This is a genomic window from Paraburkholderia sp. AV2 (assembly GCF_054968425.1).
Window position 1 is genome coordinate 1 of the sequence record NZ_JBANLK010000001.1, and the last position, 87,821, is coordinate 87,821.

Sequence of the window (87,821 nt, forward strand, 5' to 3'; positions counted from 1 at the left end):
CACCCCGCAATCCCCCCCCGCAATTGGTGCGTGGGGGGCTGGTATTTGTTTATAAGAGCCTGGGGGGCCACCCGCGCGCGCGGGGGGGGCCGGGGGGGCCCGCTTATCCGCCCCGCCCCGGCCTTGGGTAAAAACGCAGCGCGCCACAGGGGAATGGCGCGCTGCAAGGCGGCGAGGGGGCCGCAGCAAAACGGTTCGGGGCGCAGCGCCTCAGGCGCCCGCGCCCTCCTTCACTTCCACTTCGCCCGACAGCACGGCGCGCAGCTTCGTGCGGTCGAGCTCCTTCTCCCACGCCGACACGACGACGGTCGCCACGCCGTTGCCGATGATGTTGGTGAGCGCCCGGCACTCGCTCATGAAACGGTCGATGCCGAGAATCAGCACCATGCCCGAGAGCGGAATGGTGGGCACCACCGCAAGCGTCGCCGCGAGCGTGATGAAGCCCGCGCCGGTCACGCCGCTCGCGCCCTTCGAGGTGAGCATCGTCACCGCGAGCAGCGTGAGCTGCTGGGTCAGCGTGAGGTCGGTGTTGGTGGCCTGGGCGATGAAAAGCACCGCCATCGTCATGTAGATGTTGGTGCCGTCGAGGTTGAACGAGTAACCGGTCGGCACCACGAGGCCCACCACGGAGCGCGAGCAGCCGAGGCGTTCGAGCTTCTGCATGAGCTGCGGCAGCGCCGACTCCGACGAGCTCGTGCCGAGCACGATCAGCAGTTCCTCCTTGATGTACGCCACGAAGCGCACGATCGAGAAGCCCACATAGCGCGCGATTGCGCCGAGCACGATCAGCACGAACAGCGCCGAGGTGAGGTAGAACGTGCCGATCAGCTTGAGCATGGGAATCAGCGAGCCCACGCCGTACTTGCCGATGGTGAAGGCCATCGCGCCGAAGGCGCCGATGGGGGCGAGCTTCGTGACGATCTTGACGATGCCGAACAGCACGCCCGAAACGCTTTCGATGAACTCCGTCACGACGCGGCCGCGCTCGCCGATCTGCGCGAGCACCGAGCCGAACAGCAGTGCAATGAGCAGGATCTGCAGGATCTCGCCTTGCGCGAACGCCGAGAACAGCGTGTCCGGAATGATGTGCATCAGGAAGTCGACCGAGCTCTGGCCGTGCGCCTTCTCGGCGAACGAAGCGACCGCCTTGGCGTCGAGCGTATGGACGTCGACGTTGAAGCCCGAGCCCGGCTTGAGCACGTGCGTGGCGATCAGGCCGAAGAGGAGCGCGAAGGACGAGACGATTTCGAAGTAGAGCAGCGCCTTGCCGCCCACCCGGCCCACCTTCTTCATGTCCTCCATGCCGGCGATGCCGGTCACGACGGTGCAGAAGATGATCGGGCCGATCACCATCTTGATGAGCTTGATGAAGCCGTCGCCTAGCGGCTTCATGTCGATGGCAAGCGCCGGTGCGTAGTGGCCGAGGATGACGCCCACGACGATCGCGGCGATCACCTGGACGTAGAGCACTTTGTGGAAGGGTTTCTTCACGGTCTTTCCTGAGTCTGAAAGTGAAACGATGGCCGCAGCGCGAGCGAAAGCCTTCGCGCGACGCGGGCCGCAACAGAACGGGGAATCAGCGAAACCGGGAGGGGGTAACGGACATCGGCTGTCTCCTTGTCGACCGGGTCAAGGGCTGGAGCCCTGAGTCCGGTCTCATTTAGTTGTCGGGCCTAGGTGGCCGCGCACTCTTTTTCGCAAGGTTGATGCCAGATGGCTTGAGCGCCGAAAGCCTTGATCTGCAAGGCTTTTCTGTCCTGGAAACAGCAAGAAAATCCGGATTTCCGGAAAGCCGGACGACGCGCGTATGGCTTTCCGGAAAGGCGAAACGCCGCGCACGAGGCGCGACGTCACGAAAAAGCAAGGTGAGCCCGGGAAATGGCGGCCTCAGCCGCGCCCTTTCCACGGCACGAGGTGCCGTTCGAGCGCGCGCATGCCGAGATCGAAGCCCCACGCAATGAGCCCGATCAGCACGATCCCCATCACCACGACGTCGGTGCGCAGGAAGCTGGACGCGTTGAGCACCATCTGGCCGAGGCCCGCGGTCGCGGCCACCATCTCCGCCGCCACGAGCGTGGTCCAGCCAAAGCCGATGGCAATCCGCAAACCGGTGAGAATCTCGGGCAGCGCGGCGGGCAGCACGACAAAACGCACGATCTGCCAGAAGCTGCCGCCCAGCGAGCTCGCCGCGCGGATCTGCTCGACGGTCGCGCTGCGCGCGCCCGCCCGCGCGGCCATCGCGATCGGCGCGAAGCAGGCGAGCCAGATCACGACGATCTTGGCGGTCTCGTCGATGCCGAACCAGATCACGACGAGCGGCAGATAGGCAAGCGGCGGCAGCGGACGGTAGAACTCCAGCGGCGGATCGAGCAGCCCGCGCGCGACGCGCGAGACGCCCATCAGGATGCCGACCGGAATCGCCGTCACGGCCGCCAGCGCGAACGCGCCGAACACGCGCAACGCGCTCCACGCGAGATGCTCGGAGAGCGGCAGGCCGCCCTGGATGCGGCCGTGCGAGGCGTCGATAAACGCCTGCCAGACCGCCTCGGGCGTCGGCAGGAAGAGCGGCGGCAGCCAGTGCAGATGGGTGGCGAGCCACCAGAGCAGCGCGAGCCCCGCGACGGAGGCCGCGGAAAGCGCCGCGGTCGGGCCTTCGCCGGGCATGCGCCAGACTTTGGCCGAAGCCTCGCGGGACGCACCGGGCGCTTCGGACGCGCGCGGCGCACTCTGCCCGGAAGGACGCGCCTTCAATGCGACGTCATGCAACGATTCCTGCGGCACGCTCATGGCATCCTCCTCACGACAACGCCGGTTCGGGCGCACGCGCGTGCAGCAGCCGAATCAGCCGCTCGCGCCACTCGATGAATTCCGGCGACGACTTCACCGCGCGCGCGTCGCGCGTCTGCAGATAGCGCCGTGCGAACGGCAGCGCGTATTCGTGCTCGATACGCCCCGGACCCGGTGTCATCACGACCACGCGCGTCGCGAGAAAGAGCGCCTCCTCGACATCGTGCGTGATGAAGAACACCGTCTTCTTCGTGCGCCCCCAGACGTCCAGCACGAGCTCCTGGATCGATTCGCGCGTCATCGCGTCGAGCGCGCCCAGCGGCTCGTCCATCAGCAGCATCTGCGGATCGCTCGCGAGTGCGCGGACCAGCCCCACGCGCTGCTGCATGCCGCCCGAAAGCGCGTACACGCGCGAGCGCGCATGCGGCTCCAGCCCGACCAGGGCGAGCTGCTCGCGCGCGATGCGCTCGCGCTCGGGCCTGGGCACGCCCTGGAAGCGCAGCCCGAGCGCGACATTGCCGAGCACGTCGAGCCACGGCATCAGCGCGTGCTTCTGGAACACCACGCCGCGATCGGCGCCCGGCCCCGTCACGCGTGCACCATTGACCCGCACCTCGCCCTGCGCGGGCTGGATAAAACCCGCGATGCAGTTGAGCAGCGTGGTCTTGCCGCAGCCCGACGCGCCGAGTGCGACGACGAACTCGCCGCTCTCCACGTTCAGATCGACGTTCGCGAGCGCGACGCTGGGCGGCGCGCCACGTGTGGCGCCGTCGTAGACGACGCCCAGATTGCGGATTTCAAGCGTGCTCATGATGCGGTCTTCCTGTCGGCACACTCGGTGCGCCGATCCATGCGCCAGTCAATGTACTGAAGCGTGCTGCACGAACTGCGGATCGACACCCACCGAATAATCGGGCAACACGTTCTGGATCGTCCCTTGCGCCTTCAGGAAGGTCGCGGTGGCGAGCAGCGACTGCGCCGCGCCCGACTGCGCGCCACCGCCCAGCCACGTCTTGGAGGCCTGTTCGGCGGGCGTCGGGAAGGCGTAGAGCGCGAGGCTCGCGGGCACGTCCTGCGGGTTCGCGCCGGACTCCTTCGCCACCGCCTGCACCTGCGGCGACGCGGCGGTCCATGCGTTGCGATGCGCGCTGTAGTCGGCGTCGGTGGCGGCGAGCACCTTCACGAACTTCGCGAGGAAGTCGGCGTTGTCCTTCGCGAAGCGGCGGTCGACGACGAAACCGTCGAAGGTCGCCTTGCCCGTGGCCTTCGCCACCTGCCCCGACGTGATCAGCACGTGGCCGTTCTTCTTCACCTGCGCAAGCACGGGGTCCCAGATGTAGGCCGCGTCGATGTCGCCGCGCTGCCAGGCCGCCGCGACCTCGGCCGGACGCAGGTTGACGATCTTCACGTCAGCGGGATTGACGCCCGCGTTTTCGAGCGCGACGAGCGTATGGAAGTGCGACGTCGACACATAAGGCACGCCGATCGTCTTGCCCTTGAGGCCGGCCACGCTCGTCACGCCGGAGCCGTCGCGCGCGACGAGGGCTTCGGCGTCGTTGATGTTGTCGAGAATCCAGAACAGCGAAATGTCGAGGCCCTGCGAGAGCCCCGCCGCGATCGGGCTGGAGCCGGCCTCGCCGAGTTGCACGGAGCCCGAGGCGAGCGCGCGGATCACGTCGGCGCCGCCCGCGAGCTTGCGGTAAGTGACCTTGTAGCCGGTTGCCTTTTCGACCTCGCCCGTTGCCTGCGCGTAGCGCCACGGCACCACCATGTCCTGGTAGGCGATCACGACCTCGTGGGAACCGCTGTCGGCGGCCTGCGCGCCGCTCGCGCCGAAAGCACAGGCCAGCGCGGCGACAACGGCTAATGAGGCCGCAAGAGGTCGGGCAAGGCGCGACGAGACATGAGCGCGTTTCATCGGTACAAACTCCGTGAGCAAGGATTTCAATAGAGCGAAGAACCCGACTATAGGGAGTCTGGCGGCAACCGGTTCTAATTTATCCGCGATAGCTAATGACCCGATCGGGCATGGCTTTGCGCGCCGAACGGGGGGAAAACGCGCGCGGAATGCGGATGTTCGTATCGTGCATCGCAAACGCGCTGCGCATAGGCGCAAAAAAGCCCGCTAAACGCGGGCTTTTCGCGGGATGGGCCGATTTTTCGGCGCGCGGCTGACCGGGCACTTCAAAACGGCGTTCGACCGACCTTTCGGTCAGACAACGCCCGCGCCGTGCGCCTGCAGGTCGGCGTGATAGCTCGAACGCACCATCGCGCCCACGGCCGCGTGCGTGAAGCCCATCTTGTACGCCTCTTCCTCGTACATCTTGAAGGTGTCGGGATGCACGTAGGCGCGCACCGGCAGATGGTGCTCCGAAGGCTGGAGATACTGGCCGATGGTCAGCATGTCCACGTCGTGCGCGCGCAGATCGCGCATCACCTGAAGAATCTCTTCCTCGGTTTCGCCCAGACCCACCATCAGGCCTGATTTCGTCGCGACCTCGGGATGCAGGGCCTTGAAGTCCTTGAGCAGCTTGAGCGAGTGCGCGTAGTCCGAACCCGGGCGCGCTTCCTTGTAGAGGCGCGGCACCGTTTCGAGGTTGTGGTTCATCACGTCGGGCGGCGCGGCGTTCAGGATGCCGATCGCGCGGTCCAGACGGCCGCGGAAGTCCGGCGTGAGAATCTCGATGCGCGTTTCGGGCGACTGCTCGCGCACCTGGCGGATGCACTCCACGAAGTGGCCGGCGCCGCCGTCGCGCAGGTCGTCGCGGTCCACGCTCGTGATCACGACGTACTTGAGCTTGAGCGCGCCGATCGTGCGCGCGAGGTTCGCGGGCTCGTCCGGATCGAGCGGATCGGGACGGCCGTGGCCGACGTCGCAGAACGGGCAGCGGCGCGTGCACTTGTCGCCCATGATCATGAACGTCGCCGTGCCCTTGCCGAAGCACTCGCCGATATTCGGGCAGCTCGCTTCCTCGCACACCGTGTGCAGGTTGTGCTCGCGCAGGATGTTCTTGATCTCGTAGAAGCGCGAATTGCCGGTGGCCGCCTTCACGCGGATCCATTCCGGCTTCTTGAGCTTCTCGATGGGGATGACCTTGATGGGAATGCGCGAGGTCTTGGCTTGCGCTTTCTGCTTCGCGGTCGCGTCGTAGGAAGCGGCCCCGGTGGCGGGGTTCGTGTCAGCATTGGTGCCGGTATTGGCGCCCGCGTTGGTGCTTACGTCACTCATTCTGTCGATCCAGTCAGGCCGCCGGTGCTGTGCCGGCCTGCGGTTGCGGCGGTTGCCCGCCCTCTCGGGCCGCGCGAGCGGCGGTCAATCTTCAGCCGCCTGCGGCCGGGTCCGGTCGAGCCGCTTCGGCTGCCGGGTCTGCGGCGGCCGCTTCGGCCACCGAAAGCGTTGGCGCGGAAATCGCGCCTGTGTTCTTTGCCTGCGCTGCATGATGCGCGGCGAGATTCGCTTCGAGCCGCGCCGCCAGCATCGCGGCCACGTCGCGCCAGCTCGCGCTCGCGCCCAGCGTGGCCATGTCGACCGTTTCGAGGCCCGCATAACCGCACGGATTGATCGCGAGGAACGGGTTCAGGTCCATCGAGACGTTCAGGCTCACGCCGTGATAGCTGCAGCCATTGCGGATCTTCAGGCCCAGCGCGGCGACTTTCGCGCCCACGTGCGCGGCGCTTGCGCCGCCGGCCTGTTCCGGCACGTAAATGCCGGGCGCGCCGGCCTTGCGCGCACCGGCGAGATTATACGCCGCCAGCGTTTCGATCACGGCCTCCTCGATGCGCTCGACCAGTTCGCGCACCATGAGCTTGCGGCGCCGGAGATCGAGCAGCAGATACGCCACCACCTGGCCGGGACCGTGATAGGTGATCTGGCCGCCGCGGTCGATCTGCACGAGCGGTATGCCGCTATCGGCGACGAGCAGGTGTTCCGGCTTGCCGGCCTGGCCCAGCGTGAAGACGGGAGGATGCTCGACGAGCCAGATTTCGTCGAGCGTGTCGGCCGTGCGAGCGGCGGTGAACTCGCGCATGGCGTCGAAGCTCGCCTGGTACGGCTCGAGGCCGCGCCAGCGCTGCACGACGGGAACTGCCGACACAGGATTCCTTGGGAAAGCCGCTTCCGGCTCAGCAGGGTCGGAAGGTATTTGCAGGGGTGATACCGGGGTGGCGCACATGATTGCGGGAGTTTACCGAAATCGGGACAACCCCGCCGGACATGAAAAGGGGCGAATCAACGTCCGCCCCCTCGAATACCGGACCCAAACACCGGGCCCATGCAGGACCGTCAAACGGAATACCACCCGTTGCCCTTGTGAACCCCGAAGCGCGCCGCATAGCGCACCAGCATGTCGAACACGCGCTCGCCGAGGTGGGCAGGCGATTCGAATGCCACCCAGGCGGCCTTGCCTCCTTCCGCGCCAATCCACAGGCGCTCGCCTCGCCGCAGCCGCAGGGTATGGCCCGGCTCGAGCCAGTAATCGGCCGTGTCGTCGCTGCGCGTAATCCAGACCGCACCGCAGCGCACCGTGATCCGCGTGCTGCGCGCCACCCGCACCGACGACACCTGATCCACGAGCACTTCAAACGTGATATCCGAAGAAATTTCTCTCATTTTCGCCTCCGCCGAACCGGCTCCGATGGCTACAATCGTAGGCGTATCAAGGGCTTGAGCAAAACGATCAATTTTCACGGCTATGTGAGAAAAATTACGATATGGATCTCCGCCAGCTCCCCGCGCTAAACGCGCTCAAGGCCTTCGAGGCCGCCGCCCGCCACGAGAGCTTCTCGCGCGCCGCCGACGAGCTGTTCGTCACGCACGGCGCCGTCAGCCACCAGATCCGCGCCCTCGAAGCCGAACTGGGCGTCGCGCTGTTCGTGCGCGACGGCAAGCGCGTGCGCATCACCGACACCGGCCGCCGCTATGCGGGCCAGGTGCGCGACGCGCTCAGCCAACTCGCGCACGCTACCCACGAAATCCGCGCCGGCGACCGCGACCGGCGGCTCGTGGTCTCGATGCTGTCGTCGTTCGCGGCGCGCTGGGTGACGCCGCGCATCGGCCGTTTCATCGAGGCGCACCCGCAGTGGGACGTGGAACTACAGTCGACGAATCAGCTCACCGACTTCACCCGCGACGACGTGGACGTGGCGATCCGCTTCGGCTACGGACACTACCCGGGTCTGCACGCCGAACTGCTGCTCGACGAGATCTTCTTTCCCGCCTGCTCGCCGAACTTCCGCGGCGGCAAGCTGCCCACCGACCCGCGGGAGATCGCGAAACTGCCGCTATTGCGCTCGGACGACGAACTGTGGCGTCCGTGGTTCGATGCGGCGGGCCTGACCGATCTGCCCGAGCCGAAGCGCGGCGTGCTGTATCAGGACTCGTCGAACCTGCTGCAGGCGGCCATGGACGGCCAGGGCATCGCGCTCGTGCGGCGCTCGCTCGCGATGCACGAGATCACGCAAGGACGGCTCGTGCGGCTCTTCAAGGACATCGACGGCCCGAGCCCCTGGCGCTACTACTTCATCTGCACGCCGCAGCGGCTCGAGACCGAACGCGTGCGGGCCTTCCGCGCGTGGGTGTTCGACGAGGTCGCGCGCTTCCGGCGGCTTTACGAGGATGCATGCGAGGCGGGGCCGGTCATGACGGCCGCGGCGGCCGCGGCGGCCGCGCTGCGCGAGCGCGTGGGGGACGGGCCGTGAACCGGTTGCAACGCATCCGCATATGTAGTAACGTACCTACAATTATGCAGCCGGGAGTGTCATCATGACAATCACGACCCTGTCGAGCCGGGAACTCAATCAGGATGTAACCAAGGCAAAGAAAGCCACAAAGGACGGCCCCGTGTTTATCACGGACCGCGGCAAGCCAGCCCACGTGCTGCTGAGTTTCGAGGAATATCAAAGGCTTACGCAGCAGCGCCGCAACATTGCCGACGCTCTCGCGATGCCCGGGCTCGAGGACATTGAATTCGATCCGCCGCGCGTCACGATCACCGCCCGGCCGGCTGAATTCTGATGATGTTCGTTCTGGATACCAACGTCGTTTCCGAACTGCGCAAGGTACGAACGGGTAAGGCCGATGCCAACGTTGCGGCATGGACGACAACCGTTGATGCTGCCGCCCTGTTTGTTTCCGCCATCACGATCATGGAGCTGGAAACCGGTGTTTTGCGAATCGAGCAGCGGGACGCGGCACAAGGCGCGCTGTTAAGGACATGGCTCGATCAGCATGTGCTGCCCGAGTTCACGGGGCGCGTATTGCCGGTCGACACGGCAGTAGCTCAGCGCTGCGCCCGGCTGCACGTACCGGACCCCCGCTCCGAGCGGGACGCGCTGATTGCGGCAACCGCGCTTGTGCATGGCATGACCGTCGTGACGCGCAATGTCGCTGACTTCGCTGCAACCGGCGTCGCGATCCTCAACCCGTGGAACGCTTTGCCGTAAGCGATACGCCCTCTGTCGCCACGACGCTCCCGCGTTCACAGCACGATCTTCACCATCGGATGCCCGGTGAGCGCGCGATAGATATCGTCGAGATGCGCCTGGCTCGTCGCGCGCACGGTCACGGTGAGGCCCGTATAGTTGCCGCCGCTCGACGGGCGCGTTTCGACGGCGCCCTCGTCGAAGCCCGCATCGAACGTACGGATCACGCCAACAATGGTCGGCGCGAATTCCGGGTGTGTCTTGCCCATTACCTTGATCGGGAAGTCGCACGGAAACTCGATCAGCGTTGCTTTCGGGCTGGCGTCAGATTGGGGACTCGAGGCCTGGTTCATTTTCCTGCTCCTTGCAGCGACGCGGCCGCGATAGTCTGAAAGCATTGGGCGTGCGCGCCGGCGGCCAGGCGCGCCTTCGCGCGCTGATACGCCGCGTAGAGCGCGGCATAGACAGGCCCTGGCTGGCCGCTGCCGACCGCGTTGCCGTCGAGCGACGTCACCGGCAGCACTTCCTTCGTCGCCGAAGTCACGAGAATCTCGTCGGCGGCGCGTAGCGCGGCTTCGTCGATCTGGCGCGCCTCGAAGCGAATGCCGCATTCGCGCGCCAGCTCCTCGACGAACCCGTAGCGGATACCTTCGAGCAACAGGTGGCTCTTCGGCGGCGCAAAGAGCGCGCCGTCCTGCGCCACCCACACGTTCGACGACGACGCCTCGGTTAGCCACCCATCGCGCAGCAGGATCGTCTCGAACACGCCGTGCTCGACCGCATGCTGCGCCATCAGCACGTTGCCGAGCAGCGAGGTCGATTTGATGTCGCAGTTCAGCCAGCGGCGGTCTTCGGCAGTGACGCAGGCCACGCCGCCGGCGCGCTGGGCGTCGGTGGGCAGGCGCATGGGGTTCGCCATCACGAGCACCGTGGGCCGCACGTCCGCCGGAAACGCGTGCGCGCGCTTCGCGACGCCGCGCGTCACCTGCAGGTAGACGCTCGCGTGCTCGTCGCGCGCGAGCGCACCCGCGGCTTCGTTCGCCTCGATCACGCGCGCGAGGCGTGCGAGATGCTGGGCGACGCGAAACGGCACGCGCACCGTCCGGTGCCCGCCAACAACCGCCAGCGCATAGACCGGCACCACTTCGTAGATGCCGTCGCCAAAAATGAAGCCGCGGTCCAGCACCGGCACGCGCGCTTCGGAGAGCGGCGTGAGCTCGCCGTTGAGCCAGACGAGCGGCTCCGGAGCCATGTCACCGGGCACGCCGGACGCGCCGGGCGCGGGTGTCGGGCCGTTCATTACTTCTTCTTGTTGAACATGAGCATCAGCGAATCCCACACGCGGCCGACGATGCCGGCCTGCGGCACCGCCTGCAGCGCGACGATCGGGAACTGCGCGAGCACCTTGCCGTCGGCGCCGACGAACTTCGCCGTGCCCACCTGCTGGCCGTCCGCGAGCGGCGCGATCAGCGGGCTCGTCAGGTCGACCTGAGGCTTGGCCTTGTCGGCGGCGCCCTTGGGCAGCGTCACGTACTGATCCTTCTTCACGCCGACCTTCACCGCATCGTCGGCGCCCTTGTAGACGCGCGGCGTGGCGATCACCTGGTTCGCCTGATAGATGCGCGTGGTGTCGTAGGCGCTATAGCCGTAGTTGAGCATCTTCAGGCTGTCCTGCACCCGGTCGTGCTCCTTCTGCTCGCCCATGATCACGGAGACGAGACGGCGCTCGCCACCACCGGCGATCGGGCGCCGCGCCGATGCGATCAGGCAGTAGCCGGCCGCCTGGGTATGGCCGGTCTTGAGGCCGTCGACGGTCGGGTCGATCCACAGCAGGCGGTTGCGGTTCGGCTGCTTGATCTTGTTGTAGGTGAAGTCCTTCACCGAGAAGATGCTGTAGTACTCGGGGTAGTCGCGGATCAGGTGCGTCGAGAGCGTCGCGAGGTCGCCAGCCGTCGTGTAGTGATTCGGGTCGGGCATGCCGTTGACGTCGGCGAAGTGCGTGTGCGTCATGCCGAGCTTCTGCGCCTCGGCGTTCATCATGTTGACGAAGTTCGCCTCGCTGCCGCCCACGAGTTCGGCCAGCGCGATGGCCGCGTCGTTGCCCGACTGGATGATCATGCCGTAGACGAGGTCGTGCACGGACACCGGCTTGTTCGCCTCGATGAACATGCGCGACTCGTCGTTCTTCACGCGGCGCACGGCGTCGCTCGGCGTGACGATCTGCTCCATCGAGATCTTCTTCGTCTGCAGCGCCTCGAACACGAGGTAGGCCGTCATCAGCTTCGTGAGCGAAGCCGGCTCGACACGTTCGTCGGCGTTACCCGCAGCGAGCACCTGGTTGGCCGTCGCATCGACCAGCACCCACGAACGCGCGGTCACCGCGGGCGGCGGCACCTGCGCGAAAGCGCTGGCCGACGCGAACAGCGCGGCGGGCAGCACGGCGCCAAGCGTGACGGTACGAACGATGGAAGAGGGAACGAAAGAGGAAGACTGCTGGCCGGAGGAAAGAAAACGCATAGGTTCAGGGTCGGGCTGAATATGGGCTGGATGAACTTGCGCGCCATGCGGCGCACGGTCGAGGAGATCCGGTGAGCGGACGGCGCGGCCGTGCAGGCCGACGCAAACAGCGCCCGTTGGACCAGCTGCGCGGCAAGTGGTTCGCGCGCGGCACGATGGACACGGCGCGCACGAAGCACCCGCGCCGGCAGGTCGAACGGAGCCTTCGCGCCGCGAACCGCGGGCTGCGGCATCCACAAAAAAGAACGGCCATTATACGCGCCGCGTTGCGGCGTTTTTTCGCTAAAGCCGCTTTTATGCGTACCTGTCGTGCATTTTTCGCGCACGCACGACGCGCCGGCGGCCCCGCCGTCCGCCCCTTAAATACCGATAAAAACGGGGACGATTGAGCGGGTCAACGCCAGGCTTCGACGATGATGCGCTTGAGGATATGCAGCTTGCGATGCAGGAAGTGTTCCGCCCCCGGAATCACGACGATCGGCAGTTCCTGCGGCCGCGCCCATTCGTAGACGGAAAGGATGGGCACCGTGTCGTCGAGTTCGCCATGCACGACGAGCGTGTTTTCCGGCACCGTCGTGACCTCCCAGCGGCTCGCGGCCGTGCCGACGAACACCATGCGCTCAATCGCGCCGCCCGCCTCCGTGTAGCGCTTCGCGACGTGCGAGAGCACGAACGTGCCGAACGAGAAACCCGCGAGCACAAGCGGCACGTCGGCCTGGCCCGGCTGCGCGCGCATGTGGGCGAGCAGGGCGAGCAGGTCGTCCTGTTCGCCGATGCCGTTGTCGTGCGTGCCCGCGGTCGCGCCCACGCCGCGAAAATTCGAGCGGTACGTGGTGTAGCCCAGTTGCACGAGCGTGCGCGCGAGGGTCTGCGCGACCTTGTTGTCCATGGTCCCGCCAAAGAGCGGATGCGGGTGCGCGACGAGCGCGATGCCGCGCACGGGCGTGCCGGCATCGGGCACGTCGAGCGCGCATTCGATCTTGCCGACGGGACCGTCGATCTGGAATTTCTGCGTCTGGGCGTTCATCGTGCGGCAGTCCTCAGCGGTCGATCTTGAGGCGCTCGACCACCTGGCCGTTCTGCAGATGCGAAACGACGATCTCGTCGATGTCGGTTTCGTCGATATAGGTGTACCAGGTGCCCTCCGGATACACGACGACGGTCGGGCCTTCCTCGCAGCGGTCGAGACAGCCCGCCTTGTTGATGCGCACCTGGCCCGGCCCCGCGAGGCCCAGTTGCTTGACGCGCTTTTTCGCGTATTCCTGCATGGCCTGGGCGTTGCAGTTGGCGCAGCTCGGGCGCTCGGCGCCGGGTTCCCGCTGGTTCAGGCAGAAGAAGACGTGGTACTTGTAGAACGAATCGGTCATGGCGTGAAGTACCGGTGAAAGTCGCGCCGCGTAACGTGGCGCGACGCGGTGTCGGGATCGGTCGATTATAGCGAGCGCGGCGCGAACGCTCCCGCGTCCGCCACGTCAGCGCGCAGCGGCGATCTGCTGCGTGGCGAGCCACGCGCTGACCTGATTCACGAAGTCGTCGCTCGCCGCCGCCAGCGCGCGCACGCCGCCCGCCGCGTCGGGGGAGCTTGCCGCCGCATGCGTGACGAACACATGCTGCGCGATGATCCTGGCACCTTGCATCAGGGTCGCGCGCCCGGCCACCACGCCCGAACTCGAAGTCTGGCTGTCGAACACCTGCTCGAACTGGTCGAGCTCGATCTTGAGCATCGGCGCCTGCACGGCGTCGGCGCCCGAGAGCACCGTCGCGTGCGCGCCAAGCGCCGCGCGCAGGCGCAGCGTGAGCATGCGCGCCGGCGACATCGTCCAGCGGCTGTTCGCATACTGCCCCGTGCGCTGCCCGTCGCCGCTCAGGCGGTAGAGGATGCTGTCGTTATCGAGCGGCGGCGGTGCGTTCACTTCGAGCACCTTGAGCGGCGGCAATGGCCCCGCCACACTCGCCGCGCTCGCCGGGGTCGGCGGACCGAGGTCGTAGCGGACGTCGCCAGGCGCGGCGCTACGGCCCGCGCACGCCGCGAGAAGCATGGCGGCAAGAAGCGCCGCGCACACCATCAGTGCCTTGCCTGGGCCGCGGCCGGGGTGAAAGGTCGAGCGTAACATTGCAGTTCCTTCTGGGTCGTGCGGCGCCGGGGCGCCGCGCTTCATGCATCGAACGTATTACGCGTGGGGCTGCGCCAGGGTCTTACTTGCCGCCTGCGGCCGCGGGCCAGACGAAGCCGGGCTCGCCCGGCCCCGGCGCAGGCCGCGGCGCGCCGCCGAACAGCAAGCTGTTCGGGCTCGTACTGAAAGTGCCCGCCGCGCGGTCCACCGAACGCATGGCCGAGCGCACGTCCTCGGTCAGCGAGTCGACGCGAGGCAGCGTGTCGTAGCCGATGCGCGTGGAAAGCACCTGGATCGACGCATCCATCGAGGCGAGCGCCTCGCCCGCCTGCGCCGCCGCCGTGCCGGCCTTGTTCAGGTTGGTCTGGAACGGGCCGTCCGGACGATTCACGTTCTCGATCAACTGGTTCGTGGACTTGAGCGTGCGCTGCAGGTCGCTCACCGCGCCAGGCAGCGCCTTCGTGGTCGGCTCGAGCTGCTTCGCGAGCGTGTTCGCGCTGTCTGCGGCCTGTTGCAGGCTCGATACGGCGCCCATCAACTGCCTGCGGTTGTCCGGCGAGAGCAGATCGTCCACGTCGCCGGCAATGCGGTCGAGCTTGCGCAGAAGCGCGTCGCCACGCCGCTGCAACTGGTCGAGCAGGCCCGGGCGCAGCGGCAGCTCCGCGACGTGGGCGTCGGACGAAGGCAGCGCAGACAGATCCTGCCCGTTGTCGTCGAGCTGCACGAACGCGATGCCCGTCACGCCCTGCAAGGCGAGCGTGCCGTAGGTGGAGCGCGTCATGGGCGCCTTCTGGTCGACGAGAATGCGAATGCGGATCTGCCCCGGCCGATTCGGGTCGAACTTGATCGAGTCCACCTTGCCGACGTCGAGACCCCGGTAGCGCACGGCCGCGTCCGGATAGAGGCCGGTCACGTTCGAGCGCGAAATCAGGTCGTACGGCACATGGACGGTGTGGTCGGCGCTGAAGAAGAGGACGATCAGCGCAATCACGACGAGAAGGCCGATCGTGAACAGGCCGGCCCAGAACGCATGCGGTTTGTTTTCCATCGTCAGATTCCCTCGTTGGCGACCGCGGCACGGGGTGAACACCAAAACCGGCAAGAAAGCGCTCGCATGTCCGGCCCCCTATATGCCGAATGCCGGCGCGAGCGCCGCCGGCGGCAGCTTCGCGCGCCGCTCGGGCGGCAGCGCCTGCAGCGCGCGCCGGCCGCGCATACCCAGAAAATATTCGCTGATGAAGGGATCGTCTACGCCCGCCACCTCCTCCACGGGCGCCGCCACCAGCACGCGGCGCTGGGCCAGCACGGCCACGCGCGTGGAAAGGGCGACCATCGCGTCGAGATCGTGCGTCACCAGCACGACGGTGAGGCCGAGCGCACGGTGCAGCGTGCTGATCAGATCCACCACTTCGTCCGACGAGTGGGGGTCGAGCCCCGCCGTCGGTTCGTCGAGAAACAGCAACTCGGGCTCGAGCACGATGGCGCGCGCGAGGCCCGCCCGCTTGACCATGCCGCCCGACAGCGCCGCCGGCATCTTCGAGGCGTGCTTGCACGGCAGCCCGACCATCTCCAGCTTGAGCATCACGATGTCGCGCAGGAGGTCGGCGGGCACCTTGCCCAGCTCGCGCACGGGCTGCGCGACGTTGTCGAACACCGACAGCGAAGAAAAGAGCGCGCCTTGCTGGAACAGCATGCCGGTGCGCGTGCGCATGAGGCGCGCGGCTTCGTCGTCGATCTGCGTGAAATCCTCGCCGAACAGTTTGATGCTGCCGGAAGTCGGCTTTTCGAGCCCGAGAATCTGCCGCACGAGCGTCGTCTTGCCCGAGCCGGAACCGCCCACGATCGTCACGATCTCGCCGCGCCGGATATCGAGGTTCAGATGCTGATGCACGACGTTGCGGCCGTAGCGCTTGCTGAGATTGCGCACCTCGACCACCGGCTCGCCGATGGCGGGCAGCGGCAAATCGCGCACCACCTCCCTGAGCGGCGTGGCCCGGGTGCCGATCGTACTCATGACAGCCCCACGTTCTGGAACAGGATCGCGAACACGGCGTCGGCGAGGATGACGATCGTGATCGAGCTGACGACCGAGGTGGTCGTGCCCTCGCCGAGACTCTGCGAATTGGCCTTGATGCGAAAGCCGAAATGGCAGCCGACGATGGCGATGAGCATGCCGAACGCCACGCCCTTGCCGAGGCCGATCCATACGTTCGCAATGGGTACCACGCCAGGCAGGGAGCGCACGAAATACGAAGCGTCGATGCCGAGCACGAGCTTTGCCGCGAGCGCGCCGCCGGTGAGCGCGATCATGTCGGTCCAGGTCACGAGCAGCGGCATGGCGATGCCGAGCGCGATCACGCGCGGCATGACGAGGCGCAGGCCGTGCGGGATGCCCATGACGCGCATGGCGTCGAGCTCCTCGGTCACGCGCATCACGCCGATCTGCGCGGTGATGGCCGAACCCGAGCGGCCGGCCACGAGGATCGCCGAGAGCACGGGCCCGAGCTCGCGGATCACCGCGAGTCCGAGAATGTTGACGATGTACTGGTTCGCGCCGAAGAGCCGCAACTGCTGCGCGGAAAGATACGACAGCACGATGCCGATCAGGAACGCCACGAGCGCCGTGATCGGCAGTGCCCGCGCGCCCGCGTTGTAGATATTCGCCGAGATCTCGATCCAGGGCGTGAGCTTCGGCTTGCGCGCGATCAGCAGCAGGTCGAGGATCACGCGGCCGAGCATCGCAATGCCGCCGTACAGGTGGTCGAAGAACGAGAAGATCGCGAGCCCGAACCGCGTCACCGGATCGATGCGGACCACCTTTTCCACCGGCTCGCGCACGGAATCGAGCAGTGCGATGCGGTTGAAGATGTCGCGCTGGGTATCGGTGAGCGCCACGAGGTCGGGGGGCAGCTTGTGGCCCCAGACGCGCCAGAGCGCCTGGCCGCCCACGTGGTCCATGTGCTGGACGCCCGAGAGGTCCCACTGGCCGACCGGCTCGCGTCCGAGCGCGAGCGCGCGCAGGCGCAAAACCGCACCGCCCCGCTCGCGGTCTCGTGCGAGGGCCAGCGCGGTCCACTGACCGGAAAGGCGGACGATCCTTCCGTGGGGGCCGGCCGCGATTTCGAGGCCGGGCGGCATCTCTTGGATCAAGGCGGGGCGCTCGGGCGGGAGAGGGAGCCGTCATTGTAGCGAACGCACCCCGTTTAGGCGGTACGGGCGCGCACGGATGCGCATGTCCGGCGCGGCGGCCGGGCCGGGGCCCCGCAAACCCCGCGCGGCTGCCGCGCCGCCAGCCACTACAATACGCCTCATGAACGCAACCTCCTCCCACGCAACGCCGCCCGCCGGCGACTGGCGCATCGACCGCGACCGCGCGGTGACCCTGTTCGGCCCGGCCGCCCACGACTGGCCCATCGAGATCGTCGAGGAAACCGGCTCGACCAACGCCGACCTGATGGCGCGCATGAAGGCCCTGCCCCAGCGCGCCAACGCCCTCGCGCGGCCGATCGTGCGCGTGGCCTACCTGCAGACCGCGGGCCGCGGAAGGCGCGGCCGCAGTTGGGTCGCGCAGCCCGGCGACGCGCTGCTGTTCTCGCTCGCCTGCGTGCTGCCGCGCCCGCTCGACGGCCTCGCGGGCCTCTCCCTCGCGCTGGGCTCGGCGCTCGTGGACGGCCTGCGCACGCTGCCCGTGGCCGCGCCCGGCCAGATCGCGCTCAAGTGGCCGAACGACGTGCTGCTCGAAGGCGACAAGCTGGTGGGCATTCTGGTCGAAACGGCCTGGAGCACGCCCGACGCGACGGCCGTCGTGATCGGCATCGGCACGAACGTACGCGGCGCCGACGCACTGGCCGCGAAGCTCGATGCGCTGAACGCCGGCGCCGACGCCGCGGCGGTGCCGGGCACGACGCCCACGGCGCTCTCGCGCGCCTGGCCCAGCGCGAATCTCACCGACACGCTCGCCGCCGAGCTCAACGCGCTCGAAAGCGCGCTGCAACGTTTCGCGGAAGGCGGTTTCGCGCCGTTCCAGGCGCGCTGGAACGCCTGCCACGCCTACGCGGGCCGCGAGGTGACGCTCTACGAACAGGGCAGGGAACTGATGCGCGGGGTGGCGGTGGGCGTGGACGAGCGCGGCCAGTTGCTCGTCGATACGGCGCACGGCCGGGAGACCGTCGCGACGGGCGATATCTCGCTGCGCATCGCGGGCGGCGGCGCATGAGCGCGGCGGCCGATCTATCCCAGCCGCCGCCCTTTCTGCTGATCGACGCGGGCAACAGCCGGATCAAATGGGCCATCGCCGACGCCATGGGCACACGCACGCATGCGGGCGCGGCGAATCACAGCAGCCTGTTCGACGGCGAGGCTGAGTTGCCTGGCTGGTCGAACCTCCCGGCGCCCTCGGGCGCCTGGATCTCGAATGTCGCGGGAGACGTGGTCGGGCAGCGTATCGATGCGTTAATCGAGGCGCGCTGGCCGGGACTGCCGCGCACCGTGGTCCGCGCGAGCGCGCAGCAATGCGGCGTGACCAACGGCTACACGACGCCCGGCTCGCTCGGCAGCGACCGCTGGGCGGGCTTGATCGGCGCGCGCGCGGCGTTTCCCGACGAGCCGCTCCTGATCGCGACCTTCGGCACCGCCACGACGCTCGAAGCGCTGCGCGCGGACGGCCGCTTCGTCGGCGGCCTGATCGCGCCGGGCTGGACGCTGATGATGCGCTCGCTCGGAGAGCACACCGCGCAGTTGCCGGTGCTCGATGCGTCTTCAGCGCGTGGTCTGATCGGCGGCGCTGCGGACGCGGCGACCCGCGGCGCGGACGCCGCGCAAGCCGGCCCGTTCTTCGCCGCCGACACCAAACGCTCCATCTCGGCGGGCTGCGCGCTTGCCCAGGCGGCGCTGATCGAGCGCGCGTGGACCGATCTGCAGCGCGAATGGGAAGAGCCGGTACGGCTGGTGGTGAGCGGCGGCGCGGCCGCCGAAGTGACAGCGGCGCTCAAGGTGCCGCATACTCGCCACGACGCGCTGGTGCTCGCGGGCCTCGCGCTGATCGCGGCGCGGTCCTGACCGCGCGGTTCCTGCGGGTGGTTCCTGCTGGCGGTTCCATGCGGGCCCTCCCGCATGGGTCGTCCCTAACGATAACGACGGATAACGACGGAGCTTCACACGATGCTGCGCTGGCTGCTCGCCATTCTGATACTCGCCAACGTTCTCGCCTTCGGGGCGCTGCGAGGCGTCTTCGGCCCGACACCCGCCTCGGGCCTGCGCGATACCCAGCCGTTGACCCGGCAGATCCACCCGGAGCGGCTCGGCGTGCGGCCGATCGCGGCATCCGAATCCGTCGACGTGCCGGTGGTGGGCGGTCCGGTGGCCGACCCCGCGGTGCAAGCCTCGACGCTCGCGCAGTAACGGCGCGGCAAGTAGGGCGCCGCGGCCCCGCGGGCGCTCAGCTCGCCTGGGTGCGCACCTTCTTGAGCAGCTTCGTGGTCGAGCGGTCGTGCTCGAACGGAATCGCCAGCGCCCGGCCACCCCAGCCACGCACGAGCGCCGACTCGGGCAGCGCGTCCATGTCGTAATCGCCGCCTTTCACGAGCACGTCCGGGCGTAGGGCCTCGATCAGTTCGATCGGCGTGCGCTCGCCGAAACCCACCACCCAGTCCACGCTTTCCAGCGCCGCGAGCAGCGCCATGCGGTCGGCTTCCGTGTTGATCGGGCGGTCGTCGCCCTTGCCGAGCATGCGTACCGAGGCGTCGCTGTTCACACCGACTATCAGCGTCGCGCCGAGCGCTTTCGCGTCGGCGAGATAGGTGACGTGCCCGCGGTGCAGGATGTCGAAAACCCCGTTGGTGAACACCACCGGACCGGCCAGTGTGGGCCGCAGTTGCGCGAGCGCCTCGCGCGTCGTGATCTTGCGTTCGAAGGAAGCGGGCATCGGATGGGACTCGGTTGAAGCGAACAAGGCCTCGGACGGAAGGCCAAAACAAACGGCCCGGCACGCACGAGCGCCCGGGCCGTCCCGATCATGCCGATCGCCTGGCGCGCCCGCCGGCTTCAAGCCGGCCCGGCGCACGCGGCGCTCAGGCGGGCTGCTGCGTGCCCTGATCGGATTGCAGGCGCGAGACCACTTCCTTGCGGTAGCGGTTCAGTTCCTGCGCCGTGTTGAACGTGCGTTCGAACAGGATCGACAGGTTGTGCAGGATACGCTCGACGACCTTCTTCTCCCAGCCGTCGTCGAAACGGATCTGCTCGTCGAGCCAGCGCTCGAGCCATTCCGGATCGGGCAGGCGCGACTGCACGGTGTCGCGCGGGAACAGCGCCTGGTTCACGTGCAGGTTCGTGGGGTGCAGCGGCTTTTCGGTGCGGCGCGCCGAGGCCATCAGCACGCCGATCTTCGCGAACGCCGCGCGCGCGCCGTCGCCGAAGTTCGTGAGCGCCTTCTTCATGTAGCGCAGATAGGCGCCGCCATGGCGCGCCTCGTCGCGCGAAATGGTTTCGTAGATCGCCTTGATGACGGGTTCCGTATGCCATTCGGCCGCGCGGCGATACCAGTGATTCAGGCGGATCTCGCCGCAGAAGTGGAGCATCAGCGTTTCGAGCGGGGGCGCCGGGTCGAACGTGAAGCGCACGGCGTGCAACTCTTCTTCGGTCGGCACGAGTTCCGGCTTGAAGCGGCGCAGGTACTCCATCAGCACCAGCGAATGCTTCTGCTCCTCGAAAAACCACACGCTCATGAACGCGGAGAAGTCGCTGTCGTGATGGTTGTCGCGCAGGAACATCTCGGTGGCCGGCAGCGCGGACCATTCCGTGATGGCGTTCATCTTGATGGTCTTCGCCTGCTCGTCGGTGAGGAGCGACGCGTCGAACCTGTCCCAGGGGATGTCCTTCTCCATGTCCCATCGGACCGATTCGAGCGATTTGTAAAGTTCCGGATAAAGCATCGTGTTCATAGTCCCGCCCCTGATCTGCGCATCACGCGCGCATGACGATTTCGTAGCGTGCCGCGTGCCCGCGAAAATCCGCGGCGCGCAGGCGAAAACATTTAATTTTACGCGGTAATCGGCCACTCAAACGCATCCGGCAGCCCTGTTGCGCCCGTCGGACAGTAATCCGTGTACCGAATGAGAAGCGGCCTGGCGAGTCCTGGGTAGCTGCTCCGTGCCTGGAACCCGAATGCCGGTGTATCCGCGCAGGCGTCACCCGCGCCGCCCAGCCCGCCGCCTGTCCGGCGTGCCGGGGCCATCAACGACATGCGGCGAATTGTCGCAGCCCTGCCGTCCGGTACCGTCCTCGCTCGCTACCGCCGGGCCACTCGCCAGACCGGCCAGCAAGTGCGTGAAACCAGGTCGAACAACGTCGAAACGGCCGGGAAAACCACCTTACACGATGATAGCACGCCGATCTGTCAGATCCGCCGCCCTTCCGGATGCCCGTTCGCGCCACCTGTCGGCAATTTGAGCCAGGTCAAAAGTACGTCGCGTCGAGCCAGCGTATCGCGATAGCCCAGCTCGATCAGCTCACGCGTGAACGCCTGCTCGAACAGCAGATAGCTCGCAAACGCCGCGCCCGACGCGCGATTGCCGCCCACCGCGCCCAGCAGCATGCGCACCGAACGCGGCAACTCCAGCAGATGGCGCGCGGCGATGAGCTCGATACGCTCGCTGGGCGCGATGGCGAGCACGTCCACGTGCCGCCAGCCGCTCTCGGGCTCCACCGTCTCCGGCAGATGCCGAAGCACGCGATTGATGTGCTCCACGCGTTCGATGTCGGCGCCGAGCGCGTCGAGGAATACGCTCGCCAGCACCTGCTGGCCGACCTGCGCGAGCGTCGGGTAGGCATCGGGGCTCGCGAGGGGCACCTCGGGCGCCGGCGCGGCGGCGCCGATCACGACGATGCGTCCCGCGCCGAAGTGGATCGCGGGGCTGAGCGGCGCCATCTGGCGAATCGAGCCGTCGCCGAAATACTCGTGGCGGCCGTCGATCTGGAGGCGCACCGCAGGAAACACGTAAGGGATGGCGGACGAAGCGAGCAGATGCGCGGGCGTGAGCTCGACCATGCGCGCCGTGCGCTGCGCGCGGCGCCATGCGCTGATGGGCTCGCTCGCCTGGTAGAAGGTGAGATGCCGCCCCGACGAATAGCTGAGCGCCGTGACGGCGACCGCATGCAGGCGCCGCTCGTCGAGCATCTGTTCGATGCGGTGAAAGCTCAGCGTGCGCGCGAGGAAATGGGCGAGCGGCGCATTGTCGAACAGCGTCTTGGGCGTACGGCGCGCCGCGAATCCGAAGGTGGCCCAGCCGAACGCCAGCGCGCCGAGCCAGCGCGCGCCCGCGGCGGCGATGCCTGGCCAGTCCGTGCGATAGACGTGGTCGGCGCTCAGGTTCGCCCAGAAGTCGGCGAGACGCACCGCGCCCTGGGTGAAGTGGTCCGCGTGGCTCGCGATCGAGGTGGCGTTGATCGCACCCGCCGACGTGCCGCAAATCACCGTGAACGGTATCTCGCGGCGTCCCGGCTCGGCGGCTTCCGCGATTTCCGCCAGCGCACGCAGCGCGCCGGCCTGGTAGGCCGCGCGCGCCCCGCCCCCCATCATCACGAGCGCAAGCCGCATGATGCCGACGCTCCCCGTAAGCGCCCTAACGGGCGCGGTTTTTCAAACGTGCGCCGCAAGCCTCACTCGGGCTGCGCCGGCGCCTTCTTCGTCGTCCGCGACGCGGACGGCCTGGCCGTAGCGCGCTTGCCGGCAGGCTTCGCCGCCTCGTCGGGCGCGGCCCTCGCCGCCGAAGCCTCCTGGGCGGCACCCGCGGGCTGCGTCATCGCGAACTGCGCGAGCTGGTTGAACTGAGCCTGCAGCAGGTTCCACCAGGCCGAGGCGTCGAAGCCGGGCGGTGGCGGCGGAGGCGCGTTGTCGCCGGCTTCGGTGGGTCCGGCCGAGGCGGAGGATTCAGCGGCTGCGGCAGCCTTCGCGGACGCGCGCGAGGACTCGGCGGCAGGCGGCGGCGACATCTGCGATTGCGCAAAGGCGCCGAACGCGCGCAGCGTGGAAAGCGTCGCGCGCTGCACTTCCATCGCCTGGATAGCCGACTGCAGCATGCTCAGATTGAGCTTGAGCCATTGCTCGACGGCGCGCAGGTCGGTGATGCGCTTGTCGAGTTCTTCGATGTTGGTAAGCGGCGTCATGATGTCGGACATCATCGAAAGCGAGGGCCCGAGGCCTTGCGCCATGCCCGGCTCGCTGCCCGGGAAGGCGCTGCCGAACGGCGTGAGACGCATCATCCCCCACATGCGGTCGAGCATCTCGGCGGGCGGGAAGCCGGGAAACCCGGGAAACGGCGGCACGGAGCCAGCGGTGTCAGTCATGCGGATCTCCTCGCATAGTCGATGTTAGAGGGCGCTTGCATTGAGGTATCGGTCCGATCATACCGCGCCAGCCGGCCTGCGCGCGATGCCGGGCCGACGGGGTATCGAGGCTTCGGGGGGCATCAGAACCTGAACGGATCGCCGCCCGGGAAGTCGGGCGTGCGCCGCTCGCGCAGCGACTGCACGCCTTCGCGCACGTCGGGTCCCGAAAAACCCATGAATTCGAGCGCGAGCGACGTATCGAAGTTCGGTCCCGCCATGCGCAGCCAGTTGTTGAGCGCGTACTTGGTCCAGCGCACCGCGGTCTGCGAGCCGTTCGCGAGACGCTTCGCCACCTCGAACGCCTTGGGCAGCAGATCGTTCTCGTCGACGGCGAGCGAGACGAGGCCGATGCGCTCCGCTTCCTCGCCGCTCACGGGCTCGCACAGCAGCAGGTAGTACTTCGCCTTCGCCATGCCGCACAGAAGCGGCCACACGATCGCCGCATGGTCGCCCGCGGCCACGCCGAGACGCGTGTGGCCGTCGATGATGCGCGCCGTCTTCGTCGCGATCGAGATGTCGGCGAGCAGACCCGCGACGAGCCCCGCCCCCACCGCCGGCCCGTGCATCGCCGAGACGATCGGCTTGCCGCAGTTGATCACGTTGTAGACGAGATCGCGCGCCTCGCGCCAGACGCGCGCGCGCACGTCGAAGTGCATGGCCATGTCCTCGACGAGCGCGAGATCGCCGCCCGCCGAAAAGCCCTTGCCTTCGCCGCGGATCACCGCGACGCGCGCGTCGGGATCGCGGTCCACGTCGCGCCAGATTTCGGCGAGCTCGCGGTGCATGTTGGCGTCGGCGGTCGCGAGGCCGCTTTTGTTCGCGCCTTCGCCGCTCATCACGATCTCGACGATGCCGTGCTCGTGACGCCGCACGTGCAACGCGTGATAGCGGGCGTAAAAAGGATCGTTCATGCGCGCTTCCTCCCTGCTTCCGATAGATGATGAATGGCGGGCGGCGTCAATGCGGCTGGTAGACCCACTTGCCGTCGCGGATCTCGACCATCACGCGGGCATGCGCATCGAGCCCGAGGTGATCGGTCGCGCTCATGTTGACGACGCCGTTCGTATCGACAAGGCCGCGCGTGGCTTCGAGCGCGTCGCGCAACGCGTGGCGAAATGCGCTCGTGCCAGGCGCCGCGGTCTTGAGCGCAACCGGCAGCGCACTTTGCAGCAGCAGACCCGCGTCCCACGTGTACGCACCGAATGCCGACACCGTGCCCGCGCCGTAACGTGCTTCGTACTTCGAAATATAGTCGAGCGCGAGACGGCGGCCCGGATAGTCCTCGGGCAGTTGCGCCGCGACGAGCACGGGGCTCGCCGGCAGGAACGTGCCGTTGCAATCGGCGCCGCACACGCGCAGGAAATCGCGGTTGCCCACGCCATGGTTGTGATAGATGAGGCCCTGGTAGCCGCGCTCCTTGAGCGCCTTCGGCGGCAGGGCGGCGGGGGTACCCGCCGCGCCGACCACGACGGCATCGGGATGCGCCTCGACGATCTTCAGCACCTGGCCCGTGACCGAGGGATCGGTACGGTTGAAGCGCTCGCTCGCGACGATACGGATGCCGTGTTGCTGCGCGGCCTTCGCGACCTCGGCATAGAAGGTCTCGCCCAGCGCGTCCGCCTGGCCGATGTACGCGAGCGTCTTCACGTTGTGCGCCACGGCGTGCTCGACGATCGCGCCGGCCATCATCGCATCGGTCTGCGGCGTCTTGAACATCCAGCGGCGCTTGTCGTCGACGGGCTCGATGATCTTCGCCGACGAGGCGAGCGAGAGGGTGGGCGTCTCGCCCTGGGCGACCACGTCGAGCATCGCGAGCGTGTTCGGCGTGATCGACGAGCCGATGATCGCGTCCACGTGCTGCTCGTCGATCAGCTTCTTCGTGTCCTGCACGGCCTGGGTGGTGTCCGAAGCATCGTCGAGGACGATGTACTGCACCTTCTGTCCGGCGATTTCCGTGGGGAACATCTGGGCCGTGTCGCGCGCCGGAATGCCGAGCGACGCGGCCGGCCCCGTGAGCGAAAGCACGAGACCGATCTTGATCTGCGCGAGCGCGAAGGCGGGAGCGAGCAAACCGGCGAGCGCAGCCAGCACGGCTACGGTACGGCTCGGCTCGGCAAAGAGCGTTTCATCGTGTCTCCTCATTGTCGTGTGCGTATTCTTCGTACGACTCTCGGCGCCGACAGGATGCGTTTGCCAGCACGTTGGCCAGCGCGTTTGCCAGTGTAGCCGCGCCCCTCGCGCACGGCATCGGGCGTTACCCTTCCGCGCGGCGGCGCGTTAAAGCGGATTACTGTGCATCCGTTGCCGGCGCCACCGCCTGGTCGATCGCACCGAAGATCGACTTGCCCGTCTCGTCGAGCATCTCGATCTTGACGCTGTCGCCGAACTTCATGAACTCCGTGCGCGCCTCGCCGTGCTCGATCGTTTCGAGGCAGCGCTTCTCGGCAATGCAGCAGTAGCCGCGCTTCGCATCCTTGTTCGACACCGTGCCTGAGCCGACGATCGCGCCCGCGCGCAGGTTGCGCGTCTTCGCCGCGTGCGCGATCAGTTGACCGAAGTGGAACACCATGTCCGTACCCGCGTCGGGCTGACCCACTTTCCTGCCGTTCCAGTGCACGACGAGCGGCAGGTGCACGCGGCCCTCGCGCCAGTGGCCGCCGAGTTCGTCGGGCGTCACGGCGACGGGCGCGAACGACGTGGCCGGCTTGCTCTGGAAAAAGCCGAAGCCCTTCGCGAGTTCGGCGGGAATCAGGTGGCGCAACGAGACGTCGTTTGCAAGCGTGACGAGGCGGATGGACCGAAGCGCCTCGTCGGGCGTCGTGCCCATCGGCACGTCGCCGGTGATCACGGCCACCTCGGCCTCGAAGTCGATGCCCCACGCCTCCGACGCACAGACGATGTCGTCGGTCGGGCCGACGAAGTCGTCGCTGCCGCCCTGGTACATCAGCGGGTCGGTCCAGAACTCGGGCGGCATTTCGGCGCCGCGCGCGCGGCGCACAAGCTCCACGTGGTTCACGTAGGACGAACCGTCCGCCCACTGGTACGCACGCGGCAACGGCGCCATGCACTCGCGGGCGTCGAAGCCGAAGGCATTGCGCGCGCGGCCCTGGTTGAGCGCGTCGTAGAGATCGAGCAACTGCGGCGCGTAGAAGCGCCAGTCGTCGAGTACGCGTTGCAGGGTTGGCGCGATCGTGTCGGCAATGGCCGCCGTGCGCAGGTCGCGGGAAACGACGATCAGTTGACCGTCGCGGGTGCCGTCCTTCAGCGTGGCAAGTTTCATGGGACTGGTGCGTTGTGCGGATGACGATAGAGGAAATGTATTCTACGATGGTGAATCGGCGCGGCCCAAGGGGCGCGCGTGGAACGGCACGCCGTGCGGCCGTCTGCGCCCGATCCGCCCCCGGCTTGTTGCCGCCCGTTGCTCCGTTGCCCACGCCTCGACCAGAACGCTATCCATGCCGCCGTCTGCCCGCTCCTCCTCGCTGTCCGCCCGCCGCGCCGCCCCGGTCGATCCCGCCGAAGCCGAGGTCGACGATCTCCACGACGCTCCCGAGCACGCCGAGGGCGAAGGGGGGGAAACGGGTGAAGAGAAGCTGCGCTCGGGCATCCAGTCGATCGAAGTCGGCTTTCGGCTGCTCGAAGTGCTGACCGGGGAGCCGCGCGCGATGATGCTGCGCGATCTCGCGCAGCGCGCAGGCATGAGCCCGGCGAAGGCGCACCGGTATCTGGTGAGCTTCCTGCGGCTCGGCATGGTTGCACAGGATCCGCTTTCGGGACGCTACGAACTGGGCGGCTTCGCGCTGCAACTGGGGCTTGCGCGGCTTGCACGCGTGGACGGCGTCAAGCTTGCGCGCATCGCGCTCGCCGAGCTGCGCGACGCGCTCGACATCACGGTGGGCATCGCCGTGTGGGGCAACCAGGGGCCGACCGTCGTGCACTGGATGGAGTCGAGCCACCCGGCCAAGGCGTCGCTCAAGCTCGGCGACGTCATGCCGATGCTGAGCTCCGCCACGGGCCTCCTGTTCGCCGCCTACCTGCCGCGCAGCAAAACCAGCCCGATGATCGAGCGCGAACTCGCGAGCGCGCAGCACTACACGTCGGGATCGACGCCGCGCACGGCCGAAGAACTCGAACGTGCGCTCGCCGAAGTGCGCGAACACGGCGCGGCACGCGTGGAAGGCATGCTGCTGCCGACGATCCACGCGTTCTGCACGCCGGTCTTCGACGCCACGGGCGATCTCGCGCTAGGCGTGATCGCGCTCGGGCACGAGGGCGCGTTCGATATCCACTGGAACGGCGCTGTCGACACGGCGCTGCGCGAGTGCGCGCAGAAGCTGTCCTGGGAATTGGGGTACAGTCCGGTTCCGCGCTGAGCGCAGGTTGACCGCGCGTTGACCGTACGTTGACTGCGGGGTGATTTCGCGCGGAACCGTCCATCCGGCCGGAACGCAGCCGGCGCCCGGCGGGTCGAAGCGGGTTCACGGCGCGTTCTGCCGTTTTGCAGGCACGCCGCCCGACGTGTCACATTAACGTTCACATTCACCTCAAATCGAGCCCGATGCCAGGCGCCCTCGCCCGTTCAGAAACCACAGCCTCCGCTTCGCCGCCGCGCTCGCGCGCCTGGCGCTGGTTGGCCGTGTTCGTCGTGGTGACGCTGCTGCATTGGCTCGCGGCCGAGTGGATCGAGCGGCATCGCGGCGTGCCGCCCCCCGTGCGCGACGTGCACGTTCCCGTGCAGGTCGCGCTGCTCAAGCCCGAACGCATCGAACGCGAGGCGCAACCCGCCGCGGCAAGCGCGGCGCACAAGGCCGCCCCGCACCCGGCCCACCGACCGGCGAGCAGACCGCACGAACTACGGGCCGTGACGCCGCCGAAACCCCAACCCAAAGTTCAGGCGGCGCAGCCCGCCTCCAGCCCGGCCGAAACGGAAAACACGGCGGCCACGAACCCGGCCGCCTCCGACGCCGCCGCCAGCAGCGCGGCGGCCGGCGCCGGCAACGGCGGCACGGCACACGCCGGCGCGGGCAACGGCAACACGCCTTCGGCGCAGGCAAGCCAGGCCTCGCACGGCGTGAAGTTCTCGATCCCGCCCTCGGGCGAACTGCAGTACGACACGTTCTATAACGGCGTGCGCAACCAGCCGGGCACGATTCACTGGGCGAGCGACGGGCAGCACTACGAGATGGTGGTCTCGGTGCCGCTGCCGTTCATCGGCAGTTTCAACTGGACGAGCCGCGGCCACGTGGACGCGTTCGGACTCGCGCCCGATCAGTACATCGAGAAGCGCGGCCACCGCCCCGAAGACGTGACGGTCTTCAACCGCAACCAGAAGCAGATCGTGTTCACGCGCACGCCAAACTCGCTCGCGCTGCAGGACGGCGCGCAGGATCGCTTCAGCATGGTGATGCAGCTCGCGAGCCTCGTGCGCGGCGACCCCGAGGCGTACAAGCCCGGCGTCACGCGCGAGTTCTACGTGGCCGACAACGACAGCGGCGAAGTCTGGCCCGTGACGACCATCGGCGACGAAAGCGTGAGCACCGATCATGGCTTCGTCACCGCGCGCCACTTCATGCGGCTGCCGCGCCGCGAAGGCGACAAGCGTCGCATCGACGTGTGGCTTGCGCCCTCGCTCGGCTGGCTGCCCGTGCGGCTCGTGCAGACCGAGCCGAACGGCACGCAGTTCGAACTCGTCTGGCGCGGACCGATTGCCTTGCCCCCGGCAAACGGGGCGGGCGCAACGGACGCAAACGCATCGAACACCGGAACACCGACTGCCGCGCCGCACGCCGGCAACAACGAAACGCCGGCAAGCGCCCCTGCAAGCGCGCCGGGCGACAACCAACCGGATGCGGCACAACCGCCATCGCAGCCGGCTCCGGTGCCCCCTTCTTCCGCCGAACCCTCCGCGCCGGCTGCACCGCAACCGTCCGCATCGGCTCCGACGTTGCAGCCGGCTCCGTCGACCGCTCCCGATACGGCACCCGCCGGCAACGCGCCCGCGAACGACACGCCCGCACAGCCCTGAGCCCCCGTGCTGCGTCGGCTCGCCTTTACCCCGTCTTGATCCTTTACAGACGCTCACAAATTGCGCGCAACACCTGAGCCCACTTCGCAGCAGAACGCCGCGAAATAGCGCATACTGGAATCGCTGGCTGCACACGTCATAGAAGGTGAACGAGAAGTCTGCGCATCGCGCGACTCCGCACCATGCGTTACTACGCGATGCACGCACAGCAGGCGGCGCGCCATTCGAATCAAGGAAAAGAACTGACGAAAGCATCACGGCGCGTCACGCATACGAACCTATCTCGCGCGTACTGACCGCGCAAAAATCGCGCATCAACCGAGGACAGCAGCAAACATCGCCCCGCGCACCGGCAGGCACCAACAGGCGCGCGGGTTGCTCCACCGGCATCGCATCCACGCAGCACCTCGCAGACGGCCTGACTCCCGACCCGGCAACGTGAAGGAGGAAACCATGCAAGTGACTGTCAACGGCATCGATACGCACTACGTCCTCGACGACCGCAGTGGCGGTCCCATGCTCACGTTCGTGCATCAGTTGGGCGGCGACCTCACGGTATGGGATCCGCTTGCGGGTCATTTCCGGCATCGCTATGGCGTGTTGCGCTACGACGTGCGCGGTCATGGTGCGAGTGCCATTTCACGCGAACCGTACGGCTTCGCACACCTCGCCGCCGATCTGCGCGCCATGCTCGACGCTATGGGCGTGACGACCACGCATCTCGTCGGCATGTCGATGGGCGGCATGATCGCGCAGCAGTTCGCGATCGACTATCCGTCGCGCGTGCTCTCGCTCACGCTTTGCGACACGTCGAGCCGCACGCCGCCCGAAGCGCGCGACATGTGGAACCAACGCGCCGCGCTCGTGCGCCGCGAAGGCACGACGGCACTCGCGAACGCAACGATGGAGCGCTGGTTCACGCCCGACTTTCGCCGCGCGCATCGCGACACCGTCGAGAAAATTTGTGACGTTTTATTACGGACAGCTTCGGAAGGTTATGCCATGGCCTGCGAGGCACTACGCGATTTCGACGTCCATGCAAAGCTCGCAGCATTGCGCACGCCGACGCTCGCCATCGCTGGCCGCTACGACGGCGGAACGCCGGTCGCTGTGACAGAGGCGCTCGCGCAGGCCATCGAAGGCGCCCATTTCGAAATACTTGATGCGGCCCATCTGGCCCCGGTAGAGGAGTCCCACAGGTTTGCGGCTTTGCTTGAAACGTTTCTGCACCGGGCAGTCTAACCAATGCGAGCAGAACGATGACAGTGAGGCTGGCAAGAGGCGGAGGTCGAAGGGCGAGCATGACGGATGAGTTGCCATGCGAGTCCCCTTGAATTCCAGCTTGAACGCTCCATGTATGGTCACAAGCAAAGAGGCTGCAAAGCCAGGGAGCACAGGAAAAAAGGAGTGTCGCCATGCAGATGATCTACAACAGTCCCAATTATTGCGTTGTCGAATTCCCCCCGCAGGACGGCCACGTCGCGATGAACGCCGGGGGCTATGAAATCGTCGACAAAAACGCGCGCCGCGAGATATTTATCGACGGCGTGATGGCGGCAAGCTTTCGCGAGCACGTGCAAAAGCTGATGCAGGAGGAACAGACGCCCGACGAAGTCGACGAATTCCTCGGTCAATTCGACAGTCTCATGCAGCAGCCCGTCGTGCTTCACTGAGGTGCTTCACCGAAATCGCACTGAGCCTGCGTAGGTCGCGGCACTCGTGCTCAGGGAACCCCGTCCGCTTCGGCGGCCGGGGTTTTCTTTTGGGTCTTCCTTTTTTTTTGGGGGGGGGTTCTGGTCAGGTGGCCCAGCCCCACGGCAGCGCCGGGCGAGGCGCCCCGGCTGCGGCTACAATACAGGGTTCCCTCGTTCAACCGGCGCCAAGCCCGTCCGCCCTTCATGAACCAGCCTGCCGATACCGTCTCCCGCACCGCCGCCGCCCGTCCTGACGCAAGCGGGCGCTACACGCGCGGCGCTGCCCTGCCCGCGCTGCTCGCTTCGCGCATCGTGATCCTCGACGGTGCGATGGGCACGATGATCCAGCGCTACAAGCTCGATGAAGCCGCATACCGTGGCGAGCGCTTCAAGGACTACCCGCGCGACATCAAGGGCAACAACGAGTTGCTCTCGCTCACGCAGCCGCAAATCATCAGCGAGATTCACGAGCAGTACCTCGCGGCGGGCGCGGATATCCTGGAGACCAACACGTTCGGCGCGACCACGGTCGCTCAGGACGACTACGGCATGGGCGAGCTCGCCGTCGAGATGAACGTCGAATCGGCGAAGCTCGCGCGCGCAGCGTGCGACAAGTATTCGACGCCGGACAAGCCGCGCTTCGTCGCCGGCGCGATCGGGCCGACACCGAAGACCGCGAGCATTTCGCCCGACGTGAACGACCCGGGCGCGCGCAACGTCACGTTCGAAGAGCTCCGCATGGCGTACTACGAGCAGGCGAAGGCGCTCATGGACGGCGGCTGCGACCTGTTCCTCGTCGAGACGATCTTCGACACGCTCAATGCCAAGGCCGCGCTCTTTGCGCTCGACCAGTTGTTCGAGGACACCGGCGAGATCCTGCCGATCATGATCTCGGGCACCGTGACCGACGCGTCGGGCCGCATTCTCTCGGGGCAAACCGTCGAGGCATTCTGGAACTCGCTGCGCCACGCGAAGCCGCTCACGTTCGGGCTGAACTGCGCGCTTGGCGCGGCGCTCATGCGCCCGTACATCGCCGAACTCGCGAAGCTCTGCGACACCTACGTGTCGTGCTATCCGAACGCGGGCTTGCCGAATCCGATGAGCGAAACGGGCTTCGACGAAACGCCTGCCGATACGTCCGGACTCCTGAAGGAATTCGCCACGGCCGGTCTCGTGAACGTCGCGGGCGGCTGCTGCGGCACCACGCCCGAGCACATCGCCGCGATCGCGAAGGCGCTCGCCGAGATCAAGCCGCGCCGCTGGCCCGGCCAGTATCGCGATGCAGCCTGAGCCTCGCTCGCCGCTTTATCGTCGCTTTTATCATCGACTCCGCGCCCCGCTCTCCCGAGACACCATCCGATCCGGTCCCACGCCATGACTGACCACACCCTGCGCCTTTCCGGCCTCGAACCCTTCAACGTCAACGAAGGCACGCTGTTCATCAACGTCGGCGAGCGCACGAACGTGACCGGCTCGAAGGCGTTTGCGCGGATGATCCTGAACGGCCAGTTCGACGAGGCGCTCGCGGTCGCGCGCCAGCAGGTCGAGAACGGCGCGCAGGTCATCGACGTCAACATGGACGAGGCCATGCTCGACTCGAAGGCGGCGATGGTGCGCTTCATGAACCTGATCGCCTCCGAGCCCGACATCGCGCGCGTGCCGATCATGATCGACTCGTCGAAGTGGGAGGTGATCGAGGCAGGCCTGCAATGCGTGCAGGGCAAGGCGATCGTGAATTCGATCTCGCTGAAGGAAGGCAAGGAACCCTTCATCCATCACGCGAAGCTGATTCGCCGCTATGGCGCGGCGGCCGTCGTGATGGCCTTCGACGAACAGGGCCAGGCCGACACCTACGCGCGCAAGACCGAGATCTGCAAGCGCTCGTACGACGTCCTCGTGAACGAGGTAGGGTTCCTGCCGGAAGACATCATCTTCGACCCGAACATCTTCGCGGTCGCGACGGGCATCGAGGAGCACAACAACTACGCGGTCGACTTCATCGAGGCGACGCGCTGGATCAAGCAGAATCTGCCGTACGCGAAGATCAGCGGCGGCGTCTCGAACGTGTCGTTCTCGTTCCGCGGCAACGACCCGGTGCGCGAGGCGATCCACACCGTGTTCCTCTACTACGCCATTCAGGCGGGCATGGACATGGGCATCGTCAACGCGGGCCAGCTCGGCGTATATGCCGACCTCGATCCCGAACTGCGCGATCGCGTGGAAGACGTGGTGCTCAACCGCCGCGAAGACGCGACCGACCGCCTGCTCGAAATCGCCGACAAGTTCAAGACCGGCGCCGCGAAGAAGGAAGAGAACCTCGAGTGGCGCAATCAGCCCGTCGAGAAGCGTCTCGCGCATGCGCTCGTGCATGGCATCACGAACTTCATCGTAGAGGACACCGAAGAAGCGCGCGCGAAAATCATGGATGGCGGCGGCCGTCCGATCAACGTGATCGAAGGCCCGCTCATGGACGGCATGAACGTGGTCGGCGACCTGTTCGGCCAGGGCAAGATGTTCCTGCCGCAGGTCGTGAAGTCGGCGCGCGTGATGAAGCAGGCCGTGGCGCACCTGATTCCGTTCATCGAGGAAGAAAAGCGCCTGCTCGCCGAAGCGGGCGGCGACGTGCGCGCGAAGGGCAAGATCGTTATCGCGACCGTGAAGGGCGACGTGCACGACATCGGCAAGAACATCGTGTCGGTCGTGCTCCAGTGCAACAACTTCGAAGTGGTCAACATGGGCGTGATGGTCCCGTGCAACGAGATTCTCGCCAGGGCAAAAGTCGAGGGCGCGGATATCGTCGGGCTCTCGGGCCTGATTACGCCGTCGCTCGAAGAGATGGCCTATGTCGCGAGCGAAATGCAGCGCGACGACTACTTCCGCATCAAGAAGATTCCGCTGCTGATCGGCGGCGCGACCACCTCGCGCGTGCACACGGCCGTGAAGATCGCGCCGCATTACGAAGGCCCGGTCGTGTACGTGCCCGACGCGTCGCGCTCGGTATCGGTCGCATCGAGCCTGCTTTCCGACGAAGGCGCGACGAAGTACATCGACGAGCTCAAGAGCGATTACGACCGCATCCGCGACCAGCACGCCAATCGCAAGGCCACGCCGCTCGTGACGCTAGAAGAGGCGCGCGCGAACAAGACGAAGATCGACTGGGCGGGCTACCAGCCCGTCAAGCCCAAGTTCATCGGCCGCCGCCTGTTCAAGAACTTCGACCTGCACGAGCTCGCGAACTACATCGACTGGGGCCCGTTCTTCCAGACGTGGGATCTCGCCGGCCCGTATCCTGCGATTCTCAACGACGAGATCGTCGGCGAATCGGCGCGCAAGGTGTTCTCCGACGCGAAGTCGATGCTCGCGCGCCTGATCCAGGGCCGCTGGCTCCAGGCAAACGGCGTGCTCGCGCTGTTGCCCGCGAACACCGTCAACGACGACGACATCGAGATCTACACCGACGAATCGCGCAGCGAAGTCGCACTCACGTGGCGCAACCTGCGCCAGCAGTCCGTGCGCCCGGTGGTGGACGGCGTGATGCGCCCGAACCGCTCGCTCGCCGACTTCATCGCGCCGAAAGACTCGGGCGTGGCCGACTACATCGGCATGTTCGCGGTGACGGCCGGCATAGGCGTGGACGTGAAGGAAGCGCAGTTCGAGAAGGATCACGACGACTACAGCGCGATCATGCTCAAGGCGCTCGCGGACCGCTTTGCGGAAGCGTTCGCCGAGGCGATGCACGCGCGCGTACGCCGCGACCTGTGGGGCTACGCAGCCGGCGAAACGCTCGACAACAACGCGCTGATCGACGAGAAGTACTCGGGTATCCGCCCGGCACCGGGCTATCCGGCGTGCCCGGACCACCTCGTGAAGCGCGACATGTTCGAGTTCCTGCAGGCGGGCGAGATTGGCATGAGCGTGACCGAGTCGCTGGCCATGCTGCCGGCGGCGAGCGTTTCGGGCTTCTATCTGGCGCATCCGGACAGCACGTACTTCTCGGTCGGCAAGATCGGCGCCGACCAGCTCGCCGACTTTGGGCGCCGCATGGCGCTCTCCGACGAGGACGCCCGCCGCGCGCTCGCACCGCTGCTCTGAGACACGGCGTAGCGCTTCCGGACCTCCCCTGGCCCGACGATTCGGCGGCAGCTTGCCGTTGCCGCTTTTCCTGCGATCCGCGGCGCGGCAACCCTTGCGTTGCCGCGCCGCGATATATGCCGGCCGATAGACTGAATATTTGGCACGCGCGACTTTTCGTCTTTGTAAGATGGGCTGGCACCACCCTAGGCCAGACGGGCCAAACGAGCCAGGCGGACGGGCGCGAAATGCGCCGCCGCCCGCCACCTTACCGGCTCGCTCATCAGCAAATCCTTAAAAGCAACACTCGACGGAGAAATCGTATGAAGAAGCTGATGTTGATGTTGACCGCATTCGGCGTTGCTGCGCTCGCCCAGCCGTCGTTCGCCCAGCCGGCCTCTCATCCGGAAGCGAGCGCGGTTTCGTCGTATTCCGCCCCCACCGAAAAGCACGTGAAGAAGCCGAAGAAGAAAAAGGCGAAGAAGGGTGCCGCTTCGGCTGCAGCACCGGCAGCCGCCAGCCAGTAAGCACGATGCCGCGAAAGGCGGCGTACCCGGAAAACAGGGATCCGCACATGCGGACTCCTCACAAAACCCAGGCCCCGGGCCTGGGTTTTGTTATTGGTGAGCCATGCTGAAGAAACTGCGTCCTGCCTGGGTGCAGATCAAAGTGCCCCATCATGGAAGCGAACCGCGAATCCGGTCCAAAGCTAGAATGTTTCTAATTATCGGTAAATATTGACATATACCTACAAATTGGAACACCATCGACCGATGGAAAACTCGACCGACAAACTGCTGGCCATGGTGCGTACCGCGGGCCTGATTCGCGCCAGAGATCTGGCGCCGCTAGGTATTGCCCGCGTGACGCTCACGCGCGCGGTGAGAAAGGGGCAAATCGAGCGGCTCGGTCGCGGGCTGTATGGGCTGACGACACGATCCGTCTCGGCTCACGGCACACTGGCGGAAGTGGCGCGGCGTGTACCCAACGGAGTCATTTGCCTGCTGTCGGCCCTGCGCTTTCACGGCCTGACAACTCAGGCCCCTTTTGAAGTCTGGGTCGCCATTGCCAACAAGGCGGCCACTCCCCGGCTCGGCTACCCCCCGCTGCGGGTTATTCGCTTCTCCGGCGTGACACTGTCCGAAGGCGTCGATTCAATCATTGTCGACGGTGTGCCCGTACGCATAACCGGCGTCGCCAGGACAGTGGCAGACTGCTTCAAATTCCGGAACAAGATCGGGCTGGACGTGGCGCTCGAAGCGCTGCGCGAAGCGTGGCGCGAAAAGCGTATGAGCAGCGACGATATCTGGCACTACGCGAGGATCTGCCGGGTTGCCAACGTCATGCGCCCGTACCTGGAAAGCCTGGAATGAACCGCCCTCGCAATCTTGCCGCGTCGGTGCGCGCGAAGCTGCTCAACAAGGCGCGTGCCGAGGGGCTCGATTTCAACCTGCTCCTGACCCGGTACGCGCTGGAACGGATGCTGTACCGCCTGAGCGTCTCCCGCCATCGCGACAATTTCCTGCTCAAAGGATCACTGCTTTTCGACCTGTGGTTCGACGTACCGCATCGACCGACCCACGATGCGGATCTGCTCGGATTCACGCTCGCGGAAGTCCCTCAACTGATCACGGTGTTCCGGGAAATCAGCGAAGTCGAAAGCGACGACGGCGTCGTTTTTCAAGCCGAAACCGTGCGAGCGGCCGAAATCCGCAAAGAGGCCAACTACGCTGGCGTTCGCGTCACGCTAACCGGACTGCTCGATGGAGCGCGCTGCCCGGTGCAGATCGACATTGGATTCGGCGATGCGGTCGTTCCTGGCCCTGAGGAATCGCACTATCCCGTCATCCTCGAAGGGATGCCACAGCCGTATTTGCGCGTCTATCCCCAGTACACCGTTATCGCGGAGAAACTGGAAGCGATTGCTACGCTCGGCATGCTCAACACCAGAATGAAGGACTATTTCGATCTATGGGTGCTGGCTCGACATGCTGAAATCGATCGCGCCATTCTGGAGAGAGCGATACAGGCAACGTTCGAACGTCGGGGAACAGCGATACCTGCCGATCTGCCATTGGGACTGAGCGACGAATTTGCTCACGATGAGAGAAAGGTTCAGCAGTGGCAGGCATTTCAGCGCAAAAATCGCCTGGATTCCGTACCGCTATCCGACGTAGTCACGGCGCTGCGTCAATTTTTGCTACCGGCCCTGGAACGGCTGACAACCGGAAGTGCCGGGGACTACGCCTTGAAAACGAATCGCTAAAAGACAAAACCCCGCGTTCTAAAAAACGCGGGGTTCATCACGTCGTTGCCTGCCTGAAAGGCCAGCGTCGCGGGCTCTTCGTTCCAATGTCCAGCACGGAGCGGGTATTCCTGAGTTCTCCCCCCACCGCCCCGCGACCAACTCAAAGCCCCCAGACGATATCGCTCTGCTCCTTGCGGGCCGCACGCAGCATGTCGAGGAACGGGAAGGCGCGCTGGGCGAGGCCCACCGGCAGTTCATGGTGATCGTGACCTTCTTCGCCCTCGTGGAAATGGCCTTCGTGCTCGGCACGTTCTTTTTTGTCGGTGGCGATGGCCGCCTCCAGCTTCGTGATCGCGACGTCGAGTTCGTCGTGCGTGATCACACCACGCGGCCCGAGCCGCTTGCCGATAATGCCGAGCAGGTATTGAGCGAGATTTTCCAGCATCGTGACGTCGGGCGACGCACGGCATTTGAATGTAACCAGCATGACGGTTCCCTTTTGATTTTTTGAGGTCCGCGCGCTTGACGGACGGGCCGGGAGAACGAAACGGCGAGGCCGGCCAAATGCTGCCGGCGAGGCGCAGCCAGAGAATGGGCCCCGGCAGGCAATCCGGTGCGGCAGCCGCACCCGGATGGCATTCACCCTTGCCGGGCTTCTCATTTCACATATTAGCACCTGCTAAAATCCGTCTGAACGGAATTACCCGCAGGGCGCGGCCGAATGGCCAGTTCGGCCCGGATTGGCCAGATTCGGCCTGATTTGGCCCGAAGCGCGGCCGGGCGCTCTCAAACTACCCGCACAGGACCTGCAACAAGCATGCTGCCCGCACAGAAACACACCCTGGAGACCCTGCTCGCCGACGCCGTCGGCCAGGTGGCCAAGGCCCTCGACGGCGCCACCGAAGCGGCATTCGTCGTGCCCGCGATCACGCTCGAGCGTCCAAAGGTCGCCGCGCACGGCGACGTCGCCTGCAACGTGGCCATGCAGCTCGCCAAGCCGCTGCGCGCCAATCCGCGCCAGCTCGCCCAGCAGATCGTGGACGCCGCGCTCGCGCTGCCCGCCGCCGCCGGGCTGATCGAGGCCGCCGAAGTGGCGGGCCCCGGCTTCATCAACCTGCGCCTCGCGGCCAGCGCGAAGCGCGCCGTGATCGGCGCCGTATTCGCCGAAGGCGAGGCGTTCGGCCGCTCGCAGCGCGAAGCGGGCAGGCACGTGCTGGTCGAATTCGTCTCCGCGAACCCCACAGGCCCGCTGCACGTCGGCCACGGCCGCCAGGCCGCGCTCGGCGACGCCATCTCGAACGTGCTGGCCTCGCAGGGCTACGATGTGCACCGCGAGTTCTACTACAACGACGCGGGCGTGCAGATCGGCAACCTCGCCATCTCCACCCAGGCGCGCGCGCGCGGCTTCAAGCCCGGCGACGCCGAGTGGCCGGAAGCGGCCTACAACGGCGAATACATCGCCGACATCGCGCGCGACTACCTCGCGGGCGAGACCGTCGCCGCGAAGGACGGCGAGCCCGTGAAGGGCGCGCAGAACCCCGACGACCTCGACGCGATCCGCCGCTTCGCCGTGGCCTATCTGCGCCACGAGCAGGATCTCGACCTGCAGGCGTTCGGCGTGAAGTTCGACCGCTACTACCTCGAGTCCTCGCTCTACACCGAGGGCCGCGTCGAGAAGACCGTCGAGGCGCTCGTCGCTTCGGGCGAGACCTACGAGCAAGAAGGCGCGTTGTGGCTCAAGACGACCGAGTACGGCGACGACAAGGACCGCGTGATGCGCAAGTCCGACGGCACCTACACGTACTTCCTGCCCGACGTCGCCTATCACGTTACCAAGTGGGAGCGCGGCTTCACGAAGGTCATCAACATCCAGGGCTCGGACCACCACGGCACCATCGCGCGCGTGCGTGCGGGCCTGCAGGCGCTTGGCGTCGGCATTCCGAAGGGCTATCCCGACTACGTGCTGCACAAGATGGTCACGGTGATGCGCGACGGCCAGGAAGTGAAGATCTCGAAGCGCGCGGGCAGCTACGTAACCGTGCGCGACCTGATCGAATGGTCGGGCGGCGCCAACCCGGGCAGCGAAGTTTCTCCCGATCTGCTCGACGAAGCGACCATTCGCCGCGGCCGCGACGCCGTGCGCTTCTTCCTGATCTCGCGTAAGGCGGACACCGAGTTCGTGTTCGACATCGACCTCGCGCTCAAGCAGAACGACGAAAATCCCGTCTACTACGTGCAGTACGCGCACGCGCGCATCTCGACGATCCTGGCCGACTGGCAGGCGAAGCACGGCGGAAACCTCGCCGCGCTGCCGCAGGTCGACCTGGCGCCGCTTTCCAGCGAGCGTGCGCTCGCCCTGATCGGCAAGCTCGCCGAGTTCCCCGACATGCTCACGCACGCCGCGGCCGAACTCGCGCCGCACGCGGTCGCGTTCTACCTGCGCGAACTCGCCGCCGAGTTTCACTCGTTCTACAATGCCGAACGCGTTCTGGTCGAGAATGCCGACGAGCGCGACGCCCGCGTCGCGCTGCTCGCGGCGACGCGCCAGGTCCTCGCGAACGGCCTCGCGGTGATCGGCGTTTCGGCTCCCGAGCGCATGTAACGAACTTACAGCGCGACAGCACACACGAAGCAACATGCATGGGGCCGCCGGCTTCTCAAGCGGGCGGCCATTCCAGATTCTCTTGTTTGCAGGTGATTCAGACGATGGCAAAACCGCGCCGCAGCAATACGAAGCAGCAGTCGAAACAGTCCGGGGGCACCTTCCTCGGCATCGTGCTGGGCCTGATTGTCGGCCTTGCCATCGCGGTGGTGGTGGCGCTCTACATTACGCGCGCGCCCACGCCGTTCGTCGCGAAGGTCGCGCCGCCCGCCTCCGATGCGAGCGACGCCAGCGGCCAGTACGATCCGAACCGCGCGCTGCAGGGCAAGTCGCCGGGCCAGCCGGTGCCGCAGACCGCACAGAACGCGCCGCCCAACACCGCACCGGGCCAGAGCACGAACCCGTCGCAGCCGTCGGGCATGCTCGCGGAGCCGCAGATCGTGGAAGTGCCGCCTTCGGGCTCGGCGCAGGATAACGGCAACGCGAACGGCGTGGCCGTCGCGCCGGCGCCTTCCACCGGCAACAACGCGGCCCCTGCGGCGAAGCCGCAGCCGCAGCCCAACCCGGCCCAGATTCTCGCGGGCAACGAGCCGCCGAAGTCGCCCACGGCCATCCCTGCGCCGGGCGCGAAGCCCGCGCAAGGCAGTTCGGCCGCACCGTCCGCCAATGACGCCAACACCGGCTACTTCCTGCAGGTGGGCGCCTACAAGACCTCGGGCGACGCCGAACAGCAGCGCGCGCGCCTCGCGTTCCAGGGCTTCGAGTCGAAGGTCACGCAGCGCGATGCGGGCGGGGTCACGTACTATCGAGTCCGCATAGGCCCGTTCGCGAAGTTCGACGACATGAACTCCACGCGCCAGCACCTGTCCGACGCCGGTATCGATACGGCTGTCATTCGCTTCACGAAGCAGTAAAAAACGAGACGACCGGCCCCGCCGGTCGCGACAACACGAGTCAGAAGAACATGAAACGACTTCTTGGTACGCTTTTGCTTTTGCTTTCGCTTTCGATGCTCGCCGGTACGGCGCACGCCTCGCCCTCCGCGCCCGTGGCCGGCAAGGACTACACGGTCCTCGCGCAACCACAGCCGCTCGACGTGCCCGCGGGCAAGATCGAGGTCATCGAGTTCATGTGGTACGGCTGCCCGCACTGCAACGAATTCGACCCGTACCTCGAGGCGTGGATCGCGAAGCAGGCGCCGGACGTCGTGTTCAAGCGCGTGCCGGTGGCATTCCGCGACGACTTCATCCCGCACTCGAAGATGTACTACGCGCTCGACGCGCTCGGCCTCGCGAACAAGCTCACGCCCGCCGTGTTCCACGAAATCCACGTGAACAAGGACTACCTGCTCACGCCGGAAGACCAGGCCAAGTTCCTCGCCACGCAGGGCGTCGACCCGAAGAAGTACATGGAAGCGTACAACTCGTTCTCGACGCAGAGCGCCCTCCAGCGCGACAAGGCGCTCATGGACGCGTACAAGATCGACGGCGTGCCCACGCTCGCCGTGCAAGGCAAGTACGAAACGGGCCCGGCCGCGACCAACAGCCTGCCGGGCACGATCCAGGTGCTCGACTTCCTCGTCTCGCAGATCCGCGCGAAGAAGATGTAAGCCCCGGCGCGCCGGTATGAGTCAACCGCTGAAGGTCTTCATCACCGGCGCGTCGAGCGGCATCGGCGCGGCGCTGGCCGCCGAATACGCGCGGCGCGGCGCCATCCTCGGGCTCGTCGCGCGCCGCGCCGAGGCCCTCGCCGGCTTCCGGCAAGCCCACCCGCAGCAAGCCATCTCGATCTATCCCGCCGACGTGCGCGACGCCGAAACGCTCGCCCACGCCGCGCGCGCCTTCGTCGCCGAGCATGGCCAACCCGACATCGTGATCGCCAACGCGGGCGTAAGCCGCGGCGTCGTCACCGGTCAAGGCGACCTCGCCGCCTTTCGCGACGTGATGGACACCAACTACTTCGGCATGGTAGCCACCTTCGAGCCGTTCGCTGCCGCGATGAGCGAGGCGCGGCACGGCACGCTCGTCGGCATCGCTAGCGTGGCCGGGGTGCGCGGGCTGCCGGGCTCGGGTGCGTACAGCGCGTCGAAGGCCGCGGCGTTCGCTTATCTCGAGTCGCTGCGCGTCGAGATGCGGCCGTTCGGCGTACGGGTCGTCACGATCGCGCCCGGCTACATCCGTACGCCGATGACGGCGAAGAACCCCTACCCCATGCCGTTCCTCATGGACGCCGACCGTTTCGCCGCGAAGACGGCGGACGCGATCGCACGCGGCACGTCGTTCGCCGTGTTTCCCTGGCCGATGCGCGTGACGGCTGCGCTGCTCCGGGTCCTGCCGCGCTGGCTCTACGACCGCCTGTTCGAGAAGGCGCCGCGCAAACCGCGCACTGCCGCGAGCGACTGAATCCGCACGGATGCGGGGCGTCCCCCTGCGCGTCTGACCGCACGGGCCCCGCCTGGCGCCCGCACGGCCATATGGGTATGCGGTTTAAGTTGTTGTCTCGACAATTCCCCTTCGCTAAGCTTGCCCCGACAACCGGAGATCCCATGCGCTTCACCTCGCCTGCCCCCGCGCTCGCCCGCCTGCGCAACGCCGCCGCGTGCACCCTCGGCGCGGCGCTCGCGCTCGCCGCTGCGCCCGCACTCGCGAAGCCGCTGATCGTCTGCACGGAATCGAGCCCGGACGGTTTCGACGTGGTGCAGTTCAATTCGCTTGTGACGACGAACGCCTCGGCCGACGTGATCTTCAACTCGCTCGTCTCGTACGACGAGGCCGCCAAAAAGGTCGTGCCCGCCCTCGCCGACCGATGGGACGTGAGCGCCGACGGCCTCACCTACACGTTCCATCTGCGCCCGAACGTGCAGTTCCAGACGACCGCCTGGTTCAAACCCACGCGCGCGCTCAACGCGGACGACGTCGTCTTCACGTTCGATCGCATGCTCGACGCGAACAACCCCTGGCACAGCGTGACGGGGCCGAGCGGTTTCCCGCATGCGCAGTCGATGGGCCTCGCGAAGCTCGTCAAGTCGATCTCCAAAGTGGACGACGGCACGGTGAAATTCGAGCTGACGGAGCCGAATTCGACCTTTCTCTCGATCCTGACGATGGGCTTCGCGTCGATCTACTCCGCCGAGTACGCGAACCAGTTGCTGAAGGCCGGCAAGCAGGTCGACCTCAACGCGCAGCCGGTGGGCACGGGCCCGTTCCAGTTGAAGAGCTACACGAAGGACGCGGTGATCCGCTATGAAGTGAACCCCGCCTACTGGGGGCCGAAGCCGAAGGTGGACCGCCTGATCTACGCGATCACGCCCGACGCCGCCGTGCGCGCGCAAAAGGTGAAGACGGGCGAATGCCTGATCGCGCTTTCGCCCAAGCCCGACGACATTGCCATTGCGAAGCGCGACAAGTCGCTCAAGGTAGTCGAAACGCCCGCGTTCATGACCGCCTTCGTCGCGCTGAACACGCAAAGGAAGCCGCTCGACAACCAGAAGGTCAGGCAGGCGCTGAACATGGCCTTCGACCGCACGACCTACCTGAAGACCGTGTTCGACAACACGGCCACGCCCGCGACGAACCCGTGGCCGCCCACCGCCTGGGGCTACGACCGTTCGATCCAGCCCTACCCCTACGACCCGGCGAAGGCGAAGCAACTGCTCGCCTCGGCGGGCTTCCCGAACGGCTTTTCGACGACGATCTGGGTGCGTCCGAACGGCAGCGTGCTGAACCCGAATCCGCGCGCGAGCGCCGAACTGCTGCAAGCCGATTTCGCGAAGATCGGCGTGAAGGCGGACATCAAGGTGATCGAGTGGGGCGAGCTGATCAAGGAAGCGAAGGAAGGCCAGCACGATACGCTGTTCATGGGCTGGGCCGGCGACAACGGCGACCCCGACAACTACCTCTCGCCGCTCTTCAGCTGCAACGCGGTGAAGTCGGGCATCAATTTCTCGCGCTTTTGCGACCCGCAGCTCGACAAGCTGATCGCCGACGGCAAGGCCACCGCCGACCAGGCGAAGCGCGTAAAGCTCTACGAAGCCGCGCAGAAGATCATTCACGATCAGGCGCTGTGGATTCCGCTCGGCTACCCCACCGCCACCGCCATCACGCGCGCCAGCGTGAGCGGCTATCAGGTGAGCCCGTTCGGCCGCCAGAACTTCGGCAACGTCGCCGTTCAGTAACGCCGGCGCGCCTCGATCCGGGCTCCGTCTTCATTCCGGGCCCGTTACAAGGATTACAGGGCGGCCTGCATTATTACGCGGCTTTACCGCCCACGAGGCCTGCGCCCGCAGCAAGGCGCACGGCGCGGCACGGCGGATGCCGCGAAGCCTCGCGCCCTGGAACATTTGGCCCAACATTGTTGCAGTTTGGTAACGCAAGGCGAAACGCGCCCCGCTACATTGAAGCCATGCAATCTTTCTTCCACCGAAGGGGGCTTAAATGAAAGCGAAACTGTTTGCCGCCTTGGGCGCCGGGGCACTGATTCTCGCCGCATCGCAATCCGCGATGGCGGGTGTGGCCATCGGCCTGAACCTCGGCGTGCCCGCGCCGGTTTACGTCGCACCGGCTCCGGTCTATGCCGCGCCGCCGCCGGCGTACTACGCACCGCCGCCGGTCGTTGCCTATCAGCCGGTTGCCGTAGCTGTGCCGTCGGTCTATATCGGCTGGCATGGCGACCGCTACTGGGACGGTCATGCCTGGTGGGGCCGCCGCGACTGGTACGCCCATCACCGCTACTACTGACCGCATCCTGCCAGCCGGTCAGTTGACGTAGAGCCGAACGCCTCGCAGTTCATTCTGCGAGGCGTTTGGTTTTTGTTGCCGGCGCAACGTCATGCGCGTTTGACCGTCACGCCATGACGTGCGCGCCGCCGTCGACATAGACAGTGTTGCCGCTCATGCGGCGCGCGTAGCGCGTGGCGAGGTACGCGGTGGCGTAGCCCACGTCCATGATGTCGACGAGTTCGCCCAGCGGCGCGCGATCGACCGCCTCGGCCAGCATACGGTCGAAGTCGGGCAGACCCGAGGCCGCACGCGTCTTCAGCGGCCCCGGCGAGATGGCATGTACGCGAATGCCGAGCGGCCCGAGCTCGTAGGCCAGATACCGGCACGACGCTTCGAGCGCGGCCTTCACCGGCCCCATGAGACTGTAGTTCGGCACGACGCGATTGGCGCCGTCGTAGCTCATCGCGAAGAGCGTGCCGCCGCGCGGCATCAGCGGCGCCGCACGCTTCGCCATGCGGATGAACGAGTGGCACGACACATCCATCGCATAGGCAAAGCCCTGCGCCGACGAGTCGAGCAGGCCGCCCTGCAGGTCGTCCTTCGGCGCATGGGCGATGGAGTGCAGCACGATGTCGAGCGCGCCCCAGGTCTCGCGGATAGCCTCGAAAGCGGCCTCCATCTGTGCGTCGTCCTCGACGTTGAGCGGCAGGAAGAGCTTCGCGTCGAGCTCGTTCGCGAGCGGCTCGACGTAAGGCTTCGCCTTGTCGTTCAGGTAGGTGATCGCGAGCTCCGCGCCGAGTTCGGCGAATGCGCGCGCGCAGCCATAAGCGATCGATTCGGCGTTCGCGATGCCCGTGACGAGCGCGCGCATGCCGGCCAGCGGCCGGTCGGGAGGAGTCTGCATGGCTTGCCTCGCTGCTGGATTCATTCGCCTGCGGGACGCGTGGCGCGGCGGCGCGAAGCCGGCGTGCCCGCGCCATGCGCCGGCGACGCGGCAGCGGCCGGGCGCGCCCGCCGCGGCGTCTTGGCTGCAGCCGGCGTCTTGGCGGCCACAGTTGCCTTGGCTTTCGCCGGTACCGGCGCGCGCTTCGCTTTCGCGGGCACCACCGGCGGGGCCTCGGGCACCTCGTCGGCAGTCGCCGCGACACGCTTCGACGCCTTCGCAGCGGCACGCTTCGGCGCGGCTTGCACCGCCGGCTCGTCGACACCCGCCGCCGTCGCCGTCGCGTCCGCCGCGCTCACGGCACCCGCAGCACCCCCAGCACCCGATAGCGCGCCCTCCTCCGGCGAGCCGGATGCCGCTCCGCCCGAGGCCGGCCCTTCCGGCGGCGGCAAACTGCTCTTCTCGCTGCCGGGTTCGAGGCCCAGCGCCTTCTGCACTTCCCGGAAGCGCTCGCGCCGCTCGCCTTCGAGCGGCCCCGACACCGTCGCGATGCGGTACACGGCCGCGAGCAGCGCACGGCGCGTGGGCATGTCGGGAACGATTTCGGTCAGTGCCTCGATGGCGGCCTGCGGGTCGAGCGCCACGATCGCGCCCTGGCGCCGCGCGGCTTCCTTCAGTTCGGCGATGCTGGGCTGACGATCGCCCAGATACTCGCGCGCCATCTCGCGCATGCGCTGGAACGGGCGATATTGCACGGTGTGCATTTCGTCGACGAGATACGCCATGATGCGCATGAACGCATCCACGAGCGTGCCCTTGCGCAGGTTCGCGCGCGCCGCGCGCAGCCGCAGTTTCGCGAGCTCCTTGCGCAGTTCCATGAGGGGCGGCCCGATCGGTTCGAGCGGCTGGCCCGGCGCCACGCCCACGAGCGCCTGCACCCACGGCGCCGTATAGACGTTGTAGAACGTGTTCTCGACCCACGCGTCGCGCGCGTCGCGGTAGAGATCCCAGGCGGACTCGATGCTCGCCGACATCTGCTGTTCGAGCTGCGTGAAGGGATTATCGGGCGCGACGGGCTTGCGGTGCTTGCGCACCGACTCGGCGAGCACCGGCAGCGCGGCGAGCGCCGGGTTCGCGTCGCTCAGCACGCTGCGCTCCACGCGCGACGGATGCGACTCGCGCAGCACATGCGCCGTGAGCGCGTTGCTCGACGCGCGCACGATCGGCGAAACCAGCAGGTCGTAGAGCCGCTGATTGTTCTCGGCAAAGCGGCGCACCACTTCGAAGGGCTGCTCGTCCGCGCGGCCGTCGTCGAGCGCGAGGATGTCGTCGATCGTGCGCCGCTCGAAGCGGATTTCGTAGCGCCCTTCGAGCGATTCGAGGCGGCCCGCCTCCGGCGTCGTGTCGGTGATCTTCGCTTCGTAGAGGCCGGGCGGCAGCACGTCGATGAGGTCGAGCGCCGAAAACAGTTCGGTGTGCTCCTTATTCGCCACGCTCGCCGAAACGAAGATGCCGAGATGCCCCACCTTGTCGTGCAGGCAGTAGACGATCACCTGCTCGTTGGCGATGACTTCGTCCACGCTCGCGTAGAGGTCGGGGATCCAGTTCAGCGCCTGCTGCGGCGGCGTGATGTTGTCGCCCCACGAGGCGAGCACGATGATCGGCGTGCGGATGTTGCGCAGGTCCACCGGCGAGCGCGCGTTCTTCGCGTACACCTCGTTGCGCGTGAGTTGATTGCCGACGAAGAGGTGCTGCACGATCCAGTCGATCTCGGCGCGGTTGAGCTGGAAGTGTCCGCCCCACCAGCGCTCGAATTCGAGGAAGCGCTCGCGTTCCGTATCGACCCGCGAATAGAGGTTGTAGAGCTTGCCCCAGAACGTGTTCGCAGGATTGAGATTCTCGAAGTTCTGCACGAGATGGGCGCCGTCGAAGTGGCCGTCGCCCAGATCGGCGGCGAGCGACGACATCCACGAACCGCCGAGCATGCCGCCCGAATAGCGCATGGGGTTCTTGCCCTTCACGCCGGCCCAGTACGAAAGCGGCGAGCCCGCCAGCATGAGCGGGCCGACCAGTTCCGGCGCGCTCGCCGCGAGCAGCGCCGCGGCCCAGCCGCCCTGGCAGTTGCCGATGATGAACGGCAGGCCGTCCGCCTCGGGATGCAGTTGGCGCACCTTGCGGATGAAGACGGCTTCCGCCTGCCCGACCGACTGGATCGTCTGCGTGGGGCACGGCACCGGGAAGAAGGTCACGAAGTAGCAGGGATGCCCCTTGCGCAGCGCGATGCCCACCTCGCTGTCCATCTTGAAGCCCGCGATGCCGGGGCCGTGGCCCGCGCGCGGATCGATGACGACGAAGGGCCGCATGCGCGCATCGGTCGGCGCGCCTTCCTCGGGCAGGATGCGCAGCAGTGCGTAATTGCAGGGGTCGTCCAGCTCGCGCCCGTCCACGACCACTTCGTAGTCGAAACGCAGCACGGGCGGCATGCCCTCCTTCTCGTGCACGTAGGTCTGATTGCCGCGCTCGCGCAGCGCGTCGAAGAACAGCACGCTGCGCTGCCACGCGTCGAACAGATAGTCGTAGAGCGGCTGAACGGCGGCCGGGGCGAACGCAGGCGTAGCGGGGGCAGCGGCGAGAGGCGTGGGGGCGAGAACAGCCACGAGGCGAATCTCCTTGAACGGGGAGCGCGCGGCCGCCCTGCGCGCAGGATGCCCGCAGGGCGCGACCGGTCCGGCGCGGCATGCCCGTGCACGACGCGCGGAGCCCAGATGATGATGTGATGCAGCGCTATGCTGCACTGCAGTATCTCAATGTAGGCAGCGCCTTGTTGAAAGTCAAGGCAAGCAAACAGGGCCGCAGCGCGGCCTACTGGTACATGATCGGCTTGCGGCGTGAACGAAGCGTGACAAGGCCTGGCGCGATGCGTCACGGTGCCGCGGCACACTTTCCCTCCGCCAATTCCTACGCTGCACTACACTGTCTAGCGCGTTGCGCGGCGCAACATGGAGCGCGGTGCAAGCGCCCGGTGCCTGCCGTGGTCAACGCGCGAAATCGACGCGCTGCCCGGCACGCAGGCAGCGATCGAAAGAGGAGATCGTCATGGCTTCCCCGCAAGACAAGTACTCCGCCCTGCTGGAGCGCTGCAGCAGCCTCGCACCGGTGCCCACCGCCGTGGCGCATCCCTGCGATGTGTCGTCGCTCACGGGCGCGCTCGACGCCGCGAGCCTCGGCCTCATCGTGCCGCTCCTCATCGGGCCGGAGGCGAAGATCCGCGCCGTGGCCGACGAAGCAGACCTGTCGCTCGGCAACGCCACGGTCATCGACGCGCCGCACAGCCACGCGGCGGCCGCGCGCGCCGTGCTCGCGGTGCGCGAAGGCGAGGCGGAGCTGCTCATGAAGGGCAGCCTCCACACCGACGAACTGCTGCACGAAGTGGCCTCGGGCACGACGGGCCTGCGCACCGAGCGGCGCCTCTCGCACGTCTTCGCGATGGACGTGCCCTCGTATCACAAGCCGCTCTTCATCACCGACGCGGCCGTCAACATCTTCCCGAAGCTTGCCGACAAGGCCGATATCGTGCGCAACGCGATCGAGCTCGTCCAGTCGCTGGGCATCGAACGGCCCAAGGTAGCGATCCTCGCGGCGGTCGAAACCGTCTCCGACAAAATGCCTTCGACCATCGACGCCGCCGCGCTCTGCAAGATGGCCGACCGCGGCCAGATCGTGGGCGGCGTGCTGGACGGCCCGCTCGCGTTCGACAACGCCATCAGTGCGGAGGCGGCGCGCATCAAGGGCATCGTCTCGCCGGTCGCGGGCGATCCCGACATCCTGCTCGTGCCCGACCTCGAAGCCGGCAACATGCTCGCCAAGCAGCTCACTTTCCTCGCCGGCGCGGAAGCGGCCGGCATCGTCCTCGGCGCGCGCGTGCCGATCATCCTCACGAGCCGCGCCGACACCGTGCGATCGCGCATCGGCAGTTGCGCGATCGCGGTGCTCGTCGCGCACGCGCGGCGCGCGCGCAAAACCACGGAGCTCATGTGAGCACTTCGGTGAATACTTCGCCCGGCGCCCGGGAGGCGCATTCCCACGCAGAAGGCCACGTCGTGCTCGTCGTCAACGCGGGCTCGTCGAGCATCAAGTGCTCGGTGTATCGCGTCATCGACGACCCGCACGTGGAAGGCGGCGCGCGCGCGATCCTTGGCGCGGGCGGACAGATCGAGGGGATCGGCGTCGCGCCGCGCGTGGTCGCGCGCATGGCCGACGGGCGGCTCATCGTGGACGAAAAGTTTCCGGTCGCGCAGGTGGCCGATCACGACGCCGCCTTCCGGCTGCTGCGCCTCGTGCTCGCCGTGGGCCTGCGCGACACGCCGCCTTCCGCGATCGGCCATCGCGTGGTACATGGCGGCGCGCACTATGCCGATGCCGTGCTCATCGACGACCAGGTGATCGCGGACCTCGACGCGCTCACGCCGCTCGCGCCGCTGCATCAACCGCACAACCTGGCGACGATCCGCGCCGTGCGCCAGGCCGCGCCCGATCTCGTGCAGGTGGCCTGCTTCGACACGGCGTTTCACGCGACCAACGGCGTCATGGCGCAACTCTTCGCGCTGCCCTACAGCTACTTCAAGGACGGCATCCGCCGCTACGGCTTTCACGGCCTCTCGTACGAATACATCGCCCGGCACCTGCACGTGGTGGCGCCCGACATCGCGCGCGGGCGCGTGGTCGCCGCGCATCTGGGCAACGGCGCGAGCCTGTGCGCGATGAAGGACGGAAAAAGCGTGGAAACGACCATGGGGCTCACCGCGCTCGACGGGTTGCCCATGGGCACGCGCTGCGGCGCGCTCGACGCGGGCGCGGTGCTATGGATGATGGCGCGCGGCATGGATCACGACGCCATCGAGAAGCTGCTTTATCACGAGTCGGGCCTCAAGGGCCTCTCGGGCGTGAGCAGCGACATGCGCGAGTTGCTTGCGAACGGCAGCGACCAGGCAAAGCTCGCAATCGACTTCTACACGTATCGCATCGCTCAGGAAGTGGGCAAGCTCGCCGTGGGGCTGGGCGGGCTGGACGGGCTCGTGTTCACGGGCGGCATCGGCGAGCATGCCGCGCCGATCCGTGCTCAGGTGTGCGAACGGCTCAAGCCGCTCTTCGGCACCGATCTCGACGTCGACGCGAATACTGCCAACAAGGAGCGGATCGGCGCGCGCGAGAGCCGCGTGCCCGTTTTCGCGGTGCCCACCGACGAAGAAGGCATGATTGCACTGCACACGGCGCGCCTTCTGCGCGAGGCAAAGCGGGTCTAGTCCGCGCCCCCCAAGCGCCCCCGGCGCGCCGGCAAGGCGCTACCAGGCAAACGCCAGCTCGCCGGCCTCCACCGTTTCGTCGCGCAGACGCCGCGGCGCCTCGCAATGCACGAGCGTGTCGATGAAGTGCTTCGCCCGCGGCCACGGCCCGAATCCCGCCGCCGTGTTGATATGCCCGGCGTCTCCGAGATTGACGAAGGCGCTGCCCAGATGCTGCGCGAGTTCGCGCGCCCCGGCGAGGGTCATCCAGGGATCGGTTTCGCTGCCGATCAGGATCGACGGCACCAGTAGCCGCTTCGCCTCGAACGGTCCCGCGAAACGGAACTTCGCGGGACTGGCAGGCGCGACGAACAACACGCCCACCACGTCGGCGCCAGCCATGCCCTGCTGCAACGCATGCGCGGCGGCGAGGCAGCCGAAGCTGTGCGCCGCGAGCACGAACGGCCCGCGCTCGCGCGCCAGCAAGGCGCCGAGCGCCGCGCTCCAGACCACGAGGTCGGGCGCTTCCCAGTCGGCTTGCTCCGCGCGCAATGCCCGCGGGAACTGGCGTTCGAGCCAGGTCTGCCAGTGCGCGCCGTCGCTGCCATGCAGCCCCGGCACGGTGACGAGTCTGGGCGGCCAACGGGGATGAGCGCTCGAAAGCATGATTTTTTCCTCGCAACGACCAAGCGTGAACGGATTGTGACCCTCGCTCCGCGCTCGCCGAACCAATTTTTTTTGCTTAGCTTTGCAGCGCGCCCGGCTTAAAGCCGCGCGCCGGGGGCCGCCGCGTGGATGTGCGGCGGGCCCCGGCGCGAAAACGTAGAATGTCACGACAACCCCAACCAGCGAGACACGCCGCGCGATGAAGATCCTGTTCTGGCTGCCGCAAGCCGATGCGTCCACCTGGCTGCACGGCCTCGCCCGCGCGCTGCCCGGCGCCGAGCTGCGCGAATGGCAACCCGGCGATACCGCCGCCGCCGACTACGCGGTCGTCTGGCACCCGCCGCGCGAACTGCTCGCCGCGCGCCGCGGTCTGCGCGCGATCTTCAACCTGGGGGCGGGCGTCGATGCGATTCTCGCGCTCGAGCGCGAACAGCCGGGCACGCTGCCGCCCGACGCACAGCTCGTGCGCCTCGAAGACTCGGGCATGGCGCAGCAAATGAGCGAGTACGTGCAGCATGCCGTGCTGCGCTATCTGCGGCGCTTCGACGACTATGCGCTCGCCCAGGCGCGCCATGAGTGGCACGTGCTCGCGCCGCATCCGCGTGAAACCTTCACCGTGGGCGTGCTCGGGCTCGGCGTGCTAGGCGCCCAGGTTGCACGCGCGGTCGCCTCGCTCGGCGTGCCGGTGCGCGGTTTCTCGCGCAGTGCGAAGCATCTCGACGGCATCGAAACGTATTCGGGCCCGCTGCGCGGCGAGCAGTTCGACGCCTTTCTCGACGGCGTGAAGCTGCTCGTGAACCTGCTGCCCGCCACCCCGGACACGGAGAGCATTCTCGACGCCAGCGTGTTCGCGAAACTCGAACGCGGTGCCTATGTGGTGAATGTGGCACGCGGCTCGCATCTCGTCGAACAGGATCTGCTCGACGCGCTCGCCAACGGCACGCTCGCGGCGGCCACGCTCGACGTGTTCCGCAACGAACCCCTCGCGCCCGACCATCTTTTCTGGCGCGAGCCGCGCATCACGATCACGCCGCACAGTTCGGCGCTGACGCTGCGCGAGGAAGCCATCTCGCAGGTCGCCGACAAGATCGAGGCGCTTGCGCGCGGCGAGACCGTGAGCGGCGTCGTGCATATCGAGCGCGGCTATTGAGCCCGCGGAGTCCGCGCCTCGCCGGCCGATCAATGAAACTCAGGAGACACCCATGACCCTACCCGCAGCAGTAAAGATCGTCGAAGTCGGACCGCGTGACGGTCTGCAGAACGAAAAAGAGTTCGTTCCCACCGCCACCAAGATCGAGCTGATCAACCGCCTTTCGGCCGCCGGCTTCGCAAACATCGAAGCGGCCTCGTTCGTCTCGCCTAAATGGGTGCCGCAAATGGCCGATGGCGCCGAAGTCATGGCCGACATCGCGCGCCGCCCCGGCACGATCTACTCGGTGCTCACGCCGAACCTGCGCGGCTTCGAAGGCGCGCTTGCGGCGCGCGCGGACGAGATCGTGATTTTCGGCGCCGCGAGCGAAGCGTTCTCGCAGAAGAACATCAACTGCTCGATCGCGGAAAGCGTCGAGCGTTTCGTTCCGGTGGCCGAGGCGGCGAAGCAGCACGGCATCCGCATTCGCGGCAGCCTGTCGTGTTCGCTCGGCTGCCCGTATCAGGGCGAGGTGCCGGTGGCCTCCGTCGTGGACGTGGTCGAGCGCTTCGCCGCGCTCGGCTGCGACGAGATCGACATTGCCGACACGATCGGCGTCGGCACGCCGAAGCGCACGCGCGAGGTATTCGAAGCCGTAACGAAGGTGTTTCCGCGCGAGCGCCTCTCAGGCCACTTCCACGACACCTACGGCCAGGCGCTCGCGAACATCTACGCCGCGCTGCAGGAAGGCATTGCGATCTTCCATGCCTCGGTGGCGGGGCTTGGAGGCTGCCCCTACGCGAAAGGCGCGACCGGCAACGTCGCGACGGAGGACGTGCTGTATCTGATGAACGGCCTCGGCATCCGCACCGGCGTCGACCTGAACCAGGTCGTCGCCGCCGGCGACTTCATCTCGACCGCGATTGGACGCAACAATGTCTCGCGCGCGGGCAAGGCGCTGCTCGCGAAGCAGCGCAGCGAAGCCGCTTGCGCGTGACGGCCCCAAGACAGCTCCACCCTATGCATTGCAGTACGAAGGAAAGAACCCCATGACGACGGAAACGCTATCCTCCTCCCACGACCATCTGGACGCGCTGCCCGACTCGGCGCGGCGCGTCGCGCTGCTGCTGCGCGAACGCGGCCATATGAAGCCCGTCGTGATGCTGCCCGAGACCGGCAAGACCTCGGCCGAGGCGGCGGCGGGGCTCGGCTGCGAAGTCGCGCAGATCGCCAAGTCGATCCTGTTTCGCCGACGCGAAGACGACGCGCCGGTGCTCGTGATCGCAAGCGGCGCGAATCGTGTGGACGAGAAGAAGGTGGCCGCGCACGTGGGCGAGATTGGCCGCGCCGACGCGAAGTTCGTGCGCGAGATGACCGGTTACGCGATTGGTGGCGTTTGCCCGATCGGCCATGCCACGACGCCCGTCACGCTCATCGACGCCGACCTGTTCGAACTCGAAAGCCTGTGGGCCGCGGCGGGCCATCCGCATGCGGTATTCAACCTGTCGCCGCAGGAACTGGCCACGCTGACCGGCGCCCCCGTGGTGGACGTCGCATTGCGCGACGCCTGAACATGACGGCGCCCGCTTCCCCGTTGGCTACGCCCGGCACCGCCTCGCCGTGCATCGGCATCTGCCGCATGAGCGAGGCGACGGGCCTGTGCGACGGGTGCCTGCGCACGATCGACGAGATCGCGGCATGGTCGATACTTGACGACGAAGCGAAGCGCGCGGTCTGGCGTGCCATCGAAGCACGCCACGCGCGGTGGATGGCGCTGCGCAACGACGAAGCGCCAACCGTCGCCGGCCGTGGGGACTCGCCATGAACGCGCCGCCCCGCGTCGTGAAGATCGGCGAAACCTGCCGCTCGACGCTCGCGCTCTCGCCCGAATCGGTGAAGTCGTTCGCAACGCTCGCGAACGATCTGAACCCGCTGCATCACGACGAAGCCTACGCGGCGCAAAGCCGCTTCGGCGGCCTGATTGCGTCCGGCACGCAGCCCGCTGCGCATTTCATGGCGCTGCTCGCCACGCATTTCTCCACCTATGCACAACCGCTCGGCCTCGAATTCGACATCAAGCTCAAGCGCGCCACCTACGCGCACGACGTGCTCACGTTCGAATGGCGCGTGGAGGACGCGTGGTGGAAACCCAGCCTCGACGGCGATCTCGTGAAACTCTCCGGCACCGCCATCAATCAGGATGGCGAAATAGTCGTCCTCGGGCACGCAACGATACTCGTCATGCCGAAATCATGAGTCCCCCCGTTCAACTGCCGCAGTCGATCCGCGTATTCGAACGCGGCTGGCTCTCGTCGAACAACGTGTTGCTGGCGGACGAGGCGCGTGCGGCGCTCGTCGATACCGGCTATGCCACGCATGCCGCGCAGACGGTTGCCCTCGTGCGGCATGCGCTGGGTGCGCGCCCGCTCGATCTGATCGTGAACACGCATCTGCATTCCGATCACTGCGGCGGCAATGCGCAACTACAGGCCGCATGGCCATGCGAAACGCGAATTCCCGAGTGCAGCGCAGCGACCGTGCGCGACTGGGACGAAGCGCGCCTCACGTTCCGCGCGACAGGGCAGACCTGCGAGCGCTTCGGCTTCACCGGCACGCTTTCGCCCGGCGAGCGGCTCGTGCTGGGTGGCTTCGAGTGGGAGGTGATCGGCGCGCCGGGGCACGATCCCGACTCGGTGATGCTCTATGCCGCCGCCCCGCGCCTGTTGATCAGCGCGGACGCGCTCTGGGAGCATGGCTTCGGCGTGATCTTTCCCGAGCTGGACGGCGAAAGCGGCTTCGCCGAGCAGCAGGCCGTGCTGGAAGCGATCGCGAAACTCGATGTCGCGACGGTGATTCCCGGGCACGGCGCGCCCTTTGCGAACGTCGAAGCGGCGCTCGAACGGGCCTTCTCGCGGCTCGCCTGGCTGCGTGCCGATCCCGCGCGCAATGCCCGCAACGCGCTCAAGGTGCTGATGGTGTTCAAGCTGCTTGAAGTGCGCTCGATGACGTTTGCAACGCTCGAAGCGATGCTGGGGAGCGCCGCTGCCATGCGTGCGGCGGCGCGGCAGCTTGTGCCGCAGAGTGCGTGGCCCGCGCTGCTGCGTGAACTGGCGGGCGAGCTGGCGAAGAACGGCGCGCTCATCATCGACGGCGAGCAACTCCTCGCGCCCGCCGCAGCGGCCTGAGACCGACCCAAAAAAAACGCTCGTCCAATTCTGGACGAGCGTGAGTATCGCGCTCTGACGTGATCAAATCCGTCGAGGCATCATACTCGCGCCCCTCTGCGCGAAGCATCGGTGATTTCCCTAAAAATTCTCGCGCAAAACGCAGCATTCGCCCCGCGAATTAATTCGTCATCCAAATTAAATCCCCATCAAGCCGATCGGACTCCGCGGCGTTGCGGCACGATCCGCCAACCCAGGTTAACCCCTGCCGCCGCCAGCAGGATCAGCGCCGCGCCCGCCACCTGAATCCAGGCAAGACGCTGCCCGAAGGCGAGACAGTCCACGAGTATCGCGATCACCGGGTAGATGAACGAGAGCGCGCCGGTCATGGCGGTGGGCAGCTTCTGGATGGCGCCGTAGAGCAGCACGTACATGATGCCGGTGTGCACGACGCCCAGCGTGGCGATCTGTGCCCAGTGCAGCGGCGTGGTCGGCAGCGTGCCGTAGCGGATGAACGGCGCGAGCGCGAGTGCGCCGAAGGCGACCTGCACGAGCGCGATCAGATGCGGCGGCGTGCCTTTGAGGTAACGCGTGATGATCGACGAGACGGCGTAGAGAAAAGCGGCACCGACCGCACACGCCACGCCCTGCAGATATTGGCCCGGTACGGCCAGCACGGCGGGCTGCACCTCGACCACGCACACGAGCCCGACGAATGCGATGGCGAGCCATGCCACGGTGGACGCCGTGACGCGCTCGCGCAGCAGCAGTGCGCCGAGTCCGACCAGCATGAACGGCTGCGTGTTGTAGACGGCGGTAGCCATCGAAATCGACGCACGCGAATAGGCGGCGAAGAGCAGCACCCAGTTCGCGACGATGGCGGCGCCGCCCAGCACGGCGAGCAGCAGCATGCGCGGCGTGAAGAGCGAGCGGCGCAACAAGCCGAGCGCGGCGCAGACCAGGGCGAGCGTTGCGCCGCCCAGCACGCAGCGCAGGAATGCGACGTTGATCGGGGCTTGCCGCGAACTGACGACGAGCCAGCCGATGGTGCCGGACATGAGCATCGCGACGACCATCTCGGCGGCGCCGCGGCGGATTTCGGGGTTAGCCATGGAAGAGCGTCCTGTTCAAGGGCCAGGCGGTGTGCGACGACCGCGAACAACCCGTCATGCGAACCAGTTTACTGGGTGCAGGACGCGAATTACATGGTTAAACTAAGGTCAACATAGAGATTCACCTTCCAATCGAAGGATCATCCTGCGCGAGGCCTTTGAATCATGACCCAACGCCCGAATGCGCCGGTCCAGCCGGCAAACCTGGACGACATCGACCGTGCCCTGCTCGCGGCGCTGGCCGAAGACGGCCGCGCGGCCGTGAGCGAGCTCGCGCGCACGGTCGGCCTCTCGGCGCCAAGCACGTCGGAGCGGCTGCGGCGCCTGGAGGCACAGGGCGTGATTGGCGGCTATACGGTGCGGATCGATCCACGCACGCTCGGCTACACGCTGCAGGCCATCGTGCGCGTCAAGCCGCTGCCGGGTCAGCTCCACCTCGTCGAAGAAGTGATCCGGCGCATTCCCGAGTTCGTCGAATGCGACAAGGTCACCGGCGACGACTGCTTCGTCGCGCGCCTCTATCTGCACTCGATCGAGCAGCTCGACGAGATTCTCGCCAAGGTCACCGAGCGTGCGGAGACGAGCACGGCCATCATCAAGTCGACACCCGTGGCGCGGCGCCTGCCGCCGCTCGGCTAGCGGTGATAAGCGCGGCGCGTCACCAACTCAGGTGCGCACGCAACCATTCGAAGAGCCAGGAACACAGATAGAGGCCGAACCCGATCGCGCCGCCCAGCACCGTGCCGTTGATGCGGATCCGCTGCAGGTCCTTGCCGATCTTCTGCTCGATCAGCGCCGACATGTTCTGCGCGTCCCAGTTCTTCACCGTGTCGCTGATGTGGCGCGTGAGAAACGCGGCGAAGTCCGGCGCCATCGCGTGCGCCGACTCTTCGAGATGCTCGTTGAGCGCGGCGCGCAGCTTCGGGTCGTCCGCCAGCGCCTTGCCGATCCAGCCGCCCGCCGCCGCCACCCTCCTGTGCAGCAGCGAATCGGGCTGCTCCAGATCGTGCCGCAGCCACGCACGCAGGTCGTCCCACAGGGTGCGGGCGTAGTCGTCGAATGCCGTGTTGTCGCGCAGGCTGGCCTTCAACTCCTCGCCTTTCGCCAGAAACGCGGGATCGGTCTTCAGTCGCTCGATCAGCTTCTGCACGATCTCGTCGAACTTCCGCCGCAGTTGATGCTCGCTGTCTTCGCTGATCTGCAGCAGCAGCCGCTCGACGGCGTTCGTCAGCACGCGCGCGCCGCTGTCGCCTATCCACGCGGTGGGCAGGACCTTCTCCGTGATCGGATACTGGCCCTTCAAGCCCTCGACGATGCGCGCCGCGACGAAGGTGCGCGTCTCTTCCACGCGCAGCAGCACGACGAATTGATCGATCAGCTTGTCGAGCAGTTCCTGATGGCGGCCGTCCCTGGTCAGCGTGTCGAGCGCCGCGCCCATCGACTTCGAGAGATCGATGCTGTCGAGCGCCGCGTGCAGCCCGTTGCCGATCAGGGCCTGGATGCGCGGATCGTCGACCAGTTCGAGCAGGCCCGCCGTGAGCCGCACCACGTAATCGCCAAGGCGCTGCGCGTTGCGTTCGTCGGTCAGCCAGCCGGCCACCCGCTGCGCCGGATCGTGCCGGCGGATCAGCGCCACGAGCGAATCGACGTCGAGAAAGCGGTCCTTTACGAAGTGCGCGAGTTCGTCGGCAATGCGATCCTTGTTGTGCGGAATGACCCCCGTGTGGGTCGAAACGAACGGCACCGGCAGCGGCCGGAACAGCGCGGCGACCGCGAACCAGTCGGCCAGCGCGCCGACCATCGCGGCCTCGCTGCAGGCCTTGAATGCGCCGACGGCAAAGGCGCTCCCGAAGCCCGGGGGCCAGCAGGCCGTCACGACGAAAACGCAAGCAGCCGCGGCCAGCAACAGCAGCGGCCGGCGCTTGGCGCGCTGGAGTTCGATATCGTCGGCGGGGAGGTGGGACGAAGGGGACGGCATGGGGAAAGGCGGCGGCAAAGACCGCGTCATTATGCGGTCAACGCGTGCGCCGCGCTCCCTCGGGGCGCGCGGCGCCCCCCAAGCCGACGCTCAGGGCCCGCTGGCCTCGAAGAATGCCAGCATCTCCTTCACGAGCGCCGCGCTCGCTTCCTCGGGAATGTAGTGGCCACTCGCAAGCGAGCGCCCACTCACATCGCGCGCGACCTTGCGCCATTCGGCCAGCGGGTCGAAGCAGCGGCCGACCACGCCCTGCTCGCCCCACAGCACACGCAGCGGAGAACCCACCTTATGGCCGCGCTCGATGTCGGCGCGATCGTGTTCGAGGTCGATCGTCGCGGAAGCCCGGTAGTCCTCGCACATCGCATGCACCGCGCCGGGCTGGCGCAGCGCGGTGCGATACGCCTCGAGCGCCTCGGGCGCGAACGGCGCAAGGCCCGCGTGACGGTTGCCCATCACGCGCTCGATGTAGAGGTCGGTGTTCGCGCCCACCAGCGCCTCGGGCAGCGGCGCCGGCTGGATCAGGAAGAACCAGTGAAAATACGCCGTCGCGAAGGCCCGGTCGGTTTGCTCGTACATTGCGAGCGTCGGCGCGATATCGAGCAGCATCAGGCGTTCGACAGCCTCCTGATGATCGAGCGCCATGCGGTGCGCCACGCGCGCGCCGCGGTCGTGCGCGCAGACCAGAAAGCGTTCATGGCCGAAGTGGCGCATCACCTCCACCTGGTCGGCGGCCATCGCGCGTTTCGAATAGGTGGCGTGCGCCGGATCTCCCTCCGGTTTCGACGAAGCGCCATAGCCGCGCAAGTCGGTTGCGATCACGGTGAAGTGCGTTGCCAGCTCGTCCACGCAGCGATGCCAGATCATGTGCGTCTGCGGATGGCCGTGCAGCAGCAGCAGCGGCGGCCCCTTGCCGCCCTTCACTCCATAGATGTCGATCCCGCTCGCCGTGCGAACGGTGAATGGCGTGAATCCGTCGAAGGGCATGTCGAGTCTCTTGTCGTTGTTGGTCTCCCCCCATTGTAGGAGCGCATGGGCGCGGCTCCTCGCGTTTTCGGCGAGGAAAGGTAGAAACCGAACACTTGCTCGAAAGTCGCACGCCGTGCCTGCAGCGGGCTCGCGCCTATAATCGAACGACCGTTTCAAAACCGGCGCCCCGGCGGTTTCGCCGCCCGCGCATCCTCGCAGCGGTACGATCCGGTTCACCCGATCCGGGCCGCTCACCCACGCCGGCTGGATCAGAGTAAGGAGACCTTCGCCATGGCATTGCCCGCCGTCCTGCAAAACCTCTCGCTGCCCGTCGTCGGCTCGCCGATGTTCATCGTCAGCTATCCCGAGCTCGTGCTCGCGCAGTGCAAGGCCGGTATCGTCGGCTCGTTTCCCGCGCTCAATGCGCGCCCCGCCGAGCAGCTCGACGTCTGGCTCACGCAGATCCAGACCGAGCTCGCCGCTTACCGGGCGGCCAACCCGGACGCGACGATCGGCCCGATCGCCGTGAACCAGATCGTGCATCAGTCGAATGCGCGGCTCGAGCACGACGTGCGCGTCTGCGTCGAACACAAGGTGCCCATCTTCATCACGAGCCTGCGGGCGCCGGCGCGCGAGATCATCGACGCCGTGCACAGCTACGGCGGCATCGTGCTGCACGACGTCATCAATCTGCGCCATGCGGCGAAGGCGCTCGAAGCGGGCGTGGACGGCCTGATTCTCGTGGCCGCGGGCGCGGGCGGCCACGCGGGCACGACCTCCCCGTTCGCGCTGGTGGGCGAAGTGCGCAAGATGTTCGACGGCCCCATCGTGCTCTCGGGCGCGATCGCGAACGGCGGTTCGATCCTCGCCGCCCAGGCCATGGGCGCCGACCTCGCCTACATGGGCACACGCTTCATCGCGACGCGGGAAGCGCATGCCGTGGACGCCTACAAGCAGGCGATCCTTAATGCAAAGTCCGCCGACATCATCTACACGAACCTCTTCACGGGCGTGCACGGCAACTACATTCGCGAAAGCATCGCCAACGCGGGGCTCGACCCGGACGCGCTGCCCGAATCGGACAAGTCGGCGATGAACTTCGGCGGCGACAAGGCGAAGGCCTGGAAGGACATCTGGGGCGCGGGCCAGGGCGTGGGGCTGATGGACGACGTGCCTCCCGTAGCGGAGCTCGTCGCGCGGCTCAAGCAGGAGTACGACGAAACGAAGGCGCGGCTCGGCGTGGGGCGCTGAAGCGGCCACGGAGTGGTGAAAGCGGTGGCGAACGCATTGGCGCGTTGCCGGCTACGAGGCCGCCGCTGCGCGTATCGCCTCGACGCCGGGCCACAGCGCACGGTCCGCAAAGCGCTGCGCAAGAAAGTCGACGAACGAACGCACCTTCGCGGAAAGATGCCGCCGGCTTGCATACACGGCGTAGATCGGCAGCTCGCGCAACGGCAGCGCATCGACGAGCAGCGGCACGAGACGGCCCTCGGCGATATCGTCGCCGATCACCTCGGTGCCGAGCATCGACAGCCCGCCGCCCTGCAGCACGACCACGCGCAGGGCCTCAAGGTGATTGACGATGAGATTGCCGGCCGGCTTCGGCCGCACGCCGCCTTCGGCGAACGGCGCGAGCTCCTGCGCCGAGGCCCCCGCGTAATGCACGAAGTTGTGGCGCGCCAGGTCGGCGACCGTCTTCGGCACGCCGTGGCGGCGCAGATAGCCGGGTGACGCGCACAGCACGATATGCGCGGTGGCCAGCGGCCGCGCGATCAGCGACGACGACTTGAGCCCCGAGGGCGAGGCGCGGATCGCCACGTCGAAGCCCTCGTCGATCAGCTCGACGACCCGGTCGGACAGCGTGATATCGACGGTGACCTGCGGGTAGCCGGCCGCATAGTCGGCCACCGCGCCCATCACGTGGCGCAGCCCGAACGCGGTGAGCGACGACACGCGCAGCCGCCCCTGCGGAACCACGCTCGCGGCGCCCACGGCCTGGCCGGCTTCGTCGAGTTCGGTGAGCGCCTGCGCGAGACGCTCGTAGTATTCGCGGCCCGCCTCGGTGGGTGCGACGCGGCGCGTGGTGCGGTTCAGGAGCCGCGCGCCGAGCTGCTGCTCCAGATGCGCGACGTGCTTGCTTGCCATCGCCGCCGACATGTTCATGCGTTCGGCCGCGGCGACGAAGCTGCCCGCCTCCACCACCTGGCGGAACACGTTCATGCTGACGAGGGTATCCATCGCGCGCGCCCCTAGGGGTCAATGAAGATCGGCATCGGAAAGCAGGAGGAATCAATCGCCGCCATTGTGCGCGTTTTATCAATTCCCGGTATGCAAATCCGCCCGCGTTTTGCTCGCCCAAAAAGCAAAGCCCCGCGCTGCGAGCAGCGCGGGGCGCAGGCGTGAAGCCGCAGCCGCGGCTTAGAACTTCGCGCGGATACCGGCGCCGTAGGTCATGCCCGACGACATGTTGTCGAAGTGGTCGTACATATAGGCCGCGTAGACGTCGGTGCGCTTCGAGAGCGGGTAGTCGTAGCCGATGGCCGCCGTCTGGCGCGTCTGGTCGAGGCCGCCGCCGTCGCGCGAGTACGCGTACGACGCCATGATCGTGCCCGCGCCCGCCGGCACCGTGACACCGCCCTGCGCCGTGTTCACGTGCCAGCTGCCCAGTTGCTCCCAGTTCGACGTGTACATGTACTGACCGTAGAACTTCACGTACTTCAGGTCGTACGTAAGACCGAGCTGCCCGACGCCCTGACTCTTCAGGCCCGTGGTCAGGAGCGTGCCGCTCGCGTTGATCGGGATGCTGTCGATGTCGCCCGGCGTGTCGTTGAAATTCACGTACTGGTAGACGGCCGTTGCCGCGAACGGGCCGTGGAAGTACAGAGCCTGCACGCTCCACTTCTTCGCGCCGTTCTCGCCGGCCTGGTCGCCGAGCGCGTACATCACCGAACCCGTGAAGCCGTTGATGTCAGGCGTCGAGTACTGGACCGCGTTGTTCCAGCCCGAATCGCCAATCACGCCCTGGTCGGTCGTGTAGGTCGGGAACGTCGAAAGGCCGAGGTACGTGTGATACACCATCGGCGAGAAGGTGTACGAATCGACGAAGGGGTTGAACAGGATCGTCGAAACGAAGAGCTGCGTCGTCAGGCGGCCGGCCGTGAACGTACCGTACGGCGACTCGAGGCCGACGTACGCATTGCGGGCGAAGAACGTGTCGCCCGTGAAGCGGCCGTCCTGGCCGTTCTGCGCGCGGAAGAAGCTTTCCAGCGCGAAGACCGCCTTGTAGCCGCCGCCCAGATCCTCATCGCCCTTGAAGCCGAAGTACGAGGTCGACATGCCGCCGCCGCCGACGTTCGCCGCCGCGTTGTCCCCCGGAAATTTCGTCACGCCGGCCCATTCGTCGATCTGACCGTAGAGCTGGACGCTCGACTGCGCAAACGCCGACGACGATGCGGCGGCAAGAACGGCGGCGAGCGCGCTCGCCTTCAAGGTGGTGCGCAGCGCGCGGCTAACGGCTGTATTCATGGGTTCTCCTGTCTTTGTCAAAAAAGGTGTGACTGGCGGCTGTGGCGCTCGCGCAAACCGTTTGTTTTTCGTCGTTCGCAGGCGGTGCCGTTCTTGGGCGGGACCATCTTCGCGGACCAATACCGCGGTCAAAAATAACTGGCGTTATTGCCGGTATATCGGTCCGATTAGTTTGCGGGTTTCAAAAGCTGATCCGGGGTCGCCGGAGTGCGCTTACGCCGCGCCGCAACATGCTTCGATCCGGCTGGAGAGCCGCATCGACAGGGCCTTTAGCGAAATTGGGGGTCTCGAATGACGCGCCGCCATATCGAAGGCGGGATTGGATGACGGACGCGTCATGTCTGACGAGAGATTTTTAAAAAAGTGTGGTATCCACGCGTCAGACAGATCCCACCCGGGGACCGGCAATCGTGTGAAGAACATCAGAAGCCCGAAATAGTCCGGGCGAACGGAAGGAAAAAGACGGAAGGAGAAAAGCGATCGGCGCCAGGCGACGCCGATGAGAAGAAGAAAACGGGACGCCGGTTGCGACTAGTTACGATAGGGCGACGGCATAGGCGGATGCGGCACCTCGCCGGCGTTGCGCGGGAACGGCCGGAAGGCGCCACGCTCTTCGTTGTAGCGTGCGACGTCTTCGCGAATCGAGCCGGTGCGCACCGGCGAATCGGCGGGCGGATGCGGAACCTCGCGCGCCTGCGCGCTGACCTGCGTGATCGGGCCGCCGCGATAGCCGCCGCCATAGCTGTTGCCATACGCACCGCCGCCAGCATTGTCGCCCGGTTCACGACCCGCGCCGCCACCGCCGCCGCCGTGCCAGCCGCCCTGGTCGGCAACGCGCGTCGGAACGGCGCCATAACCGCCGCGGCCGCCGCCCGCGCCCCTGTAAACCGGACCGCCGGCCTCGCGGCGCGCGGGTGAAGCCGCCGCTACGTTGCGCTGGCCCCAGCCGCTGCGTGCGGCCCCGGACATCGGGCGCATCATGGGCGCGCGCTGAAAACCGCCGCCGCCATGCGGCGCGTACCCGGGTTGTGCATGGGCGAGCGCGACAAGCACCGATAAACCGGCGCCCAGAACCCACTGTCCCATTCGTGACAACCCTACATGCATTATGTCGATCTTCCGCCCGACGTTCGCGCCATGACCCGCCATTCGGGCCATGACGAGCCAATCCCGGCGCCCGCGCCTGCGCAGGGCGTAACGATTGCCACCACGGCGGACCCGAGCGTCCTTTGACGGTAATTTATGGGTGCCTCGAATGGGTGTCGAGCCAAAAAGTGTTAGGCCGCCTGAAGGGTTGTAACACCGTGTTACTGCTGGGTTTTTCGGCTTCCGAGGGCCGTCCGGCGGGCATCTGGAACCAGGTTTGCTCCGGGTTCACTTCGGGCGCGTTAGATGCTTGTACAACGAATGCCGGACGCTGCCCGAACCGTCGGTTTCGGTTCCGGATCGCTCCGGCAGTCTCCGTATTGAGCAGAGCATCTCATGCGCATTGCTCATTAATCGATTCTTCAAATGAATTTGCTTTTTCAATCGGCTTGCGAGGACAATAGGCACTCCGATCAAACGGCGCGCCCCGTCCAGAACCGTGCGCCGCACTGCGCGAAAGCGCTCCCGAGATTGTCAGATGGCCCGTCCGAAATTTCTGCCCGATAACTTCACGCTGTGCCTCGTCAGCACCGTGATTCTCGCGAGCCTGCTGCCGGTGCACGGCCAGGCCGCCACCGCCTTCAACTGGCTCACCAATTTCGCCGTGGGCCTGCTGTTCTTCCTGCACGGCGCGAAGCTCTCGCGCGAAGCGATCGTCGCCGGCGCGACCCACTGGCGCCTGCACCTGCTCGTGCTGGCCAGCACCTTCATCCTTTTTCCCGTGCTGGGCCTCGTGCTCAAGCCCGTGCTTTCGCCGCTCGTCACGCCGGCCCTCTACGCGGGCGTGCTGTTTCTCTGCACGCTGCCCTCCACGGTGCAGTCGTCCATCGCCTTCACGTCGATCGCACGCGGCAACGTGCCCGCCGCCGTGTGCAGCGCGTCGGCGTCCAGCCTGCTCGGCATCTTCATCACGCCCGCGCTCGTGAGCGTCGTGATCTCGAACCAGAACGCGGGTGGCGGCTCGGCCTGGCACACCGTCTGGAACATCGTGCTGCAACTGCTCGTGCCGTTCGTGGCGGGGCAGTTGCTGCGTCCCGTGATCGGCCGCTGGATCGAGCGCAATCGCGGCGTGCTCAAGTTCGTCGATCAGGGGTCGATCCTGCTCGTCGTCTACGGCGCGTTCAGCGAGGCCGTCAACGAAGGGCTCTGGCACCACGTTCCGCTTGCCGCGCTCGGCGGCCTCGTCGTCGTGAATGCCGTGCTGCTCGCCCTCGCCCTGGGCATCACGATGTTCACGAGCAAGAAGCTCGGCTTCTCGCGCGCCGACCAGATCACGATCATCTTCTGCGGCTCGAAGAAGAGCCTCGCCGCGGGGGTGCCGATGGCCAAGGTGATCTTCGCCTCGAATGCCGTGGGCGCGGTCGTGCTGCCGCTCATGCTGTTCCACCAGATCCAGTTGATGGTGTGCGCGGCGCTCGCACAACGCTGGGGCGCGCGCGACCTGAGCCACGAGCGCGATGCGCATGCCGGCGACGAGTCGCGGCCCAACCCGCGCCCGGACCAGCGGAGCCCGGCCCCGGCCCAGCGCCAGGCGGGCGCGCGCCAGTAGCCCCCGTGGCGTCTGCCCGCAAGCCGCCCGCTGCGGCTTGTCACTAAAAATTCACTTAATTCTTCCCGCGCGCTGCCGATAAGGGTGACGTCCCCGCCTGAATACGGCTTTGCCATGTCTGCCAGCGCGTCCTCCCCCACCGCCTTACCCGGCATTGCCGGACTGATCGGCCGGCGCCATCTGCGCGCCGTCTTTCAGCCGATCGTCGATTTCGAGGACGGCGCGATCCTCGGCTACGAAGGTCTGATCCGCGGTCCCGCCGGTTCGCCGCTCGAAACACCGGCGGCCCTCTTTGCCCAGGCGCTCGCGGAAGGCTGCACGACTTCGCTGGAGCACGCCGCCGCGCGCACCTGCATCGAGGCATTCGCGCGGCTCGGCTGCCATGGCAAGCTGTTCCTGAACTTCAGCGCGGCTGCGCTGCGCCAGATCACCGACGCCGGCCGCGAAACGCCCGCGCTCTTCGACGGTCCGGTCGACGCCCGCCGCGTGGTGATCGAGCTCACCGAGCAGAGCGCCATCGACGATCCCGGCGAATTCACCCATATCGTCGACGTGCTGCGCGCCGCCGGCGCCCAGTTCGCGCTCGACGACTACGGCACCGCGAACGCGAGCATGAATCTGTGGGTGCGCCTGCAGCCCGACGTCGTGAAGATCGACCGCTTCTTCATTCACGACATCGCCAGCAGCGCGCTCAAATTCGAAGCCGTGCGCGCGATGCAGCACTTCGCGCAGGCAAGCGGCGCACGGCTCGTGGCCGAGGGCATCGAAAACGAAGCAGACCTGATCGTTCTGCGCGACATGGGCATCGGCAGCGGACAGGGCTTCTTCTTCGGCCGCCCCGACATGACGCCGGCCCGCACGCTCGCGCAGGAAACGCGCGAGGCCCTGCGCGCGGACCACATCGCCGTATTCCCCGAGCACGCCCGCCGTCCGGCCGGAGCCCAGGCGGGCGGCGCGCCCGCGGCGAAGATGATGGTGCACGCGCCCGCGCTGCCGCGCCGCGCCACCAACAACGACGTGCTCGAACTCTTCAACCGCCTGCCCGACCTGCACGCGGTGGCCGTGGTCGAAAACGAGCGGCCGGTCGCGCTGATCAACCGGCGCGCGTTCATGGACCGCTACGCACTGCCCTATCATCGCGAGCTGTTCGGCAAGAAGGCGTGCCTGCAGTTCGCGAACCATTCGCCCGTGCTCATCGAGCAGTCGATGACGGTCGAGCAGATGGCGACGCTCCTCGCGAGCGACGATCAGCGCTACCTCGCCGACGGCTTCGTGATCACCGACAACAGCCGCTACGCGGGCCTCGGCACCGGCGAGAGCCTCGTGCGCGCCGTGACCGAGGTGCGCATCCAGGCCGCGCGCTACGCGAATCCGCTCACCTTCCTGCCCGGCAACATTCCGATCAGCTCGCACATCGAACGCCTGCTCTCGCACGATGCGGGCTTCTATGCGTGTTACGTGGATCTGAACCAGTTCAAGCCGTTCAACGATCAGTACGGCTACTGGCAAGGCGACGAGGTATTGAAGTTTGCGGCCACGGTGCTCGCCGAGGTCTGCGATCCGACGCGCGATTTCCTCGGCCACGTGGGCGGCGACGACTTCCTGATCTTGTTTCAAAGCGAAACCTGGCGCGAACGTGCCGAGCGCGCCGTCGAAGCGTTCAACGAGGGCGCGCTGCGCTATTACGCGCCGGCGGATCGTCTGGCGGGCGGCATTCGCGGCGAGGACCGCCACGGCAACCCGGCCTTCTTCGGCTTCGTGACGATGGCGATCGGCTGCGTGCAGGTTGCGCCGGGCCGCGGCGCGCAGCACAACAGCGAACGGATCGCGTCGCTGGCGGCGCTCGCCAAGCGGCGCGCGAAGCAGGAAGCGTCGGGCCTCGTGGTGATCGACGCCGACAAAACCGCGACACTCCTGCCCGAACACGGCGAGCGCGCCGCGACGGCCGGCTGAACGTCCGGTCCCGCACGCGCGGCCCATGCGCCGCGAGCGACTTCATATCGTCCCCATCAGCAACAGGACAATCAGGACGATCAGGACCACGCCGAGCGTGCCCGTCGGCGCGTAGCCCCACGTGCGGCTATACGGCCAGGCCGGGATGGCCCCGATCAACAGCAGAATCACGACGATAAGCAGGATGGTGCTGAGCATGGCGTGTCTCCCTGGGGTCGAACCGTGTGGAGACGACTCCGCAACCGCCATGCCCATCTGTTTAGTTTTTTTACTAAACATGTAAATTTACGTGTATTCGCCTGCATACGGGTATTTACCGTACGATCCCAACGTTTCAGACGGTGGTTTCCCGGTATTTTTACTATACAATCGCCCCACATCTGACCATACCGGGACAGCCTCCAACGAGCCGCCGCCACCAGGAGCCATGGGGACAACCATCCGCGACGTCGCGCAGGCCGCCAATGTTTCGATCGGCACCGTCTCGCGCGCCCTGAAGAACCAGCCCGGCCTCTCGGAGGCCACGCGCGCGCGCATCGTCGAACTTGCGCGCACGCTGGGCTACGACTGCGGCCAGTTGCGTCCGCGCATTCGCCGCCTCACGTTCCTGCTGCATCGCCAGCACAACAACTTCGCCGCCAGCCCGTTTTTCTCGCACGTCCTGCACGGCGTCGAAGACGCCTGCCGCGAACACGGCATCGTGCCCGCGCTGCTCACCGCCGGCCCCGCCGACGACACCGTCCAGCAACTGCGCCTGCACGCGCCCGATGCGATCGCCGTGGCCGGCTTCGTCGAGCCCGAAATGCTGGCCGCGCTCGTGGCGCTCAGGCGGCCGCTCGTGCTGATCGACCTGTGGGCGCCGGGGCTGCGCTCGGTCAACATCGACAACCTCGCGGGCGCCGCGCTCGCGATGAATCACCTCTTCGAGCTGGGACGCCGGCGCATCGCCTTTATCGGCGGATCGCTCGCGCACTACAGCATCGCGCAGCGCGCGCTCGGCTACCGGCGCGCGTTCTTCGAGGCGGGCCTGCTCTTCGATCCCTCGCTCGAAGTGACGATCGACGCCGGTCTCGATCCCGACTCCGGCGCCGCGCGCGCGATGGAGCGCCTCCTCGACGCCACCCGCAACGCCCCGCCCGACGCCGTGTTCGCCTACAACGACGCCGCCGCGCTCGCGGCCATGCGCATCTGCCAGCAGCGCGGCCTGCGTGTGCCCGCAGACATCGCGATCGTCGGCTTCGACGACATCGCGGGTGCGGCGCATGCGGCGCCGCCGCTCTCCACGATCGCGGTGGACAAGGAAGCGCTCGGACGCCGCGGCGTCGAACTGCTGCTCGAAGAAACGCCTGACGCGAACGAGCTCAGCCTGCCCGTGCAGTTGATCGTGCGCGGCAGCACGACGGGCGCGGCCGGCCCCGGCGCCGCGACGGAACGCGACCGTTCGCGCGCCACCCCCACCCATTCGCGCACTGCCGCCTCCGCGGCGCCTGCGGCCTCTGAAACCCCTACGGCCCACCCCGCCGCGGCTGCCGCCGAGTCCGATGCCGGCGCCTACCCGACTTCGCGCGCGGCTACCCCGCGCCGAGGCATCGCCACGCTCAAGCCATGATGAGAAAGCCATGACGAAGCTCACCGAACCCGTTTCCGACCAACCCACCGCCCAGGCCGACGAGCCGCAAAGCGCCGCGCCGGGCGTCGCGAACTTCCGCGACCGCGCGTTCCTGCTCTCGCACGTCGAAGACACGCTGCGCTTCTACGCGCCCAACGTGTACGACCCGAGCGGCGGTTTCCGCCACTTCTTCCGCGACGACGGCTCGGTCTACAACGCGCACACGCGGCACCTCGTGAGCAGTTGCCGTTACGTCTTCAACTACGCGATGGCCTATCGCGAGTTCGGCGATCCGCAGCACCTGGAGTACGCGCGCCACGGCCTGAAGTTCCTGCACGACGCGCACTGGGACCCGCATCACGAGGGCTATGACTGGGAGATCGACTGGCGCGACGGCAAGAGCCGCACGCTCGACGCTACGCGCCACTGCTACGGCCTCGCTTTCGTGCTGCTCGCGTATTCGCATGCGGCGATGGCGGGCATCGAAGAAGCGCGCCCGATGATCGGCGCGACCTTCGAGCTCATGGAGCGCCGCTTCTGGGACGCGGCCGCGGGCCTCTATGCCGACGAAGCGAGCGCCGACTGGGTCGTGTCGAGCTACCGCGGCCAGAACGCGAACATGCACGGCACCGAGGCGCTGCTCGCCGCCTACGAGGCGACCGGCCACGTCGTCTATCTCGACCGCGCGGAGCGCATCGCTTCGAACCTCACGCTGCGCCAGGCGAAGCTCTCGCAAGGACTCGTGTGGGAGCACTATCACGCCGACTGGTCGGTGGACTGGCACTACAACGAAGAGGACAGCTCGAACATCTTCCGGCCGTGGGGCTTCCAGCCGGGCCACCAGACCGAGTGGGCGAAGCTCCTGCTGATCCTCGAGCGGCATCGTCCGCTGCCGTGGCTCCTGCCGCGCGCGATCGAACTCTTCGACGCGGCCATGGCGCACGCGTGGGACAACGACCACGGCGGCCTCTACTACGGCTTCGGCCCGGACTACACGGTCTGCGATCACGACAAATACTTCTGGGTGCAGGCCGAAACGTTCGCCACGGCCGCGCTGCTCGGCAAGCGCACGGGCAACGAGCGCTTCTGGGACTGGTACGACGAGCTGTGGCGCTATAGCTGGGCGCACTTCGTCGATCACCGCTACGGCGCGTGGTATCGCATCCTCACGTGCGACAACCGTAAGTACAGCGACGAAAAGAGCCCCGCCGGCAAGACCGACTATCACACCATGGGCGCGTGCTACGAAACGCTCAACGCATTGCCCGGCCGCGGCATGGCACCCGCCATCGGCCGCAGCGCGGCGCTCGCGCACGCGGCAGACGCCCAGCAGGAAGGAGAAGGAGCTACGCGATGAGTACCTGCAACACGGGTCCCGACTTCTCGTCGGGCTTTCCGGCCTTCGTGTCGGCCGGCGACATCCTCACCGATCTCGTTCGCGTTCCGGCACCGGACGGCACGCCCGCGCACGGCGATTCGCACTGGCGCGCGCATCCGGGCGGCGCGGGCTGGAACGTCGCGCGCGCGGTCGCGCGGCTCGGCCTGCCCACGGCATGCGTGGGCGCGCTCGGCACCGACAATTTCTCCGACGAACTCTGGAACGCGAGCGTCGCCGCGGGCCTCGACATGCGCTTCATGCAGCGCGTGGCGCAGCCGCCGCTGCTCGCCATCGTTCATCAAACGCATCCGCCCGCCTACTACTTCATCGGCGAGCAGAGCGCCGACCTCGCGTTCGATCCCGCGAAGCTGCCCGAAGGCTGGCGCGCGCACGCGAAGTGGGCGCACTTCGGCTGCATCAGCCTCGTGCGCCAGCCGCTCGGCGAAACGCTCGCGACACTCGCCGCCGAACTGCGCGCGGCCGGCGTGAAGATCAGCTTCGACCCGAACTACCGCAACCTCATGGCGCACGGCTACGAGCCGATCCTGCGCCGCATGGCCTCGCTCGCCGACCTCATCAAGGTCTCCGACGAAGACCTGCGCATGCTGTTCCCGAACCACGGCGAAGCGGAGGCGATCGCGGCCATGCGTGCGCTCAATCCGGCCGCCACGCTGCTCGTGACGCGCGGCGCGCAGGCCGCCTCGCTCCATACCGTCGACGGCGAAGTGATCGAAGCGGCGCCGCCGCGCGTCGAAGTGGCCGATACGGTGGGCGCCGGCGACGCATCGATCGGCGGGCTGCTCTTCAGCCTCATGAGCACGCCGCAGCGCACGTGGCGCCAGCATCTGGCGTTCGCGCTCGCCGCGGGCGCGGCGGCCTGCCGGCGGCCGGGCGCGCATTCGCCGACGCTCGACGAAGTGGTCGCGCTGCTCGCGGACTAGCGGCCCACCCTAGGCTCCCGCTCGCGCCGCTAACGGGTCCGCACTGTCACGAGCGTGCCCCGCAGCCGCGCGGGCAACGTGCTAGCATGGAATTTCCTCCCTGGCATTGCGCGACCGCGCGGGCAGCGCGCCGGGAAGGCGTTTCCGTCCACGAGGAGCATGCTATGGAAGACGTCACCTATACCAAGGGGATCTACACGGCAACTGCGGTGGTGCGGCCCATGGACGGCGGGCAGTATCAGGGCCTCGTCTCGCTCTCGCGCGACGACGGCGAGGAACTCGAGAACTCGGTCTACGAAGTGGATGGCGCATCGGGCACGCCGGAAGAGGCCCTGGAAGAAGCCAAGGCGCTCGCGCACCGCATTCTTGGCGAACTCGAACTGTAAGGCGCCTGCCGCGCCCGAGCGTCGGGCAGTTTCACCGGTAATCCGGCTGGAGGCGATCATGGCCGATCAGCTCTTTCTCTACGGCGTCTATGCCATCCGCGTGCATCCGCTCGAACTGCAGGGCGCGCGCTGGGACGCCGAATATCAGATCACGCACCGCGACAAGCCTGTGCAGCCGTGGATCACGATCGGCGGCAATGCGGATTTCGGCGCGCCGGCCGACGCCGTCGATGCCGCGCGCCGCCAGGCGATCGCCGATATCGAGCATGGCGCGGGCATACCGAGGCCGCATACGTTTCCTTGAAGCTCCCCTGACGGAAGCTCCCCGGCTGTGCGCGTAACGGCACGCAGCCTCTTCCCGTGCTTGTCCAGTCTCTTCGGCATTGCTACGCTTCTTCCCATTTCAGCCCGAAGAGACCAACATGACGCCCGAGCCGTTGCAGCCCAGTGCGCCCGAGCAAATCGCCGAAGAACGTACTGGCCCGACCGGCGGGTTCCGCGGCGCGCCGCGCAAACTGCTTGTCGGCGCGCGCCAGTTCATGGTGTACGGCATGCCGTCCACGGGCTGGCGCGACCTCTACCACACTGCGCTCACGATGCGCTGGCCCACGTTCTTCGCCTCGCTCGCCACCCTGTTCCTGATCCTCAACGCGCTCTTCGCCTGCCTCTACCAGCTCGGCCGCACGCCTATCGCCAACCAGTTTCCGCATGGCTTCGGCGGCGCGTTCTTCTTCAGCGTCGAAACGCTCGCCACGGTCGGTTATGGCGACATGCATCCGCAAACGATCTACGCCCACATCGTCGCGACCTTCGAGATCTTCGTGGGCATGTCGGGCATCGCGTTGGCCACCGGGCTCGTGTTCGCCCGCTTCTCGCGGCCGCGCGCGAAGATCATGTTCGCGCGCGAGGTGGTCGTGCATCCCATCGACGGCCACACGACGCTGATGGTGCGCGCCGCCAACGCGCGCCAGAACGTGATTGCGGAAGCGGGGGCGAAGCTGCGGCTCATGCGCGTCGAAACCTCGTCGGACGGCTACACGGCGCGGCGCATCTACGACCTCAAGCTCGTGCGCGACCAGCATCCCATCTTCATGCTCGGCTGGAACCTGATGCACATCATCGACGAATCGAGCCCGCTCTACGGCGAAACGCCCGAATCGCTCGCGCGCCAGCGTGCGTCCCTGCTGGCGATGATCGAGGGTTCCGACGAATCGACGGCGCAGACCATGCAGGCCCGGCACACGTGGTCGGATAGCCAGATCCACTGGCAGTACCGGTATGTCGATCTGCTCTACGAGGTGGACGGCGTGAGCCACATGGACTATTCGTATTTTCACGACATCGAGCCATACGACGGTCCTCCGGCGCACGGCGTGAATCTGGTCTGAGCGCGCTTTTCCGCAGTCGCGGAACGACCGCGGAAAATTCATCTCAAAAAATTCGGACCGTGCGTGGCTTCTCGCGCAACGAGTCTGTCCACCGGGGTAGTTAGCAAAAAATTTCCGTCATTGGCGCGAAAAAATAGAGTCTCTTTCGACGCGTTCCGACACCGGGCGCGTTGAAGCACTAAAACGGAGACTCCCCCCATGACCGCCCGCCCCGCGTTCGGCGACTTGCCCCCTTCCGGGCCCGCGACGCCCGAGCTCGCCGACTACCGCCTGAGCGACAACCTCACCGCCACGCGCGGCCGCATCTTCCTCACCGGCACCCAGGCGCTAATCCGCCTCGCGCTCATGCAGCACGCCGCCGACGCCGCGCGCGGCCTGAACACCGCGGGCTTCATCAGCGGTTATCGCGGTTCGCCGCTCGGCATGGTCGATCAGCAGGCGTGGAAAGCGAAGAAACTGCTCGACGCCGCCGGCGTGCGCTTCCTGCCCGCCATCAACGAGGAGCTGGGCGGCACGGCGGTGCTCGGCACGCAGCGTGTCGAGGCCGATCCCGAGCGCACGGTCGAAGGCGTCTTTGCGATGTGGTACGGCAAGGGCCCCGGCGTGGATCGCGCCGGCGACGCGCTCAAGCACGGCAACGCCTACGGCTCGTCGCCGCACGGCGGCGTGCTCGTGGTGGCCGGCGACGATCACGGCTGCGTTTCGTCGTCCATGCCGCACCAGAGCGACTTCGCGATGATGGCGTGGCACATGCCCGTCGTGAATCCGTCGAACGTGGCCGACATGCTCGAATTCGGCCTGTACGGCTGGGCGCTCTCGCGCTATTCCGGCGCCTGGGTGGGCTTCAAGGCGATTTCGGAGACCGTGGAGTCGGGCTCGACTGTCGATCTCGACGCGATCAGGACCGACTGGCACGCACCGGATAGGGCCATGGCGGGTTTCACGCCGCCCCCCGGCGGCCTGCACAACCGCTGGCCCGACCTGCCGAGCCTCGCGATCGAAGCGCGTCTTGCCGCGAAGCTCGACGCCGTGCGCCACTTCGCGCGCACGAACAGCATCGACAAGTGGATCGCGCCGAGCCCGCATGCGAACGTGGGCATCATCACCTGCGGCAAGGCCCACCTGGACCTGATGGAGACGCTGCGCCGCCTCGACATCACGGTCGAAGATCTCGACCGCGCCGGCGTGCGCATCTACAAGGTGGGCCTCTCGTTCCCGCTGGAGATGTCGCGCATCGACGCCTTCGTCTCGGGCCTCACGGACGTGCTCGTGATCGAGGAAAAAGGCCCCGTGATCGAGCAGCAGGTCAAGGACTACCTGTACAACCGCAAGGAGGGCGCGCGCCCCGTCATCACGGGCAAGCATGACGAGAACGGCACGCTGCTGCTCTCCGAACTCGGCGAACTGCGTCCGTCGCGCATCCTGCCCGTGTTCGCGGCCTGGCTCGCGAAGCACAAGCCGGCACTGGACCGCCGCGAGCGCGTGGTCGATCTCGTCGCGCCGCAGATCCTCTCGAACGTGGCCGACGCCGTGCGCCGCACGCCCTACTTCTGCTCGGGCTGCCCGCACAACACCTCGACCAAGGTGCCCGAAGGCTCCATCGCGCAAGCCGGCATCGGCTGCCACTTCATGGCTTCGTGGATGGAGCGCGACACCACGGGCCTCATCCAGATGGGCGGCGAAGGCGTGGACTGGGCCGCGCACTCGATGTTCACGAACATGAAGCACGTGTTCCAGAACCTGGGCGACGGCACGTACTTTCATTCAGGCATCCTTGCGATTCGCCAGGCCGTAGCCGCGAAGGCCAACATCACCTACAAGATCCTCTACAACGATGCCGTCGCGATGACGGGCGGCCAGCCCGTGGACGGCAGCATCTCGGTGCCGCAGATCGCGCGCCAGGTGGAAGCCGAAGGTGTCTCGCGCTTCGTGGTGGTGAGCGACGAGCCCGAGAAATACGACGGCCATCACGGCCTGTTCCCGAACGGCACGACCTTCCACCATCGCAGCGAGCTCGATACGGTGCAGCGCGAACTGCGCGACACGCCGGGCGTGACCGTGCTGATCTACGACCAGACCTGCGCCGCCGAAAAACGCCGCCGCCGCAAGAAAGGCGAATTCCCCGACCCGGACAAGCGGCTCTTCATCAACGAGGCCGTCTGCGAAGGTTGCGGCGACTGCGGCGTGCAGTCGAACTGCCTTTCGGTGGAGCCCATCGAGACCGAACTCGGCCGCAAGCGCCGCATCGACCAGTCGTCGTGCAACAAGGACTACTCGTGCGTGAACGGCTTCTGCCCGAGCTTCGTGACGATCGAAGGTGGCAAGCTGAAGAAGGCCGCGGGCGCCGCGTTCGATCCGCAGACGCTCGCCGCGCGCGTCGCCGCGCTGCCCGTGCCGCAAACGCATCTGGACAACGCGCCCTACGACATTCTCGTGACCGGCGTGGGCGGCACCGGCGTCGTGACGGTGGGCGCGCTCATCAGCATGGCCGCGCACCTGGAAGGCAAGAGCGCCTCCGTGCTCGACTTCATGGGTTTCGCGCAGAAGGGCGGCTCGGTGCTCTCGTTCGTGCGCTTCGCCGCCACCGACGCGCTGCTCAACCAGGTACGCATCGACACGCAGCAGGCCGACCTGCTGCTCGCCTGCGACATGGTGGTGGGCGCGGGCGCCGATGCGCTGCAGACCGTGCGCCACGACCGCACGCGCATTGTCGTGAATACGCACGAGATTCCGAATGCGTCGTTCGTACAGAACCCCGAAGCGAACCTGCACGCGGACGCGCTGCTCGCGAAGATGCGTCACGCGGCCACGAACGGTGCCGCGACGACGCAAGATCCGCTTTCGACGTGCGATGCCCAGGCGCTCGCGCAACGCTTCCTGGGCGACACGATCGGCGCGAACATCGTGATGCTCGGCTTCGCGTGGCAGCTCGGCCTCGTGCCGGTCTCGCTCGCGGCGCTCACGCGCGCGATCGAGCTCAACAACGTGGCCGTGCAGGCGAACCTGATGGCGTTCTCGATCGGCCGCCTCGCGGCCGCCGACCCCGCCGCGCTCGAATCGCTCGACGCCGCGCGTAAGCAGCTCAACGCGCCGAAGTTCACGCAGACGCTCGACGAGCTGATCGCCGACCGTGAAGCACGTCTCGTCGCCTATGGCGGCGCGGCCTATGCGAAGCGTTACCGCGTACTCGTCGATGCGGCCCGCGCCGCGGACAAGCGGGAAGACAAGGTGCTCACGCGCGCCGTCGCGACGACGTTCTATCGCCTGCTGGCAGTGAAGGACGAATACGAAGTCGCGCGGCTGCACACCGATCCCGCGTTCCGCGCCGCGCTCGAAGCGCAGTTCGAAGGCACGGCGGGCCGCGACTTCACGGTGAAGTTCAACATGGCGCCGCCGCTTGTTGCGCGCGCAAAGCATGGTGCGCAGTTTTCAGAAGCGCCACGCAAGATGCAGTTCGGTCAGTGGATGTGGAAAGCGCTCGGGCTGCTCTCGAAGGGCCGCGGCCTGCGCGGCACGTGGCTCGATCCGTTCGGCAGGACGCTGGAGCGCCGCATGGAGCGCGCACTCGCCGACGACTACGAAGCCACGATGCGCGGCGCGCTCTCCCACATCGATGCGGAAACGGCGGATGACATCGCGAGGCTCGCGGGTCTGTATCAGCGCGTGCGCGGCTACGGCCACGTGGAGCTTGCGAACCTCGCGGCCGTGAAGCGCAGCGAACGCGAACTGACGGCGCGGTTGAAGCTTGAGGCAAAAACGAGCGCCGTGGTGCAGGAGGCTGTCGAGTCGTTTAAGGGTGCGGGAGCGCTGCGCGGGATCCCTGTGGTCGTGGCGAAGTGATGCGCGCGACGTAAGCGCAGGGAAGCACAAGGGGCTGCCGGAGGGCCGCCCCTTTCATTTTCAGCTCAGCCAGCGTACGCCCAGACGTTCACCGTGGCTCATCCGAAAGCCAGTCCACGTCCCCGCACAACACACACAGCCTGTCGCCCACGTGCACGGCCATCGAAAGCGTCACGCACGGCAACGCCTCGTTGATCGACAGATAAGGCGCCGTAACGTGCACGCGCCCCGGCCCGGTCAGCGCGGCACGAAAGTAAGGACGCCTGAGCCAGTTCGCCCCCTGCGCGTCGTCCAGCGGCAGAAAGCGCGCATCGTGCTGCGCACGGTCGACGCGCAGCACGACGTTGCGCCCCGCCTGCCGTCCGTTCGCATCGAGCAGATAGCAGCGCGCCGCGTAATCGAGCCCGAGAAAATTCCAGCACACCTCCTCCAGCGGCTCGCCGGCGCCAAGCCGCTCCGCCGCGCGCTCGAAGGCGCGCACATAGGGCGCGAGCCGGCTTGCCGAGCTGCGCTCGCGCTGCTCGGTCTGCGTGCGAAAGCGCTCGGTCGCCTCGGCGATCACGGACTGCGCGTGCGATGCATCGGTGAGCCCCGGCGCGGGCCGCGCGAAGAAAAAGCCCTGCGCGAAATCCGCGTTGCACGACAGCGCGAGCTGCGCCTCCTGCTCCGTCTCCACGCCTTCGATCAGCACAAGCTTGCCCGCCTCGTGCAATAACTCGACGAGCGCGGGCAGCGTCGCCGCCATGTCCGCGCGATGCGCCGCGTGCAGCAGCATGATGCGGTCGAGCTTGACGATGTCGGGATTGAGCTGCCACACGCGGCCGATATCGACGTGGCCCGCGCCGAAGTCGTCGAGCGCCACGAGAAAGCCGCGCTCGCGAAACGAGGCCGCGGCCTGCGCGAGCTGGTCGAGGTCGGCGGCCTCTTCTTCGAGCACTTCGAGCACGATGCGCCGCGGCGGCAAGTCGAGCCGCCGCAGGTTCGCGAGCAGCGCCGCCGTGTGATACGGCTCGATCAGCGTGCCGGGATGCACGTTGAGGAAGAGCCATTCGCGCTCGGCGCCGAGCAGCTTGAAGTTCTCGATATGCAGCCCTTGCGCGAGGCGATCCAGTTGCAGCGTCTCGCCCACGCGCGCCGCTTCGCCGAATACGTCGATTGGCGAAATGGGGCGGTCGAGCGCGTCGTGCGCGCGCAGCAGTCCTTCGTAACCGATCGCCCGCATGTGCGAGAGGCTGAAAACCGGCTGGAACACGCTCGTCAGCGTGAGGTCGCCGTGTTGCGCGCTGTAGCGCTCCAACCCCGAAGCGACGCTCATGCTGAAGCCGTGCGGTGCGGCGGCCGTTCTGTCCTGTTGCTCTGTGGTCATGCCTTCCTCTCGCGCGAGACCGGCGCCGGCGTTAGCGCGAGGCGCTCGCGCGGAGATGGCCGCCGGGGCCGGTTCATTGCGTCACACGCAGCGGGAAAGCAAGGTCCGTGCTCGCTCGCACTCCGATGTGACGCACATCGGAATGCAGGTAAGGAACACGCCGCATGCCTCGCGAACGGGCATCGAGCGCGCAGCATATGCACCGGAACTGTGCACGTGATGCGCTGCCTCGCCGCTACCGCTTCGCGGCATCCGTCCGCCCCCTCGGGCTAAACTGTCCCGACCTGGCCGGCCCACCGGCCGCTTCCGCCAACCTTTCCGCATCAAGGGGACGCATCGGCATCCCCGTCTTCGCCCAATCGATGGAAATCCTTTTCACCGTTCTCATTCTGCTCCTGGCGGTGGCGCTTTCGGGCGTCGTCGTGCGTCTTTTGCCCGTTAAATTGCCGCTGCCGCTCGTGCAGATCGGCATTGGCGCACTGCTCACGTTTCCGCGCGTGAACCCGCACGTCACGTTCGACCCCGATATCTTCATGGCGCTGTTCATCCCGCCGCTGCTGTTCGCGGACGGCTGGCGCATCCCCAAGCGCGAGTTCTTCCTGCAGCGCCGCGCGATCCTCACGCTCGCGCTGGGCCTCGTGCTCTTCACCGTGGTCGCCGTGGGCTATTTCGTGCACTGGCTCGTGCCGCAGGTCTCGCTGCCCGTCGCGTTCGCGCTCGCGGCCGTGCTCTCGCCCACCGACGCCGTCGCGCTCTCCGCCATCGCCGGCAAGGACCGGCTGCCCGCGCAACTCATGCACATCCTCGAAGGCGAAGCGCTGATGAACGACGCGTCGGGCCTCGTCGCGCTCAAATTTGCCGTGGCCGCCGCGCTCACCGGTTATTTCTCGCTGCATGCGGCCGCGCTGAGCTTCGTCGTGATCGCGGCGGGCGGGCTCGCGGTGGGCGCCGCGATCGGCTGGATTTTCAGCTTCGTGTCGGCGCGCTTTCTCAATGTCACCGACGATGGCGACCCCGCGCCCGGCGTCGTGATGACGCTGCTGATTCCGTTCGCGGCCTATCTCTTCGCCGAGCATATGGAATGCTCGGGCGTGCTCGCGGCCGTCGCGGCGGGGATGATGATGAACTACACGAGCGTCGCCCACATGGGGCCCGTCTCGGCGCGCGTGCGCGCGGCGAGCACCTGGACGATGATCGAATTCGTCTTCAACGGCATGGTGTTCACGCTGCTCGGCCTGCAGTTTCCGGGCATTCTCGGCAAGGCGCTGCTCGATGCGCATCACACGAGCAACGCGCAGATGCTGCTGCTGATCGGCTATGTCGCCGCGGTGCTCGCGGCGCTCTACGCCATGCGTTTCGTGTGGGTCTGGCTGCTGCGCTGGGTGGCGAGCCGCAACGCGGCGCGTCGCGGCATGGCGAGCGCCGTGCCGGGGCTGCGCACGGTCGCGATCACGACCGTGGCGGGCGTGCGCGGCGCCGTCACGCTCGCCGGCGTGCTCTCGCTGCCCGTGGCGCTTGCCGACGGCAGCGCGCTGCCCGGACGCGACACGGCCATCTTCATCGCGACGGGCGTGATTCTCGCCTCGCTGCTCGTGGCCATCGTGGGCCTGCCGCTGCTGTTGCGCAGCGTGGGCCGCGCCGGCGTGCCGCCGCATGCGGCCGAGGAGCGCGCCGCGCGCGTGCAGGCCGCGCAGGCGGCCATCCGCGCCATCGACGCCCTGCACGACGAAGTCAGCGAGCAGCTCGACGAATCGGATGCCGCCTACGCCGCCGACACGACGGCGCGCGTGATGGACATCTACCGGCGGCGCATTGCGACGCTCGACTCCGACCGCGACCGCAGCCAGCACGCACGCCGCGGCGAAGCGCTGGAGGTGCGCATGCGCCTCGCCGCCATGCGCGCCGAACGCGCGACGCTGCTCGCCCTGCGCAACCAGCAGAAGATCAACGACGAAACGATGAACAAGCTGGTGCGCGAGGTGGATCTCTCCGAGACGGCGATGACTACGCGCAGACGCGGGCGCGGCTGAACCGCGCCTGGGGTGCCTGGGTATGCGAAGCGAAGCGGTGTGACCCGCGACGCGGCACAGCGCAGCGTGGCCTCAAACAGCGGCCTGCTGCGCCGGCTTGCGGCGCAAAAGCGCGTAGAGAATGATCGCGCCGAAGGTGGCCGTGCCGATGCCGCCGAGGCCAAAGCCGCCGAGCTTGAGCGAGAAGTCGCCCGCACCGAGCACGAGCGTGACGGCGGCGACGATGAGGTTGCGGTTGTCGGAGAAGTCCACCTTGTTGACGACCCAGATGCGCGCGCCGGTCACGGCAATGAGGCCGAACACGACTATCGACACGCCGCCCAGCACCGGGCCCGGAATCGTCTGGATCACGGCGCCGAACTTCGGCGAAAAGCCGAGCACGATCGCGATCAGCGCGGCCATGGCAAATACGAGCGTCGAATAGATGCGCGTGACGGCCATCACGCCGATGTTCTCCGCGTAGGTCGTGACGCCCGTGCCGCCGACAAAGCCCGAAACGACGGTGGCAATACCGTCGCCAATGAACGCGCGGCCGATGTAGCGGTCGAGGTTCGTGCCCGTCATCGCGGAAACGGCCTTGATGTGGCCGAGATTCTCGGCGACGAGGATCACCGCGATCGGCACGAGCAGCGCCATGGCGTGCACGTCGAAGACCGGCGCGCCGAACTTCGGCAGACCGAACCATGCCGCGTTGGCGACGATCGAGAAGTCGATCGGCTTGCCGAGGCCCATGCCGTTGGTGACGATCGCGTAGATCGCGTAGGCGATCAGGAGGCCGACGAGAATCAGCAGGCGCTGCAGCATGCCGCGCGTGAAGACCGCCACCGCGCCCACGCAGAGCACGGTGACGAGCGCCATCCACGCATCGAACTGCGAGCCGCTCACGCCCTTCACCGCGATAGGCGCGAGGTTCAGACCGATCACGCAGACGATCGCGCCGGTGACAACAGGCGGCATCAGCGTTTCGATCCACTTCGTGCCGACGGCCGAGACGATCAGGCCGATCACCGCGTAGACCACGCCGCACGCGATGATGCCGCCGAGCGCGACCGGAATGTCCGGGTTCGGCCCGTGGCCGCTATAGCCCGTCACCGCGATCACGAGCCCGATGAAGGCGAAACTCGAACCGAGATAGCTCGGCACGCGCCCGCCCACCACGGCGAAAAACAGCAGCGTGCCGATACCCGACATGAAGATGCACAGGTTCGGATCGAAGCCCATGAGCAGCGGCGCGAGCACGGTCGAGCCGAACATCGCCACGACGTGCTGCACGCCCATCGCGACCATCTGCGGCCAGGCCAGGCGCTCGTCGGTGGCGACAACGCCACCGGCACTTTGGGCGCCGCTCGACTGCAGGCGCCAGCGGGGGAAATAGGAATCGGACATCGGGAGGGCTCCTCTTGGCGGCGTGTTCTGTTTCCGATTGTCTGGGGAGGTGTCGCCGAAGCGCCCGCGCGGCGCCGGACACCCCGGATGGAAATCAGGCGCGAGTGTACGGAGCCGCAAACTGCCTGGCAAGCTGCGGCGAACACGCACACCACCAGGATGCCGGTCAAGAATTCGTCTTAGTCTGATATCTGTCGGCCGGCTTGGCCGATAGACTGCTTATTGCTGCGTGACCCCATGACAGTTCATGCAGAAGCTGTAAACTCTCCGACTTCCCGCTCATGCCTACCGGCTTGAGCGGTTTTTTTTGGCCGCTGTTCTTGCCGCTCCCGCCCGCCCGGGGGCAACTGCCGGGCAATATGGGCCGCCTCAGCGCGCCACGCCAGCCCCCTGCGCGCCGTCCGCCATGTCGGGCTGCCAGGCCATCACGCGATTGCGGCCGGCGCCCTTGGCCGCATAGAGCGCGGCATCCGCCGCTTCGACGAGATCGCGCCAGGAGCCGAACCCGCCCGCCGCCGTGCTCGCCACGCCCACGCTCACCGTCAGGACGCCGATGGGGCTGCCCTCGTGCGGCATTGCCAGCGCCTCGATCGCCGCGCGCACCCGCTCGGCCACCTCCCTCCCGTGGGTTTCGTCGGTGTCGGGCAGCATCAGCACGAACTCCTCGCCGCCATAGCGCGCCGCGCAGTCGCCCGGGCGCCGCGCATGCGCGCCTGCCGCGTGCGCCACCGAAGCCAGCGCCCCGTCGCCCGCGAGGTGGCCGTAGCGGTCGTTGTAGAGCTTGAAGCGGTCCACGTCGAGCATCATCAGCGCGAGCGGATTGCCGGTGCGGCGCGCGCGTAGCCACTCGCTGTCGGCGCGCGCCTCGAACGCCCGGCGGTTGGCGAGCGAGGTGAGCGGATCGGTGCCCGCCTGCTCGCGCAGTTCCCGCTCAAGCTGGCCGCGCTGCCGCAACTGCCGCGTGAGCATCACCCCGAGCGCGATCAGCGCGACGTCCAGCACGCCCGCCAGCGCCCCGATGATCCAGGCGCGCACGCGCCATTCGCGGTAGATGTCGTGCGCGGCCAGCGCGACGCTGAACACCAGCGGATAACCTGGCACGCGGCGGAACGCGTACCAGCGCCGCACGCCGTCCACCGGACCGTTCGCGAAGAAACCGCCCGAATCGGCATGGCCGTAGCGCTGGAACGGGACCGTGGCGGACTGATCGGCGCCAATCAGCTTCGGGTCGTAGGGCCGGCGCATGAGCAGGGTGCCGTCCGCGAGCGTGAGCACGAGCGTGCCCTCCGTGCCGAGATCGACACCGCTGAACAGATGCCGGAAATAGTCGAGGCGCATGGCCCCGACCACGATGCCCGCGAACGAACCATCGGGATTCGAGCGGCGGCGGCTCAGGCCGATCGTCGCGTCCGGCGGCCCGTCGTGCGGAACGAAGGGATGGCTCACGTACAGGCCCCCGTACGGCGAGTCGCGCTGCACGATGAAATAGTCGCGGTTGGCCACATTGAGCGTGTGCGGCGTCGCGTAGCGCGAATCGAAGACGACGTCGCCGGCAGCGTTGGTCACGAGGATCGCACCCAGGTTCTTCGCCGTCGTCGAGCGGTCGAACAGCATGTTCTGGCGAATATCGGCCGGTAGCGCGGCGAGGCGCGGGTCGTCGAGACCGTCGATGACGGCTTGCAGCGAGAGGTCGTACACCTCCAGATTGCGCGCGGCGTCGCGCTCGAACAGCAGCGCCATGTTGTACGTCGCGGCGCGCGCGGTGACGAGCGCGTCGTGGCGCATCTGCGCCATGACCCAGGCGGCGACCAGGGTCACGAAGGCGCAGAGCGCGACGGCGACGGCGAGCACGAGGTTCGGACGGCGCGTCAGCATGGCGTGGCCCGATCGCGCAGCCCCACGATGGCGCCGGACTCGATCCAGACGCGCCACTGGCTCGGGAAATCGAAACCGGGATCGGCGGCGAAGGCCACGTCCAGGGCCTCGTCGAGCGTTGCGCCGCGCTGGATCGCGGCAAATGCCAGATGGGCCGCTTCGGTATGCGTCAGCAGCATCGGAGGCCATTGCGGTCGCACGACGAGCGACCACGACGGCGTATCGACCCGCTCGGGCCACGCGCCGCCATTCGGCTGGTGCGCACGCCAGATCGCATCGACGGCATACGGCGAGGCCAGCGCCGAGCAGGCGGGATGTACTTCAAGACGCGCCGAGGCAAGGCGGTCCGCGCCAGGCTCATGCCATTGCTGCACGGTGAGCGGCGTGGAGTTCGCCGCGAACGTTGCGACGTGCAACGCCCATTCGAGCCGCGCGATGTCGCCGAAGCAGGCATAGCGCGGATCGGTCTCGTAGTGCTCGACGAACGCCGGCAGCGCTGCGCCGAAACGGTTGAGATCGGCATCGTGCGCGGGATGCGCCCGCGCATAGGCCAACGCGAGCGCCTCGAACCAGGCTTCGCCGCCCAGCGCCGCCAGCACGGGCCAGGCATTTGCCAGTGCGCGATGGCGCGCCGCTCGCACATTGCCGCGATACAGGCCGATACGCTCGCGCAGATGCCGCTCCCCCGCATCGCCCGAATTTAAGGAGAACTGGAGATGTGCGGCGAGCGCCGCGTCGGCGGCCGGATCGTCGAGTGAAGCGGCGAAGGCCTTCTGTAGCGATTCCAGCATTTCCGGCTGCGGCATCACTGAGCCTCCGCTTGCTTGCCGCTGTCGGCGGGCGCCGCCATGCGTCCGCGCGCGCGATGTGCCTCGTCGAGCAGCACGTCGAGGGGCGGAATCGCCGTGTCCCATTCGATCAACGTGGGCACCGCGCCGAAACGCTGCAGGGCGGCCTCGTACAGCAACCACACGGCGGGTGCGACACGCGAGCCATGATCGTCGATAACGGCGACCGACGTCACGCGATGCCCCGCGAGATGGATCTCGCCCACGACCTCCGCCGGCAGCGCGCGGATGGCCGCGAGCGCGTCTTCGCCATGATTGCACTGGTTGACGTAGAGATTGTTCACATCCAGCAGCACGCCGCAGCCGGTGCGGCGTGCAAGCTCGGCGAGAAATGCGGTCTCGCCGAGCGTATCCTCACGAAACCTTACGTAGGCCGAAACGTTTTCGATCAGCACGGGCTGGCGCAATACGTCCTGCATCTGCGCGACCCGCGCACAGAGGTGATCGAGCGATGCCTCGCTCAATGGCATCGGCAGCAGATCGTGCCACGCGCCATCGCGCGTCGCGCCCCAACACAGATGCTCGGAGACGACGGCCGGTTCGATGCGCTCGCAAAGACGCCTGAGCCGCGCGAGATGCACCGTATCGAGCGGTACGGCCGAACCGAGCCCGAGGCCCACGCCGTGCAGGCTCACCGGCAGATCGCGCCGCACTGTCTCCAGCACATGCAGATCGTAGCCGCCCTCGCCGAAGTAGTTCTCGCTGTGTACCTCGACCCAGTCCACCGCGGGCGTGGCGGCGAGGAACTCACCGTAATGCGCATGGCGCAGCCCGATGCCGACGCCCGCTGGGACACGCGCGGCGCGCGGCGCGCCGCCGCTGCCGGCGTTCATTTTTCCGGCGTGCCGCCGAGCTTCTCGCAGGTGCCCTTCGGCAGGGCCTTGAAGTCGCCCTTGTCGTTGTCGACCTTCGCCTGGCCCGCGCAGTCGTGCACGCCGGTCTTGCTCGCGCAGTCGTTCTGCCCGGCCTTCGCCACGCCGTAGCAATTCACCTTGTCGTCCGCGTGCGCGACGCCCGCCGTGGCAAGCCCCGCCAGCGCGGCAGCGATCAGAGCCTGACGGTTGAGACTGTTCTTCATGGGAAAGCTCCTCGATTGATCGTGTTTCATGCGGGCCGCGAGCGTTGTGTGCAACCCGTGCGCACTATTTTGCCCCACAGCGCGGCGGGCGGACCGGCAGCGTGGATTCCGCGGGCTTCTTCGCCATGCCCGGAACGCGATCTCCCCGGAATTATCTCGAATCTGGTAACGATGTTTGCTGCATTGCACTATTTTTCTTTGGAGTGCAGCGCAATAAAGTGCTCGCAACGGTTCGAGCCATGCGATTGCTACGGACCGAAACATAATTTCGGAGGTAAATACCATGAAGACCCTGATCGCTGCCGCTCTCGCCGCAACCGTTCTCGCCGCGCCGGCACTCTCGTTCGCCCAGCAAAGCCAGCAGCCGCTCACGCGTGCCGAAGTTCGCGCGCAACTCGTCCAGCTCGAACAAGCCGGCTATCGCCCGGACCGTTCGAGCCCGTACTACCCGGAAGACATGCAGGCCGCCGAGGCGCGCGTTGCGGCGCAGCAAAACACGGCGTATGGCGCCTCGACGAGCGGTTCGTCGCAAGCGGGCAGCCATTAAGGTCTAAAGCCGACGCATTGCGCGCCGGCAATCGCTATCCGCGCGAAGGGCCAGCCTTTGCGCGACGCTCGCGGCCTGACCGCGTGAAGATTGTCGGAACAGGTCCGCTCTCCAGTTCGATATCGAGAGCGGACCCGTTGTCATTTCTGCCAGGGGCTACACGCCCGCCGCGCGCACAGATACCTCCGCTGCCGGACTCCCGGCAGCTTGCCCGGACGGATCGCCCCGATTCGCCCGGGCCTTTTTCCTTTTCCTTCTCCTGTACGCACCGGCTCAGAAGCCGTGCGTCACCAGCGAGAGCACCGAGAGATCGGGATGCGTGCCGTCCACGATACTGTGGCCAACATGGACGGCTTCCTCGACGGCGTCCTGCTCGCTGCGGAACGTGTCGCCGAAATCGGCGTGGAACGACACCGCGTGGCCCGGCATGGCCGCATCCGCGCCTGGGTGGCAGACATAGGCCGTGTACGTGTAGCGGTTGCCGCCATCGTCCGCCTGGGCCGGCGCGACGTGGATCTCGAAACCTTCGTAGTCGAACTTTTGGGTCGATGCTTGCGGACCGGTCATGGCGGCCTCCGTTTGCCGCGGGGTGGGCGGCGGCGGTGTGGGCCCGGCGGTGGGTTATCGGCCGGGCCGCTCCTTCCGGGAAGTTTAGGTGATGGGGGCGTGGGTGGCGGGTTTGTTGGGGGTACCGCCCGACGAGCGAGCAAGGGGATGGTCTCCGGCAGACGCCCGATCCCAAAGGCGTAAAACAACGACCCTAGCGGCAAACCACGCGGTGTAGGAATCGTGACATGCCGTGTCCGGACACCCAATGTTTAGGGTTGGTTGAGATCGGGAAGCATTGGTAACAAGCGCAGTAGGCCGCGCGCTCGAATACTCACGCCTACCAAGAATTCAGAAGGTTACGGACGATCAGAACCCTTTTCCAGCTTGGGGGATGCCGCAAGGTTGACTCTCACGCTCGCTGCGGTCCCAGTAGAGTCGTGGCGTGATTTCTACCAATTACCCACGCGGGGTCGAAGTTGAATTAGCGCCACAAATTTGCCACACGTGATGTGCAAAAACCTGCGCCAGAATGCAAAACAACGCACTACATCGCAAGACGTAGTGCGTTGTTTTTATTGAAATTTTTGGTGGAGCGGAGGAGGATCGAACTCCCGACCTTCGCATTGCGAACGCGACGCTCTCCCAGCTGAGCTACCGCCCCAACGAA

83 protein-coding genes, 1 tRNA gene and 1 pseudogene are annotated in these 87,821 nt (G+C 67.0%); 43 read left to right on the forward strand and 42 right to left on the reverse strand.

What is annotated here, in order from left to right:
* Window positions 1–210: 210 nt before the first annotated feature.
* The 7 genes from V8683_RS00005 to V8683_RS00035 all read right to left on the reverse strand — a co-directional run bounded on the left by V8683_RS00005 (window position 211) and on the right by V8683_RS00035 (window position 7,396).
* A complete protein-coding gene (locus V8683_RS00005; protein ID WP_411187442.1) occupies window positions 211–1,491 on the reverse strand; it encodes a dicarboxylate/amino acid:cation symporter in 1,281 nt (426 codons plus the stop codon).
* A gap of 396 nt (window positions 1,492–1,887) precedes the next feature.
* Window positions 1,888–2,787: an ABC transporter permease subunit gene (locus V8683_RS00010; protein WP_411187444.1), complete on the reverse strand. Its 900-nt coding sequence runs from the start codon at window positions 2,785–2,787 to the stop codon at window positions 1,888–1,890.
* Between the two features lie 10 nt (window positions 2,788–2,797).
* The gene (locus V8683_RS00015) at window positions 2,798–3,598 is read right to left on the reverse strand and encodes a taurine ABC transporter ATP-binding protein (protein WP_411187445.1); all 801 of its coding nucleotides are present in this window, start codon (window positions 3,596–3,598) and stop codon (window positions 2,798–2,800) included.
* Between the two features lie 48 nt (window positions 3,599–3,646).
* Complete coding sequence (gene tauA / locus V8683_RS00020) at window positions 3,647–4,705, reverse strand: taurine ABC transporter substrate-binding protein (RefSeq protein ID WP_411187447.1); 1,059 nt, start codon at window positions 4,703–4,705, stop codon at window positions 3,647–3,649.
* A gap of 294 nt (window positions 4,706–4,999) precedes the next feature.
* On the reverse strand, window positions 5,000–6,016 hold the full coding sequence (gene lipA / locus V8683_RS00025) for a lipoyl synthase (protein ID WP_411187449.1): 1,017 nt from the start codon (window positions 6,014–6,016) through the stop codon (window positions 5,000–5,002).
* A 91-nt stretch (window positions 6,017–6,107) separates the two neighbouring features.
* On the reverse strand, window positions 6,108–6,959 hold the full coding sequence (lipB, locus tag V8683_RS00030; protein WP_411187451.1) for a lipoyl(octanoyl) transferase LipB: 852 nt from the start codon (window positions 6,957–6,959) through the stop codon (window positions 6,108–6,110).
* A gap of 110 nt (window positions 6,960–7,069) precedes the next feature.
* Window positions 7,070–7,396 carry a DUF2917 domain-containing protein gene (locus tag V8683_RS00035; protein WP_411187453.1) on the reverse strand — a complete coding sequence of 109 codons (327 nt, stop codon included), beginning with the start codon at window positions 7,394–7,396 and terminating at the stop codon, window positions 7,070–7,072.
* 101 nt (window positions 7,397–7,497) lie between these two features.
* Here V8683_RS00035 and V8683_RS00040 point away from each other — a divergent pair, with 101 nt between their 5' ends.
* From V8683_RS00040 to V8683_RS00050, 3 genes are all read left to right on the forward strand, one after another.
* Complete coding sequence (locus V8683_RS00040; protein ID WP_411187455.1) at window positions 7,498–8,484, forward strand: transcriptional regulator GcvA; 987 nt, start codon at window positions 7,498–7,500, stop codon at window positions 8,482–8,484.
* Between the two features lie 64 nt (window positions 8,485–8,548).
* Window positions 8,549–8,800 carry a type II toxin-antitoxin system Phd/YefM family antitoxin gene (locus V8683_RS00045; protein WP_411187457.1) on the forward strand — a complete coding sequence of 84 codons (252 nt, stop codon included), beginning with the start codon at window positions 8,549–8,551 and terminating at the stop codon, window positions 8,798–8,800.
* Complete coding sequence (locus V8683_RS00050) at window positions 8,800–9,228, forward strand: type II toxin-antitoxin system VapC family toxin (protein WP_411187459.1); 429 nt, start codon at window positions 8,800–8,802, stop codon at window positions 9,226–9,228. The genes V8683_RS00045 and V8683_RS00050 overlap by 1 nt, the downstream gene beginning before the upstream one ends.
* A gap of 35 nt (window positions 9,229–9,263) precedes the next feature.
* On the opposite strand, the gene V8683_RS00055 is transcribed toward V8683_RS00050, so the two are convergent.
* The 9 genes from V8683_RS00055 to V8683_RS00095 form a co-directional block, all read right to left on the reverse strand.
* The gene (locus V8683_RS00055; protein WP_411187461.1) at window positions 9,264–9,560 is read right to left on the reverse strand and encodes a DUF493 family protein; all 297 of its coding nucleotides are present in this window, start codon (window positions 9,558–9,560) and stop codon (window positions 9,264–9,266) included.
* Window positions 9,557–10,507: an aminotransferase class IV gene (locus V8683_RS00060; protein ID WP_411187463.1), complete on the reverse strand. Its 951-nt coding sequence runs from the start codon at window positions 10,505–10,507 to the stop codon at window positions 9,557–9,559. The genes V8683_RS00055 and V8683_RS00060 overlap by 4 nt, the downstream gene beginning before the upstream one ends.
* A complete protein-coding gene (locus V8683_RS00065) occupies window positions 10,507–11,724 on the reverse strand; it encodes a D-alanyl-D-alanine carboxypeptidase family protein (RefSeq protein ID WP_411187465.1) in 1,218 nt (405 codons plus the stop codon). The genes V8683_RS00060 and V8683_RS00065 overlap by 1 nt, the downstream gene beginning before the upstream one ends.
* Window positions 11,725–12,118: 394 nt before the next feature.
* Window positions 12,119–12,751: an alpha/beta hydrolase gene (locus V8683_RS00070; RefSeq protein ID WP_411187467.1), complete on the reverse strand. Its 633-nt coding sequence runs from the start codon at window positions 12,749–12,751 to the stop codon at window positions 12,119–12,121.
* A gap of 13 nt (window positions 12,752–12,764) precedes the next feature.
* On the reverse strand, window positions 12,765–13,091 hold the full coding sequence (locus tag V8683_RS00075) for a (2Fe-2S) ferredoxin domain-containing protein (RefSeq protein ID WP_411187469.1): 327 nt from the start codon (window positions 13,089–13,091) through the stop codon (window positions 12,765–12,767).
* Window positions 13,092–13,196: 105 nt separating this feature from the next.
* Window positions 13,197–13,838: an ABC-type transport auxiliary lipoprotein family protein gene (locus V8683_RS00080; protein WP_411187471.1), complete on the reverse strand. Its 642-nt coding sequence runs from the start codon at window positions 13,836–13,838 to the stop codon at window positions 13,197–13,199.
* Between the two features lie 82 nt (window positions 13,839–13,920).
* Window positions 13,921–14,886: an MlaD family protein gene (locus V8683_RS00085; RefSeq protein WP_411187473.1), complete on the reverse strand. Its 966-nt coding sequence runs from the start codon at window positions 14,884–14,886 to the stop codon at window positions 13,921–13,923.
* A 78-nt stretch (window positions 14,887–14,964) separates the two neighbouring features.
* Complete coding sequence (locus tag V8683_RS00090) at window positions 14,965–15,852, reverse strand: ABC transporter ATP-binding protein (protein ID WP_411187475.1); 888 nt, start codon at window positions 15,850–15,852, stop codon at window positions 14,965–14,967.
* Window positions 15,849–16,976, reverse strand: coding sequence for an MlaE family ABC transporter permease (locus V8683_RS00095; protein ID WP_411190453.1), 1,128 nt, complete (start codon window positions 16,974–16,976; stop codon window positions 15,849–15,851). Before V8683_RS00095 ends, V8683_RS00090 begins: the two co-directional genes overlap by 4 nt.
* A 172-nt stretch (window positions 16,977–17,148) precedes the next feature.
* Between V8683_RS00095 and V8683_RS00100 the strand changes: the two genes are divergently transcribed.
* The 3 genes from V8683_RS00100 (at window position 17,149) to V8683_RS00110 (ending at window position 19,238) form a co-directional block, all read left to right on the forward strand.
* The gene (locus tag V8683_RS00100) at window positions 17,149–18,054 is read left to right on the forward strand and encodes a biotin--[acetyl-CoA-carboxylase] ligase (protein WP_411187477.1); all 906 of its coding nucleotides are present in this window, start codon (window positions 17,149–17,151) and stop codon (window positions 18,052–18,054) included.
* Entirely contained in the window at window positions 18,051–18,896 is an 846-nt protein-coding gene (locus V8683_RS00105) for a type III pantothenate kinase (RefSeq protein WP_411187479.1), read from the forward strand. The genes V8683_RS00100 and V8683_RS00105 overlap by 4 nt, the downstream gene beginning before the upstream one ends.
* A gap of 102 nt (window positions 18,897–18,998) precedes the next feature.
* Window positions 18,999–19,238: a hypothetical protein gene (locus V8683_RS00110; protein ID WP_411187481.1), complete on the forward strand. Its 240-nt coding sequence runs from the start codon at window positions 18,999–19,001 to the stop codon at window positions 19,236–19,238.
* A 37-nt stretch (window positions 19,239–19,275) separates the two neighbouring features.
* Here the strand turns inward: V8683_RS00110 and rfaE2 are convergent, their stop codons facing one another.
* The 7 genes from rfaE2 to V8683_RS00145 all read right to left on the reverse strand — a co-directional run bounded on the left by rfaE2 (window position 19,276) and on the right by V8683_RS00145 (window position 26,502).
* Complete coding sequence (gene rfaE2 / locus V8683_RS00115) at window positions 19,276–19,761, reverse strand: D-glycero-beta-D-manno-heptose 1-phosphate adenylyltransferase (protein ID WP_411187483.1); 486 nt, start codon at window positions 19,759–19,761, stop codon at window positions 19,276–19,278.
* 145 nt (window positions 19,762–19,906) lie between these two features.
* Window positions 19,907–20,776, reverse strand: coding sequence for a ferritin family protein (locus V8683_RS00120; RefSeq protein WP_411187485.1), 870 nt, complete (start codon window positions 20,774–20,776; stop codon window positions 19,907–19,909).
* Between the two features lie 455 nt (window positions 20,777–21,231).
* Window positions 21,232–22,431, reverse strand: a complete 1,200-nt coding sequence (locus V8683_RS00125; protein ID WP_411187487.1) for a patatin-like phospholipase family protein — start codon at window positions 22,429–22,431, stop codon at window positions 21,232–21,234.
* A gap of 62 nt (window positions 22,432–22,493) precedes the next feature.
* Complete coding sequence (locus V8683_RS00130) at window positions 22,494–23,180, reverse strand: PhaM family polyhydroxyalkanoate granule multifunctional regulatory protein (RefSeq protein ID WP_411187489.1); 687 nt, start codon at window positions 23,178–23,180, stop codon at window positions 22,494–22,496.
* Window positions 23,181–23,302: 122 nt separating this feature from the next.
* On the reverse strand, window positions 23,303–24,133 hold the full coding sequence (locus V8683_RS00135) for an enoyl-CoA hydratase/isomerase family protein (RefSeq protein ID WP_411187491.1): 831 nt from the start codon (window positions 24,131–24,133) through the stop codon (window positions 23,303–23,305).
* Between the two features lie 46 nt (window positions 24,134–24,179).
* On the reverse strand, window positions 24,180–25,364 hold the full coding sequence (locus V8683_RS00140) for an ABC transporter substrate-binding protein (RefSeq protein ID WP_411187493.1): 1,185 nt from the start codon (window positions 25,362–25,364) through the stop codon (window positions 24,180–24,182).
* A 145-nt stretch (window positions 25,365–25,509) separates the two neighbouring features.
* Window positions 25,510–26,502 carry a fumarylacetoacetate hydrolase family protein gene (locus V8683_RS00145; protein WP_411187495.1) on the reverse strand — a complete coding sequence of 331 codons (993 nt, stop codon included), beginning with the start codon at window positions 26,500–26,502 and terminating at the stop codon, window positions 25,510–25,512.
* Window positions 26,503–26,677: 175 nt separating this feature from the next.
* On the opposite strand from V8683_RS00145, the gene V8683_RS00150 reads away from it, so the two are divergent.
* From V8683_RS00150 to V8683_RS00190, 9 genes are all read left to right on the forward strand, one after another.
* Entirely contained in the window at window positions 26,678–27,595 is a 918-nt protein-coding gene (locus tag V8683_RS00150; protein ID WP_411187497.1) for an IclR family transcriptional regulator, read from the forward strand.
* 185 nt (window positions 27,596–27,780) lie between these two features.
* Entirely contained in the window at window positions 27,781–29,247 is a 1,467-nt protein-coding gene (locus V8683_RS00155) for a DUF3108 domain-containing protein (protein ID WP_411187499.1), read from the forward strand.
* A gap of 453 nt (window positions 29,248–29,700) precedes the next feature.
* Window positions 29,701–30,489: a 3-oxoadipate enol-lactonase gene (pcaD, locus tag V8683_RS00160; protein ID WP_411187501.1), complete on the forward strand. Its 789-nt coding sequence runs from the start codon at window positions 29,701–29,703 to the stop codon at window positions 30,487–30,489.
* A gap of 173 nt (window positions 30,490–30,662) precedes the next feature.
* Window positions 30,663–30,920: a BTH_I0359 family protein gene (locus V8683_RS00165; RefSeq protein WP_027793328.1), complete on the forward strand. Its 258-nt coding sequence runs from the start codon at window positions 30,663–30,665 to the stop codon at window positions 30,918–30,920.
* Window positions 30,921–31,145: 225 nt separating this feature from the next.
* Window positions 31,146–32,231 carry a homocysteine S-methyltransferase family protein gene (locus V8683_RS00170; RefSeq protein WP_411187503.1) on the forward strand — a complete coding sequence of 362 codons (1,086 nt, stop codon included), beginning with the start codon at window positions 31,146–31,148 and terminating at the stop codon, window positions 32,229–32,231.
* A 69-nt stretch (window positions 32,232–32,300) separates the two neighbouring features.
* Window positions 32,301–35,033 (forward strand): methionine synthase, encoded by a 2,733-nt coding sequence (metH, locus tag V8683_RS00175; protein WP_411190454.1) that lies wholly within the window; start codon window positions 32,301–32,303, stop codon window positions 35,031–35,033.
* 302 nt (window positions 35,034–35,335) lie between these two features.
* Window positions 35,336–35,539: an acid-shock protein gene (locus V8683_RS00180; protein ID WP_411187505.1), complete on the forward strand. Its 204-nt coding sequence runs from the start codon at window positions 35,336–35,338 to the stop codon at window positions 35,537–35,539.
* Between the two features lie 246 nt (window positions 35,540–35,785).
* A complete protein-coding gene (locus tag V8683_RS00185) occupies window positions 35,786–36,385 on the forward strand; it encodes a type IV toxin-antitoxin system AbiEi family antitoxin domain-containing protein (protein WP_411187507.1) in 600 nt (199 codons plus the stop codon).
* Entirely contained in the window at window positions 36,382–37,278 is an 897-nt protein-coding gene (locus V8683_RS00190) for a nucleotidyl transferase AbiEii/AbiGii toxin family protein (RefSeq protein ID WP_411187509.1), read from the forward strand. The genes V8683_RS00185 and V8683_RS00190 overlap by 4 nt, the downstream gene beginning before the upstream one ends.
* Before the next feature lie 142 nt (window positions 37,279–37,420).
* Here V8683_RS00190 and V8683_RS00195 read toward each other — a convergent pair whose 3' ends face one another.
* Window positions 37,421–37,747 (reverse strand): DUF1840 domain-containing protein, encoded by a 327-nt coding sequence (locus V8683_RS00195; RefSeq protein WP_411187511.1) that lies wholly within the window; start codon window positions 37,745–37,747, stop codon window positions 37,421–37,423.
* A gap of 330 nt (window positions 37,748–38,077) precedes the next feature.
* Between V8683_RS00195 and argS the strand changes: the two genes are divergently transcribed.
* The 6 genes from argS to V8683_RS00225 all read left to right on the forward strand — a co-directional run bounded on the left by argS (window position 38,078) and on the right by V8683_RS00225 (window position 44,598).
* Window positions 38,078–39,862 (forward strand): arginine--tRNA ligase, encoded by a 1,785-nt coding sequence (argS, locus tag V8683_RS00200; RefSeq protein WP_411187513.1) that lies wholly within the window; start codon window positions 38,078–38,080, stop codon window positions 39,860–39,862.
* An 86-nt stretch (window positions 39,863–39,948) separates the two neighbouring features.
* Window positions 39,949–40,776: an SPOR domain-containing protein gene (locus V8683_RS00205; protein WP_411187515.1), complete on the forward strand. Its 828-nt coding sequence runs from the start codon at window positions 39,949–39,951 to the stop codon at window positions 40,774–40,776.
* A gap of 50 nt (window positions 40,777–40,826) precedes the next feature.
* Window positions 40,827–41,471, forward strand: a complete 645-nt coding sequence (locus V8683_RS00210; RefSeq protein WP_411187517.1) for a thiol:disulfide interchange protein DsbA/DsbL — start codon at window positions 40,827–40,829, stop codon at window positions 41,469–41,471.
* A 16-nt stretch (window positions 41,472–41,487) separates the two neighbouring features.
* Window positions 41,488–42,264: an SDR family oxidoreductase gene (locus tag V8683_RS00215; protein WP_411187519.1), complete on the forward strand. Its 777-nt coding sequence runs from the start codon at window positions 41,488–41,490 to the stop codon at window positions 42,262–42,264.
* Window positions 42,265–42,407: 143 nt separating this feature from the next.
* Entirely contained in the window at window positions 42,408–44,036 is a 1,629-nt protein-coding gene (locus tag V8683_RS00220; RefSeq protein ID WP_411187521.1) for an ABC transporter substrate-binding protein, read from the forward strand.
* Between the two features lie 259 nt (window positions 44,037–44,295).
* The gene (locus V8683_RS00225; protein ID WP_411187523.1) at window positions 44,296–44,598 is read left to right on the forward strand and encodes a hypothetical protein; all 303 of its coding nucleotides are present in this window, start codon (window positions 44,296–44,298) and stop codon (window positions 44,596–44,598) included.
* A 106-nt stretch (window positions 44,599–44,704) separates the two neighbouring features.
* Here V8683_RS00225 and fabI read toward each other — a convergent pair whose 3' ends face one another.
* Both fabI and V8683_RS00235 read right to left on the reverse strand, forming a co-directional pair.
* Window positions 44,705–45,484 carry an enoyl-ACP reductase FabI gene (gene fabI, locus V8683_RS00230; protein WP_411187525.1) on the reverse strand — a complete coding sequence of 260 codons (780 nt, stop codon included), beginning with the start codon at window positions 45,482–45,484 and terminating at the stop codon, window positions 44,705–44,707.
* A gap of 20 nt (window positions 45,485–45,504) precedes the next feature.
* Entirely contained in the window at window positions 45,505–48,120 is a 2,616-nt protein-coding gene (locus tag V8683_RS00235) for a DUF3141 domain-containing protein (RefSeq protein WP_411187527.1), read from the reverse strand.
* Window positions 48,121–48,559: 439 nt separating this feature from the next.
* On the opposite strand from V8683_RS00235, the gene V8683_RS00240 reads away from it, so the two are divergent.
* Together V8683_RS00240 and V8683_RS00245 are read left to right on the forward strand one after the other, a co-directional pair.
* Window positions 48,560–49,501, forward strand: coding sequence for a phosphate acetyltransferase (locus V8683_RS00240; protein ID WP_411187529.1), 942 nt, complete (start codon window positions 48,560–48,562; stop codon window positions 49,499–49,501).
* An 8-nt stretch (window positions 49,502–49,509) separates the two neighbouring features.
* Window positions 49,510–50,766: an acetate/propionate family kinase gene (locus V8683_RS00245; RefSeq protein ID WP_411190456.1), complete on the forward strand. Its 1,257-nt coding sequence runs from the start codon at window positions 49,510–49,512 to the stop codon at window positions 50,764–50,766.
* A gap of 39 nt (window positions 50,767–50,805) precedes the next feature.
* On the opposite strand, the gene V8683_RS00250 is transcribed toward V8683_RS00245, so the two are convergent.
* Window positions 50,806–51,411, reverse strand: coding sequence for an RBBP9/YdeN family alpha/beta hydrolase (locus tag V8683_RS00250; RefSeq protein ID WP_411187531.1), 606 nt, complete (start codon window positions 51,409–51,411; stop codon window positions 50,806–50,808).
* 199 nt (window positions 51,412–51,610) lie between these two features.
* On the opposite strand from V8683_RS00250, the gene V8683_RS00255 reads away from it, so the two are divergent.
* From V8683_RS00255 to V8683_RS00280, 6 genes are read left to right on the forward strand one after another with little or no spacing between them, the layout of a single operon-like run.
* Window positions 51,611–52,561 carry a 2-hydroxyacid dehydrogenase gene (locus tag V8683_RS00255; protein ID WP_411187532.1) on the forward strand — a complete coding sequence of 317 codons (951 nt, stop codon included), beginning with the start codon at window positions 51,611–51,613 and terminating at the stop codon, window positions 52,559–52,561.
* 52 nt (window positions 52,562–52,613) lie between these two features.
* Complete coding sequence (locus tag V8683_RS00260; RefSeq protein WP_411187534.1) at window positions 52,614–53,537, forward strand: hydroxymethylglutaryl-CoA lyase; 924 nt, start codon at window positions 52,614–52,616, stop codon at window positions 53,535–53,537.
* A gap of 52 nt (window positions 53,538–53,589) precedes the next feature.
* Window positions 53,590–54,111: a YbaK/EbsC family protein gene (locus V8683_RS00265; RefSeq protein WP_411187536.1), complete on the forward strand. Its 522-nt coding sequence runs from the start codon at window positions 53,590–53,592 to the stop codon at window positions 54,109–54,111.
* A gap of 2 nt (window positions 54,112–54,113) precedes the next feature.
* Window positions 54,114–54,365 (forward strand): DUF1289 domain-containing protein, encoded by a 252-nt coding sequence (locus tag V8683_RS00270; protein ID WP_411187538.1) that lies wholly within the window; start codon window positions 54,114–54,116, stop codon window positions 54,363–54,365.
* Complete coding sequence (locus tag V8683_RS00275) at window positions 54,362–54,796, forward strand: MaoC family dehydratase (RefSeq protein ID WP_411187540.1); 435 nt, start codon at window positions 54,362–54,364, stop codon at window positions 54,794–54,796. The genes V8683_RS00270 and V8683_RS00275 overlap by 4 nt, the downstream gene beginning before the upstream one ends.
* Window positions 54,793–55,725 carry an MBL fold metallo-hydrolase gene (locus tag V8683_RS00280; protein ID WP_411187542.1) on the forward strand — a complete coding sequence of 311 codons (933 nt, stop codon included), beginning with the start codon at window positions 54,793–54,795 and terminating at the stop codon, window positions 55,723–55,725. Before V8683_RS00275 ends, V8683_RS00280 begins: the two co-directional genes overlap by 4 nt.
* 188 nt (window positions 55,726–55,913) lie before the next feature.
* Here the strand turns inward: V8683_RS00280 and V8683_RS00285 are convergent, their stop codons facing one another.
* A complete protein-coding gene (locus V8683_RS00285) occupies window positions 55,914–56,816 on the reverse strand; it encodes a DMT family transporter (protein WP_411187544.1) in 903 nt (300 codons plus the stop codon).
* 165 nt (window positions 56,817–56,981) lie between these two features.
* Between V8683_RS00285 and V8683_RS00290 the strand changes: the two genes are divergently transcribed.
* Window positions 56,982–57,455 carry an Lrp/AsnC family transcriptional regulator gene (locus V8683_RS00290; protein WP_411187546.1) on the forward strand — a complete coding sequence of 158 codons (474 nt, stop codon included), beginning with the start codon at window positions 56,982–56,984 and terminating at the stop codon, window positions 57,453–57,455.
* A 19-nt stretch (window positions 57,456–57,474) separates the two neighbouring features.
* On the opposite strand, the gene V8683_RS00295 is transcribed toward V8683_RS00290, so the two are convergent.
* Window positions 57,475–58,794, reverse strand: a complete 1,320-nt coding sequence (locus V8683_RS00295) for a DUF445 domain-containing protein (protein WP_411187548.1) — start codon at window positions 58,792–58,794, stop codon at window positions 57,475–57,477.
* Window positions 58,795–58,884: 90 nt separating this feature from the next.
* On the reverse strand, window positions 58,885–59,778 hold the full coding sequence (locus tag V8683_RS00300; RefSeq protein ID WP_411187550.1) for an alpha/beta fold hydrolase: 894 nt from the start codon (window positions 59,776–59,778) through the stop codon (window positions 58,885–58,887).
* A gap of 273 nt (window positions 59,779–60,051) precedes the next feature.
* Between V8683_RS00300 and V8683_RS00305 the strand changes: the two genes are divergently transcribed.
* Complete coding sequence (locus V8683_RS00305) at window positions 60,052–61,011, forward strand: NAD(P)H-dependent flavin oxidoreductase (RefSeq protein ID WP_411187552.1); 960 nt, start codon at window positions 60,052–60,054, stop codon at window positions 61,009–61,011.
* Window positions 61,012–61,062: 51 nt separating this feature from the next.
* On the opposite strand, the gene V8683_RS00310 is transcribed toward V8683_RS00305, so the two are convergent.
* Window positions 61,063–61,998: a LysR family transcriptional regulator gene (locus V8683_RS00310; protein WP_411187554.1), complete on the reverse strand. Its 936-nt coding sequence runs from the start codon at window positions 61,996–61,998 to the stop codon at window positions 61,063–61,065.
* Window positions 61,999–62,019: 21 nt separating this feature from the next.
* On the opposite strand from V8683_RS00310, the gene V8683_RS00315 reads away from it, so the two are divergent.
* The gene (locus V8683_RS00315; protein WP_411187556.1) at window positions 62,020–62,163 is read left to right on the forward strand and encodes a hypothetical protein; all 144 of its coding nucleotides are present in this window, start codon (window positions 62,020–62,022) and stop codon (window positions 62,161–62,163) included.
* Between the two features lie 15 nt (window positions 62,164–62,178).
* Here V8683_RS00315 and V8683_RS00320 read toward each other — a convergent pair whose 3' ends face one another.
* Window positions 62,179–63,285: a porin gene (locus V8683_RS00320; RefSeq protein WP_411187558.1), complete on the reverse strand. Its 1,107-nt coding sequence runs from the start codon at window positions 63,283–63,285 to the stop codon at window positions 62,179–62,181.
* Window positions 63,286–63,816: 531 nt separating this feature from the next.
* Window positions 63,817–64,371, reverse strand: coding sequence for a hypothetical protein (locus V8683_RS00325; protein WP_411187560.1), 555 nt, complete (start codon window positions 64,369–64,371; stop codon window positions 63,817–63,819).
* A 538-nt stretch (window positions 64,372–64,909) separates the two neighbouring features.
* Here V8683_RS00325 and V8683_RS00330 point away from each other — a divergent pair.
* Together V8683_RS00330 and V8683_RS00335 are read left to right on the forward strand one after the other, a co-directional pair.
* Window positions 64,910–65,980 (forward strand): bile acid:sodium symporter family protein, encoded by a 1,071-nt coding sequence (locus tag V8683_RS00330; RefSeq protein WP_411187562.1) that lies wholly within the window; start codon window positions 64,910–64,912, stop codon window positions 65,978–65,980.
* Between the two features lie 114 nt (window positions 65,981–66,094).
* Window positions 66,095–67,933 carry an EAL domain-containing protein gene (locus tag V8683_RS00335; protein WP_411187564.1) on the forward strand — a complete coding sequence of 613 codons (1,839 nt, stop codon included), beginning with the start codon at window positions 66,095–66,097 and terminating at the stop codon, window positions 67,931–67,933.
* Window positions 67,934–67,975: 42 nt separating this feature from the next.
* Here the strand turns inward: V8683_RS00335 and V8683_RS00340 are convergent, their stop codons facing one another.
* Window positions 67,976–68,131, reverse strand: coding sequence for a DUF3309 family protein (locus V8683_RS00340; RefSeq protein WP_411187566.1), 156 nt, complete (start codon window positions 68,129–68,131; stop codon window positions 67,976–67,978).
* A 229-nt stretch (window positions 68,132–68,360) separates the two neighbouring features.
* On the opposite strand from V8683_RS00340, the pseudogene V8683_RS00345 reads away from it, so the two are divergent.
* The 7 genes and pseudogenes from V8683_RS00345 to V8683_RS00375 all read left to right on the forward strand — a co-directional run.
* Window positions 68,361–69,335, forward strand: a pseudogene (locus tag V8683_RS00345) (LacI family DNA-binding transcriptional regulator); the annotation flags it as partial.
* A gap of 217 nt (window positions 69,336–69,552) precedes the next feature.
* On the forward strand, window positions 69,553–70,899 hold the full coding sequence (locus V8683_RS00350) for an AGE family epimerase/isomerase (RefSeq protein ID WP_411187568.1): 1,347 nt from the start codon (window positions 69,553–69,555) through the stop codon (window positions 70,897–70,899).
* Window positions 70,896–71,861, forward strand: coding sequence for a carbohydrate kinase family protein (locus V8683_RS00355; RefSeq protein WP_411187570.1), 966 nt, complete (start codon window positions 70,896–70,898; stop codon window positions 71,859–71,861). The genes V8683_RS00350 and V8683_RS00355 overlap by 4 nt, the downstream gene beginning before the upstream one ends.
* Before the next feature lie 164 nt (window positions 71,862–72,025).
* On the forward strand, window positions 72,026–72,247 hold the full coding sequence (locus V8683_RS00360; RefSeq protein ID WP_411187572.1) for a hypothetical protein: 222 nt from the start codon (window positions 72,026–72,028) through the stop codon (window positions 72,245–72,247).
* 58 nt (window positions 72,248–72,305) lie between these two features.
* Window positions 72,306–72,551 carry a hypothetical protein gene (locus tag V8683_RS00365; protein WP_411187573.1) on the forward strand — a complete coding sequence of 82 codons (246 nt, stop codon included), beginning with the start codon at window positions 72,306–72,308 and terminating at the stop codon, window positions 72,549–72,551.
* Between the two features lie 118 nt (window positions 72,552–72,669).
* Window positions 72,670–73,635, forward strand: coding sequence for an ion channel (locus tag V8683_RS00370; protein WP_411187575.1), 966 nt, complete (start codon window positions 72,670–72,672; stop codon window positions 73,633–73,635).
* Window positions 73,636–73,833: 198 nt separating this feature from the next.
* The gene (locus tag V8683_RS00375; protein WP_411187577.1) at window positions 73,834–77,475 is read left to right on the forward strand and encodes an indolepyruvate ferredoxin oxidoreductase family protein; all 3,642 of its coding nucleotides are present in this window, start codon (window positions 73,834–73,836) and stop codon (window positions 77,473–77,475) included.
* An 88-nt stretch (window positions 77,476–77,563) separates the two neighbouring features.
* On the opposite strand, the gene V8683_RS00380 is transcribed toward V8683_RS00375, so the two are convergent.
* Complete coding sequence (locus V8683_RS00380; protein WP_411187579.1) at window positions 77,564–78,841, reverse strand: sensor domain-containing phosphodiesterase; 1,278 nt, start codon at window positions 78,839–78,841, stop codon at window positions 77,564–77,566.
* A gap of 362 nt (window positions 78,842–79,203) precedes the next feature.
* Between V8683_RS00380 and V8683_RS00385 the strand changes: the two genes are divergently transcribed.
* Window positions 79,204–80,871, forward strand: a complete 1,668-nt coding sequence (locus V8683_RS00385; protein WP_411187581.1) for a Na+/H+ antiporter — start codon at window positions 79,204–79,206, stop codon at window positions 80,869–80,871.
* A 72-nt stretch (window positions 80,872–80,943) separates the two neighbouring features.
* Here the strand turns inward: V8683_RS00385 and V8683_RS00390 are convergent, their stop codons facing one another.
* The 5 genes from V8683_RS00390 to V8683_RS00410 form a co-directional block, all read right to left on the reverse strand.
* Window positions 80,944–82,257: a solute carrier family 23 protein gene (locus V8683_RS00390; protein WP_411187583.1), complete on the reverse strand. Its 1,314-nt coding sequence runs from the start codon at window positions 82,255–82,257 to the stop codon at window positions 80,944–80,946.
* Between the two features lie 369 nt (window positions 82,258–82,626).
* Window positions 82,627–84,132, reverse strand: a complete 1,506-nt coding sequence (locus V8683_RS00395) for a sensor domain-containing diguanylate cyclase (protein WP_411187585.1) — start codon at window positions 84,130–84,132, stop codon at window positions 82,627–82,629.
* Window positions 84,126–84,938: an HvfC/BufC family peptide modification chaperone gene (locus V8683_RS00400; protein WP_411187587.1), complete on the reverse strand. Its 813-nt coding sequence runs from the start codon at window positions 84,936–84,938 to the stop codon at window positions 84,126–84,128. Before V8683_RS00400 ends, V8683_RS00395 begins: the two co-directional genes overlap by 7 nt.
* Window positions 84,938–85,813, reverse strand: coding sequence for an MNIO family bufferin maturase (gene bufB / locus V8683_RS00405; protein ID WP_411187588.1), 876 nt, complete (start codon window positions 85,811–85,813; stop codon window positions 84,938–84,940). The genes V8683_RS00400 and bufB overlap by 1 nt, the downstream gene beginning before the upstream one ends.
* The gene (locus V8683_RS00410) at window positions 85,810–86,058 is read right to left on the reverse strand and encodes a BufA1 family periplasmic bufferin-type metallophore (protein WP_411187590.1); all 249 of its coding nucleotides are present in this window, start codon (window positions 86,056–86,058) and stop codon (window positions 85,810–85,812) included. Before V8683_RS00410 ends, bufB begins: the two co-directional genes overlap by 4 nt.
* Window positions 86,059–86,341: 283 nt before the next feature.
* Between V8683_RS00410 and V8683_RS00415 the strand changes: the two genes are divergently transcribed.
* Entirely contained in the window at window positions 86,342–86,605 is a 264-nt protein-coding gene (locus V8683_RS00415; protein WP_411187592.1) for a DUF4148 domain-containing protein, read from the forward strand.
* 273 nt (window positions 86,606–86,878) lie between these two features.
* Here V8683_RS00415 and V8683_RS00420 read toward each other — a convergent pair whose 3' ends face one another.
* Window positions 86,879–87,172, reverse strand: a complete 294-nt coding sequence (locus V8683_RS00420) for a hypothetical protein (RefSeq protein ID WP_411187594.1) — start codon at window positions 87,170–87,172, stop codon at window positions 86,879–86,881.
* Window positions 87,173–87,739: 567 nt separating this feature from the next.
* Window positions 87,740–87,815: transfer RNA gene (locus V8683_RS00425), tRNA-Ala, on the reverse strand.
* Window positions 87,816–87,821 lie beyond the last annotated feature (6 nt).

Coding starts and splice junctions, on each gene's coding strand:
- V8683_RS00010 (WP_411187444.1), bottom strand. CDS start 2,787: ATGAGCGTGCCGCAGGAATCGTTGCATGACGTCGCATTGAAGGCGCGT.
- V8683_RS00015 (WP_411187445.1), bottom strand. CDS start 3,598: ATGAGCACGCTTGAAATCCGCAATCTGGGCGTCGTCTACGACGGCGCC.
- tauA (WP_411187447.1), bottom strand. CDS start 4,705: ATGAAACGCGCTCATGTCTCGTCGCGCCTTGCCCGACCTCTTGCGGCC.
- lipA (WP_411187449.1), bottom strand. CDS start 6,016: ATGAGTGACGTAAGCACCAACGCGGGCGCCAATACCGGCACCAATGCT.
- lipB (WP_411187451.1), bottom strand. CDS start 6,959: ATGTGCGCCACCCCGGTATCACCCCTGCAAATACCTTCCGACCCTGCT.
- V8683_RS00035 (WP_411187453.1), bottom strand. CDS start 7,396: ATGAGAGAAATTTCTTCGGATATCACGTTTGAAGTGCTCGTGGATCAG.
- V8683_RS00040 (WP_411187455.1), top strand. CDS start 7,498: ATGGATCTCCGCCAGCTCCCCGCGCTAAACGCGCTCAAGGCCTTCGAG.
- V8683_RS00045 (WP_411187457.1), top strand. CDS start 8,549: ATGACAATCACGACCCTGTCGAGCCGGGAACTCAATCAGGATGTAACC.
- V8683_RS00050 (WP_411187459.1), top strand. CDS start 8,800: ATGATGTTCGTTCTGGATACCAACGTCGTTTCCGAACTGCGCAAGGTA.
- V8683_RS00055 (WP_411187461.1), bottom strand. CDS start 9,560: ATGAACCAGGCCTCGAGTCCCCAATCTGACGCCAGCCCGAAAGCAACG.
- V8683_RS00060 (WP_411187463.1), bottom strand. CDS start 10,507: ATGAACGGCCCGACACCCGCGCCCGGCGCGTCCGGCGTGCCCGGTGAC.
- V8683_RS00065 (WP_411187465.1), bottom strand. CDS start 11,724: ATGCGTTTTCTTTCCTCCGGCCAGCAGTCTTCCTCTTTCGTTCCCTCT.
- V8683_RS00070 (WP_411187467.1), bottom strand. CDS start 12,751: ATGAACGCCCAGACGCAGAAATTCCAGATCGACGGTCCCGTCGGCAAG.
- V8683_RS00075 (WP_411187469.1), bottom strand. CDS start 13,091: ATGACCGATTCGTTCTACAAGTACCACGTCTTCTTCTGCCTGAACCAG.
- V8683_RS00080 (WP_411187471.1), bottom strand. CDS start 13,838: ATGTTACGCTCGACCTTTCACCCCGGCCGCGGCCCAGGCAAGGCACTG.
- V8683_RS00085 (WP_411187473.1), bottom strand. CDS start 14,886: ATGGAAAACAAACCGCATGCGTTCTGGGCCGGCCTGTTCACGATCGGC.
- V8683_RS00090 (WP_411187475.1), bottom strand. CDS start 15,852: ATGAGTACGATCGGCACCCGGGCCACGCCGCTCAGGGAGGTGGTGCGC.
- V8683_RS00095 (WP_411190453.1), bottom strand. CDS start 16,976: ATGCCGCCCGGCCTCGAAATCGCGGCCGGCCCCCACGGAAGGATCGTC.
- V8683_RS00100 (WP_411187477.1), top strand. CDS start 17,149: ATGAACGCAACCTCCTCCCACGCAACGCCGCCCGCCGGCGACTGGCGC.
- V8683_RS00105 (WP_411187479.1), top strand. CDS start 18,051: ATGAGCGCGGCGGCCGATCTATCCCAGCCGCCGCCCTTTCTGCTGATC.
- V8683_RS00110 (WP_411187481.1), top strand. CDS start 18,999: ATGCTGCGCTGGCTGCTCGCCATTCTGATACTCGCCAACGTTCTCGCC.
- rfaE2 (WP_411187483.1), bottom strand. CDS start 19,761: ATGCCCGCTTCCTTCGAACGCAAGATCACGACGCGCGAGGCGCTCGCG.
- V8683_RS00120 (WP_411187485.1), bottom strand. CDS start 20,776: ATGAACACGATGCTTTATCCGGAACTTTACAAATCGCTCGAATCGGTC.
- V8683_RS00125 (WP_411187487.1), bottom strand. CDS start 22,431: ATGCGGCTTGCGCTCGTGATGATGGGGGGCGGGGCGCGCGCGGCCTAC.
- V8683_RS00130 (WP_411187489.1), bottom strand. CDS start 23,180: ATGACTGACACCGCTGGCTCCGTGCCGCCGTTTCCCGGGTTTCCCGGC.
- V8683_RS00135 (WP_411187491.1), bottom strand. CDS start 24,133: ATGAACGATCCTTTTTACGCCCGCTATCACGCGTTGCACGTGCGGCGT.
- V8683_RS00140 (WP_411187493.1), bottom strand. CDS start 25,364: ATGAGGAGACACGATGAAACGCTCTTTGCCGAGCCGAGCCGTACCGTA.
- V8683_RS00145 (WP_411187495.1), bottom strand. CDS start 26,502: ATGAAACTTGCCACGCTGAAGGACGGCACCCGCGACGGTCAACTGATC.
- V8683_RS00150 (WP_411187497.1), top strand. CDS start 26,678: ATGCCGCCGTCTGCCCGCTCCTCCTCGCTGTCCGCCCGCCGCGCCGCC.
- V8683_RS00155 (WP_411187499.1), top strand. CDS start 27,781: ATGCCAGGCGCCCTCGCCCGTTCAGAAACCACAGCCTCCGCTTCGCCG.
- pcaD (WP_411187501.1), top strand. CDS start 29,701: ATGCAAGTGACTGTCAACGGCATCGATACGCACTACGTCCTCGACGAC.
- V8683_RS00165 (WP_027793328.1), top strand. CDS start 30,663: ATGCAGATGATCTACAACAGTCCCAATTATTGCGTTGTCGAATTCCCC.
- V8683_RS00170 (WP_411187503.1), top strand. CDS start 31,146: ATGAACCAGCCTGCCGATACCGTCTCCCGCACCGCCGCCGCCCGTCCT.
- V8683_RS00180 (WP_411187505.1), top strand. CDS start 35,336: ATGAAGAAGCTGATGTTGATGTTGACCGCATTCGGCGTTGCTGCGCTC.
- V8683_RS00185 (WP_411187507.1), top strand. CDS start 35,786: ATGGAAAACTCGACCGACAAACTGCTGGCCATGGTGCGTACCGCGGGC.
- V8683_RS00190 (WP_411187509.1), top strand. CDS start 36,382: ATGAACCGCCCTCGCAATCTTGCCGCGTCGGTGCGCGCGAAGCTGCTC.
- V8683_RS00195 (WP_411187511.1), bottom strand. CDS start 37,747: ATGCTGGTTACATTCAAATGCCGTGCGTCGCCCGACGTCACGATGCTG.
- argS (WP_411187513.1), top strand. CDS start 38,078: ATGCTGCCCGCACAGAAACACACCCTGGAGACCCTGCTCGCCGACGCC.
- V8683_RS00210 (WP_411187517.1), top strand. CDS start 40,827: ATGAAACGACTTCTTGGTACGCTTTTGCTTTTGCTTTCGCTTTCGATG.
- V8683_RS00215 (WP_411187519.1), top strand. CDS start 41,488: ATGAGTCAACCGCTGAAGGTCTTCATCACCGGCGCGTCGAGCGGCATC.
- V8683_RS00220 (WP_411187521.1), top strand. CDS start 42,408: ATGCGCTTCACCTCGCCTGCCCCCGCGCTCGCCCGCCTGCGCAACGCC.
- V8683_RS00225 (WP_411187523.1), top strand. CDS start 44,296: ATGAAAGCGAAACTGTTTGCCGCCTTGGGCGCCGGGGCACTGATTCTC.
- fabI (WP_411187525.1), bottom strand. CDS start 45,484: ATGCAGACTCCTCCCGACCGGCCGCTGGCCGGCATGCGCGCGCTCGTC.
- V8683_RS00240 (WP_411187529.1), top strand. CDS start 48,560: ATGGCTTCCCCGCAAGACAAGTACTCCGCCCTGCTGGAGCGCTGCAGC.
- V8683_RS00250 (WP_411187531.1), bottom strand. CDS start 51,411: ATGCTTTCGAGCGCTCATCCCCGTTGGCCGCCCAGACTCGTCACCGTG.
- V8683_RS00255 (WP_411187532.1), top strand. CDS start 51,611: ATGAAGATCCTGTTCTGGCTGCCGCAAGCCGATGCGTCCACCTGGCTG.
- V8683_RS00260 (WP_411187534.1), top strand. CDS start 52,614: ATGACCCTACCCGCAGCAGTAAAGATCGTCGAAGTCGGACCGCGTGAC.
- V8683_RS00265 (WP_411187536.1), top strand. CDS start 53,590: ATGACGACGGAAACGCTATCCTCCTCCCACGACCATCTGGACGCGCTG.
- V8683_RS00270 (WP_411187538.1), top strand. CDS start 54,114: ATGACGGCGCCCGCTTCCCCGTTGGCTACGCCCGGCACCGCCTCGCCG.
- V8683_RS00275 (WP_411187540.1), top strand. CDS start 54,362: ATGAACGCGCCGCCCCGCGTCGTGAAGATCGGCGAAACCTGCCGCTCG.
- V8683_RS00280 (WP_411187542.1), top strand. CDS start 54,793: ATGAGTCCCCCCGTTCAACTGCCGCAGTCGATCCGCGTATTCGAACGC.
- V8683_RS00285 (WP_411187544.1), bottom strand. CDS start 56,816: ATGGCTAACCCCGAAATCCGCCGCGGCGCCGCCGAGATGGTCGTCGCG.
- V8683_RS00290 (WP_411187546.1), top strand. CDS start 56,982: ATGACCCAACGCCCGAATGCGCCGGTCCAGCCGGCAAACCTGGACGAC.
- V8683_RS00295 (WP_411187548.1), bottom strand. CDS start 58,794: ATGCCGTCCCCTTCGTCCCACCTCCCCGCCGACGATATCGAACTCCAG.
- V8683_RS00300 (WP_411187550.1), bottom strand. CDS start 59,778: ATGCCCTTCGACGGATTCACGCCATTCACCGTTCGCACGGCGAGCGGG.
- V8683_RS00305 (WP_411187552.1), top strand. CDS start 60,052: ATGGCATTGCCCGCCGTCCTGCAAAACCTCTCGCTGCCCGTCGTCGGC.
- V8683_RS00310 (WP_411187554.1), bottom strand. CDS start 61,998: ATGGATACCCTCGTCAGCATGAACGTGTTCCGCCAGGTGGTGGAGGCG.
- V8683_RS00315 (WP_411187556.1), top strand. CDS start 62,020: ATGAAGATCGGCATCGGAAAGCAGGAGGAATCAATCGCCGCCATTGTG.
- V8683_RS00320 (WP_411187558.1), bottom strand. CDS start 63,285: ATGAATACAGCCGTTAGCCGCGCGCTGCGCACCACCTTGAAGGCGAGC.
- V8683_RS00325 (WP_411187560.1), bottom strand. CDS start 64,371: ATGGGACAGTGGGTTCTGGGCGCCGGTTTATCGGTGCTTGTCGCGCTC.
- V8683_RS00330 (WP_411187562.1), top strand. CDS start 64,910: ATGGCCCGTCCGAAATTTCTGCCCGATAACTTCACGCTGTGCCTCGTC.
- V8683_RS00335 (WP_411187564.1), top strand. CDS start 66,095: ATGTCTGCCAGCGCGTCCTCCCCCACCGCCTTACCCGGCATTGCCGGA.
- V8683_RS00340 (WP_411187566.1), bottom strand. CDS start 68,131: ATGCTCAGCACCATCCTGCTTATCGTCGTGATTCTGCTGTTGATCGGG.
- V8683_RS00350 (WP_411187568.1), top strand. CDS start 69,553: ATGACGAAGCTCACCGAACCCGTTTCCGACCAACCCACCGCCCAGGCC.
- V8683_RS00355 (WP_411187570.1), top strand. CDS start 70,896: ATGAGTACCTGCAACACGGGTCCCGACTTCTCGTCGGGCTTTCCGGCC.
- V8683_RS00360 (WP_411187572.1), top strand. CDS start 72,026: ATGGAAGACGTCACCTATACCAAGGGGATCTACACGGCAACTGCGGTG.
- V8683_RS00365 (WP_411187573.1), top strand. CDS start 72,306: ATGGCCGATCAGCTCTTTCTCTACGGCGTCTATGCCATCCGCGTGCAT.
- V8683_RS00370 (WP_411187575.1), top strand. CDS start 72,670: ATGACGCCCGAGCCGTTGCAGCCCAGTGCGCCCGAGCAAATCGCCGAA.
- V8683_RS00375 (WP_411187577.1), top strand. CDS start 73,834: ATGACCGCCCGCCCCGCGTTCGGCGACTTGCCCCCTTCCGGGCCCGCG.
- V8683_RS00380 (WP_411187579.1), bottom strand. CDS start 78,841: ATGACCACAGAGCAACAGGACAGAACGGCCGCCGCACCGCACGGCTTC.
- V8683_RS00385 (WP_411187581.1), top strand. CDS start 79,204: ATGGAAATCCTTTTCACCGTTCTCATTCTGCTCCTGGCGGTGGCGCTT.
- V8683_RS00390 (WP_411187583.1), bottom strand. CDS start 82,257: ATGTCCGATTCCTATTTCCCCCGCTGGCGCCTGCAGTCGAGCGGCGCC.
- V8683_RS00395 (WP_411187585.1), bottom strand. CDS start 84,132: ATGCTGACGCGCCGTCCGAACCTCGTGCTCGCCGTCGCCGTCGCGCTC.
- V8683_RS00400 (WP_411187587.1), bottom strand. CDS start 84,938: ATGCCGCAGCCGGAAATGCTGGAATCGCTACAGAAGGCCTTCGCCGCT.
- bufB (WP_411187588.1), bottom strand. CDS start 85,813: ATGAACGCCGGCAGCGGCGGCGCGCCGCGCGCCGCGCGTGTCCCAGCG.
- V8683_RS00410 (WP_411187590.1), bottom strand. CDS start 86,058: ATGAAGAACAGTCTCAACCGTCAGGCTCTGATCGCTGCCGCGCTGGCG.
- V8683_RS00415 (WP_411187592.1), top strand. CDS start 86,342: ATGAAGACCCTGATCGCTGCCGCTCTCGCCGCAACCGTTCTCGCCGCG.
- V8683_RS00420 (WP_411187594.1), bottom strand. CDS start 87,172: ATGACCGGTCCGCAAGCATCGACCCAAAAGTTCGACTACGAAGGTTTC.